The organism is Marilutibacter chinensis (assembly GCF_021725675.1).
Classification (GTDB): domain Bacteria; phylum Pseudomonadota; class Gammaproteobacteria; order Xanthomonadales; family Xanthomonadaceae; genus Marilutibacter; species Marilutibacter chinensis.
In genome coordinates this window covers 1-114,227 of record NZ_JAKJPO010000008.1, presented here as the reverse complement: position 1 = coordinate 114,227, position 114,227 = coordinate 1, and the positions used below count along the sequence as shown (strand labels likewise).

98 protein-coding genes, 2 tRNA genes and 2 pseudogenes (1 of these 102 running past the window's edge) are annotated in these 114,227 nt (G+C 68.7%); 29 read left to right on the top strand and 73 right to left on the bottom strand.

What is annotated here, in order from left to right:
* The 18 genes and pseudogenes from L3V18_RS12915 to pyrH all read right to left on the bottom strand — a co-directional run.
* On the bottom strand, positions 1 to 831 hold the 5' portion of the coding sequence (locus L3V18_RS12915) for an acetyl-CoA carboxylase carboxyltransferase subunit alpha (RefSeq protein WP_237055527.1). It extends 123 nt beyond the left edge of the window; the window shows 831 of its 954 coding nt (coding positions 1-831); the start codon lies at positions 829 to 831; the stop codon falls past the left edge of the window.
* Positions 832 to 972: 141 nt separating this feature from the next.
* Positions 973 to 1,110, bottom strand: coding sequence for a hypothetical protein (locus tag L3V18_RS12910; RefSeq protein WP_237055525.1), 138 nt, complete (start codon positions 1,108 to 1,110; stop codon positions 973 to 975).
* 13 nt (positions 1,111 to 1,123) lie between these two features.
* Positions 1,124 to 1,447, bottom strand: a pseudogene (locus L3V18_RS19480) (MarC family protein); the annotation flags it as partial.
* 107 nt (positions 1,448 to 1,554) lie between these two features.
* Positions 1,555 to 5,076 (bottom strand): DNA polymerase III subunit alpha, encoded by a 3,522-nt coding sequence (dnaE, locus tag L3V18_RS12905; RefSeq protein ID WP_237055523.1) that lies wholly within the window; start codon positions 5,074 to 5,076, stop codon positions 1,555 to 1,557.
* 147 nt (positions 5,077 to 5,223) lie between these two features.
* Entirely contained in the window at positions 5,224 to 5,853 is a 630-nt protein-coding gene (locus L3V18_RS12900) for a YkvA family protein (RefSeq protein WP_237055521.1), read from the bottom strand.
* 292 nt (positions 5,854 to 6,145) lie between these two features.
* A complete protein-coding gene (gene rnhB / locus L3V18_RS12895) occupies positions 6,146 to 6,790 on the bottom strand; it encodes a ribonuclease HII (RefSeq protein ID WP_237055714.1) in 645 nt (214 codons plus the stop codon).
* 1 nt (position 6,791) lies between these two features.
* The gene (gene lpxB, locus L3V18_RS12890; RefSeq protein WP_425493532.1) at positions 6,792 to 8,051 is read right to left on the bottom strand and encodes a lipid-A-disaccharide synthase; all 1,260 of its coding nucleotides are present in this window, start codon (positions 8,049 to 8,051) and stop codon (positions 6,792 to 6,794) included.
* A gap of 357 nt (positions 8,052 to 8,408) precedes the next feature.
* Entirely contained in the window at positions 8,409 to 9,191 is a 783-nt protein-coding gene (gene lpxA / locus L3V18_RS12885; RefSeq protein WP_237055517.1) for an acyl-ACP--UDP-N-acetylglucosamine O-acyltransferase, read from the bottom strand.
* A 2-nt stretch (positions 9,192 to 9,193) separates the two neighbouring features.
* Positions 9,194 to 9,649, bottom strand: coding sequence for a 3-hydroxyacyl-ACP dehydratase FabZ (gene fabZ / locus L3V18_RS12880; protein ID WP_237055515.1), 456 nt, complete (start codon positions 9,647 to 9,649; stop codon positions 9,194 to 9,196).
* A gap of 53 nt (positions 9,650 to 9,702) precedes the next feature.
* Entirely contained in the window at positions 9,703 to 10,716 is a 1,014-nt protein-coding gene (gene lpxD / locus L3V18_RS12875; RefSeq protein ID WP_237055713.1) for a UDP-3-O-(3-hydroxymyristoyl)glucosamine N-acyltransferase, read from the bottom strand.
* A 72-nt stretch (positions 10,717 to 10,788) separates the two neighbouring features.
* Positions 10,789 to 13,308: an outer membrane protein assembly factor BamA gene (gene bamA, locus L3V18_RS12870; RefSeq protein WP_237055513.1), complete on the bottom strand. Its 2,520-nt coding sequence runs from the start codon at positions 13,306 to 13,308 to the stop codon at positions 10,789 to 10,791.
* A gap of 106 nt (positions 13,309 to 13,414) precedes the next feature.
* Positions 13,415 to 14,797 (bottom strand): RIP metalloprotease RseP, encoded by a 1,383-nt coding sequence (gene rseP / locus L3V18_RS12865; RefSeq protein ID WP_237055511.1) that lies wholly within the window; start codon positions 14,795 to 14,797, stop codon positions 13,415 to 13,417.
* Positions 14,798 to 14,863: 66 nt separating this feature from the next.
* On the bottom strand, positions 14,864 to 16,048 hold the full coding sequence (locus L3V18_RS12860; RefSeq protein ID WP_237055509.1) for a 1-deoxy-D-xylulose-5-phosphate reductoisomerase: 1,185 nt from the start codon (positions 16,046 to 16,048) through the stop codon (positions 14,864 to 14,866).
* 2 nt (positions 16,049 to 16,050) lie between these two features.
* Positions 16,051 to 16,905 carry a phosphatidate cytidylyltransferase gene (locus L3V18_RS12855; RefSeq protein ID WP_237055507.1) on the bottom strand — a complete coding sequence of 285 codons (855 nt, stop codon included), beginning with the start codon at positions 16,903 to 16,905 and terminating at the stop codon, positions 16,051 to 16,053.
* On the bottom strand, positions 16,902 to 17,684 hold the full coding sequence (gene uppS, locus L3V18_RS12850; protein ID WP_237055712.1) for a polyprenyl diphosphate synthase: 783 nt from the start codon (positions 17,682 to 17,684) through the stop codon (positions 16,902 to 16,904). The genes L3V18_RS12855 and uppS overlap by 4 nt, the downstream gene beginning before the upstream one ends.
* Positions 17,685 to 17,704: 20 nt before the next feature.
* Positions 17,705 to 18,262: a ribosome recycling factor gene (gene frr / locus L3V18_RS12845; protein WP_237055505.1), complete on the bottom strand. Its 558-nt coding sequence runs from the start codon at positions 18,260 to 18,262 to the stop codon at positions 17,705 to 17,707.
* A gap of 129 nt (positions 18,263 to 18,391) precedes the next feature.
* Complete coding sequence (locus L3V18_RS12840; RefSeq protein WP_237055503.1) at positions 18,392 to 19,291, bottom strand: cation diffusion facilitator family transporter; 900 nt, start codon at positions 19,289 to 19,291, stop codon at positions 18,392 to 18,394.
* Positions 19,292 to 19,459: 168 nt separating this feature from the next.
* Positions 19,460 to 20,182, bottom strand: coding sequence for a UMP kinase (gene pyrH / locus L3V18_RS12835; RefSeq protein ID WP_237055501.1), 723 nt, complete (start codon positions 20,180 to 20,182; stop codon positions 19,460 to 19,462).
* A gap of 331 nt (positions 20,183 to 20,513) precedes the next feature.
* Between pyrH and L3V18_RS12830 the strand changes: the two genes are divergently transcribed.
* The 4 genes from L3V18_RS12830 to L3V18_RS12815 all read left to right on the top strand — a co-directional run bounded on the left by L3V18_RS12830 (position 20,514) and on the right by L3V18_RS12815 (position 28,588).
* Positions 20,514 to 21,059: an RNA polymerase sigma factor gene (locus L3V18_RS12830; protein ID WP_237055499.1), complete on the top strand. Its 546-nt coding sequence runs from the start codon at positions 20,514 to 20,516 to the stop codon at positions 21,057 to 21,059.
* Entirely contained in the window at positions 21,056 to 22,045 is a 990-nt protein-coding gene (locus L3V18_RS12825; protein WP_237055497.1) for a FecR family protein, read from the top strand. The genes L3V18_RS12830 and L3V18_RS12825 overlap by 4 nt, the downstream gene beginning before the upstream one ends.
* A 198-nt stretch (positions 22,046 to 22,243) precedes the next feature.
* Positions 22,244 to 25,084, top strand: a complete 2,841-nt coding sequence (locus tag L3V18_RS12820) for a TonB-dependent receptor (protein ID WP_237055495.1) — start codon at positions 22,244 to 22,246, stop codon at positions 25,082 to 25,084.
* Between the two features lie 306 nt (positions 25,085 to 25,390).
* Complete coding sequence (locus L3V18_RS12815; RefSeq protein ID WP_237055493.1) at positions 25,391 to 28,588, top strand: autotransporter domain-containing protein; 3,198 nt, start codon at positions 25,391 to 25,393, stop codon at positions 28,586 to 28,588.
* Between the two features lie 364 nt (positions 28,589 to 28,952).
* Here L3V18_RS12815 and tsf read toward each other — a convergent pair whose 3' ends face one another.
* The 6 genes from tsf to L3V18_RS12785 form a co-directional block, all read right to left on the bottom strand.
* The gene (gene tsf, locus L3V18_RS12810; protein ID WP_237055491.1) at positions 28,953 to 29,825 is read right to left on the bottom strand and encodes a translation elongation factor Ts; all 873 of its coding nucleotides are present in this window, start codon (positions 29,823 to 29,825) and stop codon (positions 28,953 to 28,955) included.
* 145 nt (positions 29,826 to 29,970) lie between these two features.
* Positions 29,971 to 30,804, bottom strand: a complete 834-nt coding sequence (rpsB, locus tag L3V18_RS12805; protein ID WP_237055489.1) for a 30S ribosomal protein S2 — start codon at positions 30,802 to 30,804, stop codon at positions 29,971 to 29,973.
* Between the two features lie 313 nt (positions 30,805 to 31,117).
* A complete protein-coding gene (locus L3V18_RS12800; RefSeq protein WP_237055487.1) occupies positions 31,118 to 32,167 on the bottom strand; it encodes a Csu type fimbrial protein in 1,050 nt (349 codons plus the stop codon).
* Positions 32,164 to 34,527, bottom strand: a complete 2,364-nt coding sequence (locus L3V18_RS12795) for a fimbria/pilus outer membrane usher protein (RefSeq protein ID WP_255783988.1) — start codon at positions 34,525 to 34,527, stop codon at positions 32,164 to 32,166. Before L3V18_RS12795 ends, L3V18_RS12800 begins: the two co-directional genes overlap by 4 nt.
* Positions 34,511 to 35,290, bottom strand: a complete 780-nt coding sequence (locus L3V18_RS12790) for a fimbrial biogenesis chaperone (protein WP_237055484.1) — start codon at positions 35,288 to 35,290, stop codon at positions 34,511 to 34,513. Before L3V18_RS12790 ends, L3V18_RS12795 begins: the two co-directional genes overlap by 17 nt.
* 9 nt (positions 35,291 to 35,299) lie before the next feature.
* Positions 35,300 to 35,803, bottom strand: coding sequence for a Csu type fimbrial protein (locus L3V18_RS12785; RefSeq protein ID WP_425493528.1), 504 nt, complete (start codon positions 35,801 to 35,803; stop codon positions 35,300 to 35,302).
* A 261-nt stretch (positions 35,804 to 36,064) separates the two neighbouring features.
* Here L3V18_RS12785 and map point away from each other — a divergent pair, with 261 nt between their 5' ends.
* The 5 genes from map to dapE are packed head-to-tail and all read left to right on the top strand — an operon-like array spanning position 36,065 to position 41,916.
* Positions 36,065 to 36,841 carry a type I methionyl aminopeptidase gene (gene map, locus L3V18_RS12780; RefSeq protein WP_237055482.1) on the top strand — a complete coding sequence of 259 codons (777 nt, stop codon included), beginning with the start codon at positions 36,065 to 36,067 and terminating at the stop codon, positions 36,839 to 36,841.
* Complete coding sequence (gene glnD / locus L3V18_RS12775) at positions 36,838 to 39,540, top strand: [protein-PII] uridylyltransferase (RefSeq protein ID WP_237055480.1); 2,703 nt, start codon at positions 36,838 to 36,840, stop codon at positions 39,538 to 39,540. The genes map and glnD overlap by 4 nt, the downstream gene beginning before the upstream one ends.
* Positions 39,540 to 40,424, top strand: coding sequence for a 2,3,4,5-tetrahydropyridine-2,6-dicarboxylate N-succinyltransferase (dapD, locus tag L3V18_RS12770; RefSeq protein WP_237055478.1), 885 nt, complete (start codon positions 39,540 to 39,542; stop codon positions 40,422 to 40,424). The genes glnD and dapD overlap by 1 nt, the downstream gene beginning before the upstream one ends.
* A gap of 3 nt (positions 40,425 to 40,427) precedes the next feature.
* Positions 40,428 to 40,781, top strand: coding sequence for a Spx/MgsR family RNA polymerase-binding regulatory protein (locus L3V18_RS12765; protein ID WP_237055476.1), 354 nt, complete (start codon positions 40,428 to 40,430; stop codon positions 40,779 to 40,781).
* A gap of 4 nt (positions 40,782 to 40,785) precedes the next feature.
* Positions 40,786 to 41,916, top strand: a complete 1,131-nt coding sequence (gene dapE, locus L3V18_RS12760) for a succinyl-diaminopimelate desuccinylase (RefSeq protein WP_237055474.1) — start codon at positions 40,786 to 40,788, stop codon at positions 41,914 to 41,916.
* Between the two features lie 14 nt (positions 41,917 to 41,930).
* Here the strand turns inward: dapE and L3V18_RS12755 are convergent, their stop codons facing one another.
* Positions 41,931 to 44,306, bottom strand: a complete 2,376-nt coding sequence (locus L3V18_RS12755) for a penicillin acylase family protein (RefSeq protein ID WP_237055472.1) — start codon at positions 44,304 to 44,306, stop codon at positions 41,931 to 41,933.
* 416 nt (positions 44,307 to 44,722) lie between these two features.
* Here L3V18_RS12755 and asnB point away from each other — a divergent pair, with 416 nt between their 5' ends.
* Both asnB and L3V18_RS12745 read left to right on the top strand, forming a co-directional pair.
* The gene (asnB, locus tag L3V18_RS12750) at positions 44,723 to 46,456 is read left to right on the top strand and encodes an asparagine synthase B (RefSeq protein ID WP_237055470.1); all 1,734 of its coding nucleotides are present in this window, start codon (positions 44,723 to 44,725) and stop codon (positions 46,454 to 46,456) included.
* Positions 46,457 to 46,517: 61 nt separating this feature from the next.
* Complete coding sequence (locus L3V18_RS12745) at positions 46,518 to 47,681, top strand: threonine aldolase family protein (protein WP_237055468.1); 1,164 nt, start codon at positions 46,518 to 46,520, stop codon at positions 47,679 to 47,681.
* Here L3V18_RS12745 and L3V18_RS12740 read toward each other — a convergent pair.
* The 3 genes from L3V18_RS12740 to rnk form a co-directional block, all read right to left on the bottom strand.
* Positions 47,678 to 48,352 carry a thiopurine S-methyltransferase gene (locus tag L3V18_RS12740; protein ID WP_237055465.1) on the bottom strand — a complete coding sequence of 225 codons (675 nt, stop codon included), beginning with the start codon at positions 48,350 to 48,352 and terminating at the stop codon, positions 47,678 to 47,680. The genes L3V18_RS12745 and L3V18_RS12740 overlap by 4 nt on opposite strands.
* A 52-nt stretch (positions 48,353 to 48,404) precedes the next feature.
* The gene (gene parC, locus L3V18_RS12735; RefSeq protein WP_237055463.1) at positions 48,405 to 50,648 is read right to left on the bottom strand and encodes a DNA topoisomerase IV subunit A; all 2,244 of its coding nucleotides are present in this window, start codon (positions 50,646 to 50,648) and stop codon (positions 48,405 to 48,407) included.
* A 144-nt stretch (positions 50,649 to 50,792) separates the two neighbouring features.
* Positions 50,793 to 51,209: a nucleoside diphosphate kinase regulator gene (rnk, locus tag L3V18_RS12730; protein WP_237055462.1), complete on the bottom strand. Its 417-nt coding sequence runs from the start codon at positions 51,207 to 51,209 to the stop codon at positions 50,793 to 50,795.
* 216 nt (positions 51,210 to 51,425) lie between these two features.
* Between rnk and L3V18_RS12725 the strand changes: the two genes are divergently transcribed.
* The 5 genes from L3V18_RS12725 (at position 51,426) to sugE (ending at position 55,853) form a co-directional block, all read left to right on the top strand.
* Positions 51,426 to 51,510, top strand: a tRNA-Leu gene (locus L3V18_RS12725).
* Positions 51,511 to 51,699: 189 nt separating this feature from the next.
* The gene (locus L3V18_RS12720) at positions 51,700 to 51,948 is read left to right on the top strand and encodes a hypothetical protein (protein WP_237055460.1); all 249 of its coding nucleotides are present in this window, start codon (positions 51,700 to 51,702) and stop codon (positions 51,946 to 51,948) included.
* Positions 51,949 to 52,029: 81 nt separating this feature from the next.
* Complete coding sequence (gene rnr, locus L3V18_RS12715) at positions 52,030 to 54,477, top strand: ribonuclease R (protein WP_237055457.1); 2,448 nt, start codon at positions 52,030 to 52,032, stop codon at positions 54,475 to 54,477.
* Positions 54,478 to 54,587: 110 nt separating this feature from the next.
* On the top strand, positions 54,588 to 55,346 hold the full coding sequence (gene rlmB / locus L3V18_RS12710; protein ID WP_237055455.1) for a 23S rRNA (guanosine(2251)-2'-O)-methyltransferase RlmB: 759 nt from the start codon (positions 54,588 to 54,590) through the stop codon (positions 55,344 to 55,346).
* A 189-nt stretch (positions 55,347 to 55,535) separates the two neighbouring features.
* Positions 55,536 to 55,853, top strand: a complete 318-nt coding sequence (sugE, locus tag L3V18_RS12705; RefSeq protein WP_237055453.1) for a quaternary ammonium compound efflux SMR transporter SugE — start codon at positions 55,536 to 55,538, stop codon at positions 55,851 to 55,853.
* Between the two features lie 12 nt (positions 55,854 to 55,865).
* Here the strand turns inward: sugE and rnt are convergent, their stop codons facing one another.
* The 24 genes from rnt to L3V18_RS12585 all read right to left on the bottom strand — a co-directional run bounded on the left by rnt (position 55,866) and on the right by L3V18_RS12585 (position 81,589).
* The gene (rnt, locus tag L3V18_RS12700) at positions 55,866 to 56,528 is read right to left on the bottom strand and encodes a ribonuclease T (protein ID WP_237055450.1); all 663 of its coding nucleotides are present in this window, start codon (positions 56,526 to 56,528) and stop codon (positions 55,866 to 55,868) included.
* A gap of 125 nt (positions 56,529 to 56,653) precedes the next feature.
* A complete protein-coding gene (locus L3V18_RS12695) occupies positions 56,654 to 57,454 on the bottom strand; it encodes an HvfC family RiPP maturation protein (RefSeq protein ID WP_237055448.1) in 801 nt (266 codons plus the stop codon).
* Positions 57,447 to 58,304, bottom strand: a complete 858-nt coding sequence (locus L3V18_RS12690) for an HvfB family MNIO-type RiPP peptide maturase (RefSeq protein WP_237055446.1) — start codon at positions 58,302 to 58,304, stop codon at positions 57,447 to 57,449. Before L3V18_RS12690 ends, L3V18_RS12695 begins: the two co-directional genes overlap by 8 nt.
* Positions 58,305 to 58,364: 60 nt before the next feature.
* The gene (locus tag L3V18_RS12685; RefSeq protein ID WP_237055444.1) at positions 58,365 to 58,769 is read right to left on the bottom strand and encodes an HvfA family oxazolone/thioamide-modified RiPP metallophore; all 405 of its coding nucleotides are present in this window, start codon (positions 58,767 to 58,769) and stop codon (positions 58,365 to 58,367) included.
* Between the two features lie 266 nt (positions 58,770 to 59,035).
* A complete protein-coding gene (phoU, locus tag L3V18_RS12680) occupies positions 59,036 to 59,734 on the bottom strand; it encodes a phosphate signaling complex protein PhoU (protein ID WP_237055442.1) in 699 nt (232 codons plus the stop codon).
* Positions 59,735 to 59,879: 145 nt separating this feature from the next.
* Complete coding sequence (gene pstB / locus L3V18_RS12675; protein ID WP_425493527.1) at positions 59,880 to 60,698, bottom strand: phosphate ABC transporter ATP-binding protein PstB; 819 nt, start codon at positions 60,696 to 60,698, stop codon at positions 59,880 to 59,882.
* A gap of 34 nt (positions 60,699 to 60,732) precedes the next feature.
* Positions 60,733 to 61,593, bottom strand: coding sequence for a phosphate ABC transporter permease PstA (pstA, locus tag L3V18_RS12670; RefSeq protein WP_237055438.1), 861 nt, complete (start codon positions 61,591 to 61,593; stop codon positions 60,733 to 60,735).
* A complete protein-coding gene (gene pstC / locus L3V18_RS12665; protein WP_237055436.1) occupies positions 61,593 to 62,564 on the bottom strand; it encodes a phosphate ABC transporter permease subunit PstC in 972 nt (323 codons plus the stop codon). The genes pstA and pstC overlap by 1 nt, the downstream gene beginning before the upstream one ends.
* A gap of 135 nt (positions 62,565 to 62,699) precedes the next feature.
* Positions 62,700 to 63,797: a phosphate ABC transporter substrate-binding protein PstS gene (gene pstS / locus L3V18_RS12660; RefSeq protein WP_237055434.1), complete on the bottom strand. Its 1,098-nt coding sequence runs from the start codon at positions 63,795 to 63,797 to the stop codon at positions 62,700 to 62,702.
* Positions 63,798 to 64,152: 355 nt separating this feature from the next.
* Complete coding sequence (locus L3V18_RS12655) at positions 64,153 to 65,319, bottom strand: OprO/OprP family phosphate-selective porin (protein ID WP_237055432.1); 1,167 nt, start codon at positions 65,317 to 65,319, stop codon at positions 64,153 to 64,155.
* Between the two features lie 298 nt (positions 65,320 to 65,617).
* On the bottom strand, positions 65,618 to 66,352 hold the full coding sequence (gspN, locus tag L3V18_RS12650) for a type II secretion system protein N (RefSeq protein WP_237055430.1): 735 nt from the start codon (positions 66,350 to 66,352) through the stop codon (positions 65,618 to 65,620).
* Positions 66,349 to 66,870: a type II secretion system protein GspM gene (gene gspM / locus L3V18_RS12645; RefSeq protein ID WP_237055428.1), complete on the bottom strand. Its 522-nt coding sequence runs from the start codon at positions 66,868 to 66,870 to the stop codon at positions 66,349 to 66,351. The genes gspN and gspM overlap by 4 nt, the downstream gene beginning before the upstream one ends.
* Positions 66,867 to 68,093, bottom strand: coding sequence for a type II secretion system protein GspL (gene gspL / locus L3V18_RS12640; RefSeq protein WP_237055426.1), 1,227 nt, complete (start codon positions 68,091 to 68,093; stop codon positions 66,867 to 66,869). The genes gspM and gspL overlap by 4 nt, the downstream gene beginning before the upstream one ends.
* On the bottom strand, positions 68,090 to 69,094 hold the full coding sequence (gene gspK, locus L3V18_RS12635; protein WP_237055424.1) for a type II secretion system minor pseudopilin GspK: 1,005 nt from the start codon (positions 69,092 to 69,094) through the stop codon (positions 68,090 to 68,092). The genes gspL and gspK overlap by 4 nt, the downstream gene beginning before the upstream one ends.
* A gap of 5 nt (positions 69,095 to 69,099) precedes the next feature.
* Positions 69,100 to 69,687 carry a type II secretion system minor pseudopilin GspJ gene (gene gspJ, locus L3V18_RS12630; RefSeq protein ID WP_237055422.1) on the bottom strand — a complete coding sequence of 196 codons (588 nt, stop codon included), beginning with the start codon at positions 69,685 to 69,687 and terminating at the stop codon, positions 69,100 to 69,102.
* Positions 69,684 to 70,157, bottom strand: coding sequence for a type II secretion system minor pseudopilin GspI (gspI, locus tag L3V18_RS12625; protein WP_255783976.1), 474 nt, complete (start codon positions 70,155 to 70,157; stop codon positions 69,684 to 69,686). Before gspI ends, gspJ begins: the two co-directional genes overlap by 4 nt.
* Positions 70,144 to 70,674, bottom strand: coding sequence for a GspH/FimT family pseudopilin (locus L3V18_RS12620; RefSeq protein ID WP_237055420.1), 531 nt, complete (start codon positions 70,672 to 70,674; stop codon positions 70,144 to 70,146). Before L3V18_RS12620 ends, gspI begins: the two co-directional genes overlap by 14 nt.
* Before the next feature lie 7 nt (positions 70,675 to 70,681).
* Complete coding sequence (gspG, locus tag L3V18_RS12615; protein WP_343226336.1) at positions 70,682 to 71,221, bottom strand: type II secretion system major pseudopilin GspG; 540 nt, start codon at positions 71,219 to 71,221, stop codon at positions 70,682 to 70,684.
* Between the two features lie 90 nt (positions 71,222 to 71,311).
* Complete coding sequence (gene gspF / locus L3V18_RS12610) at positions 71,312 to 72,520, bottom strand: type II secretion system inner membrane protein GspF (protein WP_237055418.1); 1,209 nt, start codon at positions 72,518 to 72,520, stop codon at positions 71,312 to 71,314.
* Entirely contained in the window at positions 72,507 to 74,009 is a 1,503-nt protein-coding gene (gspE, locus tag L3V18_RS12605) for a type II secretion system ATPase GspE (RefSeq protein WP_237055416.1), read from the bottom strand. The genes gspF and gspE overlap by 14 nt, the downstream gene beginning before the upstream one ends.
* Positions 74,006 to 76,141 (bottom strand): type II secretion system secretin GspD, encoded by a 2,136-nt coding sequence (gene gspD / locus L3V18_RS12600; RefSeq protein WP_425493526.1) that lies wholly within the window; start codon positions 76,139 to 76,141, stop codon positions 74,006 to 74,008. The genes gspE and gspD overlap by 4 nt, the downstream gene beginning before the upstream one ends.
* A complete protein-coding gene (locus L3V18_RS12595; protein WP_237055415.1) occupies positions 76,138 to 76,977 on the bottom strand; it encodes a type II secretion system protein N in 840 nt (279 codons plus the stop codon). Before L3V18_RS12595 ends, gspD begins: the two co-directional genes overlap by 4 nt.
* 337 nt (positions 76,978 to 77,314) lie before the next feature.
* On the bottom strand, positions 77,315 to 80,008 hold the full coding sequence (locus L3V18_RS12590) for a TonB-dependent receptor domain-containing protein (protein WP_237055412.1): 2,694 nt from the start codon (positions 80,006 to 80,008) through the stop codon (positions 77,315 to 77,317).
* A 141-nt stretch (positions 80,009 to 80,149) separates the two neighbouring features.
* Positions 80,150 to 81,589 (bottom strand): hypothetical protein, encoded by a 1,440-nt coding sequence (locus tag L3V18_RS12585; RefSeq protein ID WP_237055410.1) that lies wholly within the window; start codon positions 81,587 to 81,589, stop codon positions 80,150 to 80,152.
* Between the two features lie 511 nt (positions 81,590 to 82,100).
* Between L3V18_RS12585 and L3V18_RS12580 the strand changes: the two genes are divergently transcribed.
* Positions 82,101 to 82,955, top strand: a complete 855-nt coding sequence (locus L3V18_RS12580; RefSeq protein ID WP_237055408.1) for a 2OG-Fe(II) oxygenase — start codon at positions 82,101 to 82,103, stop codon at positions 82,953 to 82,955.
* Between the two features lie 28 nt (positions 82,956 to 82,983).
* Here the strand turns inward: L3V18_RS12580 and nth are convergent, their stop codons facing one another.
* Genes nth through L3V18_RS12565 form a run of 3 tightly spaced genes read right to left on the bottom strand, consistent with a single transcriptional unit; the run spans position 82,984 to position 84,901 of the window.
* The gene (gene nth, locus L3V18_RS12575) at positions 82,984 to 83,721 is read right to left on the bottom strand and encodes an endonuclease III (protein ID WP_237055406.1); all 738 of its coding nucleotides are present in this window, start codon (positions 83,719 to 83,721) and stop codon (positions 82,984 to 82,986) included.
* Complete coding sequence (locus tag L3V18_RS12570; RefSeq protein WP_237055404.1) at positions 83,721 to 84,122, bottom strand: hypothetical protein; 402 nt, start codon at positions 84,120 to 84,122, stop codon at positions 83,721 to 83,723. The genes nth and L3V18_RS12570 overlap by 1 nt, the downstream gene beginning before the upstream one ends.
* Complete coding sequence (locus L3V18_RS12565) at positions 84,119 to 84,901, bottom strand: enoyl-CoA hydratase/isomerase family protein (RefSeq protein WP_237055402.1); 783 nt, start codon at positions 84,899 to 84,901, stop codon at positions 84,119 to 84,121. Before L3V18_RS12565 ends, L3V18_RS12570 begins: the two co-directional genes overlap by 4 nt.
* Positions 84,902 to 85,197: 296 nt before the next feature.
* Between L3V18_RS12565 and L3V18_RS12560 the strand changes: the two genes are divergently transcribed.
* From L3V18_RS12560 to L3V18_RS12550, 3 genes and pseudogenes are all read left to right on the top strand, one after another.
* Positions 85,198 to 85,899 carry an FKBP-type peptidyl-prolyl cis-trans isomerase N-terminal domain-containing protein gene (locus L3V18_RS12560; RefSeq protein WP_237055400.1) on the top strand — a complete coding sequence of 234 codons (702 nt, stop codon included), beginning with the start codon at positions 85,198 to 85,200 and terminating at the stop codon, positions 85,897 to 85,899.
* 232 nt (positions 85,900 to 86,131) lie between these two features.
* A pseudogene (locus L3V18_RS12555) lies at positions 86,132 to 86,994 on the top strand (NUDIX hydrolase).
* Positions 86,991 to 87,893, top strand: coding sequence for a sulfurtransferase (locus tag L3V18_RS12550; RefSeq protein ID WP_237055398.1), 903 nt, complete (start codon positions 86,991 to 86,993; stop codon positions 87,891 to 87,893). Before L3V18_RS12555 ends, L3V18_RS12550 begins: the two are co-directional and overlap by 4 nt.
* A gap of 266 nt (positions 87,894 to 88,159) precedes the next feature.
* On the opposite strand, the gene L3V18_RS12545 is transcribed toward L3V18_RS12550, so the two are convergent.
* From L3V18_RS12545 to L3V18_RS12520, 6 genes are all read right to left on the bottom strand, one after another.
* Positions 88,160 to 88,942, bottom strand: coding sequence for an enoyl-CoA hydratase/isomerase family protein (locus L3V18_RS12545; RefSeq protein WP_237055396.1), 783 nt, complete (start codon positions 88,940 to 88,942; stop codon positions 88,160 to 88,162).
* Entirely contained in the window at positions 88,939 to 90,504 is a 1,566-nt protein-coding gene (locus tag L3V18_RS12540; RefSeq protein ID WP_237055393.1) for a DUF4139 domain-containing protein, read from the bottom strand. The genes L3V18_RS12545 and L3V18_RS12540 overlap by 4 nt, the downstream gene beginning before the upstream one ends.
* Positions 90,505 to 90,612: 108 nt before the next feature.
* Entirely contained in the window at positions 90,613 to 91,023 is a 411-nt protein-coding gene (locus L3V18_RS12535; protein ID WP_237055707.1) for an acyl-CoA thioesterase, read from the bottom strand.
* A 257-nt stretch (positions 91,024 to 91,280) separates the two neighbouring features.
* Positions 91,281 to 94,214 carry an excinuclease ABC subunit UvrA gene (gene uvrA, locus L3V18_RS12530; RefSeq protein ID WP_237055392.1) on the bottom strand — a complete coding sequence of 978 codons (2,934 nt, stop codon included), beginning with the start codon at positions 94,212 to 94,214 and terminating at the stop codon, positions 91,281 to 91,283.
* Positions 94,215 to 94,478: 264 nt separating this feature from the next.
* Entirely contained in the window at positions 94,479 to 95,408 is a 930-nt protein-coding gene (locus L3V18_RS12525; protein ID WP_237055390.1) for an OmpA family protein, read from the bottom strand.
* Positions 95,409 to 95,501: 93 nt separating this feature from the next.
* Positions 95,502 to 97,616 (bottom strand): S8 family peptidase, encoded by a 2,115-nt coding sequence (locus tag L3V18_RS12520; RefSeq protein ID WP_237055387.1) that lies wholly within the window; start codon positions 97,614 to 97,616, stop codon positions 95,502 to 95,504.
* A 617-nt stretch (positions 97,617 to 98,233) separates the two neighbouring features.
* On the opposite strand from L3V18_RS12520, the gene rplU reads away from it, so the two are divergent.
* The 3 genes from rplU to cgtA all read left to right on the top strand — a co-directional run bounded on the left by rplU (position 98,234) and on the right by cgtA (position 100,080).
* Positions 98,234 to 98,545 carry a 50S ribosomal protein L21 gene (gene rplU / locus L3V18_RS12515; protein WP_237055385.1) on the top strand — a complete coding sequence of 104 codons (312 nt, stop codon included), beginning with the start codon at positions 98,234 to 98,236 and terminating at the stop codon, positions 98,543 to 98,545.
* Between the two features lie 12 nt (positions 98,546 to 98,557).
* Positions 98,558 to 98,818: a 50S ribosomal protein L27 gene (gene rpmA, locus L3V18_RS12510; RefSeq protein ID WP_237055383.1), complete on the top strand. Its 261-nt coding sequence runs from the start codon at positions 98,558 to 98,560 to the stop codon at positions 98,816 to 98,818.
* Between the two features lie 185 nt (positions 98,819 to 99,003).
* The gene (gene cgtA, locus L3V18_RS12505) at positions 99,004 to 100,080 is read left to right on the top strand and encodes an Obg family GTPase CgtA (protein WP_237055381.1); all 1,077 of its coding nucleotides are present in this window, start codon (positions 99,004 to 99,006) and stop codon (positions 100,078 to 100,080) included.
* Between the two features lie 263 nt (positions 100,081 to 100,343).
* On the opposite strand, the gene rpsT is transcribed toward cgtA, so the two are convergent.
* Positions 100,344 to 100,613, bottom strand: coding sequence for a 30S ribosomal protein S20 (rpsT, locus tag L3V18_RS12500; protein ID WP_237055380.1), 270 nt, complete (start codon positions 100,611 to 100,613; stop codon positions 100,344 to 100,346).
* Positions 100,614 to 100,903: 290 nt separating this feature from the next.
* Between rpsT and murJ the strand changes: the two genes are divergently transcribed.
* From murJ to L3V18_RS12470, 6 genes are all read left to right on the top strand, one after another.
* Positions 100,904 to 102,445, top strand: coding sequence for a murein biosynthesis integral membrane protein MurJ (gene murJ, locus L3V18_RS12495; RefSeq protein WP_237055378.1), 1,542 nt, complete (start codon positions 100,904 to 100,906; stop codon positions 102,443 to 102,445).
* A 51-nt stretch (positions 102,446 to 102,496) separates the two neighbouring features.
* Positions 102,497 to 103,522, top strand: a complete 1,026-nt coding sequence (locus tag L3V18_RS12490) for a bifunctional riboflavin kinase/FAD synthetase (RefSeq protein WP_237055376.1) — start codon at positions 102,497 to 102,499, stop codon at positions 103,520 to 103,522.
* Positions 103,523 to 103,528: 6 nt separating this feature from the next.
* Positions 103,529 to 106,378 (top strand): isoleucine--tRNA ligase, encoded by a 2,850-nt coding sequence (gene ileS / locus L3V18_RS12485; protein ID WP_237055374.1) that lies wholly within the window; start codon positions 103,529 to 103,531, stop codon positions 106,376 to 106,378.
* Between the two features lie 13 nt (positions 106,379 to 106,391).
* Positions 106,392 to 106,904 (top strand): signal peptidase II, encoded by a 513-nt coding sequence (gene lspA, locus L3V18_RS12480; protein WP_237055372.1) that lies wholly within the window; start codon positions 106,392 to 106,394, stop codon positions 106,902 to 106,904.
* A 38-nt stretch (positions 106,905 to 106,942) separates the two neighbouring features.
* The gene (ispH, locus tag L3V18_RS12475) at positions 106,943 to 107,908 is read left to right on the top strand and encodes a 4-hydroxy-3-methylbut-2-enyl diphosphate reductase (protein WP_237055370.1); all 966 of its coding nucleotides are present in this window, start codon (positions 106,943 to 106,945) and stop codon (positions 107,906 to 107,908) included.
* Between the two features lie 114 nt (positions 107,909 to 108,022).
* Positions 108,023 to 108,098, top strand: a tRNA-Thr gene (locus tag L3V18_RS12470).
* Positions 108,099 to 108,244: 146 nt separating this feature from the next.
* On the opposite strand, the gene L3V18_RS12465 is transcribed toward L3V18_RS12470, so the two are convergent.
* The 11 genes from L3V18_RS12465 to L3V18_RS12425 all read right to left on the bottom strand — a co-directional run bounded on the left by L3V18_RS12465 (position 108,245) and on the right by L3V18_RS12425 (position 114,028).
* Entirely contained in the window at positions 108,245 to 108,571 is a 327-nt protein-coding gene (locus L3V18_RS12465) for a DUF3658 domain-containing protein (RefSeq protein WP_237055368.1), read from the bottom strand.
* 74 nt (positions 108,572 to 108,645) lie between these two features.
* A complete protein-coding gene (locus tag L3V18_RS12460) occupies positions 108,646 to 109,056 on the bottom strand; it encodes a hypothetical protein (RefSeq protein ID WP_237055366.1) in 411 nt (136 codons plus the stop codon).
* A gap of 138 nt (positions 109,057 to 109,194) precedes the next feature.
* A complete protein-coding gene (gene arr, locus L3V18_RS12455; protein WP_237055364.1) occupies positions 109,195 to 109,596 on the bottom strand; it encodes an NAD(+)--rifampin ADP-ribosyltransferase in 402 nt (133 codons plus the stop codon).
* Between the two features lie 280 nt (positions 109,597 to 109,876).
* The gene (locus L3V18_RS12450; protein WP_237055361.1) at positions 109,877 to 110,236 is read right to left on the bottom strand and encodes a VOC family protein; all 360 of its coding nucleotides are present in this window, start codon (positions 110,234 to 110,236) and stop codon (positions 109,877 to 109,879) included.
* Positions 110,237 to 110,506: 270 nt separating this feature from the next.
* Positions 110,507 to 111,016, bottom strand: a complete 510-nt coding sequence (locus L3V18_RS12445; RefSeq protein WP_237055360.1) for an HIT family protein — start codon at positions 111,014 to 111,016, stop codon at positions 110,507 to 110,509.
* Between the two features lie 59 nt (positions 111,017 to 111,075).
* Positions 111,076 to 111,624, bottom strand: a complete 549-nt coding sequence (locus L3V18_RS12440; protein ID WP_237055358.1) for a hypothetical protein — start codon at positions 111,622 to 111,624, stop codon at positions 111,076 to 111,078.
* A gap of 55 nt (positions 111,625 to 111,679) precedes the next feature.
* Positions 111,680 to 111,985 carry a hypothetical protein gene (locus L3V18_RS12435; RefSeq protein WP_237055356.1) on the bottom strand — a complete coding sequence of 102 codons (306 nt, stop codon included), beginning with the start codon at positions 111,983 to 111,985 and terminating at the stop codon, positions 111,680 to 111,682.
* Between the two features lie 65 nt (positions 111,986 to 112,050).
* Positions 112,051 to 112,461, bottom strand: coding sequence for a DUF6228 family protein (locus L3V18_RS19475; protein WP_425493525.1), 411 nt, complete (start codon positions 112,459 to 112,461; stop codon positions 112,051 to 112,053).
* A 57-nt stretch (positions 112,462 to 112,518) separates the two neighbouring features.
* Positions 112,519 to 112,887: an STY0301 family protein gene (locus L3V18_RS19470; RefSeq protein ID WP_425493531.1), complete on the bottom strand. Its 369-nt coding sequence runs from the start codon at positions 112,885 to 112,887 to the stop codon at positions 112,519 to 112,521.
* Positions 112,888 to 113,067: 180 nt separating this feature from the next.
* The gene (locus tag L3V18_RS12430) at positions 113,068 to 113,490 is read right to left on the bottom strand and encodes a hypothetical protein (RefSeq protein ID WP_237055354.1); all 423 of its coding nucleotides are present in this window, start codon (positions 113,488 to 113,490) and stop codon (positions 113,068 to 113,070) included.
* A gap of 271 nt (positions 113,491 to 113,761) precedes the next feature.
* Positions 113,762 to 114,028 (bottom strand): hypothetical protein, encoded by a 267-nt coding sequence (locus L3V18_RS12425; protein ID WP_237055352.1) that lies wholly within the window; start codon positions 114,026 to 114,028, stop codon positions 113,762 to 113,764.
* Positions 114,029 to 114,227 lie beyond the last annotated feature (199 nt).

The window sequence follows — 114,227 nt, the reverse complement described above, 5'->3', positions numbered from 1 at the left end:
CTTCGGATTGCGATGGGCACCGCCTATGGGTTCGCGCACGACCTTGTCGACCAGGCCCAGACCGTGCAGCCGCTTTGCGGTCAGGCCCAGTTGTTCGGCGGCATCCTTGGCCTTGGCCGCGTCCTTCCACAGGATCGAGGCGCACCCCTCGGGCGAGATCACCGAATAGGTGCTGTACTCGAGCATCAGTGTGCGGTCGCCGACCCCGATCGCGAGGGCGCCGCCGGAGCCGCCTTCGCCGATCACGGTGCAGACGATCGGGGTGCGCAGCTCGCTCATTTCCAGCAGGTTGCGGGCGATCGCCTCGGACTGGCCGCGCTCCTCGGCGCCGATGCCGGGGTAGGCGCCGGGGGTGTCGATGAAGGTGATCAGCGGCAGCCGGAAGCGCTCGGCAAGCTTCATCAGCCGCAACGCCTTGCGGTAGCCTTCGGGGCGCGGCATGCCGAAGTTGCGCTTGACCTTCGACTTGGTGTCGCGGCCCTTCTCGTGGCCGATGATGACCACGCTGCGGCCGTCGATCCGGCCGAGACCGCCGACGATGGCGGCGTCGTCCTTGAATGCGCGGTCGCCGGCCAGCTCCTGGAACTCGTCGCAGATCACCCGGATGTAGTCGAGCGTGTACGGCCGCGCCGGGTGGCGCGCCAGCTGCGAGACCTGCCACGGGCTGAGATCGCGGAAGATCTGCGCGGTCCGCTGGCGCAGCTTGTCCTGCAGCGCATGCACTTCGGCGTCCACATCCACCGCCGGGCCATGGCTGGCGTGGCGCAGTTCCTGGATCTTGGCTTCCAGGTCGGCGATCGGCTGCTCGAAGTCGAGGTAGTTCGGGTTCATGCGTCGACAGGTCGTGGGCGGCGGGCCGCCGGGAAAGCGCACAGTCTAGCCGACCCCCGCTGTCCGTACCGAGCCGTCTGGTATGGATCTTGCACGGATCGCGTGCCGGCACCTGGCCCGGGCCGCCTGCAGGTTCGGGCGTCAGAGCGTGAAGTAGTCGCTGATCCCGCCCGGTACGCTGGCGGTCGCGACCGAGGCCGGGATCAGGCCCATCATCCGGCTGATGATGCTGGCGCCACTGTTGCCGATCATCCGGTGCAGGCGCGTTGCCAGCAGCATGCACCAGCGCCACGAGCAGCACGGCCAGCATCGTCACCGTGGTCTGCGCCTGCTGCCAGAGGTTGAAACGGTCGTTCTCCGTCAGCAGCACCGCCGACAGCATCGCGCCGGGACCGGCGATCGAGGGCACGGCGAGCGGGAAGATCGCGGTTTCGTGGCCGCTCTCGGCCATCTTCACTTCCTGCTCGGGCTTGCTCTCGCCGAAGATCATCGACAGCGCGAACAGGAACAGCACGATGCCACCGGCGATCTGGAACGCCGACAATGGAATGTCGACCGCGGTCAGGATCAGTTCGCCGGCGACCATGAAGAACACCAGGATCGCCGCCGATATCAGGGGCGCATGCGTCGTCCATCTTGGAACCTGTTCGATGACGCCACCTGGTCCGGGGACATCGGGCGGCGCTCAAGGGAACGGGTGGGCGGAGGGCTGCGACGGTGCGGCTATCCCCAGGGACGCGCGAGCGCCAGCTTGACCGCCTTGACGCCGGGGAGGGCGCGCAGGGTGCCGACGAGGTCGGCGTCGACCCGCACCGCGTGGCTGCCATTGAGGTCGAGCATGCCGGCGGCGCCGGGGCGCAGCAGGTCGAGCCGGATCGGGGTCTTGCCGGGGCGGTGCCGCTCCAGCAGCTCATCGACCCGCTGCCAGATGCCCGGCACGCGCAGGTCGAGCCGCAGCGACAGTCGGCGGGCATGGTTCGCGCACACGCTGGCGTAGTCCCAGCAGCGCTGGGCCTTGAGCGCGAAGCCGCCGCTGAAGCTGTCCTCGCGCAGCCCGCCCTGGACGATCAGCAAGCGGTCGCGGGTGAACAACGATGCGTATTCGGCATAGGTTTCGGCAAAGAACGCGCATTCGAGGCGGCCGCGACCGTCCTCGATCTGCACGAACATCTGGCTGTCGCCCTTCTTGCGCAGCGCGACCACCTGGCCGGCGACGACGCTCTCGACCTCCGGGCGCCAACCGCTGCGGGCCGATTCCGGGCGCGATTCCCAGATCTTCTCCAGGTCGCCCAGATCATGGCCGAGCAGCGCGCGCAGCTCTTCGCGGTAGGGATCGAACGGATGTCCGCTCAGATAGTGCCCGAGGGTCTCGCGTTCGCCGTTGAGCAGTTGTGTCAGCGGCCATTCGGCGACCTCCGGCAGGTCGATGCGCAACTCGGCGACCGGCGATTCGCCGCCGCCGAACAGCGACACCTGGCCGGCGGCACGCTCCCGGGCGAGCTGCTCGGTGGCCTTGAGTACTTCCGGCAACTGCAGCATCAGGCTCGCGCGGTTCCTGCTGAGCGTGTCCAGTGCGCCGGCCTGGACCAGCGCCTCGAGCGCGCGGCGGTTGAGCCGGGCGCCGTCCACGCGCTTGCAGAAGTCGAGCAGATCCCTGAACGGACCGCTGCGGCGCGCCTCGACGATCGCTTCGCAGACACCGCGGCCAACGCCCTTCACCGCGCCGAGGCCGTAGCGGATCGTGTTCGGTGCCACGGCCTCGAACATGTACTCCGAATGCGCGACGTCCGGCGGCAGCACGTCCAGCTTCATCACCCGGCATTCGTCGAGGAAGCCGGTGACCTTGTCGGTGTTGTCCATGTCCGAGGACAGCACCGCGGCCATGAACTCGGCCGGATAGTGAACCTTCAGCCACGCGGTCTGGTACGCCACCAGCGCGTAGGCGGCCGAGTGCGACTTGTTGAAGCCGTACTCGGCGAACTTCTCCATCAGGTCGAAGATCGGCGTGGCCTGGTTCGCCGCGATGCCACGCTCGGCGCAACCGGTCTCGAACTTGGCGCGTTCCTTCGCCATCTCCTCGGGCTTTTTCTTGCCCATCGCGCGACGCAGCATGTCGGCGCCGCCCAGCGTATAGCCGGCCAGCACCTGGGCGATCTGCATCACCTGTTCCTGGTAGACGATGACGCCGTACGTCGGCGACAGCACCGGTTCCAGCAGCGGGTGCGGGTAGCTGACTTCGGTGCGGCCGTGCTTGCGGTCCACCCATTCCTTGTCCATCCCCGAACCGAGCGGGCCGGGACGGAACAGCGCCGCCAGCGCGATGATGTCCTCGAACGTGTCCGGCATGGCGCGCTTGAGCAGCTCGCGCATGCCGCGGGATTCGAACTGGAACACCGCGACCGTGTCGCCGCGTGCGAACAGCTCGTAGCTGGGCTTGTCGTCCAGCGGCAGCGCGGTGATGTCCAGCGGCGGCCGTCCTTCCTTCTCCAGCCGCGCGTTGATCGCCTTCACCGCCCAGTCGATGATCGTCAGCGTGCGCAGGCCGAGGAAGTCGAACTTGACCAGGCCGACCGCCTCGACGTCGTCCTTGTCGAACTGGGTGACCGGATTGCGGCCGCGGCCCTCGCCGTCGTGTTCGGCGTACAGCGGGCAGAAGTCGGACAGCGGGCTGGGCGCGATCACCACGCCGCCGGCATGCTTACCGGCGTTGCGGGTCAGGTCCTCGAGGCTGCGCGCCAGGTCGATCAGGTCGCGCACCTCCTCGTCGCTGTTGTAGCGCTCGATCAGGTCGGGCGAGGCCAGGCCCTCGCTCGTGCGCGACTTCTCGGTCTCGCCCATCGCGTCGGAAAGCGAGATGCCCAGCGTGTTCGGGATCAGCTTGGCAATGCCGTCGACCAGGCCGTACGGGTGGCCGAGCACGCGGCCGGAGTCGCGCACGACCGCCTTCGCCGCCATGGTGCCGTAGGTGATGATCTGGCTGACCCGGTCGCGGCCGTACTTGCGGGCGACGTAGTCGATCACCTCGTCGCGGCGATCCATGCAGAAGTCGATGTCGAAGTCGGGCATCGACACGCGTTCGGGATTGAGGAACCGCTCGAACAGCAGGTCGTAGGGCAGCGGATCGAGGTCGGTGATGCCCAGTGCCCAGGCCACCAGCGAACCGGCGCCGGAACCGCGGCCGGGACCGACCGGAATGTCGTGCTGCTTGCCCCAGTTGATGAAGTCCGCGACGATCAGGAAGTAACCGGGAAACCCCATCTTGATGATGACGTCGAGCTCGGTCTCCAGCCGCTCGTCGTAGTCCTGGCGCGTGCGTCCCGGCGCCAGCGGTGCTTTCTCCAGCCGCCTTTCCAGCCCTTCGCGCGCCTCGCTGCGCAGCCACGACTCGATGGTGTGGTCGGCGGGAACGGGGAATGCCGGTAGCGCGTACTCGCCGAGTTTCATCTCGACGTTGCAGCGCATCGCCAGCGCGATCGCGTTGTCGATCGCGTCCGGCACATCGGCAAACAGTTCGGCCATCTGCGCGGTCGACTTCAGGTACTGCTCGGAGCTGTAGTCCTTCGGCCGCTTGGGATCGTCGAGCACACGGCCCGAGGCGATGCAGACGCGCGCCTCGTGGGCCTCGAAGCCGTCGCGGTGGAGGAAGCGCACGTCATTGCTGGCGACCACCGGCAGGCCCCGCTTGGCCGAGGCATGCAGCGCGAACGCATTGAACGCGTCCTCGCCCTCGCGCCCGGCGCGGGTCAGCTCGATGTGCAGGCGTTCGCCGAACACGCCTTGCCAGTCGGCCAGCCAGGCCTCCGCGTGCTCGTGTTTGTTGGCCACGGTCAGCCGTCCCGCCAGACTGTGGCGTCCGGCCATCACGAACAGCCCCGCGTTGTCCTCGCGCAGCCATTCCGGGCGCATCGCCACGCCATCGGCGCGGTGGCCCTCCATCCACACCCGGGTCAGCAGCCGCGACAGCGTCAGATAGCCGTCGCGATCGCGGCACAGCAGGGTCAGCCGCGATGTCGCCTCGTTGCCGTCGGCCAGCCCGATGTCGGCGCCGATGATCGGCTTGATGCCGGCGCCCTCGGCCTTCCTGTAGAACTTGACCGCGGCGAAGACATTGTTGATGTCGGTGATCGCCACCGCCGGCTGGTCCAGCTCGACGCTGCGCTTGACCAGCTCGCCGATGCGGACGGTGGAGTCGGCCAGCGAGTACTCGCTATGCAGGTGGAGGTGGACGAATCGGGACGCGGACATGCCTGTGCTGGCGCGGTCGGAAGCGACCGTCTTGCAGGCATGCAGGTTAGCAGCCCACCGCACGGGCACAAGGCTTGACGCCGCCGCCCCGACCCCTCACGCGGCCACGGCCGGCGCATCGTCCGGATGCCGCGGCCGCGCGGAGACTCACGAAACCCGGAAACGGCGGTCGGGCGGCGGACGGGTGTCGACGTAATGGCCGCTGCGGACGCGCGTCCTGTGGCGCAGCTCCTCGAGTTCGGCGAGGCGGTCGCGGAACCACGCCTGTCGCCGGGCCTGCGCGTCGCCGCCGGGGTTCTCGCTGGCGCGGTAGTCGCGGAAGTCCCGATACTGCTCGACCTCGGCTTCCAGCGCGGGCCAGGCCAGTTCGAGCATCAGGGCGTCGTCGAGCATGCCCAGGCTCGGGGTGCCGTCCGGGATCAGGTCGTCATCGCGGTCCATGTAGGCGACCAGCCGGGCGACGCGGGCGCGGGTGCCGTCGTCGGTGTCCCAGTCGGGGTCCGCGAGCATCGCGCGGATCAGTTCGATGCGTTCCAGACGATCCGACAGCAGTTCATGGGCGCGCTCGGGAGGCAGCTCGGCCAGCCACTCGGCGGCGGCCTGCAGCCTGGGGACGTCGACCCGCAAGGCATCCGGATGAATCTCGTGCAGCAGCGCGTCGAAACGCGCGACCTCGGCGGGCTGCCACGCCATCACCGCGTTGCGGGCATCGGGCATTGGCGCATCGGCGCCGAAGGGGATCGGTGGGGTCGGTGGATTGAGCAGGGCGGTACGCATGGCACACCTCCGTCGCCGGTCTGCGGTGCCTGCGGGGCGGGCGGGCCGGCGTCGTCGCCGCACCCCTGGGCCGGGCCGCCGGATGGCGGGCCGGCGCGTGCATCCCTGAGGATGCCGCAATCGTTTCTCGTGTCGACAGGGTAGCGCGCGGCGGGCCAACGCGCCGTGACCAGGATCAGCCGCCGCGCTGGTCCGGCGGCACGAACGGGCCCCGGGCGCGTCCCGGGCCTGCCGCCCCGACTGCCTGTTCAGCCGGGTCGGGCGGCCGTGACGGCACGAGTGCCGCCCGGTTTCAACCGGGGACCTGCACGACGCATCCGAGGTCGAGACTGCGCCGCACCGGCGCGAAGCTGCGCCGGTGCGCCGGGCACGGGCCATGCTCGGCCAGCGCGGCGAGGTGGGCTGGCGTGGGGTAACCCTTGTGGGCATCGAAGCCGTATTGCGGCCATTGCGCATGCAGCACGTGCATCGCCCTGTCGCGGGCGACCTTGGCGAGGATCGACGCGGCCATGATCGCCGGTTCGATCCCGTCGCCACCGACAACCGCTTCGCCGGCGCATGCCAGTCCGGACGGCACCAGATTGCCATCGATGCGGGCCAGTCGCGGGCGCGGTTCCAGCAGGGAAAGCGCACGCCGCATGCCCTCGAGGGTCGCCTGCAGGATGTTCAGCGTGTCGATCTCGGCGGGCTCGACGAACACGATCCGCCACGCCAGCGCATGCTCCTGGATCAGCGGGAACAATGCTTCGCGTCTGCGCTCGGTCAGTTTCTTGGAATCGTCGAGGCCGGCCACCGGCCGTGCCGGATCGAGGATCACTGCCGCCACTGCGACCGGGCCGGCCAACGGTCCGCGTCCGGCCTCGTCGACGCCGGCGACATGGGCTTCGCCGTCATCCAGCCGGAACAGATCCCCGTTCACCGGTGCGTCGGCGACCATGTCATCCACTCGCGAGTTCACCCGGTGCGGTGCCTCCGGGCGCGTCCAGCAGGCCGGCGATCGCGGCGGCGGCCTGCGCCGATGCGTCGCGGCGCAGCTGTCGATGGATCGCGGCGAACCGCGGTTCCAACGCCGCGACCGCGGCCGGGTCGCGGAACCAGGCCAGCGCCGCGCCGGCGAGCCCGTCGGCGGTGCAGGCGTCCTGCATCAGCTCGGGCACCACGCGCTCGTCCGCGAGCACGTTCGGCAGCGAGTAACTGTCGACCTTCAACAGGCCCAGCCCCTTGACGATGCGGTAGGTCAGCGGCGCGACTTTGTAGCCGACCACCATCGGGCGCTTGGCGAGCATCGCCTCGAGCGTCGCGGTTCCGGAGGCGAGCAGCACGACGTCGCTGGCGATCATCGCGGTGCGCGCGCGGCCATCGATGAGGTGGACGTCGACCGGGCCGGTAGCGGCTGCGCCAGAGGCAGCCAGCAGCGGTTCGATCGCCGCCCGGCACGCCGCGTTGGCGGACGGCACGACCACCTGCAGTCCGGGTATTTCGGCGGCGATCCGCGTTGCGGCCTCGATGAAGGTCCGTCCCAGTCGCTCGATCTCGCCGAGCCGCGAGCCGGGCAGCACCGCCAGCACCGCACGACCCGGATCCAGGCCGAGCCGTTCGCGGGCGGCGGCGCGGTCGGGCTCCAGCGGCATCTCGTCGGCCAGCGGGTGGCCGACGAAACGCGCGTCGACCCCATGGCGGGCGTATATCGGCGGTTCCATCGGAAACAGGCACAGTACGCAGTCGGCGGAGCGACCGATCTTCGCCGCGCGTTTTTCGCGCCACGCCCAGACCGACGGGCTGACGTAGTGGACGGTACGCGGTCGGCCGTGCTCGCGGCGCTGCTTGAGCCAGCGTTCGACGCCGAGATTGAAATCGGGCGCGTCGATGCCGACGAAGACATCGGGCTTCCATTGCTGCAGCCGCCGGCGCAGTCCGCGGCGCAGGCGCAGCAGCCGCGGCAGATGACGCAACACTTCCGACAGGCCCATCACCGCCAGTTCGCCGGCGTCGTGCCAGGTGTCCAGGCCGGCGGCGCGCATGCGGTCGCCGCCGATGCCGGCAAACTCGGCATCGGGGCAGCGCTGTCGCAACGCCTCGATCAGGCCCGCGCCGAGCAGATCGCCAGAGGCTTCGCCTGCGACCAGGGCGATGCGGAGGCGGGTGGATCGAGGGCCGGGGGCAGGGGACAAGACGGTGGGCCGTGTGGTCGTGTGCAGGAATGATAGAACAGCGTCAGCCCCGGGCAGGGCCGACAGCTGCTGCAAGAATCGCGGTGATCCCGGGAACCGGCTCCGCGGACATCCGCCGCAGCGGCAGCCCGGTCGGCCCGCTCCGGTGGGCAGTCGTGCCAAGCCCGAAGACCCGCGGAACAAAAGCGCCAGCCGCGGGTCGTGCGGATGAACATGGATCGGAACCATCAAAGGCAGGATCCGCATCATCCGTGTAGATCCGCGGCTCCCGGGTTCCGGAGCCTTAGAGTCGCGGGAACGGCGTAAGCCGCGATCCGGCTTTCATGGGAAGGCCCGGTCGCGGCTTGGGCCGCTTCTACGCAGAACCAGGGCAGCTCTCAGCCCTCAGCGCAGCAACGGACGCTCGCCGCTTTCGATGAAGTCGAGCAGGGCGCGGACGTCCTCGCTTTCGTTCGCGAGCTCCGCAAGCTTTCCGCGGGCCTCGTCCAGCGAGGAGCCGGCCACGTACAGCGCCCGGTAGGCGCGCTTGATCGCGCCGATCCGCGCGCTGTCGAAGCCGCGGCGTTTCAATCCCTCGCTGTTGATCCCGCGCGGGCGGCCGTAGCCGTCCTGGGCGACCATCACGAACGGCGGCACGTCCCCGTTGACGAACGCGCCCATGCCGACGAACGCATGCGCGCCGATCCGGCAGAACTGGTGGACACCGGCGAAACCGCTGAGGATCACGTGGTCGCCGACGGTGACATGACCGGCGAGGGTCGCGTTGTTGGAGAACACGCAGTGGTCGCCGACGACGCAGTCGTGCGCCACGTGGGTGTAGGCCAGCAGCCAGTTGTCGTTGCCGATCCGGGTCACCCCGCCGCCGCCGCCGGTGCCGCGGTTGAGGGTGACGAACTCGCGGAAGGTGTTGCGGTCGCCGATGACGAGCTCGACCCGTTCGCCGGCGAACTTCTTGTCCTGCGGCTCGCCACCGACCGCACAGTGGCCGATGAACCGGTTGTCGCGGCCGATCGTGGTAGGACCCGTCACCGAGCAGTGCGGACCGAATTCGCATCCATCGCCGACGATCACACCGTCGCCGATGTAGCAGAAGGCGCCGATGCGCACGTTCTCGCCGATGCGGGCACCGGGTTCGACGATGGCAGAGGGATGGATGGCGGCCCGCATCGTCAGGCATCGACCTCGGCGCAGAGGATGTCGGCGCAGGCGGCCTGCTTGCCGTCGACCCGGGCGACGCCGCTGTAAAGGGCCATGTTGCGGATGGTGCGCTTCAGGGTGACCTCGAGCTCGAGCCTGTCGCCCGGCACCACCATCCGCGAGAACTTCGCATTGTCGATCTTGACCAGGTAGAACAGCCGGCCGTCGACGGTGCCGTCGCCTGACAGCTGGGTCAGCAGGCCACCGGCCTGGGCCAGCGCCTCCACGACGAGTACGCCCGGCATGACCGGATGGCCGGGAAAGTGACCGTTGAAGAACGGCTCGTTGACGGTGACGTTCTTGTAGGCCAGCACGCGTCTGTCGGGCTCGAACTCGACCACCCGGTCGACCAGCAGAAACGGGTAGCGGTGCGGCAGTACCGCCTGGATGGCGGTGACGTCAATCGGCAACTTCACGGTCGAGCTCATCGTGTTTCCTTGCAGGTACATTCCGGCGCGGTCGACCGCGCCGGCGGGATGCATTACGGCTCCGCGCGCTGGATACGGCGGGCGAGCGCGTCGAGGTGCTTGAAGCGGGCGGCGTTCCTGCGCCAGTTGCGATTGTCCATCAGTGGCGTTCCGGACGAATATTCGCCCGGCTCCCGGATCGAACTGGTGACCAGGCTCATCGCGGTGATCACGACGCGATCGCATATCTCCAGGTGGCCGAGGACTCCGGCGGCCCCACCGATCAGGCAGTAGCGGCCGATCCTCGCGCTGCCGGCCACCGCCGAGCAACCCGCCATCGCCGTATGCGCGCCGATCGTCACGTTGTGGCCGATCTGGATCTGGTTGTCGAGACGGACGTCCTCGCCGAGCTCGGTGTCCTCGATCGCACCGCGGTCGATGGTGGTGTTGGCGCCGATCTCGCAATCGTCGCCGATCACCACGCCGCCGAGCTGGGGCACGTTCAGCCAGCGGCCGTTGTCCATCGCCAGTCCGAAGCCGTCGGCGCCGATCACCGCGCCGGGATGGATGCGGACGCGTTGCCCGAGACGGACCCGCGTCACCAGGGTGACCCGGGCGACCAGTTCGGAACCGGCGCCGATCACGCAGTCCTCGCCGATCACGCTGCCGGGGCCGATCGTCGCGCCTGCCTCGACGCGGCTGCGCGCACCGATGCTGACGAAGGCGCCGACGTGGGCGTCGGCCGCGATCTCGGCGGAGGGATCGATCGCCGCGGAGGCGTGGATGCCCGGCGGCCGGTCGGGAACCGGCGCGAACAGGGCGGCAATACGGGCGAACGCCGCGTACGGATCGCGGGCGACCAGTGCCGTGCCGGCGAAGCCGGCGGCGTCGTCCTCGCGCATCACCACCGTGCCGGCCCGGGTGGCGGCGAGCTGGCCGCGGTATTTCGGGTTGGCGAGGAAGGCCAGCTGCGAGGGGCCGGCGCCGGCCAGCGTCGCGACGCCCTCGACGACGGTGTCGCCGTCGCCATGCACGGCCAGGTCGAAACGCTCGGCCAGTGAGGCGACGGTATGCGAGGACTGGTTCATCGCGGGTGCCTTCATCGCGGGAGCCTCCATCGAGATCCCCGCCATGCGGTCAGGCACGGCGGGCGAGGACGATCAGAACGCACCGCCGAACGTGAACTGCAGACGCTCGATCTCGTCGTCGTCTTCCTTCTTGATCGGGTAGGCGTAACTGATCGAGATCGGACCCATCGGCGAGCGCCACAGCAGCGCGACGCCGGTCGATGCACGCAGTTCGCCCGCATCGAAGGCATCGACGTCCTCGAAGACGTTGCCGAAATCCACGAACGCCGAGACGCGCGCGGCCGGGCTGTCGAACAGGGTCGGGAAGATCGCCTCGATCGAGCCGACCGTCTTCACCGAGCCGCCGACCGGCTGCAGGTAGGTGCTGCCCTCAAACGGCGCCTCGCGCGGACCCAGGGTGTTGTCGCGGAAACCGCGCACCGAGCGCACGCCGCCGGCGTAGAAGTTCTCGAAGAACGGCAGGCCGTCGGCGGTGACCGTCTTCACGTAGTCGGTCGAGTCGGTCTCGCAGGGATCGCTGGGGTCCGGACCGGGAACCCACACGGCCGGGGTGTCCGGATCGTTGTCGTCGTCGACGAGCGAGCCGTTGGTGAAACAGATGTTGCGCGAGACCGCGTCGTCGTAGTTGTCGCCGTAGCCGAGCTCGGCGCGGGTGTTGACGACCAGCCAGCGCGACAGCGGCCAGTACTTGGAGATGTTGTAGTTGATCTTGAAGTACTCGACCGTCGAGCCGGGCAGGGTGGCCTCCAGCCACAGCCGCTGCGAAGTGCCGCGGGTCGGGGTCAGCGCGTTGTTGAGCGTGTTGCGCGACCAGCCGATCTCGCCGCGCCAGGCATGGAAGGTGCGCTGGCCGATCGCGTCGATGTAGTCGACGATCGATTCCGGCGTCTGGCCGCGGAACGCGAAGATCTGGTTGCTGTCGATGCCGAACAGGCCGGTTATCGAGCCGGTCTCGGTGATCGGGATGCCGAACACCGCCTGCGCCGCCGCGTTGGTGCTGGAGTACTGGGCGGTGTTGAAGTTGCCGTAGTCGTACTCGCGCCACCACAGGTTGTAGCCCAGCGACATGCCGCTGTCGGTGAAGTACGGGTTGACGTAGGAGAAGTCGTAGCGCTGCAGGTAGTCGCTGCGCTGGGCCTGCACCGACATGCGGTTGCCGGTGCCGAGGAAGTTGTTCTGCGAGACCTGGACCTGCGCGGTCAGGCCGCTGAGCTGGGAATAGCCCAGGCCGAACACGAAGCTGCCCGAGGTTGTCTCCTTCAGGCTGTAGACCACGTCGACCTGGTCGTTGCTGCCCGGCACCGGCTGGGTGTCGACGTTGACCTCCTCGAAGAAGCCCAGGCCCTGCAGGCGGATCTTGGAACGGTCGATCGCCGCCTGCGAGTACCAGGCGCCCTCGAACTGGCGCATCTCGCGGCGCAGCACCTCGTCGCCGGTTCGGGTGTTGCCCTTGAACACGATCTGGCGCACGTTCACGCGCGGCCCGGGAACGACCTGCAGGTTGACGCCGACGGTCTTGTTCTCGCGGTCGATGTCCGGAATCGTGTTGACCTGCGCGAACGCGTAGCCGACGTTGCCGAGGGTCGCGGTGATCGCGTCGGAGCTGACCTCGAGCAGGCGCCGCGAGAAGGTCTGCTCGGGCTTGACCAGCACCAGCCGTTCGATCTGCTCCTTCGGCAGCACGGTATCGCCGGTGACCTCGACGCTGGAGACGGTGTACTTGTCGCCCTCGGTCACGCCGGCGGTGATGTACATGTCCTGGCGGTCGGCGCTGATCGAGACCTGCGGCGAGTCGATGCTGAAATCGACGTAACCGCGGTCGAGGTACCAGGAGTTGAGCTTCTCCAGGTCGCCGGAGAACTTCTCGCGCGAGTACTGGTCGTCGCGTCGGTACCAGCTCAGCCAGTTGCTCTCGCGCGACTCCCAGTTCTCCAGGATGTCCTCTTCCTCGAAGCTGTCGTTGCCGATCAGGTTGACGTGGCGGATCTTGGCCGCCTTGCCTTCCTTGACCTCGATGGTCAGGTCGACGCGGTTGCGGTCCAGCGTCGTCACCGACGGTGTGATCTCGACGTTGTACTTGCCGCGGTTGTTGTACTGGCGGGTCAGCTCCTGGGTGACCCGGTCGAGGGCGAGCCGGTCGAAGGTGTTGCCTTCCGAAAGGCCGATCTCGTTGAGGCCCTTCATCAGGTCCTCGGTCTGGATGTCCTTGTTGCCGGTCAGGGTCAGCTTGTTGATCGCCGGGCGCTCGCGCACGGTCACCACCAGGATGTCGCCCTGGCGCGACAGGGTGATGTCCTCGAAGAAACCGGTACGGTAGAGGGCGCGGATCGCCTCGCCGGCGCGGGCCTGGTCCATCACGTCGCCGCGCTCGACCGGGAGGTAGGTGAACACCGTGCCGGCGGCGATCCGCTGCAGGCCGTCGACGCGGATGTCGCTGACGGTGAAACCGGTGGCCGGGGCCGCGGCCGCGGGATCGAACGGGCTCGGCAGGGCCGGCGCCGTCGTCTGTGCCATCGTGGGCAGGGCCGTTGCCGGATACAGCGCGGTGGACAGGGCAAGGGCGAGCAGGCGGCGGGTCGGGGTTCGCGTCATCATCACGTCCGGTTGGAGGTTCGGCTACACGGCCCCCGGCAAGCGGATGCCGGGTGCGATGCATAACGCCCGCAGCGCGGGCGTCGGGAGGTCAGGGGTGCCGGCATCATGGGATCAGGTTGTTCACGATGTCGTTGTAGAACGCCAGACCCATCAGCCCCGCGATCAATGCGAGGCCGACATATTGCCCGGCGGCCATGACGCGCTCGCTCACCGGGCTGCCCTTGACCAGCTCGATAAGGTAATACAGCAGGTGACCGCCGTCCAAGATCGGGATCGGCAGCAGGTTCAAGATGCCCAGGCTGAGCGACAGCAGGGCCAGGATCGACAGGTACCAGGCGATGCCCTGGCCGGCGAAGGCATTGGTCGCGCGGGCGATGGTGATCGGCCCGGCGACGGTGTTCTCGACCGAGACCCGCCCGGTGAAGGCCCGGCCGATCATCGCGAACAGCTCGCGGGCCTGGTGGCCGGCCTCGGCGAAGGCCGCCGGCACCGCCTCGACCGGACCGTAGCGGAGCAGGGCGTCCTTGGGCGCCCGGCCGCGTTCCGGCGAGGTCACTCCCAGCGCCCAGTACTGGCGACCGTCCTCGGCCGTCGCCAGGCGCGGCTGGATCTCCAGTGCAAGCCGCTCGCCGTCGCGCTCGACCTCGATCATCGCCGTGCCGCCACGCTCGCCCAGTTTCTGGACCTCGGGGCCGATGTCGTTCCAACTGCGGATCGGTACGCCGTCGATCGCGGTGATCAGGTCGCCCTCGGCCAGGATGCCCCACGCCGCGAGCTCCGGTTCGACCTGGCCGACGACGGCCGGGGTCAGCGCGTGTCGCGGAAGCAGGCCGATCACTCTGATCGCATCGCGTTCGTCGAAGTCTTCGGGCAGACCGCCCAGCGGCAGCTCGACGGTGCGTCCCTGGCCTTCGGCATCCTCGACCCGCAGGTCGACGTCGGTACGGTCCAGCGCCGCCGGCAGCAGCGCCATCTGCACCTCGCTCCAGGTCGGGGTCTCGCGTTTGCCGACGGCGCGAATGGTGTCGCCGGGCTGCAGGCCGGCCTCGGCGGCGATCCGCTCGACCTGTCCGACCACCGGCGCATAGTCCGGCCGCCCGATCACGAACATCCCCCAGAACAGCGCCACGCACAGCGCCAGGTTGGCGATCGGGCCGGCGGCGACGATCGCGATCCGCTTCCAGACCGGCTTGCGGTTGAACGACTGTTCCAGCTCCTCCTCGCCGGGAGCGCTGTCGCCGCCGTCCTGGAACATCTGGTTCTCGTCCAGCATCTTCACGTAGCCGCCGAGCGGAATCGCCGCGATCACGTATTCGGTGCCGTCGCGGCCGCGTTTCATCCACAGCGGCTTGCCGAAGCCGATAGAGAAGCGCAGCACCTTGACCCCGCAGCGGCGGGCGACCCAGAAGTGGCCGTATTCGTGGATCGTCACCAGCACGCCAAGGCTGACGATCAGCCACCAGGCCGAACCGAGGAACTCAGCCATGGCGGTCACCGTGGATCTGCGAAGGGGCTGGGGAGGTCATCTGCGGGGCGGGAGTCGGGGCGGGGATCAGGTCAGACGCGTGACCGCGGCTTCGGCATGGCGGCGCGCCTCGCGATCGGCCTCGGCGAGCACCTCGAGGGTGTCCGCCGCGATCGGGGGCAGTGCTGCCAGGGTGTCCTCCACCAGGGCGGGTATCGACAGGAAACCCACCTGGCGCTGAAGAAAGGCTGAAACTGCGACCTCGTTCGCAGCGTTGAGGGTCGCCGGCGCGGTGCCGCCGGCGGCGAGCGCCTCGAATGCCAGCCGCAGGCACGGAAAGGCCTCCTGGTCCGGCGCCTCGAAATCCAGGCGGCCACCCTGGGCGAGCAGGTCCAGGCCGGAGACCCCGGATTCGATCCGTTCCGGCCAGCCCAGGCCGACCGCGAGTGCGGTCCGCATGTCCGGCAACCCCAGCTGGGCGAGGGTCGAACCGTCGATGAACTCGACCAGCGAGTGGACCAGGCTCTGCGGGTGCACCAGCACGTCGATGCGGGTGCCGGGCACGCCGAACAGGTGGTGGGCCTCGATCACCTCCAGGCCCTTGTTCATCAGGGTCGCGGAGTCGACCGAGATCTTCGGGCCCATCGACCATTTGGGGTGGGCGACCGCCTGTTCGGGGGTGACCGCGGCCAGCGTGTCGCGGCCGCGGCCGCGGAACGGGCCGCCGGAGGCGGTGAGTACGATCCGGCGCAGGCCGCCGCGCGCATGCGCGTCCGGCAGGCACTGGAAGATCGCGTTGTGCTCGCTGTCGATCGGCACGATCGTCGCCCCGCCTTCGCGAGCGGTACGCATCAGCAGCTCGCCGGCCAATACCAGCGATTCCTTGTTGGCCAGCAGCAGGCGCTTGCCGGCCCGTGCCGCCGCGAGCGTCGACGGCAGTCCGGCGGCACCGACGATGGCCGCGACCACGGTGTCGCAGGCATCGCTGGCGACCAGCGCCGCGAGCGCGTCGCCGGCATGCGCCCGGGTGTCCAGGCCGGCCGCGCGCAGGCCGTCGCGCAGCGCCGGGAACGCGGATGCGTCGTCGATCACCGCGTGGCGAGGGCGGTGGCGGCGGCACAGATCGAGCAGCGCCCCGACGTTGCGCCCGGCCGCGAGCACGCTGGCGCGCAGGCGGTCCGGGTGACGGGCGATCACGTCGAGTGCGGAGCTGCCGATCGAACCGGTCGCACCGAGGACGGCGACTTCGAGGCGGGAGAAGGCGGCCGGCATTCTCAGAACCCGAACATCGCCTTCGCCAGCGCGAACGCCGGCAGTGCCGCCAGCACGCCGTCGAGGCGATCGAGCACGCCGCCGTGGCCCGGGATCAGGTGGCCGGAATCCTTGAGCCCGACGTGGCGCTTGAGCAGGCTTTCGAACAGGTCGCCGATCACCGAGAACAGAACCGCGATCACGCTGGCCAGCACCACCCATGGCAACTGTGCCGGGGGGGCGCCGGCGAACAGGCCGAAGCCGACGCCGGCCGCGACGCCCGCGAGGAGGCCGCCGAGCAGGCCCTCGAAGGTCTTGTTCGGACTGATCCGCGGCGCCAGTTTGCGGCCCTTGAACAGCCTGCCGCCGAGGCGCCGGCCCGCGAAGTAGGCGCCGGAATCGGCGGCCCAGACGATCGCCAGCGCGACCAGCAGCCAGCGATGGCCGGCGTCGCCGTTGTCGGCGTGGATCCACGCCAGCGCGCACCACGCCGGGACCAGGCTCAGGGTCCCGGCGGCGAGTTTGATCGCGCGGGCGTGGGTCGCATGGTCGCTGGCGAACCGGTAGCGGCCGAGCCAGGCCAGCGCCAGCAGCCACCAGACCACGCCGATCACGGTGGCGATCTGCAACAGCACGAAGCTGAATCCATTGCCCGAGCGCGACGCCCAGACCAGCGCGACCATCAGTGCGAGGTTGGCCGCCAGCAGCACCGAGCGGGCGAGGCTGTCGTCGACCTCGGCCAGGTCGAACCATTCCCACAGGCCGGCGAGGAAGACCACCGCCGCCAGGGCCATCAGCCAGGGCGTGGGCAGCAGCAGGATGGCGGCGATCGCCACCGGCGCCATCACCAGGGCGGCGAGCAGGCGGGTACGGGTCATGCGGAATTCTCGTTGTCTTGGGCGACCGGCTCGCGGCCGGCGACCTGGGCGCCGGTCAGGCCGAAGCGGCGCTGGCGGCCTGCATAGTCGTCCAGCGCGACCTGCAGTGTCGTCGCGTCCAGCTCCGGCCACAGCAGCTCGGTGAACCAAAGTTCGGTGTAGGCGAGCTGCCAGAGCAGGAAGTTGCTGATCCGCAGGTCGCCGCCGGTACGGATGAACAGGTCCGGCGGCGGCAGGTCGGCGAGGGCGACGCGCGAGCCGAGCAGGCGCTCGTCGATGTCGGCCGGGGCCAGCCGGCCGGCGGCGACGTCCTCGGCCAGCGACCGCGCGGCCTGGGCGATGTCCCAGCGGCCGCCGTAGCTGGCGGCGATGTTCAGGTGCAGCCGCCGGTTGCCGGCGGTGACCGACTCGGCGTGGTCCATGCGCTGGCGGATCGCGTCGCTGAAGCGCGCGCGCTCCCCGATGAAGCGGATCCGGACACCGCGGCGGTGCAGTTCCTCGACTTCGCGTTCGAGCGCGTTGAGGAACAGTTTCATCAGCGCGCCGACTTCTTCTTCCGGGCGCGCCCAGTTCTCGCTGGAGAACGCGAACAGGGTCAGCGCGCGGATGCCGCGCTCGAGGCAGAAGTCGATGCAGACATTCACCGCGCGGGCGCCGGCGCGGTGGCCGATCATGCGCGGGCGCCGCCGGCGCTCGGCCCAGCGCCCGTTGCCGTCCATGATGACGGCCAGGTGGCGGGGGATGCCGGCCGGCGCGGTATTGGCGGGATCGGAGGCCATCTGGTCGACGGACAGACCCGTCAAACCGCCATCAGTTCCTGTTCCTTGGCCTTGACCACGTCGTCGACGTCCTTGATCGCGCTGTCGGTCAGCTTCTGGATCTCCTCCTCGCTGCGGCGCACGTCGTCCTCTGTGATCTGCTTTTCCTTCAGCAGCTCCTTGACCTGGTGGTTGGCGTCGCGGCGGATGTTGCGGATCGCGACCTTGGTGTTCTCGCCCTCGCCGTGGACGACCTTGGTCAGTTCGCGGCGGCGCTCCTCGGTCAGCGCCGGCAGGTTGATGCGGATCACCGTGCCGGCGGTGTTCGGGGTCAGGCCGAGGTCGGAGTTGATGATCGCCTTCTCGACAGCCGAGACCATCTGCTTCTCCCAGGGCGTGATGGTCAGCGAGCGCGCGTCGGTGACCGCGACGCTGGCGACCTGGGTCAGCGGCATGTCGGAACCGTAGTAGTTGACCTTCAGGTGGTCGACCAGCGCGGTCGAGGCGCGGCCGGTGCGGACCTTGGTCAGATCGTGGCGGAGCGCATCCACGCTCTTGGCCATGCGGGTCTTGGCATCAGTCTTGATCTCGTTGAGCATCGCCGGCTCCGGTCCTGTGTCGGTAACCGCGGGATTATAGCGGGGCTTGTCAACCGGGAGGCGGCGGGCGGCAGAAACGGCGCGTTCGTTGCCCGTGCTGCGGCCCGGCACGACCGCCGCCGGTGCGGCTCAGCCTCCGTGAGGCGCGCGCACGTGGCGATCGTGCTCGCAGGCGTTGCCGTGCTCGACCTGCAGGGTCGGATGGTTGATGCCGAACTTCTCGTCGAGGGCCCGGTTCAGGCGGTCGATGAAGGCGTCGTGGTCGCCGCAATCCGGCCGCACCATGTGCGCGGTCATCGCGATCTCGCCGGCGCCGAGCGACCAGATGTGCAGGTGATGCACGGCCGATACGCCGGGCTGCTCCAGCAGGAAGGCCTGGACTTCGTCCTGGTCGATGCTGGACGGCACCGCGTCCATTGCCGCGTTGAAGCTTTCGCGCAGCAGTCCGAACGCGCTGATCGCCACCACCGCGCCGATCAGCAGCGCGGTGGCCGGATCCAGCCAGGCCCAGCCGAGCCAGCCCATGCCGAGTCCGGCGAGCACCGCCGCGAGCGACACCGCGGCGTCGGCGACCAGATGCAGGAACGCGCCGCGGCGGTTGAGATCGTGATCGTGGCCGTCGCGTACCAGCCAGGCCCCGCCGAGGTTGACGGCGATGCCGATCGCCGCGACCACGATCACCGTCATCGCCGGAATTTCCGGCGGCTGGCTGAAACGCCGCATCGCCTCCCATGCCAGCGCCCCGGAGAACGCGACCAGCAGCAGCGCATTGGCCAATGGCGAGAGCAGGGTCGCGCGGCGCCAGCCGTAGGTGTGGCGGGCGGTCGGCGGCCGGCGGGCGAGCACCGCCGCTCCCCAGGCCAGGCCCAGCCCGAGCACGTCGCCGAGGTTGTGCAGAGCGTCCGACAGCAGCGCCAGCGAATTGATCGCGAAGCCGTAGCCGGCCTCCAGCGCGGTATAGGCGAGGTTGACCAGGGTCACCGCGGCGAACGCGCGGGTACCGTCATGGTGATGGTGGTGTCCTGACATGCGGCGATGGTGGCATGCCGCGCGGGAGGACACTATTACGGGGATTCGGGACTCCGCAGCCCGCAGCCGGGCGGGAGCCTGGTAGGAGCGGCGTAAGCCGCGATGAGGTTGTCCCGTGAAAGCCCGGTCGAGGCTTACGCTGTTCCTGCAGCGGCCAGCAGGGCCGCCTCAGCCGCGTCCAGCGACAAGCGTGCCGATGTTCTCGCCCTTCAGGATACGCAGCAGCACGCCGGGCTGGCCCATGTCGAAGATGCGCAGCGGCAGTCCGCTGTCGCGGCACAGTGCGAACGCGGCGGTGTCCATCACCTGCAGGTCGCGCGAGATCACCTCGTCGTAGGTCAGGGTCTCGTAACGGGTCGCGTCGGCGTGCTTCTTCGGGTCGCGGTCGTAGACGCCATCGACCTTGGTCGCCTTCAGCAGCAGGTCGGCGCCGATCTCGATCGCGCGCAGGGCGGCGCCGGAATCGGTGGTGAAGAACGGATTGCCGGTGCCCGCGGCGAAGATCACCAGCCGGCCCTTCTCCAGGTGGCGGATCGCGCGCCGGCGGATGTAGTCCTCGCACACGTCGTTGATCTTCAGCGCGCTCATCACCCGAGCCTTGCCGCCGCGCTTTTCCAGTGCGTCCTGCATCGCCAGCGCGTTGATCACGGTCGCCAGCATGCCCATCTGGTCGCCGGTCACCCGGTCCATGCCGGCGGCGGCCAGTCCGGCGCCGCGGAAGATGTTGCCGCCGCCGATCACCAGCGCGACCTCGGCGCCGGCCTGCTGGGCCTCGATGACCTCCTGCGCCAGCCGGCCGATCATCTTCGGGTCGATGCCGTAGTCCTCGTCGCCCATCAGGGCCTCGCCGGAGAGCTTCAACAGGACACGGCGATAGGCGAGCGGGGACATGGCGACCTCAACGATGGATAAACCCGGGAATTCTATCCGAGGTAGGGGGAGCGCCACGAGATCCGTTCAGGTGGGCATGACCGCGCTTTCATTGCCACTGCAGGGAGGGACCGGGGCGAGTGGCCCGTCGGTACGCCGCCTGCGTGGCTCGTGGTACAACAGGCCGCCACGGCGGTCGGATGACGAAGCATTCCGGTGCGCCGGTCATCACGTCGCCGCCGGAGCCATACCCGCCGATGTTCCGCCACCGGCCCACCGCCGCCCCGAACGCCCCGTCCCGCCGGAGGGACGGTTAGTGGCCGCGTCGGCATGGGGGCGCGAGGACCGGGAGATGTCCGCGGGCGCCGAACAGGACCGGGAGTTCGAGGCGTTCATCCGCGAGCAGCGCTCGATCCTGGTCGGCTATCTGTGCCGCCGGCTGCCGGAAGAGGACGCCAAGGATGTCGCCCAGGAGGCGATGGTGCGGTTGCTGCGCTATCGCGGCCTGCCGCAGGAGCAGTTGCGCCGGCTGGTGTACCGGATCGCCGCCAATGCACTGCTCGACCGCGGCCGCCGCAGCGGCGGGACCGCCGCGCCGCAGCAGGTCAGCCTGAGCGTGGACCATGACTGGCTCGCCTCGCCCGAACCGAGCCACGAGCAGCGTATCGACACCCAGCAGCAACTGGTGCATGTCAGGCGCCTGATACTGGAGCTGCCGGAGCGGTGCCGCGAGGTCTATCTGCTCAACCGCATCGAAGGCATGAGCTATCCGCAGATCGCCGAGCGCTTCGGCATCTCCGTCAAGGCGGTGGAGAAGCACATCAGCCGCGCGCTCAAGGGGCTGCGCGAGGGACTGGCCCGGGTCGAGGGCGGCGGGCCGGAAGAGGAGGCGACGTGAGCATCGGGCACATCACCCGCCTCGACGATCTTGCCGCGGATTGGCTGGCGCGGCTGGAATCGCCCGAATGCACGGCGGCGGAGCGCGAGGCGTTCGAGGACTGGCTGGCCGCCTCGCCGCGACACGTCGAGGCGTATCTCGAGGCCGAGCGCCTGCATGCGCTGGCGGCGATGCTGGCCGGCGACGGGATGTTGCGTGCGGCCGCCCGCGAGGCGCATGGAGGCCGGCGTCCTGCCGTATCCGCACGGCGACGGTCTCGCTGGCCCGGATGGACCGCAGCGGCCGCAGCGGTCCTGGTGCTGGCGATCGGTGCGGCGACCTGGCTGCGGCCAACCGGGCCAGCGACGGTGACCGGTTACGCGACCGCGGTCGGCGAGCAGCGCGAGATCGTGCTCGAAGATGGCACCCGGATGCTGCTGGATACCGATACGCGGGTGACCACGCGCTACGACGACGACCTGCGCGTGGTCGAGCTGATCAGTGGCCGGGCCCGTTTCGAAGTCGGGCCGGATCCGGACCGGCCGTTCCTGGTGCGGGCGGCGGCCGGCACCGTGCGCGACATCGGCACCACCTTCCAGGTCAGCCGGCGGGGCGACGAGATCAATGTCGGGCTGATCGAGGGCATCGTCCTGGTCAGCCATGGCGACGATGGTCCCGGTCGCCGGCTCGCGCCCGGCGAGCAGGTCCAGGTCGATCCGCGGGGCCGCTTCACCCCGACCCGTGCGCTCGACCTGGAGGTCGCCAAGGGCTGGCCGCGCGGCGAGCTGGTTTTCCGCAAGCGCCGTCTCGACGATCTGCTGGTCGAGATGAACCGTTATTCGGAGCTGCCGCTGCGGCTGGCAGATCCTGAACTGGCGGGCATCACCGTCAGCGGCGTGTTCCGTGTGGATGAGCAGGCAGCGCTGATCGATGCGCTCGAGCAGGGGTGGGGCCTGAGGGCCGAAGCCCGGGCCGACGGCATCTTCCTGCGCGCTCCCCGGGGGTGATCCTCCTGCCGCGTTCCTGTCCGCATCGCGGATGCCGCTGATGACCCTCCGGCCGTCCGGGACGCCACTGGCCGGATGGCCGGCAAGGACGCCGGCACGGCGACATGACCCTCCGGAATGGCTGGATGAATCACCCGATTGCCTGCACCGTCGGGGTTTCCGTAATGTGGGCGGATGCTGACTCCGATTCCCCCGCGGATGGCCCGGGCCTGTCTGTTGATGGCCGTGTGCGGCGTGTTGCCGCTGCGCAGCGGTGATGCGTGGGCGGTCGTGCAGTCCGGGCAGGCCCTTGCAGAGCCGGAGGCGCGGCTGCATCTGGACCTCCCGGGCGGCTCGCTCGACGCGGCGCTGAAGGCGCTCGCACTGCGCAGCGGCATCCAGATCCTCTATGCCCCCGGGCAGGTCGAGTCGCGTCGGGCACGCCCGCTGCGCGGACGAATGACGCTCGAACACGCATTGCGCTACCTGCTGGAGGGCAGCGAACTGCAGGCCGAGCGGGTCAACGCGGATACCTTCGTGCTGAAGGCGATCGCGGCGCCTGCGCCGGCCAGGGCGCCGCTGCAGGCCGCGCCTGAGACCCCGCAGGGTCCGGTCGAGATCGCCCGGGTCGAAGTCACCGGTTCGCGGATTCCGCGCATCGACATCGATGCGGTCACGCCATCGCCGATGACCCTGATCACCCGCGACGACATCGAAGCCAGCGGCTTCCAGACCCTGTTCGAGCTGTTGCGGTTCCAGCCGGGCATGATCGGCCACCATCCGGTCGCGATCGCCGCCGATGGCGGGCCGAGCTTCCAGCAGCCGTTCAACGTCGCCGCGACCACCAGCCTGAACGCGTTGGGACCGCGGGCGACCCTGTTCCTCGTCGACGGCAGGCGGGTGGCCAATTACGGGCTGACCTCGTCCGAACTGGGTGGGCTGACCGATCTGGACGTGATTCCGCTGAGCCTGGTCGAGCGGGTCGAGATCCTCCGCGGCGGCGCCTCGGCGATCTATGGCGCCGATGCGATGGCCGGCGTGGTCAACATCATCCTGCGCAAGCAGCAGAAGGGCGGTGAAGCGCTGGCCCGCTACGGCCGCTCCGGCCGCGGCGACGCCGACGAGCGCCGGATATCGCTGAGCCATGGCATCGATACCCCGCGCGGCGGCAGCGGGATCCTGGCGGTGGACTGGCTGGACCGCGAAGCGCTGCCCGGAGATGCGCGCGACTGGCACAGCCGCGACCACCGCCGCGAAGGGCTGTTCGACTGGCGCTATCCGCTCGGCTACTTCGTCGACGGACGTCTGGTCAGCCTGCAGTGCGGCAACGCTCCGGCCGATGTCGCCCTCGACTGCCGGTTCGATCCGGCCCGCTACACCGACCTGCAGCCCGCCAGCCGGCGCCTGTGGCTGTACGGCCATGTCGCCGAGCCGCTGTGGGAAGGCGCCACGTTCGAGTTCGACGCCCGCTACAGCGAAGCGAGGCAGGAGCTGGAACATCCCCCCTTCCATGCCAGCGTCACGTTGCCGGCGGGGCACCCGGACAGTCTTGAGGACGGTTCGCTCAACTACGTTTTCTTCGAGCTGGGGCCGGTGGTCAATCGCAGTCGCAACCGCAGCCTCGATCTCGATGCGGCGGTGAAGGGCTGGCATGGCGAATGGGCGTGGGACGTGTCGCTGTCGCACCACGAGAACCGCGTCACCAGCCGCATCGACGGGCAGGTCAGCAACGAGGAGATCGAACGCTCGGTGTTCCTGGACCGCTACCGGTTCGACGGCACCCCCAACGACCCCGCCATCCTGGATACGATCTCGCCGACGTTCACCCTGCATGGCGAGGCGACCTTGCAACAGCTGTCCGCGGGGCTGGAAGGACCGCTGTTCGCGCTTCCGGGCGGCGAGGCGCGGCTTGCGGTCGGCGGCGAATTCATCCGCAACGGCCTGGTGCACAGGCCGGATGCAAGACTGCTCGACGACGATCTCGCGCTCGGCACGCCCAAGACCGCGCTGGACAGCCATCGGAACAGCGGTGCGTTGTACACCGAGCTCGGATTGCCGCTGCTCGACAACCTGCAGGCCGAACTGGCGCTGCGCTTCGATGCTCCGCAGGGCTACGACAACCGGTTCTCGCCCAAGCTCGGCCTGAAGTGGTCGCCGCGCGACACGCTGACGCTGCGCGCAACCGCGGCCACGGGTTACCGCGTGCCTTCCCTGTTCGAACTGCGGCGTCCGAACGTCATCGAGGAGCGTACCTTCGTGCTCCAGACCGACGAACTGGGCCCGTGTGCGGACGAGCTGGCGCTCACGCCGTCCCGGTCCCTGTGCCTGGTCACCCTGGGCGCGCTCGAGAACCCTGACCTCGAACCCGAGACCTCGCGCAGCCACACGCTGGGTATCGTGTGGGCGCCGTCGCCGGACTTCAGCCTGAGCTTCGACCACTTCCGCATACGGCGCAACAACGAGATCCTACCCGGCAGTGCGTTCGACGATCTGGCGGCCTTCCCCGATTCGTTGCGCCGGAACGCGGATGGCCAACTGGTGGCGATCGACAGGTACTTCGAGAACGTCGGCGTCACCGATGTGCGCGGCTGGGAAGCCGAGATGCGCTGGCACCTGGATGCGGGCGATGCGGGGGACTTCTCGCTCGTGCTGGCGGCGCATCATCTGTCCCGGGTCGACCGGCGCGCATGGGATGGTGCGCCAATCCACGACCATGCCGGCTACGGATCTCCCAACGGCAATCTGCTGGGATCGTTGCAATGGAGGCGAGGCGACTGGACCAGCACGCTGGGGTTGCGTGCACGTGGTCCGTACTGGGTCGGCTCGCCGGATACCGGCTGTCCACGCTTCAACGGCGGCCGCTGCCGCACGCCCGGACGCGGCGTGCTCGACATCGACGTCGCCTACAACGGAATTCCCGGTTGGCGGCTGGGGGTGAATGTGCGCGATCTGGCGGATCGCGATCCCGTCAATTACGACACCGAGCGCGATGGCTACGACGTCGCCTACGACGATCCGCGCGGTCGTTACGTGCTGCTGAGCGCGCGTCACCGGTTCTGACCTTCTTTCCCTGGCCCGTGGCCGGCCCGCGGGTTCCGCTGCAGCGGACTCCGTTGCTGTCTCCGGCTTTCTCCCGCTCGGGGTAGGGGGTTTTCCGGCATGTCCGTTATTGCTTCCGTCGTCGCTTCGACAGAGCCGACGGCGCGCGCCGCATCGCGGCGCGCATACCGGACATCCGCGCCAGGACCCGTCATGCCGGGTGCGCGGAACCATGACAGGAACAAGTCGACCAGGGGAGTAGGGCTCGAAATGCAGCAGTCTGGAAATTATTCGTCGGTACTTCGGGGTAGCCGGTCCGGAAGTGATGTGAACGGCACACGGAAGGGGCATGTCCGTTCGGCGCTGTCGAGCGCGATCGTCGCCGCCCTGCTGTTTGCCGGCGCCGGCACCGCCGCGGCGCAGGATGCGGGATACCAGGAGGAAGGGCGCGCCGGTGATGCCGACAGCTGGCGCAGCGACGAGTTCAACGCCGATTGGGGCCTGGAGGCGATCGGTGCGCATCACGCCTACGCGCGCGGGCTCAGTGGCCGCGGTATCCGTCTGGGCGTGTTCGACAGCGGCGCCGACAGCCGCCACGGCGAATTCGCGGGCAAGGATCTGCGTTCGATCCTGATGGCCGATCCGGGCTGCGCCAGCGAGGCCGTGCTCGACGGCCCCGACGCGTGTTTCCATACCGAGGGCGACCGCGCCCAGGTCGAAGTCCTGCGGTATACCGACGAGGACCGTGCCCTGGTCGACCTGCTGATCCAGTTCGGCTGGCTGGTGCCCGACGCCAACGAGATCCTCGAGGGGATCGCGGGCGTTTCCTACAACACCCACGGCACCCATGTCGCCGGCACCATGCTGGCCAATCGCGATGGCAACGGTACCCATGGCGTCGCCTACGGCGCGGACCTGACCACCGCGCGCCTGTTCGCGAACAGCTATTCCGACGTCACCGCACTGTTGTCGGGGATCTTCGGCGTCGACTTTGGCGGCACCGAGCTCGCCATCGGCCCGGGCAGCGAAGCAGTCGCCGCGATGTACGCGCAGATGTCGGCGCAGGGCGTGCGCGCGATCAACCACAGCTGGGGCCTGGCCAGCGAGCCGACGACGGCGGAAGAGATGGACGGGCTCTACAACGCGGAAGGCGTCGCGGAGTACTTCGACACCTACATCGCGCCTTCGACCCGCGACGGCATGCTGCAGGTGTGGGCGGCCGGCAACGACAGCGGCAATATCGCCGGCATCTACGCGACCCTGCCGCGCTGGGTGCCAGAGGCCGAGAAGTACTGGCTGAGCGTGGTCAACATCAACCAGGGCGGCGGCATCGACGGCAGTTCCAGCATCTGCGGACTGAGCATGGACTGGTGCGTCGCCGCGCCCGGCACCGACATCACCTCGAGCGTGATCGGCGGCGAAGTCGACATCGAGCTGGTGCACGACGACCAGGGTAACCTGGTCGGCTTCGAAACCGTCGACGAGCGCCCGCAGTTCGGCTACGGCGACCTGACCGGCACCTCGATGGCGACCCCGCACGTCACCGGCGCGCTGGCGCTGCTGATGGAACGCTTCCCCTATCTGGACAACCCGCAGGTCCGCGACGTGCTGCTGACCACCGCCACCGACCTGGGCGTGGCCGGCGTCGACGAGATCTACGGCTGGGGCCTGATCAACCTGGCCAAGGCGATCGATGGCCCCGGCATGCTGCGGGTCGACACCAATGTCGCGATGAACGCGTTCGCCGGCGGCGAGAAGGTCTGGGAGGGCCCGGCCTGGGACGACTGGCGCAACGACATCGGCGGCCCCGGGCGCCTGACCAAGTCGGGCGTCGGCTGGCTGCGCCTGAGTGGCGACAACAGCTTCGGCGGTGTCAGCGTCGAGGACGGCGTGCTCGAGCTCGATGGCGACAACGCGCTGTCGGCGGCGGCAGAGGTCGACGGTGGATTCCTCGTGCTCAACGGCACGCTGCGCGACACCGACCTCAACGTCAACGACGGCCTGGCCAGCATCCAGGGCACCGTGACCGGCGGCACCACGGTGGTCGGCGCCGGCGGACGCCTGCACGGCACCGGCACCCTTGGCGACACCCGGGTCGAGGGCGTGATCGCACCGGGGAACTCGGTCGGCACCCTGAACATCGACGGCGATTACACCCAGGTGGCCGGCTCGGTGTTCGAAGCCGAGATGCTGGCTTCCGGTGGCGCCGACCTGATCGACATCAGCGGCCGTGCCGATCTGCAGGGCGGCACAGTGCGCGTCCTGCCCGGCAGTGCAGGCACCTACCTGCTGGGCCGGAGCTACAACATCCTCAGTGCCGCGGGCGGGATCGAGGGTGCCTTCGCCGGCGTCGACAGCAGTGCCTTCTCGCCGTTCCTCGACTTCAGCTTCAGCTATTCCGGCACCGGGGTGGGGATGGACGTCAGTCGCGGCATGGCCCTGGCCGATGCCGCCGCCACCCGCAACCAGCGGGCGGTCGCGACCAGTGCCGACGCCCTGGCGATGGATCACCTGCTTGCCCAGCGTCTGACCCAGTTGTTCCCGGAGCAGGCGACCGCGGCATTCGATCAGCTCAGCGGCGAGCTGCATGCCAGCGCGCAGTCGGTGCTGGTCGACAGCCAGCAGCACGTGCGCGAAAGCGCGCTGGCGCGCGCCTCGGCCGGACAGGGGGCGTTCGCCCGCCAGGACGGCACCGGCTCCGCCGCCTGGGTGGAAGTGCTGCGCGGAAGCGGCACCCTTGACGGCGACGGCAATGCCGCCCGCACCGAGTACAGCGGCAACACCACGCTGCTGGGCTACGACCACCGCTTCGAGAGCGGCTGGCGTCTCGGTGTGCTCGGCGGTACCGCGCGTACCGACCTGGACGCGCGCGCGCGTGCCAGCGAGGGCGACGTCACCGGCTACCGAGTGGGCATCTACGCCGGCCATGCGTGGGGTGGCTTTGGTCTGCGCGGCGGCCTCACCCACGACAGCAGCGAGATCGATGTCCGCCGCAGCGTCGCGTTCCAGGGGCTGCAGGACCAGACCCATGCGGAGTACGACGCCACCGTCACCCAGGGCTTCATCGAGGCCGGCTACCGGATGCAGGCGGGCGCGTGGGAGTTCGAGCCCTACCTGCAGTACGCACGGGTCGGGTTCGACACGGACGGCTTCCGCGAGGACGGCGGCGTGACCGCGCTCCACGGCGAGGGAAGCGACGGCGATGTCGACCTGACCACCGCCGGCCTGCGCTTCAACATCAACCTGAAGGCCGCCCATCAGGCGGACAGTTGGCTGAGCCTGCGCGGTGGCCTGGGCTATCGGGACGCCAGCGGCGATCTGCTGCCGGCCGCGACGCTGGCCTGGGACGGTGCCGAGGCGTTCACCGTGCACGGCGCGCCATTGGCCGACGATGCGACCGTCGCCGAGCTCGGCATCGCCGCCCGCCTGGGCGAGCGCAGCCTGCTGGAGTTCGGCTATCGCGGCCAGTTCGGCGACGAAGCGGATGCGCAGGGCCTGAACGCCCGCTACTCGCTGCAGTTCTGAGCGGAGCTTCCGGAGAGCTGGTCGGAAAGGTCCGGGTCGACCGGGTACAGGAAGGAGGGCGGGCACGGACGCCCGTTGCTGGCATCGAAGGAGCCGATGCCAGCCATGGATCGGCCTTGCTCCCGGCGCGACGGTCCCTGTTCCCATCGCGCGGGAGCTCCACTTTTTTCACCGGCCTGATTGCCGGTGCATTCCGCAGGACGCGGACAGGAAGATCCATCCGCTGCCGTCGTCAGTCCGGCACGCGGATGGTGCGTCGAGCCGACAGGGCAGTCGCCGTTGATTCCAGACGAAAAAAAGAAGGCCGCGGATCGCTCCGCGGCCTTCTCCATCTGCAGGCGGTGCCTGCGCAGGGCTGGGCGGCTTACGCCAGTCCGGCCTGCTTCATCACCTCGGCGGCGTAGTCCTCGACCACCTTCTCGATGCCCTCGCCGACGGCCAGACGCTCGAAACGCACGACCTCGGCGCCGGCGGCCTTGAGCACGCCCTCGACCGACTGGTTGGTGTCGAGCACGTACGGCTGGCCGTAAAGGGTGACCTCGTTGACGATCTTGTTGATCTTGCCGCCGATGATCTTCTCCAGGATGTCGGCCGGCTTGGCCTTGTCCTTGTCGCTCATCTTGGCCAGCTCGATCTCCTTTTCCTTCTCGATGAAGTCGGCCGGTACGTCGGCGGCCTTCACGTAGGGCGGGTTCATCGCTGCGACGTGCATCGCCAGGCCGCGGGCCAGGTCGGCGTCACCGCCCTTGAGTTCGACCAGCACGCCGATGCGGCCGCCGTGCACGTAGGCGGCGACGGTGTTGTCGGTGTCGATGCGGACCATGCGGCGCAGCTGCACGTTCTCGCCGACCTTTGCGATCAGTGCGGCGCGGGTTTCCTCGACGGTGGCGCCGTCGATGGCCGTGCCCTTCAGCGCTTCGATGTCGGCGGCGGCCAGCGCGGCCTGCGCGACGGCGTCGGTGAAGGCGACGAAGTTGGCGTCCTTGGCGACGAAGTCGGTCTCGGAGTTGATTTCGACCAGCACGGCCTTGCCGCCGTCCTGGGCGCTGGCGATGCGGCCCTCGGCGGCGACGCGGCCGGCCTTCTTGTCGGCCTTGGCCAGGCCGGACTTGCGCAGGTTCTCGGCAGCGGCGTCGATGTCGCCGCCGGTCTCCGACAGCGCCTTCTTGCATTCCATCATGCCGGCGCCGGTGCGCTCGCGCAGTTCCTTGACGAGGGATGCGGTGATTTCAGCCATGGGGGTACCTCAAATGGGTGTGGGTCGCTGGGCGACGTGCGGGCCATGCCCGGTCGATACAACCCGGCATGGGCCAACGATGTTTCCCGCCGGCGCGGGAGAGTGGTGCAGCCACGCAGTGTCGCGTGGCTGCATGACGCCCGCCTTACTCGGCGGCCGGAGCCTCGGAAGCGGCGTCGGCCTTGGCGGCCTTCTTGGCCGGAGCCTTGCGGGCCGGCTTCTTGGCCGGTGCGGCCTCGCTGTCGCCCTCGGCGTTCTCGGCGAAGTCTTCCTCGCGGACGGAGGCGGCGGTCGGTGCGGCGGCCTTGCCTTCCAGCACCGCATCGGCGGCGGCGCGGGCGTACAGCTGCACGGCGCGGATCGCGTCGTCGTTGCCGGGGATCGCGTAGTCGACCAGCTCCGGGTTGTAGTTGGTGTCGACGACCGCGATCACCGGAATGCCGAGCTTCTTGGCTTCCTTGATCGCGATGTCTTCATGGCCGATGTCGATCACGAACAGCGCGTCCGGCAGGCGGTTCATCTCCTTGATGCCGCCCAGCGAGGCTTCCAGCTTGTCGCGTTCGCGGCGCAGGCCCAGCACCTCGTGCTTGACCAGCTTGTCGAAGGTACCGTCGGTCTCGGCGGCCTCGAGCTCCTTCAAACGCGCGACCGACTGCTTGACGGTGCGGAAGTTGGTCAGGGTGCCGCCCAGCCAGCGCTGGTTCATGTACGGCATGCCGCAACGCTCGGCCTCTTCCTTGATGGTCTCGCGCGCGGAGCGCTTGGTGCCGAGGAACAGGATCATGCCGCGCTTCTGCGCGACGCCCGAGATGAAGTTCATCGCGTCGTTGAACAGCGGAACCGTCTTCTCGAGGTTGATGATGTGGATCTTGCCGCGGGCGCCGAAGATGTACGGGCCCATCTTCGGGTTCCAGTAACGGGTCTGGTGGCCGAAGTGGACGCCGGCTTCGAGCATCTGGCGCATCGTGATCTGGGGCATTGCTTGTAACTCCAGGCAGTGGAATCCGACCGCAGATCGGTTGGCGCGGCGGCTCCGGTGCGGGGCCGGGGCGGGATTCCGGGGTTGGGCCTCCCCGCTGCGTCCGTGTCCAGATCCCTGGCCCGGTGGGGGCTCGGGACACCCCGGCACGGCACGTGGCAGCGGGTGTGTATTTGCCTGCACCGGCGGGCGCTGCGCCCGGCATGGGCGGCTGTACGCAGGTCAAACCCGGACGCACAGCCCGAAAATCATAGCGGGAATGCTGCCTGCGAGCAAGATGCCCCCGGTTCGGGCAGTACCTGGCAGGCGGCCGTCAGTAGGTGACCGTGACCGTGACGACGTCGGCGTAGTCGCCCGCGGGGACCGACTGGACGGCAGGTACCCGGCCGTGGACGGACAGGCTCTGGACGGCGCCGGTGCCGGTCCCCTGGACGGTATCCGCACCGGGTGTCGCCCCCCAGCGCTGGGTGCGCGCGGCATCGCGATACAGCTCGTACTCGACGTGATCGGCGGTCGCCCCCAGCCGCATGCGACGGACCAGGCCGCTGGCATTCTGGCCGTTGTCTAGCGCGACGTCCCACGGCGTGCGTGCGGTGCAGGTCATCGTGATGGTGGACGTCTGGTCGATGTCGCCGTCGACCGGCCCGGCCACGGTACCGAAGTCGAGCACGGTCGCGCTGTCGATCGTGCAGCTGTCGGGGACCGTCGCACTCGCGGTGAACGGGAAGCTCGCGGTGCCGCCGCCGCCGCCGCCACTTGTGCAGGAGGACGGGTAGGCCGGGGTGCCGATGACGGATTCGGCATATCGGTACTCCAGCCGTGTGTGGATGCCGCTGAAGGGATTGTCGTAGGCGCCGGCGGCCAGTCCGGCCTGGACGGGAATCCGCGCCTGCATCGTGGCGCTGGCGGTACCGCCGCCGCCGAGTACCGGTACCTCGTACTGCAGGTCGATCTGGACCGGCGTCGGCGTGGCGGGGATCAGCCGGTCGCCCCATATCTGGGTGCGCGCCGGGTCCTGGTAGATCTGGAACTGCATCGCGTCGCCGAAGGCGTTGGTCATCCGGCGTGGGGTGGTCGTGCCACTGCCGCTGGCGCCCTCGCCGATGTTCAGGCACATCCGGACCCGGGCCGTGGCCAGCAGCGACAGCCCGAAGGTGTTGCATTCGACGGTGACGGTGGCGGTGGAGTCGACATTGCCGGTTCCGTCCGTCGTGCCGAAGCTCAGCGGCGTGCTGCTGGCGGTGCAGGTCGTCGTGGCCAGAGCACTGAACGGCAGCCACGACAGGACCGCCGGCAACAGCAGCGCGGATGCGGTCGCACGAACGCGGGACATCGCGCGGCCGGCGGCGATGGAGTCGATCATGGCGCTGTCTCCTGCAGGCATCGCAGCGGACCGATGCGTGGAATCGCGTCCTCGGCTTCCGGGTAGAGGAAACTGGCGTGGCAGAGCGTGCCGGAGGGCGTCCTTGCCGACAGGCGATTGTGTCCGGCGAGTTCTTCGAGATAAGTCTCGCCATCATGACCGACGATCGCGCCGGTATCGCGGCCCTCCAGGTACACCCGGCTCCGCAGCGGCAGGGGCCGCCCGGAGGTGTCGTGAAGCACGATGACGGCCGCCCGTACCGGAGTGATCGCGAAGCGCACCCGCGCGCCGGAACGGTCGCCGGGCGTGGCGATCCGTTCGACATCGCCGATGCGCACGTCGATCGGCAGCATCATCGGATCGATCGACAGTCTGTTGCGCTGCCAGGCATTGAGCCGCGCGACCAGCAGCATGCCGTCGGCATCGGTGTGGCCGATCAGCCGATTCTCCAGCCGGACCGGTACGCCGGCAACGCCATCGGTCGAGACGATGGCGAACGCATCGTCGATGCGCCGTGCAGCGAAGGCGCGGCCGGCCATCAGCACCACGCTGCCGCTGGCCTGAAGATAGCCGTGTCGCAGGTCGCCGACCCGGGCGACGCCGACACCGAAGCGGCCATGTTCGTGGAGCCAGCCCGCTTCGGCCATGCCGCCGCTGCCGTCGTCGCCATCGCGCGCCTGCAGGCGCCAGCCGAAGCCGCCATCGCCCGGAACCGGTTTCGCGAAGTCGAGCAGGGCGGCGTCGCGGCCATGATTGCGTTGCCAGGACGTGCCGAACTGGCGGCCGTCGCCGAGGGAGACATTCACGTTCAGATGGATGCTGCGATCGCGGCTGTCGTCCAGGTTCTCGTTGTAGGACAGGTTCGCCGACCAGCCGCGGGCGAAACTGCGGGTCCAGAACACGCCGGCGTAGCGCGCCGAGGCGATCTCCGGGTCCGGATGTTCCAGCCGCACGTGGGTGATGCCGATGTTGCCCAGCGTCTCCGTGGTGATCCCGGCCAGCGCCCGGGTGCTGACGGATGGCGGGCGCGGGCCGTACAGCGAAGCGATGTCGCGATAATCGCCGTGGCTGCGCTGGCTGTCCACGGACAGGTTGAAGTGGCGGTTGTTCCAGCGGTAGCCGAGGGAGCTCTGCGACCCATGTCCGGCTCCCCGGCTGCGCGCATGCGAAGCGTTGAGAACACCGGCGCGGCCGATCAGCCACACCGCGCCGATGCCGGCATTGACCAGCCCGTCGCCTGCTTCGGCGTGCAGTTCGAGCGTGAACGGATCGGCGACTCCGTAGCGCAGATTGCCGCTCGCCACGAGTTCGCCTGCATAGGAAAACGACTCGACGCCGTAGTCCTTGCGTACCGTGCCGATGCTCAGCGACCAGTCCGACAGGCCCCTGGCCAGCAATTGCCGGGCGGAATAGAACGGAAAGTCGAGGCTGCGCGTCCGACCGAAAGCGTCGGTGATCACCAGCGTGGCATTGCCCGCGCCGGTCACTCCGGGCAATGCGTTCAGTTCGAACGGTCCGGCCGGCAGCTGGCCGCCGTACTGGCGCATGCCGTTCACGTACAGCTCGACCGCAGACGGAACCGCGACTTCACCGAGGAAGGCCGGCAGCGGCGTGGTGACACGGTAGGGCTGCAGGCCGAAGTTGCGACCGATCTGGACGCCACCCATGCGCACCGGCCGGGTCCAGTCCAGGAAGCCGCTGAAGACATCCCCCGCGCGCACGGTGACCGCATGCTCGGGAAACGACAGCTCCCAATGGCTGTCCAGCCGGGTGGTCCCGCTGTGCCAGCCGCCGCCGCTGGAGCGGTGCAGGCGGTTGACCGCGGACGTGCTGAACACGCCCGGGGCAACACCTGACAGCCGCACTTCGCCGACCGTGCTGAGCAGGGTGTTGCCTTCGTCGTCGCGGTCGGCGTGGACATCGTAGTTGAGCAGCAGGCCGGGCGAGGTGGCGGTGACCGGCAGGGGCGCGTCATCGGAAATGCCGATCACCGTGGTCGGCAGGTCGAGTTCCGTCAACGGTGCATCGATGACCATGCGCTGGCCGGCGACGTCGTAGCGGAAGCGGATGCCGGAGAGCTCGTCCAGCGCGATGGTGCCGGTGGTCCGGTCGCCGAGCGCGAGACCCAGCCGGCGCAGGTCGGCGGCGTTGGCTGCAAAGCGGGAGCCTTCGCGCAGGAACCGGACCAGCCGTGGGTGTCGGGTGTGGTTGAGCACCACTTCCAGGTACAGCACTTCGCCGTCCCCGGGAGGCGCCGCAGCCTGCGGCGGGTTCTCGGCGACGGTGGGAGGAGCCGCAGCCGCTGTGGCCAGCGGAACCAGGGCCGTGGCCAGCAGCAACGCGCTACCTGGCTTCGGCATCCATGGCCAATGTGCGTTCGACGGATTCACCGTTGATCCTTGCCTTGAACGCGCCATCCAGTGGACTGTCGAGCCGCTCCGGCAGTTTCCAGCGCCGGTTCCGGCCCGGCAGCACGTACCCGGACAGGCCGGGAGCGACGACGGTGCGCCGGCCGTCGGCACCGACGAACGCGAGATCCGCCACCTGCGCATGACCCTGGCCGTCGTTGCGGATCTCGATGAAGCGTTCGCGACCGTCGCCGACCACGTGCGCATGCAACGACGGCATGGGCGCATCGGGCTGCGGCGGCGCCAGGAACAGCGGTATCGAATAGCGCATCACGAAACGCAGCCCCGCCTGCGGCGACGGCTCCTGTCCATCGCCATCGCGTGCGACGGGGATCTCGTCGACGATGATCCGATAGCCGGTTTCGACGTCGACGGGAGGCGGCGCGGTGCGCACGACCCGGACCAGCTGGCGGCCGCCGGGGGCGATCTCCACCATCGGCGGGCTCAGCGCGATGTCGGTCGTGGCTTCCAGGCTGTCCTCGCCGCCATCCTGGTGCCAGCGGAATACCCGCAACTGCGCATGCAGCGGCGCGGTGCCGGTATTTCGCAGGGTCAGGCCCTCGGCGACCTGGCCGGTCCGGATGGTGATCGAGGTTGGCGCGACCTGCAGGTGGGTCGCCTGGGCCGCGGCTTGGAAACCCAGCAGCAGGGCGGCCGCTGCGAACGCCACTGCAAGCGGGGGGCGGCTGCCATGCCGCCACGCGAGGAGGGCCACGGCGGCGGCTCAGAAGGTGATCGTGGCCGTCACAACGTCAAGATAACTCGCAGCCGGAAAGTTGGCGCTTGGAACCCGCCCGTACACCGAATACGGCTGCACGGCACCGGTGCCGGTGCCCGCGACCGTGTCGGTGCCGGTGGTCTCGCCCCAGACGGTGGTGCGGGCGGCGTCGCTGTAGAGCTGGTAGGGGACCAGGTCCGCTCCGTTGGCCATCGCGCGTGCCCCGACGCCGCCGCCGCCGCTGTTCTGGCCGTCGTCGAGCGCGATGGTGTAACCCGTGCCCGGAGTGCAGTTGACGTTCAACTGGCCGATGGCATCGACGTTCGTGGCGCTGGAAGGCTGGGTGCCGAAATCGACGTCCGTGGGTGCCGGGGTGTCGATGGTGCAACTGCTCTGGATCGTGATCCGGACCTGGAAGGTCGTCGTCGCAGTCTGCGCCATGGCCGGATGGGCCAGCAGCGCCGCGGCGGCGAGAACGAGGATGGTGGACAGGTGTCTGGACATGGTCATGACGAGTAGCCCTCGACGCGTCGGTCCCCCCTGTTGCCCCGGAGAGACGTCGCGTCCGCCGCCGTCCCGAGGCCCGCACGTTGCGCGCTTCGTCCACCCTTCCACTCATCACTTGCCCTGTCAAGCGGTTTCGTGCCGCCGGAACCGAGGTGGCGTCGCGTGCTTCCGGCGGTTCGGCATCCGGTTCGGGCGTGCGGCCGGTTTGCCCGGGTGCGCGGGGGAGCGGGCCCGGCACGACCGGGAATGGGGGATAATGCCGGCATGGCCATCACCCTCAAGACTCCCGAAGAAATCGAGAAGATGCGTGTCGCCGGCCGCCTGGCCGCCGAGGTGCTGCAGGTCGTCGCCCCGCACGTGAAGGCGGGCGTGACGACCGAGGAACTGGACCGCATCTGCCACGACCACATCGTCAACGTGCAGAAGGCGGTCCCCGCCAACGTCGGCTACAAGGGCTTCCCGAAGACCGTCTGCACGTCGGTCAACAACGTCATCTGCCACGGCATCCCGAGCGAGGCCAAGGTCCTGAAGGACGGCGACATCGTCAACATCGACGTCACCGTGATCAAGGACGGCTGGCATGGCGATACCAGCCGGATGTACATCGTCGGCAAACCCTCGGTCATGGCGCAGCGGCTGGTCGACGTGACCCGGGAGGCGATGTTCCGCGGCATCCGCGCGGTGCGGCCGGGCGCCACCCTGGGCGATGTCGGTCATGCGATCCAGGAGTTCGCCGAAGCCGAGCGGTTCTCGGTGGTGCGCGAGTATTGCGGCCACGGCATCGGCAAGGTCTACCACGACGAACCGCAGGTGCTGCACTACGGTCGGCCGGGTTCCGGCGTGATCCTGAAGCCGGGGATGACCTTCACCATCGAGCCGATGATCAACGAGGGAAGCCGCCACACCCGCCTGCTGCCGGACGGCTGGACCGTCGTCACCAAGGATCGCAAGCTGTCGGCGCAGTGGGAGCACACGGTGGCGGTCACCGACGACGGCGTCGAGATACTGACGCGGCTGCCCGGCGACGACAACGACCTATGACGGCCGGGCCTGTCCGCGCCGGCGAAGCGGGGACGAGCGGCTCGGATGCCGAATGGGCGGCCCACGCCCGCGAGACGCTGGCGAACGAACAGACGGCGCTGGCCGCGCGTTTCGACGCCGGTGGCGACGTCGACCGCCTGCTGGCGGCGCGGGCGAAGTCGGTCGACCGCCAGGTGCTGGCCGCGTGGCGGCGCTGCGTGCCCGAGGGGACTGGCCTGGCGCTGTTCGCGGTCGGCGGCTATGGCCGTGGCGAGCTGTTTCCGCATTCCGACGTCGATCTGCTGGTTCTGACCGGCGACGAACCGGCTCGTGAAGAGGCGGTTGGCGGGGAGCAGGCCGGCGAAGGGCCGGCCGACGCTCCGTCAGCGCACGAGGATGCGTTGGCGCGTTTTCTGACCCTGCTGTGGGATGCGGGGCTGCCGGTCGGCCACGCCGTGCGCTCGGTCGCCCAGTGCAGCGAGGCGGCCGCGGCCGACGTCACCGTGCTGACCAGCCTGATCGAATCGCGTCCGCTGGATGCCGACGCAGGCGCGCTGCAGGCCCTGCAGGCGGCCGCCGCACCTGCACGGGTGTGGCCGGCGCGCGAGTTCTTCGAAGCCAAGCGGCAGGAGCTGCGCGAGCGGCACGCGCGCCATGGCGACACCTCCGACAACCTCGAGCCGAACCTGAAGGAAGGTCCGGGCGGGCTGCGCGACGTGCAGACCCTGCACTGGATGGCGCTGCGGATCATCGGCACCTCCGACCTCGAATCGCTGGTCGCGGTCGGCCAGCTCGGTGCCGATGAAGTGGCTTCGCTGGAACGCGAGCGGATCGCGCTGTCGCGGTTGCGCTACGGCCTGCACCTGGTCGCCGGCAAGCGCGAGGAGCGGTTGCGTTTCGACTACCAGAAGCTGCTGGCCGCGCGCCTGGGACACGTCGACACCGATGGCAGTCTCGCTGTCGAGCAACTGATGCAGGGCTTCTATCGCAGCGCTTCGCTGGTGCAGCGTATCGGAGAACGGCTGCTGCAGCGTTTCGAGGAACAGATAGAGGGCGAGCCGGTTCCCGAGCCGATCGACCGCCTGTTCGAGTTGCGTCGCGGCTATCTTGCAGCGTGCGAGGCGGAATGGCCGCGCCAGCCGTCGCAGATATTCGACCTGTTCGCGATCTGGGCTTCGCGCGACGAGGCGTCGAAAGGCGCCGGGCGGGCGATCCGCGGCCTGCATTCGCAGACCGCCCGGGCACTGGCCGAGGGGCTGCCGTCGTTGCCGGACTTCGCCGCCGCGGGGCCGGAACTGCACATGCGGTTCCTGCAGCTGCTGCGTGGTCCGGCGCCGGTGCAGACCCTGACCCGGATGGCGCGGCTGGGCGTGCTCGGACGCTGGATACCCGCGTTTGCGCGGGTGTCCGGACGCATGCAGTTCGACCTGTTCCACGTCTACACCGTCGACCAGCACACCCTGGCGGTGCTGAAGAACCTTTCGATCTTCGCCTCGGGCGAGCACGACGAGCGCTTCACCCTGGCGCGCGAGGTCTGGCCGCGCTTGCGCAAGCCCGAGCTGCTGCTGCTGGCCGGACTGTTCCACGACATCGGCAAGGGGCGCGGCGGCGATCATTCCGAACTCGGTGGCGACGACGCACGGGTGTTCTGCGACACGCTCGGCCTGAGCGAGGCCGATGCCGGCCTGGTCGAATGGCTGGTCCGCAAGCACCTGCTGATGTCGACGACCGCGCAGAAGCAGGACATCACCGACCCCGAGGTGATCCATCGCTTCGCCACCATGCTCGGCGACCGCGAGCGGCTCGATCATCTGTATCTGCTGACCTGCGCGGACATCGCGGGCACGTCTCCGAAACTGTGGAATGCGTGGAAGGACCGCCTGCTGGCCGACCTCTACACCGCGACCCGGCTGGCGTTGCGGCGCGGGCTGGAGCATCCGCTGATGGCGACCGAGCGGGCCGCGGAGAACCGCGAGGCGGCGCGCGCGATGCTCGCGGCGTTCGGTACCGGCGACGCGGAGATCGAGACGCTGTTCGCGCGGATGCCAGAGTCGGCGTTCCGCCGCGGACGCCCCGATCAGCTGGCATGGCAGGCGACCGCATTGCGCGGGGTCGCGCCGGGCGACACCCGGGTGCGCGCGCGTCCGGTCGCAGCCCACGCGGGCGCGATGGAGGTCTTCGTGCATTCGCCCGATCGCGACGGCCTGTTCGCCGCGATCGTGGCCACCCTCGACCGGCTCGGCCTGGCGATCCAGCAGGCACGCGTGCTGGACGGTCCCGAAGGGACGATCTTCGACAGCTTCGAGGTGATTCCGTCCGACCCGCGCCATATCCCGGCGGCCGAGGACATCGAGCAGCGGCTGGAGGCCGCCCTGGCCGGCGATCTCGACGAGGTCAAGCCGCCGCGCCGTACCCAGCCGCGTCACCTGCGCCATTTCCGCATCGCCCCGCAGGTCGCGTTCGACGCCACCCGCGGCGGGCGCACCCAGCTCAGCCTGGTCTGTACCGACCGCCCCGGCCTGCTCGCCGACGTGGCCCGCGCGCTTCGCCACCAGGCACTGCGGGTGCACGATGCCCGCATCGCGACCTTCGGCGAGCGCGCCGAGGACCTGTTCCAGGTCACTGCCGTGGACGAGAACGGCAGCGATCGCCCGCTTGACGAAAACCGGCAGGAGGCATTGCGTGCGGCGCTGCTGGCCTGCATCGAAGGAGACTGTTGATGACCCCGAAGAAGGAAACCGGCGTCGTGCCGGCCATGGCCGGCGGCATCGCCGGCGACGAGCTGCGGTTCGTGATCGAGAGTGCGTTCGAACGGCGCACCTCGCTGACCGTCGACGAGATCGACGGATCGACCCGGCCGGCGGTCGAACGCGTGATCGACGGGCTGGAGAGCGGCGAGTTCCGCGTCGCCGAGCCCGACGGCGACGGTGGCTGGAAGGTCAACGAGTGGCTGAAGAAGGCGGTGCTGCTGTACTTCCGCACCCAGGAGATGGAAGTCGTCGATGCCTATCCGGCGCCATTCTGGGACAAGATCCCGGCCCGATTCGCCGACTTCGACGAGGCCGCGTTCCGCCAGCTCGGCGCACGCGTCGTCCCTGGAGCCATCGCGCGGCGAGGCGCCCACATCGGCCGCGACGTGGTGCTGATGCCGAGCTTCGTCAACATCGGCGCGCACGTTGGCGAAGGCACGATGGTCGACACCTGGGCGACGGTCGGCTCCTGCGCCCAGGTCGGCAAGCACTGCCATCTGTCCGGCGGCGCCGGTATCGGCGGCGTGCTCGAACCGCTGCAGGCGACCCCGACCATCATCGAGGACCACTGCTTCATCGGCGCGCGTTCCGAGGTCGTCGAGGGGTTCGTCGTCGGTCACCACAGCGTGATCGGCATGGGTGTGTTCCTCGGCCAGAGCACCCGCATCTACAACCGCGCGACCGGCGAGATCAGCTACGGTTCGGTGCCGCCCTACAGCGTGGTCGTGTCCGGCCAGCTGCCGGCGGCCGACGGTTCGCACTCGCTCTACTGCGCGGTGATCGTCAAGCAGGTCGACGCGAGGACGCGCAGCAAGACCAGCATCAACGATCTGTTGCGCGGGCTGGCGGACTGAGCGATGACCACCCTGTACGGACTGAAGAACTGCGATACCTGCCGCAAGGCGCGCAAGTGGCTGGATCGCTTCGGCATCGAGCACGTCTTCGTCGACTACCGCGACGAGCCGCGCACGCCGGAAACCCTGGTCGAGTGGAAGGACAGGCTCGGCGGCTGGGATGCGATGGTCAACAAGTCCTCGACCACCTGGCGCAATCTGCCCGCGCATCGCAAGGCACCGGGCTCGGACGCCGAGTGGAAGTTGCTGCTGCGCGAGTACCCGCAACTGGTGCGCAGGCCGGTCGTGGTGACCGGCGACGGCGTCGTCAGCCAGGGCTTTTCCGACAACGGCTTCAAGAAGCGCTTCGGGGTCTGAACCGGTGTCCGATGTCCTCGAACTCGCCCGTGAACTGATCTCGCGCGCCTCGGTCACCCCGGACGACGTTGGCTGCCAGGCGCTGATCGCGTCGCGGCTGCAGGCGGCGGACTTCGCCTGCGAGCACCTGCGCCTGGGCAAGGTCGACAACCTGTGGGCGACCCACGGGGGGGGCGATGGTCCGACCCTCGTCCTGCTCGGGCACACCGATGTGGTGCCGCCGGGTCCGCGCGAGGCCTGGACCAGCGATCCGTTCGAGCCGACGATCCGCGATGGCGTGCTTTACGGGCGCGGCGCCGCCGACATGAAGGGCAGCGTCGCCGCGTTCGTGGTCGCGGCCGAGCGGTTTGCCGCCTTGCACCCGTCGCATCGGGGCCGTCTGGCGCTGTTGCTGACATCGGACGAGGAGGGCGACGCGATCGACGGCGTGCGCCGGGTTGCCGATCTGTTCCGCGAGCGTGGCGAGCGGATCGACTGGTGCATCACCGGCGAGCCGTCGTCGAAAACGAAGCTCGGCGACCTGCTGCGGGTCGGACGGCGTGGCAGCCTGTCGGCGACGCTGACCGTCCGTGGCCTGCAGGGACACGTCGCCTATCCGGACAAGGCGCGCAACCCGATCCACCTGGCGCTGAAGGCGCTCGACGAACTGGCATCGAAACGCTGGGACGACGGATACGAGAGCTTCCCGCCGACCAGCCTGCAGATCAGCAACATCCATGCCGGCACCGGCGCGAACAACGTGATTCCGGGCGAACTGCAGGTGCTGTTCAACCTGCGCTACAACCCGCACTGGGATGCCGGGCGCCTGATCGAGGCCTGTACGGCCATCCTCGATGCGCACGGCCTCGACCACGAGCTGCGCTGGCACCGCAGCGGCGAGCCCTTCTTCACCCCGGAAGGCGAGCTCAGGGCGAGCGCGCGCGAGGTGCTGGCACGTTTCGCGGGCGAGCCGCCCGAGGAAAGCACCGGTGGCGGCACCTCGGACGCGCGTTTCATCGCGCCGCTGGGTGCGCACTGCGTCGAGATCGGACCGGTCAATGCCAGCATCCACAAGGTCGACGAGCATGTCCGCGTTGCCGACCTGGAGGCGCTGCCGGAGCTGTACCTCGCGTTGATCGAACGCCTGCTGGCGTAGCGGCGCTCCTCCGATCAATCGCGCGCTGGAGCCAGGGTCAGCGTGTGCTCCGCCGGACCGGGCAGGAACGGGCTCGGACGGCCGTGCACCCAGTCGTCGTGGCCGGCGCCCCAGAACGGCGACATCGGATGGCCGCTCTGTCCGCCCGGCATGTGTGCGATGGCGTCGTCCTCGTGGCCGGGCGCCACCACCATCCGCTCCGACGCGCCGAAGTCCGGTCCCTGCACGCGCGGCATGTTGCCGTCGCCCGGCAAGGGTTCGGCCGGCATGCACAGCAGCGGTTTGACCACGCCCGGCAGTGCCCGCGAGAGCGGGTGGCAGATCCGCGCGGTGTTGCGCTCGCCCCAGCTGCGCTCTGCGAGCGGCCCCTGTGCCGCGAGGTCGTCGCGCAGCGCGATTGCCGCATCCTCGAACAGCGCCTGCCAGGAGTCGTAGCGGGCCGACAGCAGGTGCATCGGCTGTTGCCGGACCAGCGGCCAGGCCACGCCTTCGAGCTGGCGCAGTTCCGGCATCTCGAAATCATCACCGAGTGCGTGACGCGCCGGCGCGACCAGCCCGTCGGCGATCCGCTCCAGTACCTTGCTGCGCCAGGCCCGGACGATCCGGTAGCCGGCCGAGTCGATACTCGCGCGTCCCGACCAGTCCTCGCTGGCGGCGGCCAGCTCGAGCAGGGCCGGCGTTCCGGCGGTCGCGGCCTGCGTCCGCAGCAACTCGTGCCAGCGCTCCAGGAACACGGCGCGATCGTCGAGTTGCACGTGCAGCAGCGCCTGTTCGTCGAAGCGCTCGCGCGATTGCAGCGCATCGCGGATCTGCGCACCGCGTGCGCCCAGCGCGTAGCCGCCGTCGCCTATCCGCGCGAGCATGTCGCCGTCCACCACCCGCGTATTGGCGGTCCATAGCCGGGAGCGGTCGGGGCCGGAAACGCTCAACGAAGTCGATGGCCCGAGCGCCCATGGAGGACAGGATGTGTGCCGGTCCGGGATCGCGTCGCCGGCCGTCGGCGACGCGATGCAGCCCTCCGCGCGATCGGGCAGCGGTCCGAGCAGACGCCAGGCGATCCGTCCGCTGCTGTCGCCGACCAGCAGGTTCTGCGCTGGAATCGCAGTGCGGTCGGCGATCCTCAGCGCGGCGTCGACCGAACCGGCCTCGACAAAACGCGAGAGCTGCAGGTTCAGCGAGCCCGGCAGATGTGCGACCCAGCGCAACGCGAGACGATGGCCGTCGTCGTCGCGGTGCATCACCGGTCCCCATCGGGTTTCCTCGATCTCGAAATCGACCGCGTCCGCCCCGGCCACCTCGATGCGCTCGACGATCGTCCTGCCGGGCAGGCATTCGGCCTCCGCCGCGCCGGCCGGGCAGGGCGGCAGCCGTTTCCAGTCGAGCCAGTCGCCGTAGCTGTTGGTGAACGCCCAGGCGACATGACCGTTGCTGCCGACGACGATCGCCGGCATGCCGGGCAGGGTGAAGCCGGTCGCATCGACCCGGCCACCGGGGGCATTGCGGTCGGCATAGCGCAGCCGGGCACGGAACCAGATGTTCGGTGCCCGCAGGCCCAGGTGCATGTCGTCGGCGACGATCGCGCGGCCATCGTCCGTCAGCGTGCCTGCGACCGCGTAGTTGTTGCTGCCCTTGACCGGCGCCTCGCGCAGCGGGGCCATCGCGGCGGTCACGGCCGGCAGCCGTCGCAGATCCACCTGGTCCGGGCCCGGCAGGACGGCGTCGCCCACCGGCACGCCGGTGATCGGCGCATCCCAGCGGCTGCCGCCGTGGGTCAGCAGTTCGAACAGCGGTTCCGGCAGGTGCGGCTTGATCCGCCACAGCGCCAGTTCGTCGGCATTGGATGCGTCCTGCAGGTCGAAGTACATGGCGTAGGCGGCCAGTGCCGAATCCTCCGCCCGCCACGGTTCCGGCGCCTGGCGCAGCAGCAGGTACGGCCAGGGACGCGCCCTCAGGTCGGCCAGGCCGGCATTCACGCCGTCGACGTAGGCCTGCAGCAGGTCGCGCTGGTCGCCGGTGATGGTGTCCAGGTGCCGCCGCACCCGCGCACGCATCCGATGGACCCGGTGCCGCTTGTCGGCCTCGATCGCGACCGGACCGAACAGTGCCGCCAGCTCGCCCGCCGAGGTGCGTCGCATCAGGTCCATCTCGAAGTAGCGCTCCTGCGCGTGCACATGGCCCAACGCGCGCATCGCGTCGAGCCGGTTCGCTGCGGAGATGGTTGCGATGCCGAGCCGGTCGCGCTCGATGGTGACCGGTGCGGACAGGCCCGGCAGCGCCTTCTCGCCTTCCAGCGCCGGCAGGCTGGCGGCCATCAGCATCCATGCCGCCGCGAACAGCAGCAGGGACCCCAGCAGGACAAGAAGTGTTCCCCGTATCAGCCAGCGCGCCATGCGTTCCCCTTCGTGAAATCCGGTTGGTGCGGCTCCGGTGCCCCGGATTATCGCTCGATCGCCACGGTACCCGGCCGCGTCCGCGCGGCATGCCCGGTCCGGGTCGTTACATATGAAAGCGTCGCTTGCAAGCGTACCCGGACTGGGTCAGGATCGCCCCATGCACCTCTGCCACGTCCCGCTCCGTTCCGCCGCCGCCCGCCAGGGCCGCTGCCGCGTGGCTTCCTTCCGCTTCAATTCGAATAACAACACCTGCCCGCCACAGGCCGGTGACTAGTAGCTAGCACCCAGAGTTCATCGCTCTCCCCGGCCTGCACTGCGAAGTGCGGGCTTTTTTGTTTTCAGCCTTCGAGTTTTCGCTTCCGAGTTCCCGCCTCACCCATCCCATCCACGTTTCTGCTCATGGAGTACATCGCATGTGTTCGATCCTCGGAATATTCGGCCTGCAGCCGGGCGACGACGTCGCCGCCCTGCGCCGGCAGGCCATCGGCCAATCGCAGCGCCAGCGCCATCGCGGTCCCGACTGGAGTGGGGTATACGCCGATGAAGGCGCGGTCCTGGTCCACGAGCGCCTCGCCATCGTCGATCCAGCCGGCGGCGCGCAGCCGATCCGCTCCGGCGACGGCCGGCTGGTGCTGGCGGTCAACGGCGAGATCTACAACCACCGCGACCTGGAACAGTCGCTGGAACGGCACTACGACTTCCAGAGCGGCTCGGATTGCGAGGTGATCAACGCGCTGTATCTACAGGCCTGCCTGCAGGCTGCAGAGCGCGAAGGCGGAACCGCGGATGCGACCGGTGCCTGGCTGGACCGGCTCAACGGCATCTTCGCGTTCGCGTTGTGGGATCGCGAGCGCGGGCGCTGCCTGATCGCCCGCGATCCGGTCGGCGTCTGTCCGCTGTACTGGGGCCACGACGGCGACGGCAGACTGTGCGTCGCATCGGAGATGAAGGCGTTGGCCGATACCTGTGCCGACGTCGCCCAGTTCCCGCCCGGGCACTACTACGACAGCGAGCAGGGGGAACTGGTCCGCTACTACACGCGGTCATGGCGCGAACACGACGCCACCCGCGGTGTCGAGGTTTCCCCGCAGGCGCTGCGGGAGGCATTCGAGGCGGCCGTGCATCGCCAGCTGATGTGCGACGTGCCATACGGCGTGCTGCTGTCGGGCGGGCTGGATTCCTCGCTGGTCGCGGCGGTCGCCGCGCGGTTCGCACGCCGCCGGATCGAGGAGGACGATGCCTCCGAGGCCTGGTGGCCGCGGTTGCATTCGTTCGCGGTCGGGCTGGAGGGTTCGCCCGACCTCGCCGCCGCGGCGGTCGCCGCCGAGGCGCTGGGTACCGTCCACCACGGTTTCACCTACACCTTCGAGGAGGGGCTGGACGCGTTGCCGGAAGTGATCCGGCACATCGAGACCTACGACGTCACCACGATCCGCGCGTCGACCCCGATGTTCCTGCTCGCACGGCGGATCAAGGCGATGGGAGTGAAGATGGTGCTCTCGGGCGAGGGCAGCGACGAGGTGTTCGGGGGCTATCTGTATTTCCACAAGGCGCCGGATGCGCGTGAGTTCCACGACGAGACCATCCGCAAGCTCGACGCGCTGCACAACTACGACTGTCTGCGTGCGAACAAGTCGATGATGGCCTGGGGCGTGGAGGCGCGGGTGCCGTTCCTGGACGTCGACTTCCTCGACGTTGCGATGTCGATGGACGCGAGCCGCAAGATGGTCGGCGCAGGCGACGGCGCCCGTCGCCGGATCGAGAAGGCGGTGCTGCGCGAGGCCTTCGACGGCTACCTGCCGGACTCGATCCTGTGGCGGCAGAAGGAGCAGTTCAGCGACGGCGTCGGTTACGGCTGGATCGACGGCCTGAAGGCGCATGCGGAAGCGACGGTCAGCGACCGCGTGTTCGCTGCCGCGGCCAGCCGCTTCCCGGTCAACCCGCCGCAGAGCAAGGAGGCCTATCTGTACCGGCACATCTTCGAACAGTATTTTCCGGGACCCGCCTGCGCGGCGACCGTGCCCGGCGGCAAGTCGATCGCGTGCTCGTCGCCGGCGGCGATCGCCTGGGATGCCGCGTTCGCCAGTGCCGCCGATCCGTCCGGCCGCGCGGTGGCGGGGGTGCACGAGATGGCCATGGCGGACTGATGGGCAACGCCGCTAGCATCGTGCTTCGACCATGTGCTTCAACCATCTGGAGATCATCGCCATGGATAGACGCCAGTTCCTGGGATCCACCGGTCTGACGGCACTGGCCCCCGCCCTGGGGCTGGTGTCGGGTGCCGGAGTCGACGATGAGACAGGATCGGCTCCGGAGCTGTTCCGCGAGGTCAACTTCTTCCACGACGGCCTCGGGATGAGTCCGCGCGAGTACGCCACCTTGCTGCAACGGATGACGCAGTCCGATGGACTGGTCGGCGACAACTACTCCAACGGCGGCGCCATCGGAGCGCTGGAGAGGACGTTCGCGCAGCGGCTGGGCAAGGAGGCCGCGATGTTCGTGCCCACCGGCACGTTGGCCAACCACCTCGCTCTGCGCCGGCTTGCCGGAAACGACCGCCGTGTGCTGGTGCAGGCGGAGAGCCATTTCTACTGCGACAGCGGCGACTGCGGCGAACTGCTCAGCGGCCTGAACCTGATTCCGCTGGCCGAGGGACGCACAGCGTTCACCGTTGAGGAGGTCAGGCGCTGGGTCGAACGCTCCGGCGGTGGCCGGGTGCCGACGGGCGTGGGGGCGATCTCCATCGAGTCGCCGGTGCGCCGCCGCGATCACGAGAGCGTCGATTTCGACGAGATGGAGCGCGTATGCCGGTATGCCCGCGCGCAAGGCATCCGTTTGCATCTGGACGGTGCCCGTCTGTTCAACCTGCCATACCACTCGGGCCGAAGCGTCCGCGAGTACGCAGCGCTCTTCGATACCGTGTTCGTGTCGCTGTGGAAGCATTTCAATGCCATGTCCGGAGCGATTCTTGCCGGCGACGCGTCCTTCATCGACGGCCTGTATCACGTCCGTCGCATGTTCGGCGGCTCATTGCCGCAGGCCTGGCCGGTGGCGGCGGTGGCGGCCGAATACGTGGATCGCTACGAGGATGTCTACGCGCAGTCGTGGCGCGCGATGGACCGGTTGATCGCGATGCTCGAGTCGAACCGGCGATTGCGATTCCGCAAGCTGCCGAACGGTACCAGCCGCTTTTTCCTTTCGGTGGAAGGCGTCGCTCCGCAGGCCGTGGTGACGCGTGCCGCCAGGCGCGGGGTAAGGCTGCCCTGGACCAATGCCTCCACCGGCGAGTTCGCGATGCAGGTCAATCCGACCGTCCTGCGCATGCCGCCCGAGGCGTTGGCGGAGGTCTTCGAGGAAGCCGTGAAGGCCTAGTCGCGGCGCTGGAGGCGGTAGACCGCCGTCTCCAGCGCGGTCACGCCCTCGGCGACGAAGCCGGGCTGCTTGGCGAGGATGTCGCGGCGCTGCAGGGTCTCGACCCGCCAGTCGCGGTCGAAACGCGCATGCACCTCGTCGGCGGTCACGCTGAAGGGCGGCCCCTGTTTCTCGTGCTGGGGGTATTCCAGGGTGATCAGCAGGCCGCGACACCCCCCGGGCAGGCGCGCATACACCTCGTCGACATAGCGCCCGCGCAGGTCCGGCGGCAGCGCGATCAGGGCGGCGCGATCGAACACCGCGTCGCAGCCGGCGAGCAGGGCCGGGTCGAGATCGAACACGTCACCGCAGATCAACTCGATGCCGCCGGCGCTGTAGTGACGCCCGGAGGCCGACTCCGACACCTGCGGTTCCAGTCCGTGTTCGGCGAAGAACCCGGTCACTGCCAGTTCCGACAGCTCGACGCCAAGCACGCGGTGGCCGCGCGAGGCGAGCCAGACCATGTCCAGCGACTTGCCGGCCAGCGGTACGAACACCCGCGTGCCGGCCGCCTGACTGCCCTCGCCGAAGCCGAGCCACGGCCAGTGCTCGACCAGCAGCGGGGTCGGCCGGTCCTGGTGGAAGCCGATGCGGCCCTCGTGCCAGCGCTGGTGCCAGAAGTCCGGTTGCATGTGCGCCTCGCTCGGTAGTCCGGGCCGGAGGCCGCGCCCGGGACAGTCACGTCTATTCGACCGCCAAGCCCTCGACCTTCTGCCAGCCGCGCGGCAGCAGGCCGCCGCGGGTGGCGCGGCTGCCGAGGTAGTTGTCGAGATCCTTGAACGACAGGCTCATCGTGCGCGCGCCGGATTTCACGCTGAGCGTGCCGCCCGGCGGCACCACCGCCACCGCGACCACGCGCTCGGTGCCGAGTTTGGCCTTGGGGATGTCGATCAACTTGTTGCCCTTGCCCTTGTCGAGCTCCGGCAACTCGCTGACCGGGAATGCGAGCAGGTGGCCGACGTTGGTCACCGCGACCACGCGATCCTGTTCGATACTGCCCACCGGCGCCGGTTGCAGCACCTTCGCGTTCAGCGTCAGCGACAGCATCGCCTTGCCGGCCTTGTTGCGGCTGGTCAGGTTCTCGAAGCGGGTGACGAAGCCATAGCCGTGGCTGGAGGCGAGCACGAAACGTGCATCGTTGTCGCCGCTGGCCAGCGCCTGGAACGAGGCGCCGGCGGCCGGCGAGAAACGGCCGGTCAGCGGTTCGCCGTTGCCGCGCGCCGAAGGCAGCGAGTGGACGATCGTCGAGTACGAACGGCCGGTCGAATCGAGGAAGGCGACCTGCTGGGTGCTGCGGCTACGCGTCGCTGCCAGCAGGCTGTCGCCCTCGCGGTAGCTGAGCGCCGCGGCGTCGATGTCGTGACCCTTGGCCGCGCGGACCCAGCCCTTCTCGCTGAGCACGACGGTCATCGGCTCGCTCGGCACCAGGTCGGTCTCGGACATCGCCTGGGCGGCGCCGCGTGCGACCAGCGGCGACCGGCGGGCGTCGCCGAACTTCTTCGCATCGGCCAGCAACTCGTCCTTGACCAGCTTCTTGAGCTTGGCCTTGCTGCCGAGGATCGCGATCAGGCGGTCGCGTTCGGCATCCAGCTCGGACTCCTCGCCGCGGATCTTCATCTCCTCCAGTCGCGCCAGCTGGCGCAGCTTGGTCTCGAGGATGTAGTCGGCCTGGTCCTCGCTGAGCTCGAAGCGCTGGATCAGCACCGGCCTGGGCTCGTCCTCGCTGCGGATGATGCGGATCACCTCGTCGAGGTTGAGGAAGGCGATCAGCAGGCCTTCAAGCAGGTGCAGGCGACGCTCGACCTTTTCGAGGCGGTGCTTGAGGCGGCGGGTGACGGTGTCGGCGCGGAAGGCCAGCCATTCGCCCAGGAACGCCTTCAGGCCCTTGACCTGCGGGCGGCCGTCCAGGCCGATCACGTTGAAGTTGACCCGGTAGCTCTTCTCCAGGTCGGTGGTCGCGAACAGGTGGCCCATCAACTGTTCGATGTCGACGCGGTTGCTGCGCGGCACCAGCACGATCCGGGTCGGGGTGGCGTGGTCGGATTCGTCGCGCAGGTCTTCCAGCCACGGCAGTTTCTTGGCCCGCATCTGGGTCGCGATCTGCTCGATCACCTTGCCCGGCGAGGCCTGGTGGGGCAGGGCGGTGACGACGATGTTCGTGCCTTCCTTCTCGTACACGGCGCGCGCGCGGATGCTGCCCAGGCCGGTCTCGTACATCGACAGCAGGTCGGCGCGCGGGGTGATGATCTCGGCCTCGGTCGGGTAGTCGGGGCCGAGCACGTGCTCGCACAGGTCGCGGGTGGTCGCGTCGGGGTCGTCGAGCAGGCGCACGGTCGCGCTGACCACCTCGTTAAGGTTGTGAGGCGGCACGTCGGTGGCCATGCCGACCGCGATGCCGGTGGTGCCGTTGAGCAGCAGGTGCGGCAGCCGCGCCGGCATCCAGGTCGGTTCCTCCATGGTGCCGTCGAAGTTCGGGGTCCAGTCGACCGTGCCCTGGCCGAGCTCGCCCAGCAGCACCTCGGCGATCGGGGTCAGCTTGGCCTCGGTGTAGCGCATCGCCGCGAACGACTTGGGGTCGTCGCTGGAACCGAAGTTGCCCTGGCCCTCGATCAGCGGATAACGGTACGAGAACGGCTGCGCCATCAGCACCATCGCCTCGTAGCAGGCGCTGTCGCCGTGCGGGTGGTACTTGCCGATCACGTCGCCGACGGTGCGGGCGGACTTCTTCGGCTTGGCGGCGGCGTTCAGGCCCAGCTCGCTCATCGCATAGACGATGCGGCGCTGCACCGGCTTCAGTCCGTCGCCGAGGAACGGCAGGGCGCGGTCGAGCACCACGTACATCGAGTAGTCGAGATAGGCGCGCTCGGCGTACTCCTTCAGTGGAATCTGCTCGAATCCATGGAACGCCGGTCTTACGGTTTCGGTCATGCGTGACTCGGGATTGCGGACTGCGATCCGCGCATTCTAGGGCAGCGGGCCGGGCGCAGGGACCGCCGCGCACTCGGCAGCGCGGAGGCGCGGCCGGATCGGGGCCCAGCCGGGGCCGGTATGTTCGCGGCGGGCGGGTCCGGACTAGCGATGCAGGTCGCCGGCCGCCTCGGGCTGGTAGCTGATCGCCTCCACGGTCAGCCGGGTGCTGCGTCCGCCGGGCAGCGGCCACCGGATCGTGCTGCCGACACGCAGTCCGAGCAGGGCGGTGCCGATCGGCGCGAGGATCGACACCCGTCCCGGGTCGCCATCGGCATCGCGCGGATAGACCAGCGCGATCTCGCGGACCGCGCCGCTGGTCTCGTCGCGTACGCGGGCGACGGAATTCATGCTGACCACGTCGGGCGGCATCGCAGTCGGCGCCACGCGTTCGGCGCGGTCGAGCTCGGCTTCCAGCGCACGGGTATCCAGCGATCCGGCGAGCGGAGTTTCGAGCAGGGTCTCGATGCGCTCGGCGTCGAGTTCGGAAATGACGATGGGCGGTGGAATCGGACGGGTCATTGGCAGTCTCCATGGCAATGCGGGCGCCGCCCTGGGGAGCGCCGCCCGCGGTTCTTGGTGTATCCCCGGACCATAGTCCCGGCAGGTGCGGGCGGCAAGGTCGGGATCGTCCGACGGCGCTGCCGGAGCGGCGGAAGAAAAATCCGCGCAGGGCATTGACAAGGCATTCATCGCGCCGCAACATACGCGGCTCGCGCAGCAACTGCGGCGCGATTGGCCCAGGTGGCGGAATTGGTAGACGCACTAGTTTCAGGTACTAGCGGGTAAAACCGTGGAGGTTCGAGTCCTCTCCTGGGCACCATACATTTCGCGGCGGCTTCGCAGCCGTTACGACAGGAACCCCGCCGAGTGCGGGGTTTTTTGCGGCCGCCGGCACGATCTGGCAATCCGGCCGGCTGTCGGTTGGCCCCTGTTCAGCTGATTCGCCCCCGTTCGATGAGAATCGGTTCCAGGCCGAGGGCGGCGATCATTGCACCGGGGGAGCGTCCGAATGAACGACAGGGAACGGCGTGTCGGCGATATCCCGCTTTCGCCCGAGCGGCTGCGAGCCGGTCTGACTCCGGAGCAACTGGCGACGTTGCGGACCCTCGAGGAGTTCGGCTGGGTGTTGGAGTTCGTCCGCCGTCCCCTGTTCCGGGATCCGCTGCCCGTTGTTTACGACCGCGGCAGGACCCGCTGTGCGCTGCTTGAGCCCGACGGTTCGATCAACGAGGACCACGGCCTCGTTCTGCGGGACTGACCGCACCGCCGGGACGAGGACAGGCGCGAACTTTCATTTCGTCACCGCCGCTTCCGCGCCGGTCTGTCATCATCCCTCCCCATGAGCAAGAAATCCGCGTCCCGCGGCAAATCCAGCAAGAGCAAGAAGGTGCCGTCGGCCAGGAAGCCCGCGGATCGCAACGACGTTGCCGGCGCCAGGTCGGCGAAGGGCCCCAGGCGAGGCGCGAAGGCGCCTGCATGGATGCCAGAACCGCCACCGAAAGGCTTCCGTGCTGCACGCGCCGGCCGTCCCGTGCCTGCGACGGAGGCGCGAAGCGGCCGCGATCCGCATGCCGAGCGCGAGGCCGCGCGGTACGCCAATCCGATCGCCAGCCGCGAGATGATCCTCGGTCTGCTGGTCGCCGCCGACGGCCCGATGACGATCGAGGCGCTGGCCGAGCGTCTCTCGCTGGCCGACGAGGAGCGTTTCAACGCGCTCACCGCGCGGCTGCGGGCGATGGTCCGCGACGGCCAGCTGCTGCAGAACCGCAAGGGCGCCTACGCACCGGCCGAGCAGATGGACCTGGTGCCGGGCGTGGTGATAGCCAACCCCGACGGTTTCGGATTCCTGCGTCCCGACGCAGGCGGCGACGACCTGTTCCTGCCTCCGCTGGAGATGCGCAAGGCGATGCATGGCGACCGCGTGATGGCCTGCGTGACCGGCATGGACCGGCGCGGACGTCGCGAGGGCGCGATCGTCGAGGTACTCGAGCGCCGCCTCAACCGCCTGATCGGCCGCTTCACCGAAGAGGTCGGCATCACCTACGTGGTGCCTGACGATCCGCGCATCCAGCGCAACGTGATGATCCCGGCCGATGCCCGCAGCGATGCGCGTCCCGGCCAGTTGGTGGTCGCCGAGATCACCCAGCCGCCCGACGCGCGACGCCCGCCGATCGGCCGCATCCTGACCGTGCTCGGCGAGCGGCTGACCGCTTCGCTGGCGGTGCAGGCGGCGCTGCACGCGCACGAGATTCCGCATGAGTTCCCGCAGGCGGTGCTCGACGAAGCGGCGGACGTGCCGGTCGACGTCGATCCCGGTGTCGCCGCCAGGCGTGTCGACATCCGCGACCTGCCACTGGTCACCATCGATGGTGAGGACGCGAAGGATTTCGACGACGCGGTGTGGTGCGAACCCAATCGTCGCGGCTTCCGCCTGGTGGTCGCGATCGCCGACGTCTCCCATTACGTAAGGCCTGGAGCGCCGCTGGACGAGGAGGCGCAGTCACGCGCGACCTCGGTGTACTTCCCCGGTTTTGTCGTGCCGATGCTGCCGGAGACGCTGTCGAACGGCATCTGTTCGCTGAAGCCGAAGGTCGATCGGCTGTGTTTCGTCTGCGACATGCAGGTCGGCCGCGACGGCGAGGTCGTCGAGTCGCGCTTCTACGAAGCGGTGATGCATTCGCATGCGCGGCTGACCTATACCCAGGTGTGGAACGCGGTCGGCGACGGCATCCCGGAAGAGGACCGTGCCGAGGCGCTGGCCGTCATCGGCGGATTGCTGCCGCAGGTGCAGCGCCTGCACCAGCTGTACCGGATACTGGCGAAGGCGCGTGAACGCCGCGGTGCGATCGAGTTCGAGAGCGGCGAGGTGCGTTTCGTGCTCGACAACAGCGGGGAGGTCGTCCAGGCCGGCATGCTCCAGCGCAACGATGCGCACAAGCTGATCGAGGAGTGCATGATCGCCGCGAACGTCGAGGCCGCGCGCTTCCTGCTCGCGCACGAGGTGCCGGCGCCGTACCGCGTCCACGAACGTCCGCCGGAGCAGAAGTACGCCGACCTGGAGGAATTCCTGAAGGAGTTCAAGCTGCGTCTGCCACCATGGGCGAAGGTGCAGCCGCGCGATTTCACCCAACTGCTGAAGAAGATCCGCGAGCGTCCGGACGCGACGCTGATCGAGTCGGTGCTGCTGCGCAGCCAGAGCCTGGCGGTGTACGCGCCGGACAACAGCGGCCATTTCGGTCTCGCGCTGGAGGCCTACGCGCACTTCACCTCGCCGATCCGCCGCTATCCGGACCTGATGGTCCATCGCGCCATCAAGCACGTGCTGTCGGGCGCGAAGCCGGAGAAGTTCGTCTATTCGCCGAGCCAGATGGCGGCGTTGTCGCTGCAATGCTCGGAGCGCTCGCGACGTGCCGACGAGGCCCAGCGCGAAGTCGACGAGCGCTACCGCGCCGCCTGGATGGAACAGCACGTCGGCGGCGAGTTCGGTGGCGTGATCAGCGGGGTCACCAGCTTCGGCCTGTTCGTCGAGCTGGACGAGTCGAAGGTCAATGGGCTGATCCACGTGACCCAGCTGCCGAACGACTATTACCACTTCGATCCGATCCGCAAGACCCTGACCGGGGAGCGCTCCGGACGCGAGTTCCGCCTCGGCGACCGCGCTGACATCGTGGTGATGAAGGCCAGCGTCGAGGACCGCAAGATCGACTTCAAACTGGTCGAAGACCATGGCGTGAAGCCTTTGCCGTCGCGCGGCCAGCCGGCGAAGCGGAAGAAGCAGAAATACTGATGGGCCACTGATTGGCGCGGATGGCGACGGATGAAGCGTCCGTTCGATGCTTTTCATCCGTGTCGATCCGCGTGAGTCCGTGGCCGAGGCCGTTCCGGAGAAATCGAGGCATGAGCGCAAATCAATGGGTTGCCGGCATCAACGCAGTGTCGGCCGCGGTCGAGCATGACGCCGAGCACGTGCGGGAAGTACTGATCGAGGCAGGTGCGAAGAACCCGCGCCTGGCCGAGATCGAGACGAACGCCCGCCGCAAGGGCATCGATGTGCGTCGTGTCACCCAGCAGGCGCTGGACGGTGTCGCCGGCGGCCTGCGCCACCAGGGCGCGGTCGCACGCTACGCCGCGGCGCGCAGCTGGAGCGAGAACGAACTGGCCGGGCTGGTCGAGGCCGCCGGGGGGCATGCATTGTTGCTGGTGCTCGACGGCGTGCAGGACCCGCACAACCTCGGCGCCTGCCTGCGCAGTGCCGCTGCGGCCGGCGCAACGGCGGTGGTGATTCCGAAGGACAAGGCGGTGCAGGTCAACGCGACCGTGCGCAAGACCTCGGCCGGCGCCGCCGACCGGGTGCCGGTGGTGGCGGTGACCAACCTGGCGCGGGCGATGCGCGAGCTGCAGAAGCTTGGTGTGTGGCTGTACGGTCTGGCCGGCGAGGCGGACGCCCCGATCTACCGGCTCGACCTGCGCGGCAACGTCGCGCTGGTGCTTGGCGGCGAGGGCGACGGCCTGCGTCGACTGACCCGGGAGAACTGCGACCAGCTGGTGAACATTCCGATGCCCGGTGCCGATGCCGAGGGCGGCGTCGAGAGCCTGAACGTGTCCGTCGCAAGCGGCGTCGCCCTGTTCGAGGCGGTACGCCAGCGCCTGGGCTGAGCCAACGGCGGCAGAACATCGGCGTGGAAGCGCGGGCGGCCGCGGGCTGAACGTTCATCCGGCGGCAAGGCCGGAACGCGGCTGCGTGGGAGAATGCCCCCGTCCGCGGCCGTCGCCGCGAACGGAAGCGGGGACGACCCCGCCGCTCCATGTCATCCGGGGACGGCCCCATCCATTGGAGCCACCATCATGCCCTGGATCATTCTCGTCGTTGCCGGCCTGTTCGAGATCGGCTGGGCGATCGGTCTGAAGTACACCGAAGGTTTCACCCGGCTATGGCCGTCGGTCGGCACCGTTGCCGCGATGGCGATAAGCGTCGGCCTGCTCGGAATCGCGATGAAGTCGCTGCCGGTCGGCACGGCCTACGCGGTCTGGGTCGGTGTCGGCGCGGTCGGCACGGTGGTACTCGGCATCGTGCTGTTCGACGAGCCGTTGAACCTGCTGCGCGCGATCAGCGTACTGCTGATCGTCGCCGGCCTGGTCGGGTTGAAGCTGGCGACGCCGTGAGCCGCCGTCCGCTCAGAGCGGCGGCTGCGGCCAGGCGTTGACGATCCGGCAGAACAGCTGCGCGGTGCGCTCGGTGTCGTAGACCGCCGAGTGCGCTTCCTCGCCGTTCCAGGCGAGTCCAGCCGCCTGGACCGCGCGCGCCAGCACGGTCTGGCCGTAGGCGACGCCGGCCAGGCTCACCGTGTCGAACACGCTGAACGGATGGAACGGATTGCGCTTGTGGTTGCACCGGGCGACCGCGGCGTTGAGGAAGTTCAGATCGAAGTGGGCGTTGTGGCCGACCAGGATCGCGCGTTGGCAGCCATGCTTCCGGACCGCCGCGCGTACCGGCGCGAACACGCGCTCCAGTGCCGGACGCTCGGGCAGGGCATCGCGGAACGGGTGGTCGATGTCGATTCCGGTCACTTCCAGCGATTTGGGATCGATCTCGGTGCCGGGTGCCGGCACCACATGGCTGCCGGTCACCTCGCCGACGCACAACTGGCCGTTCTCGTCGACGTCGATGGGCGCGACCGCGATCTCGAGCAGTGCATGGCGGTTCCAGTCGAAGCCGCCGGTTTCGACATCGACGATCACCGGCAGGTAGCCACGGAAACGCGTGGCCAGGGGCGAAAGGGCGGCCGCCCTGGTGCCGGTGGGGCGCACGGCGGCGGCGATTTCACGGGGGATATGCATGGCGAAAGCGTAGCAGACCGGTGTGGCCGCGCCTGGTGCGGCCCGGTCCGCATTCGCGCAGGAAGAGGCCGCAGACCGCCATCCGCGAGTCACGGCCTTGGGGTGGAATGCCGAGGGTGCCGGGCTCAGCCTGCCGGCACCGTGCCCAGCAGCACCGCGCTGGCGCGCATCTGCCGCAGCAGGGCCAGGCCCTGGCCGATGAAGCCCGCGTCCGCGGGCACGCCGGCCTCGGCGGCGAGGGTCTCCAGCAGGGCGCGGCCGCTGGGGCGAGGGCGGGCGTCGGCAGTCTCGTCGATCAGTTCCGCGAGCCGGTAGGCCAGTGCGCTGAGTTCGGAGAAGCGGACCCGGCCGTCGGACTCGCGTCGCAGCATCAGCAGGGTCGGCGTGTCCGGAGGCTGCTGCGGAAGATGGTCGGGGCCGAGCCGGTGGACCGGCCAGCGGTAGGCCAGCGGCCAGGCGAGCGGTGACAGCACCGGGCTGGCCTCCAGCAGGTCGCCGTCGGGGTCGGCTTCGACATCGTCGGCCCGGGCCTCGGCGATCTGTAAGGCCAGCTCGACCCATTCGTAATGGGCCAGTTCCGCCAGCCAGGGCGGGCCCGTTTCGGGGCGGGTCTCCAGGAAGCGCAGGAATTCGCGTGCGATCTCCGGGAACAGCGGCGTCTGGCACCGATGTTCGCGATAGAACCGCCGCACCAGCGACGGCCAGTCGTCGCCGAGGATCCGCCGGATCACCGGGAAGTTGCCGGCCAGCAGGCTTTCGATGTTGTTGAACAGCAGTTCGCGGTAGACCTTCAGCCGGCGCGGCTCGATGCCTTTCGGCGCGGGCGTGCCATCGGGATCGCGCAGGTGGCGGGTCAGCTCGAACTGCTGCGCACGCAATTGCGGCGGCGCGACGGCCGGCATGCCGCGCGGTGTGTCCTCAGGCATGGGCGTGCCGCGGCTCGGCCGGGCGGTTCGCCGTCAGCGTGCGCCGGACCGTGTCCAGCTCGCCGAGCAGTTCGGCGAACGGCGGGAAGTTGAAGTCGCGCTCGAGCAGCGTCGGACGCGGCCCGAAACGGCGATAGGCCTCGCCCAGCAGCGACCAGACCGCCTCCTTGACCGCGGCGCCATGGGTGTCGACCTTCAGATCGTCGGCCTCGTCGAAGTGGCCGGCGACATGGATGCAGGCGATCCGCTCGCCGGGCATCGCGGCGAGGAACCCGCTGGCGTCGTAGCGGTGGTTGATCGCGTTGACGTAGATGTTGTTGACATCGAGCAGCAGGTCGCAGTCGGCCTCGGCCAGCACCGCGTTGATGAAGTCGGTCTCGGCCATGCCCTGGTGCGGGGCGGCGTAGTAGGAGACGTTCTCGACCGCGATCCGGCGGCCGAGGATGTCCTGGGTCTGGCGGATACGGGCGGCGACGTGGTGCACGGCCTCGTCGGTGAACGGGATCGGCAGCAGGTCGTAGAGCTGACCGTCGTCGCTGCAGTAGCTCAGGTGTTCGCTGTAGAGCGGCACCCGGTGGCGGTCGAGGAAGCGGCGGACGCGGCCGAGGAAGGTCTCGTCCAGCGGTGCGCAGCCGCCCAGCGACAGCGACAGCCCATGACAGGTCAGCGGGTGGCGGGCACCGAGGTCATCCAGCGCCTCGCCAAGCCGGCCACCCACCCCGATCCAGTTCTCCGGGGCGCATTCGAGGAAATCGAATGCGCCTGCGGGCGCGGCCTGCAGCGGGTCCAGCAGCGCGCGCCGCAGGCCCAGGCCGACGGCGTCGGCTGGAAGGTGTGGATGACCGGTCATGCGATGGCTCTCATCGAGGAGTCCGCACGAGCCCGTGCGGACCCCGACGCGGGATTCGCGTTACGCCATCCCGCCGCACTTGCCTTCGCCGCACTTGCCTTCGGCGCCCTTGTCGGCACCGCACTTGCCCTCGTGGCCGGCCTTCAGTTCGTCGGCGCTGATCTGGCCGTCGCCGTTGGCGTCGTAGCTGGCGAAGCGGCTGGTGTCGCCGTCGTGGGCCGCGCCGAACTCGGCCTGGGAGACCATGCCGTCCTGGTCGGTGTCCATCTTCTCGACGCCGCACTTGCCCTCGCCGCACTTGCCTTCGGCACTCTTGTCGCCGCCGCAGTTGCCTTCGGCGACGGTGGCTCCGAGCAGGTAGCCGCCGGCGAGATCGTTCATCGCGAAGGCCGACGTGGACATCGCCATGCCGCCGATCAGTACGGCGCCCACCGCGAGTGCGACCGGTTTTTTGCTGTTGCTCATGTCTTGGCTCCTCTCTCCAGTGAATGGCGCGGACGATCCGCGCCGGTCGAGTCATGCGGCCAGGGGCGACCGCCGGACACTGCACTGCTTACGCAGGTTGGAGCAGGAGGGTTACATGCCTTGCGTTAGCGCCGCGGCATGGCCGGCAGGACATCCCGGTAGCGTTTATCGTCGGTTCATCAATTCCGATGCGCCGCCGGACGCGGCAACGGCAGACGGGCGCAGCCGCGCGTCCGGATATCCGTTGGCGCGGGGCTGCGTGCGGGTCAGGGCGCCGTGGTGGTGCTGGAGTCGTCGCGCTTCTCGCGGGGCGGCAGTTCGTCCTCGCCCTTGACCAGGAACCAGATGTTCTCGGCGATGTTGGTGGCGTGGTCGCCGATGCGCTCGATGTTCTTGGCCATGAACAGCAGGTGGGTGCAGGCGGTGATGCTGCGCGCGTCCTCCATCATGTAGGTCAGCAGTTCGCGGAACAGGCCGGTGTAGGCGACGTCGATCTCGGCGTCGCGCGCGCGGATGCGCTTGGCGGCTTCGATGTCGCTCTCGCGGTATGCGGCGAGCACGTCGCGGACCTGCCTGACGGCGAGGGTACCCAGTGCGTGCAGTCCGGCGACATGCGGCAGCGCGGGCATGAGGTTCAGCGCCGTCGAACGCTTGGCGACGTTGGCCGCGTAATCGCCGATGCGCTCGATGTCGGAGGCGATCCGGATCGCCGCGAGGATCTCGCGCAGGTCGCGCGCCATCGGGCCGCGCAGCGCGAGCTTCATCACGTCATGGCTGACCTCCTGCTCCAGCGCGTCGATCGCCTCGTCGTTGGCGATGATCCGCTCGGCGGCCTTGTCGTCGCGCCGTTCGACCACGTCGAGGGCGGCTTCGAGCTGGGAGGCCGCCATCTCGCCCATGCGCAGGGTCTCGTTGAGCAGGCGCTTCTGCTCTTCGTCGTAGCTCTTGACGATGTGGTCGTGCATGTCGGTGCTCGTCTCTGATTTGGTTTCTGCGCGGATGGTCGCAGCCATCCATGGCGTTGTGGTCATGGCTTCGGGGCGCCCGGCCCGGCCATCCGTGGCCGGGCGTTCGGCAGGCCGCGCGGCGATGCCGCGCAACCGGCCCGCCTCACCCAAACCGGCCGGTGATGTAATCCTCGGTCTGCTGCCTGGTCGGTGCGGAGAAGATCTGGTCGGTGGAGCCGTGTTCGATCAGGTCGCCCAGGTACATGAAGGCGGTGAAGTCCGACACGCGGGCGGCCTGCTGCATGTTGTGGGTGACGATCACGATCGTGTAGTCGACCTTGAGCTCCTCGACCAGCTGCTCGATGCGGCTGGTGGAGATCGGGTCCAGCGCCGAGGTCGGCTCGTCCAGCAACAACACGTCCGGGCGCAGGGCGACCGCGCGGGCGATGCACAGGCGCTGCTGCTGGCCGCCGGACAGGCCGAGCGCGCTCTGGCCCAGCTTGTCCTTGACCTCGTCCCACAGCGCGGCCTGGCGCAGCGCCTGCTCGACGCGATCGCTCATCTCCGGCTTCGACAGCTTCTCGTGATGGCGGATGCCGTAGGCGACGTTCTCGAAGATCGTCATCGGGAACGGTACCGGCTTCTGGAACACCATGCCGACCTTGCTGCGCAGCCGGTTCATCGGGTACTTCGGGTCGAGAACGTTCTCGCCGTCCAGCAGCACCTGGCCGGTGGCCTCGAGCTTCGGATACAGCGCGTAGATCCGGTTGAACACGCGCAGAAGGGTCGACTTGCCGCAGCCGGAAGGCCCGATCAGTGCGGTCACCTGCTTTTCGGGAATGTCGAGGTTGATCCCTTTCAGGGCATGGAAACGGTCGTAGTGGAAGTCGAGCCCGCGCACCGACAGCTTGATCTCCGCGGCTCCGGCCGCCGGGGCGGAGTCGCGCTGGGGCGTGGCGATGGTGATGCGGGCGTCGTTCATGACCGGGGTCCGGGCAATTGGAGTGGAGGTGAGATCAGTCATGGGTGATCCTGTTGCGCAGCACGATGGCCCTCGCGATCAGGCTGACCACCAGCACGAACATGGTGAGGATGAACGCGCCGGCCCAGGCCAGGGTATGCCAGTTTTCGTACGGGCTCATGGCGTACTGGAAGATCACCACCGGTACGTTCGCCATCGGCGCGCCGATGTCTGTGGTCCAGTACTGGTTGTTGAGAGCGGTGAACAGCAGCGGCGCGGTCTCGCCGGAGATACGCGCCAGCGCCAGCAGTATGCCGGTGACGATGCCGGGCAGCGACGAGCGGTACAGCACCTGCACGATCACCTTCCATTGCGGCACGCCCAGCGACAGCGCCGCCTCGCGCATCTGCGAGGGCACCAGCCTCAGCATCTCGTCGGTGGTGCGCACCACCACCGGCAACACGATGAAGGCGAGCGCGATGCCGCCGGCCAGCGCCGAGAAGTGGCCCATCTGCGCCACCACCAGGGTGTAGACGAACAGGCCGAGCACGATCGACGGCGCCGACAGCAGGATGTCGTTGACGAAGCGGACCAGCTCGCACAGCCGCGCCGACCATGACTTCTGCGAGTACTCGGCGAGGAAGGTGCCGGCCAGCACGCCGACCGGCGCGCCGAAGACGATGCCGAGCAGGCTCATCACCGCGCTGCCGAAGAAGGCGTTGAGCATGCCACCCTCGCTGCCGGGCGGCGGAGTCATTTCGGTGAACAGGGCCAGGTTGAGCGAACCGATGCCCTTGCTGAGCGTGGTCCACATGATCCACACCAGCCAGAACAGGCCGAACACGGCGGCGGCCACCGCCAGCGCCTGCACGGCGATGTCCTTGAAGCGGCGGCGGCGATAGAGGGCGCTGTTCATCAGTTGCCCTCCTTCTTCGCCATCTGCCGCAGCATGAGACGGGCGATGGTCAGCACCACGAAAGTGACCAGGAACAGCACGAAGCCGAGCGCGATCAGCGAGGACAGGTACATCGGCGAGTCGGCCTCGGCGAATTCATTCGCGATGGTGGCAGCGATCGAGTTGCCCGGTTCCAGCAGAGAGACAGTCAGGTTGTGCGCATTGCCGAGCACGAAGGTCACCGCCATCGTCTCGCCGAGCGCTCGGCCCAGGCCGAGAAAGATGCCGCCGATCACTGCAGAGCGGGTGTAGGGCAGCACCACGTCCCAGACCACCTCGGTCTTGGTCGAGCCCAGCGCATAGGCCGATTCCTTGAGCCGCCCGGGCACGGTCAGGAACACCTCGCGCATTACCGATGAGATGAAGGGAATGATCATGATCGCCAGCACCAGACCGGCGGTGCCCATGCCGAGCCCCAGCGGCGGGCCCGCGAACAGCGCGCCAACCAGCGGCAGCTGGCCGAGGTGCTCGTCGACCCACGGATAGATGTGCTGGGCCAGGAACGGCACCAGCACGAACAGGCCCCACATGCCATAGATGATCGACGGGATGCCGGCCAGCAGTTCGATCGCCGCGCCGACCGGGCCGCGGACCCACTTCGGTGCGATCTCGGTCAGGAACATCGCGATGCCGAAACTGACCGGCACGGCGATGACCAGCGCGATCAGCGCGGTCACCAGCGTGCCGTAGATCGGGACCAGGGCGCCGAAGTCCTGCAGCACCGGATCCCACGCGTCACGCCAGAGGAAGGCGATGCCGAATTTCTCGAATGCCGCCCGCCCGCCCCACAGCATCGACAGCGCCGCCGCGGCCAGCGAGATAAGCACGAACAGACCGGCCGCGGTGACCAGCCAGCGGAAGGCGCGGTCGGCGCGAGCGTCTTTCACGTCGCGGTTGTTGGGAGCACTGGCGGGCAGGGTGGTTGCGTTCATCGGGCGTCGGGACTTCGGGCATGTCGGTCCGGCAAAGACCGGGGCCGATGTGGGCGGAGCAGGCAAAAAGTGCTGCCGCCCGCGTGGACGGCAACACTCATGCCGCGGATTCCCCGCGCGGGTGGCAAAGGCCGCTTACAGTTTGATCTCGGCGGCCCAGTATGCCTCGACCTGCTCGACCAGCGGCTGCGGCAGCGGTACGTAGTGCAGCTCGTCGGCCAGCGCCTGGCCGTTCTCCAGCGACCAGCGGAAGAAGTCGATCGCGTCCTGCGAACGCTTGGCGTCCTTGGGCTGCTTGTACATCAGGATGAAGTTGGTCGCGGTGATCGGCCACGCATCCGCGCCCGGCGCGTTGGTAATGACCAGGCTGAAATCCTCGACCGAGGTCCACTCGGCGGACGCGGCTGCGGCGGCGAACGCCTCGGCGCTGGGCTGGACGAAGTTGCCGGCGGCGTTCTGCATGGCGGTGTAGGCCATGCCGTTCTCGGTCGCGTAGGCCAGCTCGACGTAGCCGATCGAACCCTTGATCTGCTTGACGTAGGCAGCGACGCCTTCGTTGCCCTTGCCGCCGATGCCGGTCGGCCAGTTGACCGAGGTACCTTCACCGACCTTCTCCTTCCACTCCGGCGAAACCTTCGACAGGTAGTTGACGAAGTTGAAGGTGGTGCCCGAGCCGTCGGAGCGCTTGACCACGTTGATCTTGCTGTCGGGCATAGCCAGGCCCGGGTTGAGCGCGGCGATCGCCGGGTCGTTCCACTTCTCGACCTTGCCCAAGTAGATGTCGGCCAGCAGCGGACCGCTCAGCTTCAGCGCGCCGGCTTCGACGCCTTCGACGTTGACGACGGGCACTACGCCGCCGATCGCGGACGGGAACTGGCCCAGGCCGGCCTCGGCCAGTTCTTCCGGCGGCAGCGGCTTGTCGGACGAGCCGAAGTCCACGGTGCCGGCCTTGATCTGGGCGATGCCGCCGCCCGAGCCGATCGACTGGTAGTTGACCTTGGCACCGGTGGCCTTGTTGTACGCATCCGACCACTTGGAAAGCAGCGGGTAGATGAAGGTCGCGCCTGCGCCGGTGATCTCGACGCCGATCCGGTCGGAGCCGGTCGCGGCGGCTTGGGCCGGAGCGTTGGCGCCCTCGGCGGTGGTCGGTGCTTCGGACGACGGCTTGCAGGCGGCCAAGGCCAGGGTGGTGGCGAGGGCGAGGACGGCGATACGGGCCGGCGAGGATTTCATGCATGACTCCATGAGAGGGACCGGCGCGAAGCCGGCGGGTGGCACTATGAAATGATGTTTTTGTTACACCGTTGTTACAGATGCCTGCTTCTTGATGTAAGTCACTGAAACAGAATGGAAAGCTTCAGGATTCACGGGCGGGCGACGGTCACCTGGAGTCCGGCCGGGTTCATTCGAACCGGACTTTGTTACAAGCGGTCGGGCAGGGTGGCGCGGATTCAGTAGTTGATCTCGCGGTTCCAATAGGCCTCGATCAGTTCGGTCGGCGAGTCCTGCAAGACGATGCGATGCGGAGAAGAGGGCGCGGCAGGGAGACCGCGCCTCGTAGCAGCCCAATGGGAGAGAGAGGGAGGGCTTACCAGAAGAACTGCGCGCGGGCTTCGATGATGTTCGGGTTGTCGTCGACGCCGCGACGCTCGCTGTCGACCTTCACGTAGTCGACCATGAACTTGAAGTTCGAGCGCCAGTAGTAGTTCACGCCGACGGTCCAGGTGTCCATCTGGCCGCCTTGAACGATGCCGTCGTCCAGGTCCAGGGTGTCGTAGCGCAGGCCGAGCTGCCACATGCCCGAGGCCGGATTCTCCGCGCCGGATGTGCCGGGCACGCCGCCCTTGTTGCTCCAGGTTTCGCCGGTGACGTTCCAGACACCGCTGATGTAGCCGCCGCTGCTGTCGTAGTCGCCGCCCGGCTGGGTGGCGAAGCCGGTGTCGTAGCGGTCGACGGTGTTCATCATGTACTCGGCCTGCAGCTTGAACGGGCCGCGGACCCAGAACGACTCCAGGCCGATCGTCGAGGTGCGGTCGGCGTTGAGGATGCCGGTGCTGCCGGTGTCGATCAGGCGGTTAGAGAAGTCGGCGTCGGGACGGGCACGCAGGCGGATGGTGTCGCCGTCGGCGTCGTAGTCCACGTAGGACGCGCCGACGTAAAAGATGTTGCCCTTCTCGTTGATCGGTGCCCAGCCGCCGCGCAGGCCGAAGCCGCTGCCATGCGCGCGATTGCGGGTCAGCTCGCGGCCGAAGTAGCTGGCGGTGACCTGCCAGTCGTCGTTGCCGACGTTGTAGCTGGCGCCCAGGCGACGGGCCACACCGAAGGTGTTGGTGATCATCGCCTTGGAGATGAAGTCGTTGTTCTTGGTCGAGGACAGCTCTTCCAGGCTGTTGGGTTGCTTGAACTGGCCCACCTGCACGAAGTGCGTCTTGCTGCCGGCGATCCTGTACCTGACGTTGGCGTCGAGGAACTTGCCGTCGCCGGAAGCGTCGTAGCCCAGCACCCAGTCGATGTTGCCCGGGCCCTTGCCCTTCAGCACCAGCTCGGCGCGGCGCAGGCCGAAGTCGGTGTCGTCGCCGTCGCCGCTGTCGGCGTCGAGGTTGGCGACGTCGTTGTCGTACCAGTAGCCGTCCGTCTGCAACAGACCCTCGAAGCTCATTTCCGAGCCGCCGATCACGTCGATGGCGACTTCCGCATGCGCGGCCGGCGCGATGGCGAGGATGGCGAGAGCGAGGGGGGCGGGGATGAGTTTCATGGTGCTGGCCCTTGGGGCATCGGAGAAGGTGGGCGCAGCGTATGTACTGTTGATGACGTTTGTATGACAGTCCTGTCTTGTTTCTGTCGTTCAGACGTCATATGACAATTGTTGCCGGTTTCATGTTTTTTCTTTTATTTCATGCACTTGTAGTCTTCCAAGTGTCATTCGACCGAAATCTACGCAGTCCATCTGGCCTGGCAGGGCCGGCGGCAGTGCGCGGGCGGCGTCTTTATGGCGACTCTGTTTCAGTTTCGCTGCATCGGTTCCCGGACAGCACCTTCGTCGGCGCCGGTGCTCAGTGAAGCAGGTGCCCGCGATCGCTGCGGACCATGGCGGTCGCGTCACCGTCGAACCCGTGGGCTTGCAAGGCCAGACGAAGGCCGGGTGCTCCGGTACGAACCGTGGTCAGCGCGCGATAGCTGCCGGCGGGAGCGATGTCCAAGGTAACGGCGATCGTGTCGATGCCCGTGGGCAGGCTGCCGGCAGGCGCAAACTCCACGCGGGCGTCGGAACCCGAACAGGTGGGACGTCCGTCGAGCTGGACCGACGACGGCCAGGCCGTGTCGTCGCCCGCAGCGGTGACGGGCAACTGGAGATCGAGGCTGACGCGGCCTTCCGCCGTCTCACAGCGGCCTTCCCGGAACAGTACCGTCGCGCGATCCAGACCCAGTCGCACGCGTGCGTCGGGCGAAGCCGGCAAGGCGAGGTCGAGTTCACCGCTGGCATCGCGCATGCCCGAGGTGCGACCGCGGACCAGAACCGTCGCGATGCGGTCGCCAGCCAGCACCCACTGCTGTTGGCCGTACAGCAGGGGCAGGAGCCGCAGGCGCAGGCCCAGCGTGTCGAGCGGCATTGCGCCCCAACGCGCGCCATGCAGCCGGCCGGCCCAGAGGCTGCCCGATACGTCGCGTGCGGCGATCGGCAAGTCGGCGGCGAACGCGCCCAGGGCCAGGCGCAACGGGACCAGCAATGCCAGCGCCAGCATGCAGCCGACGGCGAATGCGCCCCAGAGTCGTACGCGGCGGATCATCGACCTTCGCTCCGCTCGTCGGTGCCGGCGTCCTCCGTGTCCCTGGCCGGGAGGACGAGCGCCATCTCGACCCGCAGCGCGCCGTCGCGCTTCTCCATGTGCAGCGTCCGCGGCCCGATGGCGTGCGAACGCCGCAGCTCCGCCAGCCAGGCGAACAGCGGCCCGGCCTGGACGCTGTCGATGCCGAGCGAAAGGGTGCCGGAAGCGTCGAGGCGCTGCCGGCTGATCGCGATCCCCGCGTCGGCCGCGCTCTTCAGCAGGGTCCGGGCGTCGCTGCCGCCGCCGGCGCGCCGGGTTTCGAACGCTTGCAGTTCGGCGGCCAGTGCGCGTACGGCGAGGACATCGGCGGCGGCGCGGTCGTAGTCGGTCCGGGCCGCTTCGCGCAGATGGCGCAACGGCGTGAGCAGGCCATACCAGTAGACGAAGGCGGCGAGCATCACCACCATCGCCGCCAGCATCCGTCGTTCGCGGGCGTCGCGCGCCCGCCACCATTCGCGAAGGCCCTGCAGAGCGTTCATCGTACGGCCTCCGCGGCAATGGCGGCCGGCAACGCGGTATCCCGGAGCACTACGGTACTGACCCGGCCGCCGTCCTGGTCGCGCCCTGCGGATACCTCCAGTTGCAGGCCGTGCCCGGCGAGCCGGTCGCGCAACGCATCGAGGTCGTCTGCAGTGGGGTGGGACAGGTCCGCTGCCAGCGTGTCTTTGCCGTCATAGTCGAGCCGTTCCAGCTGCAGCCCCGGCATCGCGATCATCGCGGCTTCCAATGCACCATGCAGACGGGCGAAGCGGTCGCCGCTGGCGCCGGCGGCGACCGCCTCCTGCAAGGCGGCCACCGGGTCGGTCGCGGGGTCGGCGTCGGCCGCGAGGATGGCCGCCGTTTCCGTCGCTTCGGAGCGCAGCGTCGACGCCGCGAACACATGGCGGATCGCGTCGGTCGCCGCCACCAGCAGCGGCGACAGCAACAACAGCCCGGCGAGTACCACGGCGCGGCGCCAGGCGGCCCGGCCCTGCGGACGGGCGCCGTGGCGCGCGAAGCGATGTTGAAGCAGATCGACCTGCGGGTGCATGGCACCGCGGGCGAGCCAGGCTTCCACCTCGTCCGCCATATCGACGATCCGCAGGTCCTCCGTCGCCTGCGGATGCGTATCGAACACCGCTTTCGCCAGCGCGACCTCGCTGCTGAACTCGACGCCGCGGCCGCGTACCAGCCAGCGGCCGTCGATCGCCAGCACCTGCGTGAACCCGGCGGAATTCACGTCACCGCAGTCGTCCGCGGCCGGGAGCAGCATGTAGTCGGGTACCACCGCGTCGGGCTCGAAGCCGAGCCGGCGGGCATCGTCGAGCCGGCACTGGAGCACGGCGGCCTCGAGGTAGAGGACCTGGCGACGCACGCTTCCGTCCGTCGCCGGCGCGACCACCACGTGCAGATCTTCGGCGCCGGCCAGATGTTCGTCGAGCAGCAGCCGTGCGGCCGCGACGGCCTGTGCTTCGTTGCGCCCGGGGAGTTCCAGCCACAGGCTGCGGACCTCTTCGCCCGGTATGGCGAGTACGCAACGGAGGCCGTCGGCGGACGGGGGCGTCGCGGCGGCGGATGACCGCCGCGGATCGAGCGTTTCGCGCGAGCGGACCGTGCCGTCCGCGTCGACCCGCAGGCACATCGTGGACGGGGCCGCCTGCGCAGGCAGCAGCAGCCGGATCGGGGCGGGGGCCGGTATCGCTATCGGGGTCGGGCGGGTCATTCGTCGGGGGTCCAGCGGCGGGCGACGAGCGCGAATGCGCCATCGCCCTTGTCCTCGAACAGATCGCTGAGCACGACCTGCGCGTCGCCGTACTCGACTTCGGCATGCAGTCCGAAGTAGCGGGTACGCAGTTCGGTCTGTTCCAGGACCGGGTTGGGTACGTTGGCGGCGGCGAGTGCGGGCTGGCTCCAGAACGCCGCGTGATCGCGCCAGCCTCCCACCGGCCGCGCCGCGATGATCCGGCGTGCCGCGGCGGTGTCGAGCGCGCCCAGCGTGAGCATCGCCAGCAGTGGGGCATCGTCGGCGTCCAGTGTGTTGACGTTGATCGGCGACAGGTCGGCACCCGGCAGCGCGCAGACATGCGGCCGCAGGCGTGCATACACGGCCGCGGTGTAGCCGCCGAGCGCGCGCAACTCGCTCGCTTCGGCCAGCAGCGTGCCCGAGGTCCGGTACGCCGGCCGCAGCAGTGCGTAGCGGCCGTCCTCGGCGCCGAGCGGGGAACGGGTGGCATCGGTATCGATCCAGTCGACCAGGGTGTCGGCCAGCGCGCGCGCCTGGTGCTCGTCGAAGTCGATCGCCTCGAGCAGGGCGACGTACTGGCGCACGCCGAGCTCGCGCCGCCGCCACTGCTCGAGCGCGCCTTCGACGACGCTGTTGAGGTTGAAGCAGGTCGTGGCGTCGAACACCCGTGCGGTGACCACGCCGCCTTCGCCGTCCTCGATCGGGAACGTCACCGCGCGGCCGTTCCAGTCGCCGTCGAGTGTCGTGCGGCCCGGGGTGCGGCGGGACAGCTCGTGAATCCGCCGGCGCGCGACCGCCTCCGCGCCCAACGCATGCCATTGCGCCTGGACGATGGTCTGGGCGTTGCCCGCGCGTCGCAGACCGAAGCGGATGTCGTCGAGAATGGCGACCACCAGCAGGGTCATCACCGCGACCAGCAGCAGCACGGTCAGCAGGGCGACGCCGCGTTGCCGGGCAACGCCGCGAGGCCGCGGGTGCATCGCCGTCACGGCCGCACCCCCGGCAGCAGGAAGATCTGGCGGATGCGGCCCAGGTCGTCGATGTCGATGTCGAGCTCGATCGCCTCGGGCAGATCCCCCGCGCCGCCCGGCCAGCCGCTGATCCATTGGCCGCGGTAGCGATAACGGATCGAAGCGGTACGGATACCCGACAGCAGCAGTTGCGGCTCTCCGGCGACGACGCCATCGAGCAGCGCGCGGCTGCTGCGTTCCAGGCGGCCGTCGGCGAGCCGGTATTCGACGTACTGCAGCGACGCGCGCGGATCGCCGTCCGGGTTCGTCCAGCCGCGACGGACGAAACCCAGCAGCGGCGCGTGGCCCGGCTGCCCCGCGACGAACGCACGTCGCGCCGGCGAGCCGTCGCCGTTGCGCACGCGCCGCAACGCCGCCTGCCCGAGGTCGGTGCGCAGCAGGCCGCGCGCGCGCTGGAACTCGCCGAGCCGGTCCATCCGTGCACGGACCACGTCCTGATTGTCGGCGGCATAGGCCATCACCGCGACGCCCGCCGCCGAGATCATGCCGAAGACCAGCAACGCGACCAGCATCTCGACCAGGGTGAAGCCGCGGACTTTCATGGCGCCTCCCGCAACAGGCTCAGCTCGGCCGCGATGCGGTCCTCATCGGCGGGCATCACCACCACGTCCACGCGCACCAGGCCGGTGTCGTCCGCCGGCGCGAGCGTGCGTCTCCAGCGCCAGTCGCGATCGCCGGCCGATTCGCGGCCTTCGTCGGCGACGCCCATCGCGGCCAGTTCGTCCGCATTCGCGACCCTCGCCTCGATCGCGCGGTTCTCGGCGACCACGCCGGCGAGCACGCGCTCCTCGATCACGACCGCGCTGCGGGTGCTCTCGCCGGCGAGGTTGAGCAGGCCGAGCACGGCCAGCCCGAAGATCGCCAGCGCCACCAGCACCTCGATCAGCGAGAAGCCCGCAGACCGGACACCGGAATGGTGAGCTCCCCGTCTGGCGACCGTGCGTGGATTCCGCACAGGGTCCGGGATCGCGGCACCGTCCGCAGGCCTGCGGGGCATCTCAGTGTCGCGCATCCGTCCGCACCTCTCCGGCGGCGTCGACATGAATCTCGATCGCATCGCTCCCGCGCGACAGGACCAGAGATCCGGCCGTGGCGGCGCCGGTGGGGTCGAAGCGGAAGCCGATCTGCTCGCGGCCGCGCGGCAGCACCGGCCGGGTTTCGCCGGGCCACAGCCGGTTGCGGAATGGCGCTTCGCGCAGGGGCTGCCAGCCGCCGAAGTGCTGCCGGGTGAATCCATAGCCCTGAGCGGTCACGGTGACTTCGACCGCGCGGGTGCCGAGGATCGCCTCTTCGCGCGCCCGTACCAGCCCGGCGGCGAAGCGGTCGGCTTCGCGCCCGAGGGTGTCCTCCCCGGGCGCGGTCATCACCACCGCGATGCCGGCGATGCCGAGGATGAACAGCACCACCATCAGCTCGACGAGGGTGAAGCCGCGTGTGCCGGCGGCATCCGTGGGAACAAGCCTGCGAACGGGCCCGGCAGGAAGCCTCGTCACCCGTGACGTCGCATGGCGGATGGCGGCGATGCGCATCACCGTGTTACTGCCAGTTCCCGATGTCGGCGTTGTCGCCTTCGCCGCCTTCCACGCCATCGGCACCCAGCGAGTACACGTCGAACGCGGCGCGACGGCCCGGTGCACGGTACTGGTAGGGATTGCCCCACGGGTCGTCCGGCAGGCGGCGGATGTAGCCGCCGCGACGGTAGCGTTCCGGGCGGGCGAGGCCGGCCGGAGGCTGCAGCAGCGCCTGCAGGCCCTGCTCGGTGCGCGGGTAGCTCAGGTTGTCGAGCCGATAGGTTTCGACGGCCTGTTCCAGCACCGACACGTCGGCGCGCGCCTTCTCGACCATCGCGCGGTCCTGGCTGGGCATCACGTTGATCATCACCACCGTGGCCAGCAGGCCGATGATGACGATCACCACCATCAGCTCGACAAGGGTGAAACCGGCGTGCCGGGATCCCGGTCCCTGGATCCGCGCCCGGTGGAAGGCGTCCGGCAGCCGCGTCCCGGCCCACTTGGGCGCCGCGTGTCGTGAAGGGCCGCACCGCAGCGGTGCTCTGGAAACTGGATGGTGGGTCATGATTCTATTTCCGCGTGGCTCAAAGTTCGATTCCCCCTGCAATTGGACGCTTCGTGTTGTCCGCTCTTTCCCGGGCCCTGAGTCCCGCAGTCACCCCAGCGCAAGGCTGTTGAACTGCAGGATCGGCAGCAGGATGGACAGCACGATGACTGCGACCACGCCGCCGAGCAGGACGATGATCACCGGCTCCAGCAGGCTCATCGCGGCCGAGGTGAAGGTGTTGAACTCGCGTTCGAGGTAGTCGGCCGCGCGCTCCAGCATCGGTGCCAGCCGGCCGCTGTTCTCGCCGCTGGTGGTCATGTAGATCAGCGTCGGCGGGAACACCCCCGCACGCTTCATCGCCGACGACAGGCTGCCGCCCTCGCGGATCGAGGCGACCATCGCATCGGTGGCCTCGCGCAGCACGCGGTTGTGCACGGTGCGGGCGGTGATCATCAGGCCTTCCATGATCGGAAGGCCGCTGTTGACCATGATCGACAGCGTGCGGGCCATCCGCGCGGCATGCACGTCGCGGATCAACCGCCCGAGCAGGGGAGTGCGCAGCACCAGCGCGTCGAAGCGCAGGCGGAACGCCGGCCGTTTCAGCATCTGCCGGAACACGACCGCGGCCACCGCGAGCAGCGCGAGCAGCGGCAGCCCCCAGCCTGCCATGAATTCGGAGATCGCGATGACCACGCGGGTCAACGCCGGCAGTTCGCGCCCCATCGAGTCGAACTGCTCGACGACCTTGGGCACGACGAAGGTCATCAGCGCGATCACCACCGCGATCGCGGTCAACGCCAGCGCAGCGGGGTAGATCAGCGCGGTGAACAGCCTGGCGCGTACCTGCTGCTCGCGTTCGAGCAGGTCGGCCAGGCGTTCGAGGATGTCGGGCAGCGCACCGGAGCTCTCGCCGGCGGCGACCATCGCCCGGTACAGCGGCGGGAATGCGTTGCCCTGCCGGGCCATCGCGTCGGACAGGCGGAATCCCTCCAGCACCAGCGCGTGGGTCGCCATCAGCACGCGACGCACCGCCGGCTTCTCGGCCTGGCCGCCGATCGTGCGCAATGCCTCTTCGAGAGGTGCCGCTGTGACCAGTGTCGCCAGTTGGCGGGTCACCAGGGTCACGTCCTTGCCGGTGAACCGCTCGAACGGGGAACGCCTGTCGTCGCGCTCGCGGGCCGCGGCGGGTGCGATCCTGACCGGCAGCAGCCGCCGCTTCTCCAGCTGCTCGCGGGCCTCGCGTGCGCTGGATGCGGACACGACGCCGGTACGCGTGCGGCCGCGACCATCGAGGGCTGCGTAGTCAAATGCCGCCATCGTCGTCCAGCTCCTGGCGGGTGACGCGCAGGGCCTCCTCCATGGTGGTGTCGCCGCGGGCGACGCAGTCGCGCGCGGCCTGCGACAGCCGTCCGCCGCGCGAGAAGGCCATGCGGGCGATGCTGTCCTCGTCGGCATTGGCACCGATCAGCTGGCGCAGGGCCTCATCGACGGTCACCGCTTCGTAGACGCCGATGCGCCCGGAGAAACCGGTGTGATTGCAGTGGGAGCAGCCGACTGCACGGTACAGGGTTCCGTCGAAGTCTTCGCCGACCAGCTGCCGGCTCACCACGTCGTGCTCTCGCGGCACGCGGCAGTGCGGGCACAGCCGCCGCACCAGCCGTTGCGCGACGATCAGGCGCAGGGTGGAGGCGAGCAGGAACGGCTCGATGCCCATGTCGCGCAGGCGGGTGATCGCGCCGACCGCATCGTTGGTATGCACAGTGGACAGCACCAGGTGGCCGGTCAGGCTGGCCTGCACCGCGATCTGCGCGGTTTCCGGGTCGCGGATCTCGCCGACCATCACCGTGTCCGGGTCCTGGCGCAGGATCGCACGCAGACCGGCGGCGAAGGTCATCCCGACCTTGCCGTTGACCTGGGTCTGGCCGACGCCGTCGATCGCGTACTCGACCGGGTCCTCGACGGTGAGGATGGTGCGGCTGCCGTCGTTGAGCCGGGACAGTCCGGCATACAGCGTCGTGGTCTTGCCCGAACCGGTCGGGCCGGTGACCAGGATGATGCCGTTGGGCACGCCCAGCGCCTGGTGGAAGCCACGCAGCACCTGCGCCGGCATCCCGAGCTGTTCAAGCGACAGCGTGCCCTGGTCCTTGTCGAGCAGGCGCATCACCACCCGCTCGCCGCCTCGCGCGGGCAGGGTGGACACGCGCACGTCGAGCGCCTTGGCGCCCATCGCGACCGAGATCCGGCCGTCCTGCGGCACCCGCTTCTCGGCGATGTCCAGCCGTGCCATCACCTTCACCCGCGAAACCAGCAGCGGTGCGATGCGGGCGGGCAGGCTGAGCACCTGGCGCATCACTCCGTCGACGCGGAAGCGCACCCGCAGCGCGGATTCGAACGGCTCCACGTGCACGTCCGACGCGCCGAGCCGCGCGGCCTCGGCGAGCAGACCGTTGATCAGGCGGATCACCGGCGCATCGTCCTGGCTTTCCAGCAGGTCGGCGGTGGCCGGAATGTCGTCGGCCAGCGCATCGAGACCGCCGTGCGCGTCGAGCGCGCCGGCCTCGGCGGCGCTGCCGAGGCCGGCGTCGGCATAGGCCTCCGACAGACGCCGGTCGAACGCGGCGCGTTCGAGCCGCTCGACCTGCAGCGCGCGTCCCAGTGCACGGCGTACCTCCAGCAGCGACCGCGCATCGGCGCCGTCGCGCAGGCCGACCCGGACCTGCCCGTCGTCGACGCCGAGCAGGATCACCCCATGCGCCTTGGCGAAGGCGTAGGGCAGAGTGGCCGGCAGGGGCGCGGTTGCGTTCATGGCGCGGGCGTGGCCTCTTCGACGTGCGGGCCGCCATCGACAGGCGCGGTCTGGGCGGACGGTGCCGGCGGCGCCGAGCCCGATGCCGGCGGCTGCACCGGCGGACTCATCCGCAGGTATTCCTGCACCAGCGCATCGAGTGCGGCACGCTGGTCCTCGGCCTGTTGCGCCTCGAGCTGGCGCTCTCGGATGTAGCCATAGCGGTAGGCGGTCTCGCGCTGCGCATCGCTGGCATCGCGGATCACCGTCGGGCGGATGAACACCATCAGGTTGCGCTTGTTGTTCTCACGCGCGGTGCTGCGGAACAGTCCTCCGACCAGCGGCAGGTCGCCCAGTCCCGGGATCTTGTCCACGGTCAGGCGGTCGTTCTGGTCGAGCAGGCCGCCGAGCACGACGATCGCGCCGTCGTCGACCTGCACCCTGGTCTCGATCTCGCGCTTGTTCAGCACCAGTTCGTTGAAGTTGGCGCTGACCGGACCGGCTATCGAGGAGACCTCCTGGCGCAGGAACAGGGTGATGCCGCCGCCGGCGTTGATCTGCGGCTTGACCTCCAACTGCACGCCGACGTCCTGGCGCTGGATGGTGCGGAACGGATTGCTGTTGGAGTCGCCCAGCACCTCGCCGGTGGTGATCGGCACTTCCTGGCCGACCAGGATGCGCGCCTCCTCGTTGTCGAGGGTCATGATCGACGGCGTCGACAGCAGGTTCGAACCGGTGTCGGACTTGACCGCGTTGATGATCATCCCGAACACCGCGTCGCTGCTGCTGCCGGCCAGCCCGGCCAGGCCGCCGCTGAGCCCCAGCAGCGACTGCACCGCGGTGCGCCTGGCAAGATCGAGCACGCCGTCGGCATCGTCGTCGTCGTCGCCCGGCTCACCCGCGGCGATACCGGCGGCGATCGGCATGATCCCGGTCTTGGAGCTCGGGTACTGGGTGGCGAGAAACGGGATGTTGCCGTCCTTGCCGCCGAGCAGGAACTGGACGCCGAGCTCCTTCGCCGCCTCGTCGGAGATCTCGACCACGATCGCCTCGACCAGCACCTGCTCGCGGCGGGTGTCGAGCTGGTTGATCACATCGAGCAGGGTGCGCTGGGTTTCCGGGTCGGCGTTGATGATCAGCGAGTTCGAGCCCGGATAGCGGACGATGGTCGGGCGTTTGCCCGGGACGCCGGCGATGACCTGGCTGCCCGTCGGCGCGGCGGTCGACACCGCGGCCGACGGCGGCGCATCGGCGCCGTATGCGGCGCCTTCGGGCGCCTGCCCGATCAGCTGCTGCAGCACCGGCAGCAGCTGTTCGGCATTGGCATGGCGCAGCTTGACCACGCGGACGTCGCCGCTGCTTTCGGCGCGGCGGTCGAGCTCGAGGATCATCTGCACGACGCGCTGGATCAGCTGCGCATCGCCGCGCACCACGATCGAATTGCTGCTTTCCACCGGCAGCACCGACAGGGCGGGGTTGGCGCCGTCGCTGCCGCCGCCGAACAGGCGCGTCACGGTGGAGGCGATCTCCTGCGCGGAACTGTTGCGCAGGGTGACGGTGTCGATGGTCGCGCGGTCGTTGTCGACCTGGGCGATCAGGCCGCGGATGCGACGCAGGTTGTCGGCGTAGTCGGCGACCAGCAGGCTGTTGCTCTGCGGCATCGGCAGCACAACGCCGCCGCGGCCGACCAGCGGCTTCAGGGTTTCGGCCGCGATCCTCGCATCGACGGTACGCAGCGGGATCACCTGGGTCGCGAAACCGGCGTCGTCGCCGGCCGAGCCGGGCTGCTGCGCGGCGGTGTCGTCCGGAACCACCCGGTAGGCACCGGTCCCCGCCGGCACCGCGACCAGGCCGTTCGCGCGCAGCACCGCCAGCAGCACGCCGAGCAGTTCCTGTCCGGACATGGGTTCGCTGCGGTTGACGTTGACCGTCCCCTGCACGCGCGGATCGACGATGAAGGTGGTGCCGGTCGCGCGCGCCACATCCTGGATGAACGCGCGGATGTCGGCATTCCGGACGTTGAGGGATTGACCGTTCAGGGACTGACCGTCGAGCGTCTGGCCGGCGCCCGGGCCCGCCTGGGCAAGGACGGGGGCGAGCGGTTGTATCACCAGGCTGGCGATCAGCAGGGTGGAGAGGAGGTGTCGTTTCAAGGTTGCTTGGCCTGCAGGGTGATCGTCCGGGTCTGGCCGCCGCGCCTGACGGTCAGCACCGCCTCGGCACGGTTCTCGAGTTCGTTTTCCAGCTCGCCGAGCCGCTCGCGGTCGAGCGGACGGCCGTTGATGGCCATCAGCACGTCGCCGGCCTCCAGCCCGGCCTGGCGGAACAGCGCACCGTCGCCGCGCGGGGTCAGGGTGTAGCCGCCGTCGAGCGCGGCACGCAGCCCCGTGCTGGCCAGCAGCTGGGCGGGTGCGATGCTGCCGGTCTGCACCGCGACCGGCGTCCGCATGGTCTCGGTGGCCGCACCGCCCGTGGACAGCCGCGCGGTCGTGTGTCCCGGCTTCGCGGGCGCGGAGGCGGCAAGGTCGATACGGTGTTCGCCACCGCCTGCGCGCAGGATCACGTGGTCGCCGGCGACCCGTGCGAGGGTGATCCCGGGAGCGATGCTGTCGCCGATCCGGTAGGCCTGCTGCAGGTCGTCCTTGCCCGCGAGGATCGCCGAGCCGGGCAAGCTGCCGTCGGTGGACGCGGCGCGCAGGCCGAACAGCCGGTAACCGAGCGCCTCGTCCGCACCGACGACCGCGCTTGCGGGGCTTTGCCGGTAGAACAGGTCGACGGCCGCCGTCGTCGAGTCCACCGCCTCCGGTGCGGACGGGAGCGCCGCCTGACCGAACGGTGCCGGCGGCACCGCGATCAGCCACAGCATCCGCGCGGCCTGCACCGCCAGCAACAGCACCAGCACGATCTCGATCGCCTGGGGCAGGCTATGGCGCAACCGCTCGTGCACGGCGGGGTCGGAAATATCGCGGATGGCGGAAAGGGCGGGCACGGGCGGAGCGGTCCACGCGTCAGGTTTCAGCGGCGCGAACAGGATGAGACGGATTTGTGACCGTTTGACTTCATCTGACACATGGATTTGAAGACCGGCAGGGGACGGCCGGTGCCGTCGCCTGGAAAAAGAAGGCCCGGAAGCAGGGCTTCCGGGCCTTCCTCCCCTGGAGGACATCTCCCCCTTGCAGGCTGTCGAAGCGCGACCCGCCGGCGCGGCCGGGACGGCGGGTCGACGAAGCAACCGCCAGTGCGGCCGCTTCGTCGGGAGCGGATCGCGACACGTGCCGGACTCGCGATCCGGAGAACGCACAGGACGCGCGTTCTCCGGCGACCTGCTAGAACGATGCCGAGAGGCTCAGGCTGTAGCTGGTGCCGAGGTCGTAGCGCATCACGTCGGCCCGGCCGCCGCCATGCTCCTGGAACTCGTGGAACTCCTGGTTGAACAGGTTGCGGGCCTCGAAGCCCAGTTCCATCCTGGTGTTCCACAGAGTGAAGCCCTTCTTGACCACCAGATCGACCGAGGTACCGGGCTCCTGTACGTAGTCGGGCTGGACCACGGTGGTGCCGCCGGTGGCCGGGTCGAAGCCGTTGATGCCGCGGGCATTGATGCGCTCGCTGGCATAGCCGATCAGCAGGGTCGCCTGGCTGTTGGAGGCCGGGTGCTCGAGGCCGAGCTGCACGTTGGCCAGGTGCTCGGACTGGCCCTGCAGGCGGCTGCCGTCCATCACCAGTTCCGACGCCGGCTGTGGGCGGCCGTTGCCGGCCAGGGTGTAGGCGACATCGTCGTCGTCGACCTGCACTTCGGAATCGGACCAGGTGTAGTTGGCGGCGACGAAGAAGCGGCTGTCGGCGCCGGTCCAGTCCCAAGGACTGTCGTAGTACTTGCGGAAGTCCAGCTCCAGGCCATAGACGACCGCCTTGGGCGCATTGATGAAGCTCTGCTGCCAGCTCGAACCCGAGCGACCGTTCAGCACGACCTCCACCGGCTTGTCGATGTCCTTGTAGAACACGCCGGCGCTGAGGTATTCGCCGCGGTCGAAGTACCACTCGTAGCGGGCGTCGAAGTTGATCAGCTCGCTGTCGACCAGGAACGGGTTGCCGATCACCAGACGGTCGCTGTCGAGGTCGAGGTACTGCTGCGGCGCCAGCTCGCGGAACTGCGGGCGGGCGATGGTCTTGGACATGCCGACGCGCAGCTGCTGGTTGTCGGCGAAGTTCCAGGTGACCGTCGCGGCAGGCAGGAAGTAGTCGTTCTCCAGCGGCGCCGCGGTCGGCAGCGGCTGGCCGGTGTCGAACAGATCGATCGGCTGCACTTCCTGGGTCGCATCCTCGTAACGGACGCCGACGGTCGCGCGCACGGTGCCGGTCAGCTGCGACTCGGCCTCCAGGTACAGGGCCTGGGTCTCCAGCGAGCCGTCGTAGGCGGCAGCGCCGGTGCCGCCAGTGGTCTCGCGCAGGGTCAGGTAGCCCTGGCTGATCGCGTAGTCGGACAGCAGGAAGTCCGGGCGCAGGTAGCGGTAGTAGAACGGCAGGTTGCCGAGCGACAGCAGACGGAATTCGCGGGTGACCGCGTCGCGCTCGGTGTCGGACCATGCGGCACCGAAATTCAGGTACAGGTCCATCTCGATGGGCAGGCGCCAGGCGGCATCGACGCCGGCCGAATCCACGCGCTCGTTGACCTTGCTGAAGCGGGTGTAGTTCTGGGCCTGTGACGCATCGTGGAACCAGAAGCCGTCCGCATCCTCGCGGTAGCGGAAGCCCTTCTCGTACGGCGCGTCGAGGCTGGCGCGCGAGTGGCCGACGCGCCAGTCGACGGTCAGGTCGCGGAACTCGCCGAACATGTGCTTGCCGGTCAGCTGGGTGTTGATCAGCTCGCGCTCGAACCAGTGGGTGGTGTCGTCGCGGACGTTGTCGCCGGTCAGCAGGCTGAAGCCCTCGGTGCTGCGGGTCTCCTTGTCCGTGTCGTGCACGTACATGGTCATCACGCCGACCTTGTGGTCTTCCCAGTCCATGGTCACGCCGAGCAGGCCGTTGACGGTGGCGTTGTTGGTGGTCGACAGGAAGTCGTAGTCCGACTGCACCGCCATCGCGCCGTTCTCGACCGCGCCGTCCTGCTGCACGCCGACCTGGGTCTGCCACTTGTTCTTCAGCGCCGCGGTCGCAACCACGCCCAGGCGCGACGACTCGCCGACGTCGAACGAGGTGCCGCCGCTGATTTCGTACTCGTAGTCCGGGTTGACGTTGTCGGTGGTCTGGATCAGATTCAGCGGCGCATTGGTGAAGCTGCGCGCGATCCGCTTGACCTCGTCGGAGGTGAAGTTCGGGCCGGGGGTGATGCGGTGGCCGGTGGCGAGCGCGTCCTGCAGCTCCTGCGGCATCTTGCGGGTGCCGTCGTCGTAGCCGAAGAAGTCGGAGTCGCCGCCGCCGTAATGGGTCAGGCCGGGCTGGAAGGTGGTCTCGCTGTTGCCGCCGATCGCGGCCTTCAGCTTCAGGAACGGCTCTTCCGGCACCACGGCGCTGGAAATGTTGATCGTGCCGCCGCCGAACTCGCCGGGGAAGCGCACCGAATAGGTCTTCTGGACCTCGACAGTGTCGAGCACGTTGGTCGGGAACAGGTCCAGCGGCACCACGCGCTTGAGCGGTTCGGGGCTCGGCAGCGGCGAGTTGTTCAGCAGCGCCGAGGAATAGCGCTCGTTGAGGCCGCGCACGTACACGTACTTGCCCTGGTTGACGCTCAGGCCCGCCACGCGGACCAGGGCGTCGGCCACGGTGCTGTCGCCCTGGCGATCCAGGTCCTCCTTGGAGACGTGGGTCATCACCGCCGAGCTGGTCAGCATCGGCTGCGGGATGAATTCGCCGCGAACTTCGACCGCGTCGAGTTCGGTGGCCTGTTCGCTGGAGGTTTCCTGCTGGGTGGCCGGCTGTCCGGCCGCGACGTCCTGGGCCAGCGCGCCGTGCGGCGCGAGCAGGGCCGTGATCGCCAGGAATATCCCGGTGTGTGGGCCCGTACGGGCGGTATTGAGCTTCATGAGTGGGCAGCCTTTCTTAGGGTCCTGTGCGTCCGATAAGCCGATGCCGCGGGCTCGCCGCGGCATCGGAAAGGGGGCAGGGCCGCGGACTGTTGGCCCCGTCCCGCCCGTGACCACCCCCTGCGGTCACGAGCTTTGCCATCAGCAGGGATCGCTGCTGGTCAGGCCGCAGGTCCAGCCTTCCCACCAGGTGTCGGCCGAATCCTTCACCGCGCCGATGTAGTCGACGTCCTCGAAGAACGGGTTGACGCCCGACAGGCCCGCGAACGCCGGCACCGCGGATTCGTTGGCGCCGTTGACGAAGGTGTCGGTCAGGCTCGACGCGCCGGTGGCGTTGTTGGTGCCGGCGTTGAACGCGGTGGCTTCCGGACCGGTGGCGCCGCCCGCGAACGGGGTATCGCAGGACACGTAGGTCGAGTCGAAGGTGCCTTCGGTCGTGGCCGACTGGAACTCGATGCAGGCCGGGTTGCCGCCGGTGAACACGGCGTTGTAGTAGTTGACCAGGGTGCCCTGGTTCAGCACCACCACGGTGTCGTGGCCCTTGCTGACGTAGGTCACGTTGGCGATCACCGGGTTGGAGCGGTACGGCAGGTCCTGCGAGCTCATCTCGTTGACGCGGTCGCCGCCGCCGTCGCGCTGGACGATGAGGCCGAACTGGATCGCGCCGCGGTAGCCGGAGTCGGTGTCGAAGCTGTCGTCGTCGATGCCGGTCATCACCAGGTGCTTGGCGTTGACCATGCCGCCGAACCATTCGATGCCGTCGTCGGAGCTGTTGTGCACCTGCACGTAGTCGACCTCGGTACCGCTGCCCAGGCCGGCCATCGTGATGCCGTTGAGCTCGACGTCGGGCAGCACTTCGAAGCCCGAGTGCATCACGCGGACGTACTTCAGCACGCCACTGTTGTCGGCGTTGTCGTTGCCGCCGTAGAAGCCGTTGGCGCCTTCGACCTGCGCTTCACAGGTGGCGGTGCCGGGCTGGGCGGTGCCCGGGCAGGTGCTGATGGCCGCGCGGCCGAGCAGCACCAGGCCGCCCCACTGGCCGATCGAATCGATATTGGTGGTGCCCTCGACGCTCTGGCGGCTGGTCATCACGATCGGCGCGCTGGCGGTGCCCTCGGCCATGATCTGCGAGCCGCGGTTGACCATCAGGAAGTCGGCGCCGTTGGAGCCGAACAGGGTCACGCCCGGCTCGATCGTCAGTACACCCTGGCGCGCGTTCGGCAGCGGGTTGGCGGCGTCGCCCCCCATGTCCTCGCCGACGTCGGTGCGGCCGTTGAGCGAATACACCACGCCATCGATCTGCGGCAGGGTCAGGTTGCCGATGATGCGCGACGGCAGCTCGCAGTTGGTCAGACCCGCAACCTCACCCACGTCGGTGGTGCCGCTCGGGCAGCTCGCACCCGGCGGCGGGGGCGGCGGCGGCGGAGCCGGCGGCGGCGGGGGCGGCGGGGTCACCGGCGGTGGCGGAAACGCGCCTTCGCCCGGCGACGCAACGCGGTCGGCGCCGCCGCCGCAAGCGGTGAGTGCAAGGACCGCGCCGAAAGTCATCAGCAGGGTCCTGCAGTTGTTGCGAGAAGTCATTCTCTTGCTCTCCGATCGTTGGGATGGTTCAAACACGCTCGGGCCCGGTCGGGATCCTGTTGCGGACCGCAAGTCCTGGTTGCGACCGCAGCATCGGTCCCGTTCCGCCCCCTGTTCGTTTCACGCGCCCTGTCGACGTGTCTGGTTTGTGCGCCTGGCCTCCTGCCGTGCCGGCATGCCGCCGGAGATGACGGCGACATGACGGCACGACCTGCGGTGCAGGCGTGCGGTGCGGACGAATCGGCGAAAAGTTATAGGCCTGTTCTGTGACAGGTTTTTTTCAGCGATAACGCAGGTTTAACCAGCAGGGGCGACACGAAAGCGTCATGTGAAAAATGAAACACTCCCGTCATCCGGAATGAGCACAATGCAGGGTCGTGCCGCGGGTGGAGGCGGTGTCGGGGGCGAACGCCGCCGGCGACACCGGCACACGCACGACGCCGGGGGCGCGATGGCTCTTCATCCGCGTGACCACAGCGACTACACGACGCAACGAGATGACCGGAGCGACATGACCGAAACGACCGCCCTCACCGCCGAACTGGAGCGATGGATCATCGATCAGGTCCGTGCCGGGCAGCCGCCCGAAGCGGTGCTGGAGCCGTTGCTGGCGAGCGGATGGGAAGAGCAGGTGGCGATCGACGCGATCGAGCGCGTGACCCGCAATTTCCTCGAAGCGCATGCCCGCGAGACCGGACTGCCGTTGCCGAGCCGGGTACCGGCGCCGATCGGGCTCAACGGGTCGTCGGCGGTCGATGCGGGCGACCGCGAGGTGCACGTGCTCGCCAGCATGCGCCACCCGCGGGTGATCGTGTTCGGCAACGTGCTGTCGCACGAGGAGTGCGACCGGATGATCGAGCTGGCGCGCTCGCGCTTGTCGCGCTCGGCGACGGTCGACCTGGAAACCGGCGGCGACATCGTCCACGAGGGCCGAACCAGCCAGGGCATGAGTTTCGAACGCGGCGGCAACGCATTATGCCGGCGGATCGAGGCGCGCATCGCGAGGCTGCTCGACTGGCCGGTCGACCATGGCGAGGGCCTGCAGGTGCTGCGCTACGGTCCGGGCGCGGAGTACAAGCCGCACTACGACTACTTCGATCCCGACCGGCCGGGTGCGGCGAAGATCCTCCAGCGCGGCGGCCAGCGGGTCGCGTCGCTCGTGATGTATCTCAATACGCCACGGAGCGGCGGCGCGACCACCTTTCCGGAGGTCGGGTTCGAGGCCGCGGCGGTCAAGGGCAACGCGGTCTTCTTCAGCTACGACCGGCCCCATCCGATGACCCTGAGCCTGCATGGCGGTGCGCCGGTGACCGAGGGCGAGAAGTGGGTGGCGACCAAGTGGCTGCGCGAGCACACGCACGGATGACCCGACGCCATTCGTCCAGCCAGCGCTCCTACGCTTCGCCCGGCGTCTTGTCCGGGTAGCGGCAGATGTCGCGGATCGCGCACTGTGGACAGTCCGGCTTGCGCGCCTTGCATACATAGCGGCCGTGCAGGATCAGCCAGTGGTGCGCGTCCTGCAGGTACTCCGTCGGTACCACCTGCAGCAGCGCGTCCTCGACCGCGCGGACGGTCTTGCCGGGAGCCAGGCCGGTGCGGTTGGCGACCCGGAAGATATGCGTGTCCACCGCCATCGTCGGCTCGCCGAAGGCGGTGTTGAGCACCACGTTGGCGGTCTTGCGGCCGACCCCGGGCAGGGCTTCCAGCGCGGCGCGGTCACGCGGGACCTTGCCGTCGTGCAGCTCGATCAGCTGCTGCGCCATCGCCACCACGTTGGCCGCCTTGGTGTTGTACAGGCCGATGGTCGCGATATAGGGCTTCAGCCCTTCGACTCCGAGCTCGGCGATCGCCTGCGGCGTGTTGGCGACCGGGAACAGCCGCCGCGTGGCTTTGTTGACGCCGACGTCGGTGGCCTGCGCCGACAGCGTTACCGCGACCAGCAGTTCGTATGGCGAACCGAATTCCAGCTCGGTGGTCGGAGTCGGATTCAGCCACTTCAGCCGTTCGAACAGCTCGACGACCTCTTCGGGTCGGAGCTTCGAGGGACGGCGAGCGCTCCTGCGACGCGCTTGCGCCTTGCCGGCGGAAGACCGGGCCTTGCGCGGTGACGTGGCCCGGGGTGGGGACGCCATCAGCGCTCCCGTCCCGCAGCCCGGGCCTTGGCCCTCGCCAGAGCCGCGGCGGCTGCGTCCGGCAGCGCTGACCGCGGACGCTCCGGCGCGCCTGCGGCGTCGTCCGGAAACGCCGGTGACGGCGCCGGCGCGCGCCGGGCCTTCTGCTCATCGGCGAGCCGCTGCAGCCGGGCCAATCGCCCTCGGTAGCGCTCGCGCGCCTCGAGCGCACGCTTCCGCGCGGTCCTGGCCTCGATCAGCGGCAGATGGCAGCTCGGCTTGCAGCGGGGGCAGGGCTCGACCGTCATCAGGTCGAGGTCGATCGCACGGTCGATGTCGTTGGCGATCAGCGCATCGAGGATCGCGTGCTGCTTCGCGCCGCATGCGTCGTCGCAACCGCAGTGATGGCAGGCGGCGCTCATGAGCCCCTGAACTCCGGCTGGCGGCGTTCCAGAAACGCGCCGGTGCCTTCGCGCATGTCGTCGGTGGAGAACATCAGCCCGAACTGCGCGGTTTCGTATTCCAGGCCTTCCTCGATTCCGCACTCGCCGCCGACGTTGATGCAGTCGATGATGCCGCGCAACGCCAGCGGCGCGGATCCGGCCAGCTTGCCGGCGAGCTTCAGGGTTTCGGCCTCCAGCTCGGCGGCCGGGACCACCCGGTTGACGATGCCCAGCGCCGCGGCGCGGGCCGCATCGATCGGCGTACCGATCAGGCACAGTTCGAGCGTCGCCGCGCGTCCGGCCAGCCGCAGCAGGCGCTGGGTGCCGCCGAAGCCCGGTATCAGGCCGAGGTTGATCTCGGGCTGGCCGACCTTGGCCGTGTCGGCGGCGATGCGCAGGTGGCAGCACATCGCCAGTTCGAGGCCACCGCCGAGCGCGAAGCCGTTGATCATCGCAATCACCGGCTTGGGCATCTTCTCGACCCGCCGCATCATCCGTTGTCCGCGCAGGGAGAAGTCGCGCCCCTGCACCGGAGTCAGCGTATTCATCTCGGCGATGTCGGCGCCGGCCACGAAGGCCTTCGGGCCGGCGCCGGTCAGCACGATCGCGCGCACGCCGTCGTCATGGGCTGCTTCGGCGAAGGCCGCGTCCAGCGCATCCAGGGTCGCGGCGTTGAGCGCGTTCAGCTTGTCCGGCCGGTTGATGGTGATCACGAGGACCGCGCCATCGCGGCGGGTCGACAATGGGGAATCGGACATAATGAACAGGAGTCCTTGTCTGTATGTGGATTGAATACGGAACGGTCTCCACCGTTGCCGGGACGGTTCTGGCGCACATTTCGCGGCAGCATTCCGGATCGGGCCGGGAACTTGGCCGTCCGTGTCCGGTCTCAGCCGCCGGCGTCAGTGGCAGTTAAGCCCTGGCGCCGGTATCCTAGCGCGTCCGAACAGGCCTCGCGCGGCCTCGAGGGCCCCATGACCGGTACTCAGAGCGGTCGTCACGCAGCTTGCGACGACCCGCCCGGTTCCGTGCCACACACCGGAGGTTTTACCGAATGAAGTTGCGTTTTCCCGCGGTCCACGCGACCGCCCTGATCCTGGCCACCGGAATCCTGGCCGTCGGCACCGCCGCTGCCCAGGACATGACTTCGGAGAAGGGCAAGCTGAGCTACGCGCTGGGCTACGACCTGGGCCGCAATGCGATCGAGAGCGGTGAAGCCGTCGACCTGAACACCATCATCAAGGGTCTGCAGGACGGTTACGCCAAGAAGCAGCCGGCCGTCCCGGTCGAGGAGCTGCGCACCGCCGTGCAGAACATGCAGAAGCGTCAGGCGGAGAAGGCCAAGGCCGAGTGGGACCGTGCCGCGGCGACCAACAAGTCGAAGAGCGACACCTTCCTGGCCCAGAACCGGGCCAAGCCCGGCGTGCAGTCGCTGGCCGGCGGCATCCAGTACCGGGTGATCGAAGCCGGCAGTGGCGCCAAGCCGACCCAGGCCAGCACCGTCGAGCTGCAGGTGGCCGGTCCGTTCGCCTGGGGCGAGCGCCCGCAGCCGGCACGCGCCGCGCAGGACATTCCGGCGATCCAGCTCAGCGAGATCGAGATGCCGGCGATGCGCGAGGTGCTGCTGCAGATGCCGGCCGGCGCCAAGTGGGAAGTGACGCTGCCGCCGGAGAAGGCCTACGGTGCCGATCCGCGCACGCCGTTCCCGCCGAACGTCGCCGTGCAGTTCGAGATCAAGCTGACCAGCGTCAAGTGATGCGGGGGGCGGTCGCGTGCCGCGGCCGCCTTCGTTTTTCGCGTCCTGGCCGGGCCGTGCAGGCGGACGCATGCGTTAACCTCTGCGCGATCTCCCGCAATGCGCCGGCCCTGCCGGCGCATTGCGCAACAGGGGACGCATCGCCGCCACCGGCCCCATCCACGACTCGCGGACAGCGGGGCTTCTGCTCCGCGACCCTGGCCGGACAGACTGCACGACGGGCATCGGGTCGATGCGGCTGCCGGGCCCTTTGCAACAGAACGACATGAACTATCCGTTTCGCGCCGTGCTCAGTCCCTGCATCGGCGTATGCAGTCTCGACGAAGAAGGCTACTGCGAAGGCTGCTACCGCAGCTCAGCGGAGATCGCGCGCTGGTCGCAGATGAACGACGACGAACGGCTCCGGATGATGGAAACCGTCCTGCCCGAACGGGAGTTGCACCGCCGGTGAGTCCACGGAGGCCCGTGCCGTTGCCTGCCGATTGGCCGGAGCTGGCCCGCGCGCTGCATCCGCTCGCCGAGCCGCCGGGCGGCCCCGGCTGGAACGTCGACGAGATCCACGATCTGCTCGCGCCGGATCTGCGGCCGGCCGAGGCCGCCGTGCTGGTCGGCCTGGTGCCGCGCGACGAAGGGACGCGCGTACTGTTCACCCGTCGCAATGCCGGCCTGCGGCAGCATGGAGGCCAGGTCAGCTTTCCCGGCGGACGGGTCGACCCGGGCGACGCCGACGCGGTCGCCGCCGCCCTGCGCGAGGCGCACGAGGAGGTCGGCCTCGGCCGCACCGACGTGCGGCCGCTCGGGTTCCTCGATCCCCTGTCTACGATCACCGGTTTCCGGATCACGCCGCTGGTGGCGAGCGTGTCCGGCGACTTCGTGGCGCGCCCCGATCCTGCCGAGGTCGAGGAGGTGTTCGAGGTGCCGCTCGACTACCTGATGGATCCGGGCAACCTGACCCGCCGGGTCCTGAGCTATCGTGGCCGTACGCGCGAGGTGCTGGAATTCCGCTATCCCGCGCAGCGCATCTGGGGCGCCACCGCTTCGATGCTTTTCAATCTGCGCGAGCGTCTCGCGCAGGCGCGCATGCGAGGGCGATGATGCAGACGCCAGCCTGGACCACCTGGATCGGAGCCGCGGAGTTCGAGCAGGCACTGGGGCGGGACGACCTGGTCGTGATCGACGCCCGTTTCGAGCTGGCCGACCCGGGCGCGGGCGAGACCGCCTGGCGCCAGGCGCGGATTCCGGGTGCACGTTATGCGCACCTGGATCGCGATCTGTCCGCGCGGGCGGATTCCGGTGCGGAGGCGGTGAGGCGCGGACAGGGACGCCATCCTTGGCCGGACGCGGCGGACTTCGTCCGTCGTCTCGGCGAGTGGGGCGTCACACCCGCCAGCCAGGTCGTCGTCTACGACGACGCCGGCGGCGCGTTGGCCGCCGCACGGGTCTGGTTCCTGTTGCGGGCCCTTGGGCACATGCGGGTCGCGGTGCTCGACGGCGGTTGGCGGCACTGGCTGGCGCAGGACCTGCCGATCGAGCGCGGAACTCCGATGCCGGCGGGGACCGCGACGGCGCCGTACCCCGGCAGGTTCGACGATGCACTGCTGCTCGATGCGCCGCAGGTGCAGGCGCATCTGGACGCGGGCGGGCTGCTGGTGGACGCGCGCGCGGCCGAGCGTTTCCGGGGCGACGTCGAACCGATCGACCGCGTCGGCGGTCACGTGCCCGGTGCACTCAACCGGCCGTTCACCGACAACCTGCGTGACGGGCTGGCCAAGCCGCCGGCGGAGCTGAAAGCGGAGTTCGCACGCCTGCTGGACGGGCGCTCCCCGGATGCGCTGGTCGCGATGTGCGGCTCCGGCGTGACCGCCTGCCACCACCTGCTGGCGCTCGCCCATGCCGGGATGGCTCGTCCTGGAGCTCCCGGCCCGCGGCTGTTCACCGGTTCCTGGAGCGGCTGGATCGAAGATCCGGCGCGGCCGGTCGCCACGGGCGGTTGAGCGACCGACGCCCCGGTCCGCTTCGCCACAGAGCGGCGTGAGCCACTATTTCCGGGTTGCGCCCGGAAATCGCCGATGATCCGTCGAGCGAGCCCCGGGGCTCCGCCGTTGCGTTTCACACCCCATGCGCGGCGCAGACGCGAGTCGCCCCCCGACCCACGGGGCTCGGCTACATGACGTAGGAGAAACTTCCCCGTAGAGGCCCCCGATCGCGGTTCGCGTCGCTCCTACATGCGCGCGGGCCAGTCCACGGGGTGAGGGTGGCGCTACTTGCGCAGGCTGGCGACCAGGGCGTGCAACGCCTGCTGGGTGCCGGCGTCGTACCAGGCATCGATGAAGTGGTCGAGCTGGATCAGTTCCGGCTGCATCGCCACGACCATGTCGGCGCGCGCGATCGTGCGGGTCCGCAGCATCGCTTCGGACGGCAGGCGCAGCAGGTGCTCGAGCCAGCTCCGCGCCCGCTGGGCGACTTCGTCGATGCCGACCAGTTCGTCAACCAGCCCGAACGCCAGCGCCTGCTCGGCCTCGATCATCTCGCCGGCGACCAGCAGGCGCTCGGCTCGGTAGGGGCCGACGACGCGTCGCATCAACCGCTGGATGCCTTCCGGAGCGACCAGGCCGACCTGGGTCTCGTTCAGGCCGATCCGGTACGGTCCGGACGCCATCACCCGGTAGTCGCAGCACAGCGCCAGCACGCAGCCGCCGGCCGGTGCGTGGCCGGCGATCGCCGCGACCACCGGCACCGGGCACTCGACCAGCGCACGCGCGGCGGCGAAGAAGCGTTCCCACGCGGCCTTCAGCGCCGCCCTGTCGTCACCCAGCGACAGCAGGTGCGGCACGTCCAGGCCGGCGGAGAACACCTTCGGGCCGCCGCTGAGCACGATGCCGCGCGCCTGCTGCGCGACTGCATCGGCGATCGCATCGCAGAGATCGCCGCACAGGGCCGGGTCGAGCGCGTTGACCGGCGCGCGCGCCAAGTGGAGCTCGACGATGTCGCCATGACGGCGGCTTTCGACCAGGCATGGCGGGTTCGCGGGCGAGGTGCTCATGGGCGCAGTCCCTCCGGCCAGCGGTAGCGGACGGTGTAGCTCAGTTTCGCCTCGCCCTTGGCCGGTACCGGCACCTCGAACTCGGCAGACTGCGCGTCCTTCTTCGCGACCGGGAGACTGGAGGCGACGATTTCCCAGTCGGTCCAGCGCATCATCGGTTCGATCACTCGGATCGTCTTCGCTTCGTCGCCGGCATTGCCCAAGGTCAGCTCGAACGACTCGGTGAGCTGGCGGCCACTGCGGTCTACGTCCAGCGCAGCCGCCTTGCGCTCGGCGCTCAGGTCGAACGCGGTGCCGACCTGCAGGCGGATCTCGCGACCCTCGGGCGTGTGCGCCAGCGTCGATTCGCCGAGAAAATCGTTGCCGTCGAACACCCGCACCCGACCCGCCGGCAGCGGCTGTCCGAGTCCGGCCTCGGCGCTGTTGTCGAACGACACGGTGGCGGTGACCGGCAGCTCGCCGGTGCGGCCACGGTAGCCGGCCGACAGTTGCGGGACGGGCGGAATCCAGCCGGGGCTGCCGCCGTCGACCACGTAGGTGCGGCGGCACTCGACCGCCGGTCGCGGCTCGAACAGCGGCAGTCGTTCGACCGCGCCGCTGCCGATCCGGCTCAGGCCGGGCAGGTCGTAGGCGTGGTATTCGCCGGAGCGGCGCGGTCCGGGTGGAGGCGGGGCGTCAGCGGCGGGCGCGGCCGCCTGCAACTCCATCGCGTAGCCGCGCGCACCATCGACGGCGTTGCCGGTGCGTTCGGGCTGGCCGGCGACCAGGGTCAGGCGGGCATTGTCGAAGCCGACGCCGGACTGGTTGACGACCAGCGCGGCGCCGTCCAGCGACAGGCGGCAGTCGTCGCCGGCGGCGATCGTCGCCCGGTATTCGGCGCGCCAGGCCATTCCGCCCATCGGATAGCTCAGGGCGAAGGCCGCGTTTCCGGCCTTTTCGGCCTCGACCGTCCATTGCAGCGCGGCTTCGCGCGGCAGGGTGTCGTTGGCGGCGATGACGCTGAAGTTGTCGTAGTCGCGGATGACCTTCACCCGACCGTCGCTGAGGCCCAGGCTGAGGCCGTCGCCGGCGGCGAGCAGGATGCCGCTGTCCGTCTGTTTGGCGCCGCCGGAGGTGTGCTCGACGGCGACGCGCTGGCCGATCGCGCGGGTGAGCACGTCGACGGTGCCGGCGAGTGGCGCGATATAGCGCTGGCCGCGCACGGCGACACCATCGGCCTCCGGACGGAGCACCGCGGCTTCCACGTCCATCGCGGGCGGTATGCGGGTTGCGCTGATTTCGTTGCTGCCGGCGTTCAGCGCATAGCGCAGGGTGCGCTCGACCAGTGCGTAGCCGGGCATCCCCGGCTCGACCCGGGCGGCTCCGCGCAGTGCCTCGTAGTCGCCGCTGTAGACGGTCAGGCGGGTGCCTTCGCCGGCGTCGGTTTCCGCCGCGCGACCGGTGTCGGTGCTGCGGGCGGAGGAATCGGCCGGTTGCCGCGGCGCGCCGCCGTCGGACGGACCGGACGGCGAACAGGCCGCCAGCAGGCAGGCAGCGGCCAGCAGTGACAGGGGGTGACGCATCGCGGACTCCGTTCTCGACCTGCCGATATCATAGGCCGATGCGGGCCTCGCGTGCCCGTATCCTGCAGGCGCCATACGTGGAAGCGCCTCGGGCGTCCGCGCCGGCGGTCAGCGGCGGCAGGCCTCGCGGACGCTTTCGGGCAGTGCCGCGGCCTGCCCGGTCGCGCGATCGATCCACACCATCACCACGTAGCCGTCGCAATAGAGCGTGTCGCGGTTGCCGGCGGCAGTGATGCGGTGGCCGATGCTCAGGCTGGTGTTGCCCAGGCGCTCGACGAACAGCTCGATCACGATCTCGGCCGGCCACTCGATCGGGCGCCGGTAATTCAGGTGGGCGGCGGCGACCACCGGGGCGACGTCGTCGTCCAGCCCCTGGCCCGGCACGCTGAGCATCCAGCGCAGGCGCGCCTCTTCCAGGTAGCTGAGGTACTTGGAATTGTTGACATGGTTGAAAGCGTCGAGATCGCGCCAGCGTACGGTCATCGGCGTGGACAGCAGGACGGTTGCCTCCGCCGTCATCGGAGCCGGCGCCGAAGCCGCGGTCGTTGCAGCGGGCCGGGTTTGCGCCGCAGGATCGCCGGTGGACGTATCGCCGTCGCCATTGCCTGCCGCCGCCGTGCGCGTGGTCTTGCCGGTGGAGGCGCCTTTCTTCGTCGCTGCACGCTTGCGCATGGTGGTCTTGCGGGGCTTGCGCGCGGCGGTCTTGCCGCTGGGCGTGGTGTCCGCAGCGACATCGGCAGGCATGTCGTCCGTCGTGCGGTCCTTGTCCGGTGCGTTCATGCGGAGGCCTTCTTGCTCTTCTTCGCCGGCGCACGGCGTGGCTGCGGTTTGCGGGTGCCTTTTTCCCTGCCGCCGGAAGGCGCGGCTGCGGGCTTGCCCAGCAGCGGCGCGAGGAACCGGCCGGTGTGCGAATGATCGAGCGCGGCGATCTCCTCGGGCGTCCCGGTCGCGAGGATGGTGCCGCCGCGATGACCGCCTTCCGGACCGAGGTCGATGATCCAGTCGGCGGTCTTGATCACGTCGAGGTTGTGCTCGATCACCACGACCGTGTTGCCGTCGTCGCGCAGCCGGTGCAGCACGCTCAGCAGGTGCTCGATGTCGTGGAAGTGCAGACCGGTCGTCGGCTCGTCGAGGATGTACAGCGTGCGGCCGGTGTCGCGCCGCGACAGTTCCTTCGACAGCTTCACCCGCTGCGCCTCGCCGCCCGACAGCGTGGTCGCGCTCTGGCCCAGCTTGATGTAGCTCAGGCCGACATCGACCAGCGTCTCGAGCTTGCGGGCGATCGCCGGAATGTTCTCGAACAGGCCCAGTGCGTCCTCGACCGTCATCTCCAGCACGTCGTGGATCGAGTAGCCCTTGTAGAGGATCTCCAGCGTTTCGCGGTTGTAGCGCTTGCCGCCGCAGACGTCGCACGGGACGTAGACGTCGGGCAGGAAGTGCATCTCGACCTTGATCAGGCCATCGCCCTGGCAGGCCTCGCAGCGGCCGCCGCGCACGTTGAAGCTGAAACGTCCGGCCGCATAGCCGCGCGCGCGCGCTTCCGGCACCTGGGCGAACAGCTCGCGCAGCGGGGTGAACAGGCCGGTGTAGGTCGCCGGGTTGGAGCGCGGCGTGCGCCCGATCGGCGACTGGTCGATGTCGACGACCTTGTCGAACAGGTCGATGTTGTCGACCGACGCATACGGCGCCGGTGTCTGCGACGCGCCGTTGAGCTCGTTGGCGGCGATCACGTACAGGGTGTCGTTGATCAGGGTCGATTTGCCCGAACCCGACACGCCGGTCACGCAGGTCAGCAGTCCGGCCGGGATGTCGAGGTCGACGTCCTTGAGGTTGTTGCCGCGCGCGCCGCGCAGGTGGAGGATCGCCTTCGGGTTCGGCCGGGTGCGCTTGGCCGGTATCTCGATGCGCCTGCGGCCGCTCAGGTATTGGCCGGTCAGCGAGCGCGGCGCCTTCAGCACGTCGTCGAGCAGGCCCTGCGCGACCACCTCGCCGCCGTGCACGCCGGCGCCGGGCCCGATGTCGACGATGTGGTCGGCCAGGCGGATCGCATCCTCGTCGTGTTCGACCACGATCACCGTGTTGCCGAGGTCGCGCAACCGGGTCAGGGTGCCGAGCAGGCGTTCGTTGTCGCGCTGGTGCAGGCCGATCGAGGGTTCGTCGAGCACGTACATCACGCCGACCAGGCCGGCGCCGATCTGGCTGGCCAGGCGGATGCGCTGCGCCTCGCCGCCGGACAGCGAGTCGGCCTTGCGTTCGAGGGTCAGGTAGTCGAGGCCGACGTCGACCAGGAAGCGCAGGCGATCGGAGATCTCCTTGACGATCTTGATCGCGATCTCGCCGCGCCAGCCGGGCAGGTGCATGGCCCGGAAGAACGCCAGCGCCTCGTCGACCGGCATCACCACGATCTCCGGCAGCGGCCGGTCGTCGACGAAGACGTTGCGCGCGGCCCGGTTGAGGCGGGCGCCGCCGCATTCGGGACAGGGGCGCTCGCTGATGTACTTGGACAGTTCTTCGCGCACCGCCGCGGACTCGGTCTCGCGGTAGCGGCGCTCGAGATTGGGGACGATGCCCTCGAAGCGGTGCTTGCGCTGGTTGCGGCTGCCGCCGTCGGTCAGGTAGGTGAAGGTGATCTGCTCGTCGCCGCTGCCGAACAGCACCGCCTGGCGCACCCCCTCGGACAGGGCCTGCCATGGCGTGTCGACATCGAAGTCGTAGTGCCGCGCAAGCGACTGGATCATCTGGAAGTAATAGGCGTTGCGACGGTCCCAGCCGCGCACGGCGCCGGCGGACAGGGCGAGTTCGGGATGCACGACCACCCGTGCCGGATCGAAGAACTGGGCCACGCCGAGGCCGTCGCAGTGCTGGCAGGCGCCGACCGGCGAATTGAACGAGAACAGCCGGGGTTCGAGTTCGGGCAGTGCGTAATCGCAGACCGGACAGCTGTAGCGCGAGGAGAACAGCAGCGGCTCGGCGTCGGGAGCGTCCAGCGACATCACCGAGGCCATACCGTCGCCCAGCTTGAGCGCGGTCTCGAAGGACTCGGCCAGGCGCTGCTTCATGTCCTCGCGCGGACGGAAGCGGTCGACCACCGCCTCGATCGTGTGCTTCTGGCGCAGCGCCAGCGTCGGCACCGCGTCGATCTCATGGACCTCGCCGTCGACGCGCACGCGCACGTAGCCTTGCGCGCGGAGCTGCTCGAACACCTGCGCATGCTCGCCCTTGCGCTCGCGGATCACCGGCGCCAGCAGCATGTAGCGCTGCTCGGCGGTCTCGGGTTTCGCGGACAGCGCGATCACCTGGTCGACCATCTGGCTGACGGTCTGCGCCTCCAGCGGATAGTGGTGGTCGGGGCAGCGCGGGGTGCCCACGCGCGCGTACAGCAGGCGCAGGTAGTCGTATATCTCGGTGATCGTGCCGACGGTGGAGCGCGGATTGTGCGACGTCGACTTCTGCTCGATCGAGATCGCCGGCGACAGCCCCTCGATATGGTCGACGTCGGGCTTTTCCATCACCGACAGGAACTGCCGCGCGTAGGCCGACAGCGATTCGACGTAGCGGCGCTGGCCTTCGGCGTAGACGGTGTCGAAAGCCAGCGACGACTTGCCCGAGCCCGACAGCCCTGTGATCACGATCAGCTTGTCGCGCGGCAGGTCGAGGTCGATGTTCTTGAGGTTGTGCGTCCGCGCGCCGCGGATGCGGATGGTGTCCATGCGTGGTGGGGGCCCTGCGCTGGTCGTGGATGTCTGCGCCGCCGCGCGTGCGGCAGCGGCTGGCGGCGGTAAGCCGACGAGCGTATCGGTTGCCCGATATGGGGGCAAATACCGGGCACGCCAGAGCGCACCGGCTGCTGACAGCGCATTGTCAGCAGAGCGTGATGACGCGGGTCTTCCCGCAGCGCCGGATGCCCGCGGTCAAGAGGGGCCGGTCGCCGGGCGGGCTGGAGCCCGGCCCGGCACGGCTTCAGTGCCGGCGGATCAGTTCAGCACCCTGAACGTCACGCTGTCCGGTCGTTCCCCGGCGTCGGCCGCGCGGGCCTCGACGGCGCCCGGATTGACGCCGTTGACGATCAGCTGGACCTTCACCGCATCGGCGCGCTGGCGCGAGAGCGCCGCATCGGCGTCGGGGTCGCCGCTGCCGCCGGCGTGGCCGGCGATCTCGATGCGCCGTTCCGGCGGCATCGCGGCAAGAAGCTGCCCGGCCTGGGCGATCACCGCCAGGCTGTCGGGCGTGATCCGTGCGCTGCCCGGCTCGAAACCGACGTCCATCCTGTTCAGCGCGGACTCGACGCCGTGAGCCGGTGTGTCGGGGCGCAGGTTCGCCAGCGCGGCCGCGGCCGGGTCATTGCCGTCGTCGCCGCCCACGCCTCCGAACAGGCCGGTCAGACGCACGCCGGGAAACTGCGCACGGGCCAGTTGCCTGAGCCGCAGCCGCTCGTCCGGGGACACCTGGCCGGAGAGCTCGACGGCGTCGGCCCGGAACCGCACCGCGGCGCCGGGTGCCTTGAAACCGGCCAGGAACGGGGCGAGGCCGCGCAGCCACGGGGCGGGACGGGCATTGCCGTCGACGGCGACCGCACCGGTCACCCGGTCGGCGGGATAGGCGGCATCGATCGCCGCGGCGATGGCCTGGCGTGCCTCATCGCTGTCGACGGTACCGTCGAAGCGCAGCCGGCCGTTGTTGTCGACGATGTCCAGATGGCTGTCGAATGCGGCCTCGGCCGGCGGTGCGGCAGTGACCGCATCGCTCATGCTGTCGTCGGCATCCGATGGAATCGCCGCGGTCTCGCGGCTGCAGCCCGATGCCAGGGCGAGCGAAACGAAAAGCGCCAGGACCCGCGCCCATGGCCGCGGGCGGGGCGGGAAACGTGGTGGGAGGCGAGGGGGCGGAAAAGCGGTTGCGGGCATTCGGTGCTCCGGATCGACGATCGTGATGGAACGGCGTGCATCGGCAGTCGGGAGCCCCGGACGGGGCTCCCGATGCGGTTTGCCGTGGATGGCTTACCTCGACCTGCGCTTCTGCGACGCGTAGTCGATCGACACCGGGTCGGAGCATTCCCGGGTGCCGTTGTTGCAGACCTCGTAGGTCATCGTGCCGCTGCCGATGATCCGGAAGGTGTCCGTGGTGCTGTGATTGCGGTTGCGCACGGTCTTCAGGATCGCGCCGTTGCGGTAGATGTCGACGAACCTGGCGCCGTGGGTCCACTGCAGCTGCACGCGGGTGCGGTGATTGTTGAGCTGCGTGGCCTCGGCCTCGAGCGCGCGCGGCCAGCCCGGGTCGACGAAGCTCGGGTACAGCGAGACGCCGGCGGCGTTGCTGAAACCCTTGATCGTCACGTACCAGGTACCGCTTTCCGGAGCCGGGAAGAAGCAGGTCTCGTTGTTGCCGGCCGAGAACGGACGGCAGTCGTAGGCCGTGTCGGTCGGCTCGTCGCCGTGGCGCACGTAGATGTCGGCATCGCCGGTGCCACCGTACATCGCGAACAACAGGTTGGACGCGCCGTTGGGCACCGCCAGCTCGTAACGGACGCTCTCGTCGGCCAGCACCTCGATGTCGGTGACGGTGACGCCGTTCTCCAGCGGGGTCGCCGGCGGCGGCGGCGGCGGCGGCGGCGGGGCATCCGGCAGCGGCTCGGCGCCGGAGGCCACCGACACGGCATAGCGCGCGTCGATCACGCCGGAACCGCACGACTTGCTGTAGCTGCAGCCGACCGGGAAGCCGGTCGCGGCATAGGCGGTGTTGACCAGGATCTCCTCGATCTCCGCCGGGGTCTTCGGCATCGGAGCCGCCGCCTGCATCAGCGCGACCGTACCGGCCACGTGAGGCGCCGCCATCGAGGTGCCGGCGTACCAGGCGTAGACATCGTCCTCCTGCACGGTCGCACCGCTGTTCAGCGTCGACAGGATGTTGTCCTCGGCCGGCGTCACGCCGGAACCGCCCGGCGCCGCGACATCGACCGTATCGCCGAAGTTCGAGTAGCCGGCCGCGAACTCGTAGTCCGGGCCGGTCGCCGCCACCGCGATCACGTTGTCGCAGTTGGCGGGAGTGAAGCCGGACGCATCGGAGCTGCTGTTGCCGGCCGCCACCACCACCGTGGTGCCGCGGCCGACCGCGCCGTCGATCGCCGCCTGCATCGCGGCCGGACAGCTGCCGCCACCGCCCAGGCTCAGGTTGATGACCTCGGCCGGGGTCGCGTTGTCGGGTACGCCGGCGACGCTGCCGCCCGAGGCCCAGGTGATCGCGTCGGCGATGTCGGAAATGAAGCCGCCGCACTTGCCGAGCACGCGCACCGGCTGCACTTTCGCGCCGTGGGCGACGCCGGCCACGCCGATGCCGTTGTCGGTCGCCGCGGCCACCGTGCCGGCGACGTGGGTGCCGTGCCAGCTGCTGTCCTCGGGGATGCCGAAGATGTTGCATTCGCCGCTGTGCCAGTCGCCGGGGTCGTTCGGGTCGGCGTCGCGGCCATCACCGTCGACCGCGGTGTCGAGGTCGTCGATGAAGTCGTAGCCGGCGACGTAGGCGCCGGCCAGGTCGACATGCGGGGTGCTGCCGGTGTCGAGCACCGCGACCACCACGCCTGCGCCGCTGCTCAGGTCCCAGGCGCCCTCGGCGTTGATGCCGCCGGTACCGGCCTGGTAGTGCCATTGCTGGGCGTAGGCGGGATCGTTGGGCACGAACTGGCGGGTCAGCCGGCGATCGGGCTCGACCGCAAGCACGTTCGGGTCCTTCATCAGCGCGATCATCAGCGCCTTGCTGGCGGCGCGATCCAGCTTGCGGTCGGTGCGGATCACCGATGCGCCGGTCGCCAGTGTGCGCAGCGGTTCGATGCCGACGCCGGCGTCGCGCGCGGCAGTGGCCAGTCCCTGCATGCGGGAGTCGGCGGAGGCCGCCGACAAGCGCTGCGTCGGGTCCTGCCGGTAGGTGACGATGAAGCGATCCACCGACTCCTTCTGCCTGGCGCTGGCCGCGGCGGCGGCCGTGCTCGGTGGCTTGAAGCCATTGAGTTTGCCGCCGGAATAGGCTGCCGGGGCGACAACGATCGCGGTAGCGACGGCGAGGGCGGTCCATTTCATCTTCCTCGAACGGATGACGCCTGATTTCTTCTGCTTTGACATGGGTACAGTCCTTCGATTGCAGTCCATCATCCCGGCGCACCCCCTGTGCTGTGCCGGGTCCGGTTGCCCTCGTGCCTTATGGCACGCAGGCGCAACGCCTTTGCGCGCCCCCCCGGAGGGGGGCATGGCGCGAATTCGGGGAAAAGGGCGGGAGAACGGCGCAAGGCCGCGAGCACACCGGCGATGTGCCGGCGGCGGGTGGCCCGGACGCGCGGAGAGTTCCGTCGGGCGGGGCGCATGCGGCATTCGGATTGTGTAGAGCGTCCTGGCTCACGGGCATTCATTGCCTTGCTGGTTGGGGCGCCGGACATCCGTAGATGCGGCGGTCCGTGCCGATCCGTGCGGCCCTTGTCGCCGCAGCTGACTTGAACCTAAATGAAAATCGTTGCCGCTTACAAGCGGGTGATGTCGGGGTTTTGACAATTGGCGACGGTTTTTCCGTCCGCGGGAGATCGCGCCAGATCCGGCAAAGCCGGGCGCGTGCCGGCCGTGGCGCTTGAGCCGCGCCCGGGGTCGTTTGCACGAGAACCCCGGCCCGGCTACAATTCCGCTTCTCTCCGCCCGCCCGGGCGGCAGCGACCAGAATAACTACATAGGATCACCAGGAGGTCCGGGTCATGTATGCAGTAGTAGTCACCGGCGGTAAGCAGTACCGCGTGATGCAGGGCGAAACCCTGCGTGTCGAACTGCTCGATGCCGAAGCCGGCAGCGAGATCAAGCTGGACAACGTCCTGATGCTGGGCGACGGCGAGGGCGTGAAGGTCGGCGACGACGTCAAGGGCGCCACCGTCACCGCCAAGGTCGTCGGCCACGGCCGCGCCGAGAAGGTGCGCATCGTGAAGTTCCGCCGCCGCAAGCACCATCGCAAGCAGATGGGCCACCGCCAGCATTACACCGAAATCGAGATCACCGGCATCGCCGGCAAGTAAGGAGAAGCAGTCATGGCACACAAAAAGGGCGTAGGCTCCACCCGCAACGGCCGCGACTCCAACCCGAAGTACCTGGGCGTCAAGATCTACGGCGGCCAGGCGATCGAGGCCGGCAACATCATCGTCCGCCAGCGCGGCACCCAGTTCCATCCGGGCAGCGGTGTCGGCCTGGGGCGCGACCACACGCTGTATGCGTTGGTCGACGGCAAGGTCGAGTTTTCGACCAAGGGCCCGAAGAAGCGCCGTACCGTCAGCATCGTCGCTGCCGAGTAAGCGCAGGCGGCCGGCGCCGCGCGCCGCTGCCGGAAAGGCCCCGCCTCGGCGGGGCTTTTCGTTTCGGGGGTGGGGAAGACGGTGTCGCCCGGGGTTTTTCTCCGCGTTTGCGCCGACAATGCTGCCGCCGCACCAGTTTTTCCGAGTCCCGAGTCCTGCTCCAGGCACCGAATCCAGAGCCCGCAATGAAACTTGTAGACGAAGCCGAAATCCAGGTCATCGCGGGCAACGGCGGCAATGGTTGCGTTGGGTTCCGCCGCGAGAAATTCATCCCGCTGGGTGGCCCCGACGGCGGCGACGGCGGCGACGGCGGCAGCGTCTGGCTCGTCGCCGACGAGAATCTCAACACCCTGGTCGATTTCCGCCACCAGAAGACCTTCCGTGCGCAGCGTGGCGAGAACGGCATGGGCCGGCAGATGTACGGCAAGGCCGGCGAGGACACCGTGATCACCGTGCCGGTCGGCACCGTGGTGACCAATGTCGAGACCGATGAGGTCATCGGCGACATGACCCGCCACGGCGACCGCCTGCTGGTGGCCAAGGGTGGCAAGGGCGGGCTGGGCAACATGCACTTCAAGAGTTCGGTCAACCGTGCGCCGCGCAAGGCGCTGCCGGGCCTGCCGGGCGAGGAGCGGGTGCTGAAGCTGGAACTGAAACTGCTGGCCGACGTCGGCCTGCTGGGTTTCCCGAACGCCGGCAAGAGCACGCTGATCCGGGCGGTGTCGGCGGCGACGCCGAAGGTCGCCGACTATCCGTTCACCACGTTGTATCCGAACCTGGGCGTGGTCAGCGTGGAGCCGCATCGCAGCTTCGTGATCGCCGACATTCCCGGGCTGATCGAAGGCGCGGCCGACGGTGCCGGCCTCGGTGCCCAGTTCCTGCGCCACCTGCAGCGCACGCGTCTGTTGCTGCACCTGGTCGACATGGCGCCCATGGAAGGCGGCGTGGAGGGCGTCAGCCCGGCCGAGCAGGTGCGGGCGATCGAGCGCGAGCTCGGCCGGCACGACCCTGAACTGCTGGAGAAGCCGCGCTGGCTGGTGTTGAACAAGGCCGATCTGCTGCTCGAGGAGGAGCAGGACGAAGCTGCGCAGGCGATCATCGACGAACTCGGCTGGAAGGATCGCTGGTACAAGGTGTCGGCGATCGGTCGTGAAGGGACCTGGCAGGTGATGCTCGACGTGATGGCGTTTTTCGACCGGCAGGCCGAGGAGGCGGCGGAAGCCGCGGCCGAGGCGACGGCTTCGGGTCGGCAGGACGCCTGAGCTGCGCCGCTGGCGCCCCCCGTGCGCGCCGGCATGCGCGGGGCGTGCACACGACCGTGGGAGCGGCGCAAGCCTGGATCGGACCTCACCCATGAGAGCTTCATCGCAGCTTGCTGCGCGCTTATGTGCCGGAACAAGCCTGTCCCGGGGCGGGCGCGCCTTGAAGCAGGGGGGCGGTGGTGGCCGGGCAACAAAAAAGCCGGCGGATGCCGGCTTTCTTGCCTGCGGGCCGGGACAGTGGACGCCCGGGCGCGGGATCGACCTCAGGCGGCCTTGAGCGCCTTGATGCGCGCGTTCAGACGGCTCTTGTGGCGAGCGGCCTTGTTCTTGTGGATCAGGCCACGTGCGCTGTAACGGTCGAGGATCGGTTGGGCGGCCTTGAAGGCGGTTTCGGCGCCGGCGGCGTCGTTCTCGCCCAGGGCCTTGAGCACCTTCTTGACGTAGGTGCGCAGCATCGAACGCTGGCTGGCGTTACGGGCGTTGCGCACGACGGTCTGCTTGGCGCGCTTCTTGGCGGACTTGATGTTAGCCACGGCGGAATCCTGGAATATTTTGGAATCGGAACTGGAAAGAAGGACTTGCGGACCGCGAACCCCGGGAGTCTGGCACCGGCAGGACTTGATCCAGGCAAGTAGACAGGAAATTATGGTCAATTCAGTGGCTTGCGTCAACAGCGGCGGCCGGAGGAATTCTTTTGTCTGAAAAGATCGTTCAGGACGCCCGGGCGTCCGCTCTCGCGACGCCGGTCGCGCCGGGCGAGCCCGGACTGCCGCCAGGGGGGGCGCCGGATCCGGACCGGGGCGGCGGACGTGGCGGGCGCGGGATGCTGCGCTCGACCGCCGTGTTCAGCGTGATGACGTTCATCTCGCGCATCGCCGGATACGTCCGCGACGCGGTCACGGCGAGCCTGTTCGGCGCCGGCCCGGGGATGAGCGCCTTCGTCGTCGCCTACCGGATCCCGAACTATCTGCGCCGGATCTTCGCCGAGGGATCGTTCTCCTCGGCGTTCGTACCGGTGCTCTCGGAGCTGAAGGAAAAGGGCGACCAGAAGGCGCTGCAGGACCTGCTCGACCACGTCGCCGGCGCGCTTTTCGCGGCGGTGGTGGTGGTCAGCGGCCTGGGCATGCTGGCCGCACCGTGGGTCGCGCAGCTGTTCCTGGCGCTGGCGCCGCCGGGGACCGAGACTGTCCCGCTGGCCGCCGAAATGCTGCGGATCACCTTTCCCTACCTGGTGTTCATCTCGATGACGGCGCTGGCCGGCGGCGTGCTGAACAGCTTCCGCCACTTCGGCCTGCCGGCGCTGACGCCGGTCCTGCATAACCTGGCGATGATCGCGGCGATGCTGCTGCTGGCCGGACACCTGGAGGTGCCCGAGGCCTCGATGGCCTGGGGCGTGCTGGCGGCCGGCATCCTGCAGGTGCTGGTGCTGTGGCCGGCGATGGGCCGGCTGGGGCTGCGTCCGCGGTTGCGCTTCGATTTCCGCCACGAGGGCGTGCGCCGGGTCGGCCGGCTGATGCTGCCGACGGTGTTTTCTTCCTCGGTCGCCCAGGTGAACGTGCTGGTCGGGACGATGTTCGCCGCGCTGCTGGTGCCGGCCGCGCAGTCGTGGCTGTATTACTCCGACCGCCTGACCGAGCTGCCGCTGGGCCTGTTCGGCGTCGCGATCGGCACGGTGATCCTGCCGCAGCTGTCGCGCCATCACGCCGCCAACGACGAGGCCGGTTACTCGAAGTCGCTGGACTGGGGGCTGCGGATCGTGCTGCTGATCGGCATCCCGGCCGCACTGGGGCTGGCGCTGCTGGCCGAGCCGTTGACCGCATCGCTGTTCCAGCGCCGCGCATTCACCGCGGAGGATTCGCGGATGGTCGGCATCGCGCTGACCGCGATGAGCGTCGGCATCCCGACCTTCATGCTCAGCAAGGTGCTGCTGCCGGCCTTCTACGCCCGCCAGGACACCCGCACGCCGATGCGCGCGGCGCTGATCACCGTGGTCGCCAACGTGCTGTTGACGGTCGCGCTGGTGACGCCGTTGTGGATGCTGGGGGTGGCGGAGGCGCATGTCGGCATCGCCGCAGCGACCGCGCTGGCCGGGATACTGAACGCCGCCCTGTTGTGGCGATACCTGCGACGGCAGGGGCTGTACACGCCCGAGCCGGGCTGGGGACGCTGGCTGTTGCGGATCGCGGTGGCGCTGCTGGCGATGACCGTCGCGGTGGTCGCGATCCGCGGGTACGTCGGAGCGTGGGGGCTGCTGTCGATGGGCTGGCGCTGGGTGTGGCTGCTGGTGGCGGTGGCGGCCGGCGGCGCGGCCTACGCCGCGACCCTGCTGCTGCTCGGCCTGCGTCCGCGCCATCTGCGCCATTGACGCTCCGGACCGGCCGGCAGCGGGGGCGGCGCGTATATACTGCAGGGTTCTATGAGCAGGCTGTTCCGTGACGTCGATGGCGGGCCCCGGTGCCCGCACGGCAGTGTGGTCTGCATCGGCGCCTTCGACGGCCTGCACCTGGGCCATCGGGCACTGGTGCGCCATGCTGTCGCGCGCTCGCGTGCGATCGGCGGCGCGCCCGCCCCCGGTCCGCATGGTGGCGGCCTGCCGGCGGTCGCGCTCAGCTTCGAACCGCTGCCGCGCGAGTTCTTCGCCCCGCAGGCGCCGCCGCCGCGGCTGTTGTCGCCGCGGGCCAAGGTCGAGGGCCTGTGCGAACTCGGCGCCGACCAGGTGGGACTGCTGCGCTTCGATGCGCGCCTGAGCGGACTGGATGCGGAAACCTTCATCGAGCGCGTGTTGGTCGAGCATCTGCGCGCCCGCGAGATCTGGGTCGGTCCCGGCTTCCGTTTCGGCAGGGCGCGCGGCGGCGACATCGAGTTGCTGCACCGTGTCGGCCGCGAGCGCGGTTTCGTCGCCGGCGAGATCGAGCCGGTGATGCTGGACGGCGAACGGGTTTCGAGCACGCGCATCCGGGCCGCCCTGCAGGATGGCGCGTTCGAGGCGGCGACGAGGATGCTCGGGCGTCCATACGCGATCGGCGGCCGGGTCGTGCGCGGTCGCCAGCTCGGACGCACGCTGGGCTATCCGACCGCCAACATCCGCTTCGGTGGCCGGACTCCGGCGCTGTCCGGCATCTACGCGACCTGGGTGCATGGCGTGGGCGCGGAGCCGATGGCGTCGGTGTCCAGCCTCGGTACCCGGCCGACGGTGGACGGCGTGGAGCCGCTGCTCGAAGCCCATCTGTTCGACTTCGACGGCGACCTGTACGGGCGCAGGATCGAGGTCGAGTTCGTCGCCAAGCTGCGCGACGAGGAAAGATTCGACGATCTGCCGGCGCTGGTCGCGCAGATGCACCGCGACGCCGAACGGGCGCGCGGAATCCTTGCCCGTTCGTCCCGCAGCAACGGCCCGCATTCCCGGATGCGGACTTCCCTCAAAGAACCTTCCTTCGAATAGGTCCCCGTGAGCCAGGATTACAAAGCCACCCTGCAGTTGCCCGCCACCGAGTTTCCGATGCGTGGCGACCTGCCCAGGCGCGAGCCCGGGATCCTGGAGCGCTGGGAGTCCGAGGGGCTGTACGCGCGCCTGCGCGAGCACGCGGCAGGCCGTCCGCTGTTCGTGCTGCACGACGGTCCGCCGTACGCGAACGGCGCGATCCACCTCGGACACGCGGTCAACAAGATCCTCAAGGACATCATCGTCAAGTCCAGGCATATGGCGGGCTTCGACGCGCCATACGTGCCGGGCTGGGACTGCCACGGCCTGCCGATCGAGATCGCGATCGAGAAGAAGTACGGCAAGGTCGGGGTCAAGCTCGATGCGGTCGAGTTCCGCCAGAAGTGCCGTGAGTACGCCGAGTCGCAGATCGAGATCCAGCGCCGCGACTTCAAGCGGCTGGGCGTGATCGGCGACTGGGACAACCCGTACAAGACCCTCGATTTCCGTTTCGAGGCCAACGAGATGCGTGCGCTCGCGCGGATCATCGACAACGGCCACCTGACCCGCGGCGTGAAGCCGGTGCACTGGTGCTTCGACTGCGGATCGGCGCTGGCCGAGGCCGAGATCGAGTACCAGGACAAGGTGTCGCCGGCGATCGACGTCGCCTACGCGGCGCGCGATCCGCAGGCGCTGGCACGGGCGTTCGGGGTCGAGTTGCCCGACGGCGTCGAGATCGCGGTGCCGATCTGGACCACCACGCCGTGGACGCTGCCGGCCTCGCTGGCGGTGTCGATCGGTCCCGAGCTGGAGTACGCGCTGGTCGAAGGCCCCGCCCACGACGGCCGCCGCCGCTGGCTGGTACTGGCCGACGCGCTGGCCGCGGCCGCGCTGAAGCGTTACGGCGTCGACGAACCGGTCGTGCACGGCCGCGTCGCCGGCACGGCGCTGGAGAACCTCGTCCTCGCGCATCCGTTCTACGCGACCCGCGACATCCCGCTGATCCTCGGCGATCACGTGTCCGCCGAAGACGGCACCGGTGCCGTGCACACCGCGCCCGGTCACGGCCAGGAGGACTATGCGGCCAGCAAGCAGTACGGTCTGATCGAGAAGTACAAGGCCGCCGAGATCAACCCGGTCGACGGCCGCGGCGTCTACCTGCCGTCGACGCCGCCGGCCGATGGCCACGCGCTGGCCGGCCTGCACATCTGGAAGGCCAACGACGTCATCGTCGACGCGCTGCGCGAGAACGGCTCGCTGCTCGCGTTCGCCAGGCTCGAACACAGCTACCCGCACTGCTGGCGCCACAAGACGCCGATCGCGTTCCGCGCGACGCCGCAGTGGTTCATCTCGATGGAGCAGGCGAACCTGCGCGGCGACGCGCTGGAGGCGATCAAGAGCGTCGGCTGGTTCCCGAAATGGGGCCAGGCGCGCATCGCCGGCATGGTCGAAGGACGTCCGGACTGGACGATCTCGCGCCAGCGCACCTGGGGCGTGCCGATCGCGCTGTTCGTGCACCGCCAGACCGGCGAGCCGCACCCCCGCAGCAGCGAGTTGATGCGTGCGGTCGCGGAACGGGTCGAGCAGGGCGGCGTCGATGTCTGGTACACCCTCGACGCGGCCGAGCTGCTCGGCGACGAGGCCGCCGAGTACGAGAAGATCACCGACATCCTCGATGTCTGGTTCGATTCCGGCGTCACCCACGAGGGCGTGCTCGTCGAGCGTGGCTTCGGCAAGCCGGCCGACCTCTACCTGGAAGGCTCCGACCAGCACCGCGGCTGGTTCCAGTCCTCGCTGCTGACCGGCGTGGCGATGGACAGGACGGCGCCGTACAGGCAGTGCCTGACCCACGGCTTCACCGTGGACGAGAAGGGCCGCAAGATGTCCAAGTCGCTCGGCAACGGCATCGAGCCGCAGGACATCATGAAGACGCTGGGCGCCGACATCCTGCGCCTGTGGATCGCTTCGGCCGACTACAGCAACGAGATGTCGCTGTCGCAGGAGATCCTCAAGCGCAACGCCGACGCCTACCGCCGCATCCGCAACACCGCCCGCTTCCTGCTCGCCAACCTGCATGGCTTCGAGCCGGCCGTGCACCTGCGCGCGCTCGACGGCGCGTCCGATGGAGGGATGGTCGCGCTGGATCGCTGGATCGTGCACCGCGCCTGGGAAGTGCAGGAGAAGATCAAGGCCGCCTACGAGCGCTACGACTTCGCCGAGATCGTGCAGCTGCTGCTGAACTTCTGCAGCGTCGATCTCGGTTCGGTCTACCTCGACATCACCAAGGACCGCCTGTACACGATGCAGGAGGATTCCGACGGCCGCCGCTCGGCGCAGAGCGCGATGTACCGCATCGCCGAGGCCTTCGTGCGCTGGATCGCGCCGGTGCTGAGCTTCACTGCCGACGAACTGTGGGGCTACCTGCCGAAGCCGGCGGACGGTCAGCGCCTCGGCAACGTGCTGTTCGCGACCTGGTACGACGGACTGGCGCCGCTGCCTGCGGACGCCCCGCTGTCGGCGGCCCGGTTCGACCGCCTGCTGGCGCTGCGCGAACAGGTCAGCGCGGTGCTCGAACCGATGCGCGCCGCCGGCGAGATCGGCGCGGCGCTCGAGGCCGAGGTGGTGCTGAAGGTGGGCGACGACGAACGCGCCTGGCTGGCGCCGCTGACGGACGAGCTGCGGTTCCTGTTCATCAGCGGGGACGTCAGCGTCGAGGCCGGTGCCGGCGAAGTGACGGCGGCGCGTACCGGCAAGTCCAAGTGCGTGCGGTGCTGGCATTACCGCGACGACGTCGGCTCGAACGCGGAGCACCCGCAGTTGTGCGGGCGCTGCGCGAGCAATGTCGACGGCAGCGGCGAAGTCCGCAAGTGGTTCTGAGGAGCGGCCCGCGATGACTCCGTCCCGTCCCGTTCCCAATGCGCTGTCCTGGCTGCTCGTGTCGGTGGCCGTGATCGCCCTCGACCAGCTCACCAAATGGTGGGTGCTGACGTCGCTGCCCGAATACACCGCGATCCCGGTGATCGATGGCTTCTGGAACTGGTACCGCACCTACAACACCGGTGCTGCGTTCAGCTTCCTCAGCGACGCCGGGGGCTGGCAGAAGTACTTTTTCCTCGTACTCGCGGTGGCGATCAGCGGACTGCTCGGCTGGTGGCTGTCGCGCACGCCGCGCCGCGACTGGCGCACCGCGCTGCCGTATGCGCTGGTGATCGGCGGCGCGATCGGCAACGTGATCGACCGCTTGCTTCACGGCCACGTGGTCGACTTCATCCAGTGGTACTGGCGCGACTGGTACTGGCCGGCATTCAACATCGCCGACTCGGCGATCGTCGTCGGCGCGATCGGCATCGCCCTGCTGGGCATGTTCGGGCCCAGGGACGCAGCAGCGGTGGAGCGGGGCTGACACCTCCCGTTGGCCTGCCGGGGAGTACAATCACCGCCATGGACGTACTTCTCGCCAATCCCCGTGGTTTCTGTGCCGGCGTCGACCGCGCGATCGAGATCGTCAAACGCGCGCTGGAGACGCTGGGCGCGCCGATCTACGTCCGCCACGAGGTCGTCCACAATCGCTTCGTGGTCGAGGACCTGCGTCACCGCGGTGCGATCTTCGTCGAGGAACTCGACGAGGTCCCCGACGGCGCGACCGTGATCTTCAGCGCCCATGGCGTCTCGCAGGCGGTCCGCGCCGAGGCCGCGCAGCGCGGGCTCAAGGTGTTCGATGCGACCTGCCCGCTGGTGACCAAGGTCCACTTCGAGGTGGCGCGTCACTGCCGTGCCGGCCGCGACGTGATCCTGATCGGGCACGCTGGCCATCCCGAGGTCGAAGGTACGATGGGCCAGTGGCGGCGCGAGGCGGGCGACGGGCCAGCTTCAAAAGGGCAAATCTACCTGGTCGAGGACATCGACGATGTCGAGGCGCTGCAGGTCGGCCAGCCCGAGAACCTCGCGTATACCACCCAGACCACCCTGTCGGTCGACGACACCAAGGCGGTGATCGACGCCCTGCGCCGGCGCTTCCCCGCGATCCAGGGGCCGAAGAACGACGACATCTGCTATGCGACGCAGAACCGCCAGGATGCCGTGCGCGAACTCGCCGCCCGCTGCGACCTGGTCCTCGTGGTGGGGTCGGTCAACAGCTCCAACTCCAACCGGCTGCGCGAGCTGGCCGAGCGCGAGGGCACCCAGGCCTACCTGATCGACGGCGCGGTCGAGATCGACCCGCGCTGGGTGCGGGGACGGCGCAAGGTCGGCGTGACCGCCGGTGCGTCGGCTCCCGAGGTGCTGGTCCGCGGCGTGATCGAGCGCCTGCGCGAGCTCGGTGCCGCCCACGTCGCCGAACTCGACGGCGAGCCGGAGAGCATGGTGTTCGCGCTGCCCAAGGAACTGCGCCTGCAACTGGTCGATTGAGCCGGGGCGAACGGGGGCGCCGGCGCCGAATTGACCGCCACCCGCCCGCGCCCTAGAATCCTCCTCCCTGCGCTCGTATGCGACGTTCACGACGCTGCAGCGGCCAAGGCTCCCGCCGGAGTAGCTCAGTTGGTAGAGCACGTCATTCGTAATGATGGGGTCGTAGGTTCGATTCCTATCTCCGGCACCAGATGACGGATCCAGCCCGTCCCGCGACGATCTGGAACCAGTACGGAAAACCCCGCGCCTGCGGGGTTTTTTGTTGCCCGTCCCTTTGCCAGGGAGGGCAGCACTCCGGCCAGGCTCCGATGAGAAGGGCCCCGCCGGTCCCAGCAGTCAGGACTCAGCAGTCGTGACCCTGCCGGGAAGACGGACTTCGCTGTAGCGCATGCGCGAAAGAGAGCCCCGGGATTCCAGGGCGCCATCGGCGACAAGCTGTCGAACGCGCTGCGCGTAGTAGGCATCCGGGACGCCGACCACGTGAGCCGGACCGGTCATCGAGCAAGCGACCAGGAAGGCGACCTTCCGCCACCGGGCATCGGCGGCGGTCAGCAATGCCGCGTCCATCGCCTGGATCCGGTCTGGGCTCAATGCGGCGATCAGCGCCAGCTCCGCGGATTCCAGCGATCTGTCGGCCGGCTCATGATCCTCGATCTTCGACATGAACGTGCTCCTGAAATCCGGACAAGACCTGGTGCTTCCGCGGTGTCGTTGCGGAGCACTGTCGCGCTGCAGCGTCATCGCTCCTGATCGAGCCCGCAGGTTCTGCCGATGAGGTCGATCGCATCCGTGTCGAGGCGACTGGCCGGTGGAAGGCGGGCATCCCAGGCGCGTTGCAGCAGCCTCCGGACCATCGCTCCGTCCGCTATCGAGCGTAGCGGCGAGGCGTCCGGCAGGGATACGGAGCCGCGTCCGTCATCTATCGGCCTCTCGGCCTGCGGGAACGAACTGGATCGGAGCCGGGCCGTCACCTCCGCAGGATCGAACGTGCCGGCCTCTATCCGGACCTGCTGGGGCAGCGCGGCATAGGCAATCGTGCCGCCGCCATCCTCGTGTACCGTGAGCCGGCAGCCCCCATGCGGAAAGTCCACCGAAAGGGTGCTTCCGCCGGAAGCCAGTGCGAGAGTCATGAAGAGCAGCATGTCCATGTTCGACCTCGGTTCGGGGGCGGCCAGGCCCATCGGGCCGATGGAGTGGGACCCGCGTCCGTGTCCACTCTATCGAAACGGGAAGCGGTGCACCGAGTCCAACGACTACCACCACGGATCTAACCAGATGCGGGGGGCTCATTCATCGATGGCCTCGATGCCGAGCCGCTCGAGATGCTGGAGATGGTCCCGCATTTCCCGGAGCTGCGCAGGGGAGTGGCCCACCCAGTCCTGGACCTCGCCGATGACGCGCAGCGCGCCGAGCGAGCGGTACGAGCGCGTGGGATTGCCGGGGAACCGCTTGTCCGTCAGGTTCGGGTCGTCTTCGATGGATCCCGTGGGCTCCACGATATAGATCCGGCCGCGTCCCGTTCCGGCCGCCAGCTCGGCGCCCCAGATGGCGGCATCCAGGGTGGCGCTCAGATAGACGAAGTTCGCCGGCTTCCTCTGCCCGTAATTGGAGGCGTAGCCAGGTTCGATCAGGTCGCCTGCCTCCAGGCTGGCCTTGGTGCCGTGGTAGTACGTCTGCGCATCGGTCATCGTCCTGCTCGGTGTCCTGCCGTCTTGGCAGGTCGGCGATGCTGCATCACGGCCAGGGCCTTGCCGCAAGCCCCCGGGCGTTATATAAATTGGCAGTGGGAGGCGCGACGCGCCTCCCTTTCTTTTTCCAGGCCGGCGTTTTCTCCTGAGGAGTGCAAGCGATCCCACGACGCTGCATGCCAGCGCTGTCCATGGAGGGCAGTCCTGAAGGAGGGGGTGAACACTCCGCCGATCCATGGCTGTCGGCGCCATGCCGCGAGCCTGGCGCTGTCCGGCATGCTCATGCCGGAGGGAAAGGCCGTGACGGCGGCGTCGCCAGCGTTATGAGGTTGCCGTCGGGATCATGGAGCTGCGCCAGCGTCGAATAGTCTCCCGGGATATCGTCCCCTGGCGAAATCCCCAAGCCTTGCAGCCGGATGCGCTCGCTCGCGAGGTCATCGACGTAAAGAAACATCACGCCCTTGCCGGCGATTTCGTCGCTGCTCGAAAGCATCAACCCGCCCTGATCGAAGAGCTCCCACTGCACCAATGTGTCCATCGGCCGGTGATCCGGCCCGCGACCGAGCAGCTTCGTGTACCAGGCTTCAGCCGCGGCCAGATCCGTGGTGAGCAATGAGGTGTAGATCTTCTGCAGGTTCATCAGCTTTCCTCCAGGCCGGTCCCGACGAGACCGACGTCAGCGGCGACGACGAGCAGCCCAATTGTAGGAGGTGCGCGGGAAGGCGCCCAACCCCGCATATCTGGAGTTGAACCAAGCCGCGCCACGCGGCGGGATCGGACATGGAAAACTTTCCCTGCCGCTGTCCGGGCGGAACGAGGCGGTCCTGGTCCGAACACCCGTCAGGCCACTGCCCGCGGGCAGCAGGTCTGCCGCCGCCGAACGTCGGAGCCTGACACCACGGCAACCCGCCTACTCCGGCAGATTCGAGCGGATCAGGTTCACTGTTTCAGCAAGTTGCCTGGCGGAAACCCGGACCCGCTCTCGACGCTGTGCATCTCCGCGTGGATCATGCGCGATACCGGCTTCGCGTCCGGCGCCCTCGAATGTGGCGAGTTGAGGCGGGCCTATGCCCCAGTCGCTGCCCCTCTGCCGTGGCACGACATGGAAATGGAAGTGCGGCGTCTCCTGTCCGCTGAACACCCCGTTGTTCTGGAACGTAAGTATGCCCAGGGGGCGGTATGTCCGGACGAGCGCCTCTGCGACTCTTCTGGCCGCGACCAGTACGTCTGCGCACTCGTGGTCAGAAAGATCGAGCAGCATCGCGACATGCCGGCGCGTGATGACGCAACACTGGCCAACCTCGAACTGCCACGGGTTGATCACCGTCAAAGTATGTTCGCTCTCGTCTATGACCTTCCATCCTTCCTCGCGAGCTGCCACGCAGAGGTCGCAAGGATCTTTCACCGGAAGCTCGATCATCCTCCTTCTCCCATCGATGGGTTTGACCACGGCAGGTCGCCGTGAGTGAACTGCCAGATCTAGGGCCGGAACACGTAAAGCACATCCTCTTTCATGCGACCCAGCATCTCGCCGGTAACTTCCGTCGAGCGGACGATCTCGCGACCATTCAGCTGAATGCGACTTCCAACAGAACCGCTGTACATGTGAAGCAGGAGTCCGAGATGTGAAGTTCTGCCGGAGCCAAGGACCTCGCCAATGAAATCGACCCAGCAGGACAGGGTCTTCAGCTTGCTGGTGGCAGATGCCTCGGACGACGTGCGCAGATCTTCCTGCTTCTGAGCAAGCGCCCTCGCCACCTTCGCCTTGCTCCAGCCCTTTCTGAGCAGGCGCTGCTCCTGGGCCGACCAATCCGGAAGACGGTCGGAGTTCCGCAGGAGCGCCCCGAGCGGCGTGCCGCAGTCGCAGTACCCGGTAGTCGTGATGAAATACTGCTCATCCCCATGAAGTTGAGCCTCGACGCCTGGATTGGACAGCGGCTTGAGCTGCCTGCCGTATCCACGGGCCAGCGCATCGAGCGCGTCATGATCGGCCGATGCTGGAAGCACAGCGGTGATGTAGTGGCACATGGGCCCGTACTCCTGTCTGGCGGTGCCGCGAAGCGGCGTCGGCCTGGACGCCCCGTCAGGTCACTTTCCCGGAAAGGTGGTCGCACCACCCCGCAAGCGCCAAGGCTGCCGCGTCCCCTCGCTCCGGCAGGCGTCCGACTCCCATATGTTCTTCTGACAGTCGCTGCAGGTGTGTGGACAGCTCGATCTTAGAGGCGCCTCGGTGGAGCATTGCGAACACCGGCGGCAAATAGGAGGTGTACTCGTCACGGGCCGAGGGCGTGCCGGAGATGCCGATCGGGTCCCAGATGTAGTGCAGGACCTCGTCAATGGCGCGGTAGAGCGCCTGGTCCTCGGGGCTGAAACTGCGAGGTGGTTTCATGGAGCACCTAATGCCAAAAGTTTGAGCTGAGCCGCACCGTGGAACGGCGTCGGCCCGAAGGATTGCTACACGCTCGCCAATGCACTGAAGAAACGGCCGGCAGCCGTGGCAATACTCGGCAATTGCCCCAGTTCAGCGGTGATGTCGCTCGAAACGCACCACTCCTCGGGGCCCCCAAACTGCCTGTGCATTGAGATGGAGAACGTCACTATTCCCAGCGGAGAGCAACAGGCAGAAATGGACAGGTCGCCTTCCAGTGAAGAGCATTGCTCCGAATCTTTCCAAGGACTCTCGTAAGATGCGATTCGAGAGAAGAACTGGGCGAACTCCGATGGCTCCAAGGGGCAGTAGATATGCCGTACTGTGTATAACTCTGTGCTTCGGAGTTCTGCCGAGAACGCATATTCACTCGGGGCAAAGAACCGGAGCTCTTTGTCCGTCGACGTTGACCTTATGGAAAAGCTGACGTCTTCCATCGTTCCACATTCCTGGGTTAGACCGAGCCACGAAGCGGTGTTGGTTTGAACGGATTGTCAGGGGAGCGGTGCATCACATTGACTCCAACTTTGCTCAAGACCGCCAGGAGATTTTCTGAAGGAACATCTGCGCGTGGCGCCAACATGGTATGTGATGACCGCGGCGGAAGCAGTGTAAATGCATTGAACCCACACATCGGCGCCACTCGCGAACTCCCACACATACACGTTGCTTTGGGGTGCACGAATCGGTTGAGGTTGCAGGCGCTGCGTGGGGTGGCCGACAAAGACGGCCATATATTCAAGCTTGCGTGGCCCCTTGTACAAATGAACCGATGCCGCCCCAGGCGGAGTCTGGACGTGCTGTTCGTCCTCGATCGAAGCAGGACAGGAAAATGCCGCGCTCGCGAGAGCGGTCGCTGCCATCAGTGCAATCGCCATTCCAGCTCCCTGAGGTTCGTACCAAGAGCCGCGAAGCGGCTTCGACTTGAATGAACTGCCAGACGCCTGCTTCAACGACCTGTGGCCCAAGTGAGCGTGGCGTCCGGCTGGACGAACAGCCAGGACTCGGCTTCTATCGTCCGACAGATCATGCGATGAGCATTGCTATGCGACTTCATCTACATCCACATCTCTTGGTCGGCTTGAGCAGTGGAACGCCAGACTTATGACTGTTGGGAAGATGAAGCCCTTCAGGTAGGAGAGCGGGTGCCTGCCCTCAGTGAAGTCGACGGGCAAGTCGCCGAAATGCGCCCAGTACTGCGTGGCCACAAGGCCACCGATGCTGAACCACATCCCCCACAACGCCCAGCGTGCGCCAAAGACAACGAGCAGCAGGCTCACGGTGATGAGCGCACGACAGACCGATTGGACATAGTCGAAAAGAGCATGGGCGTTGTTGCCCGTCTCTAGATGCAGTTCGTAGAGCATCAGGCTGTGGTGGAAAACAAGCAGACCGGCCAGCACAAATATAACAAGCCGCAGGAACACACGAAGAACTGTCGTCCGAATCTCTGATGATGTGGTCATTTCAGATCTAAAAAACGAGTGCATGCTGAAGTTTGGGTGTCGTTCGGCGCGTCATTTCGTCGGGATGGTCGAACCATCGCTTCGTTTACCGCCCCACACGCTGTATGAGCGCAAGCCTTGAAGCCACGCCAGGGAGCGGATTAGGCCTGAGACCCCGGCAGGCACCGCCCGACGCGGATGATGGCAGGGCCACTGTTCGACAACCTGACGCCAATCAAGTCGCGCCGCGAAGCGGCGTCGGCTTGAATGAATTGGTGGATGGTAGGCCCAACTACCACCAGCCAAAGTGATTGGCAAACAGCCAAACCATGGCGACGAGGATGGCAATGCCAACACCACAGACCAGAAAAGCCTCGCCGGTACCAGACTCTTCGTACTCGCCAATGCCGACATGTGGAAAACGTCCGAATGAAATGACACGCCAGATCGGCCAGCCTATTGCCCACGCGACTGTGAGGAACAAGAGATCCCAGGCGAGCCAGAGCAAAAGTCGAGCGAGTAGGTAGAGCGGTCGTGCAGCAAGCTCTATCAGTTCCATTGCAGCTCCCCCTGCCGCCTAACGCCTTATGTCTTGGCTTTCCCCTACTGTAAGCGCCGAGAGCCCGGCGTACGCGCCCGATAACGCCTCGGTGTCAGCACCACCGTAATTCAGCAGGGGCCGCACGCCGGATCTCGCGCCCTGCGCCCGAACAGTTGATCGAGGTTGTCCTCGAACTGATAAGCGTGGGCCTCGGGCG

Bases quoted from the DNA above. Each gene is read 5' to 3' on its own strand.
- L3V18_RS12910 (WP_237055525.1), bottom strand. From the start codon at position 1,110: ATGCTGCTGGCAACGCGCCTGCACCGGATGATCGGCAACAGTGGCGCC.
- dnaE (WP_237055523.1), bottom strand. From the start codon at position 5,076: ATGTCCGCGTCCCGATTCGTCCACCTCCACCTGCATAGCGAGTACTCG.
- L3V18_RS12900 (WP_237055521.1), bottom strand. From the start codon at position 5,853: ATGCGTACCGCCCTGCTCAATCCACCGACCCCACCGATCCCCTTCGGC.
- rnhB (WP_237055714.1), bottom strand. From the start codon at position 6,790: ATGGTCGCCGACGCACCGGTGAACGGGGATCTGTTCCGGCTGGATGAC.
- lpxA (WP_237055517.1), bottom strand. From the start codon at position 9,191: ATGCGGGCCGCCATCCATCCCTCTGCCATCGTCGAACCCGGTGCCCGC.
- fabZ (WP_237055515.1), bottom strand. From the start codon at position 9,649: ATGAGCTCGACCGTGAAGTTGCCGATTGACGTCACCGCCATCCAGGCG.
- lpxD (WP_237055713.1), bottom strand. From the start codon at position 10,716: ATGAACCAGTCCTCGCATACCGTCGCCTCACTGGCCGAGCGTTTCGAC.
- bamA (WP_237055513.1), bottom strand. From the start codon at position 13,308: ATGACGCGAACCCCGACCCGCCGCCTGCTCGCCCTTGCCCTGTCCACC.
- rseP (WP_237055511.1), bottom strand. From the start codon at position 14,797: ATGGCTGAGTTCCTCGGTTCGGCCTGGTGGCTGATCGTCAGCCTTGGC.
- L3V18_RS12860 (WP_237055509.1), bottom strand. From the start codon at position 16,048: ATGCCGGCCGCCTTCTCCCGCCTCGAAGTCGCCGTCCTCGGTGCGACC.
- L3V18_RS12855 (WP_237055507.1), bottom strand. From the start codon at position 16,905: ATGACCCGTACCCGCCTGCTCGCCGCCCTGGTGATGGCGCCGGTGGCG.
- uppS (WP_237055712.1), bottom strand. From the start codon at position 17,684: ATGGCCTCCGATCCCGCCAATACCGCGCCGGCCGGCATCCCCCGCCAC.
- frr (WP_237055505.1), bottom strand. From the start codon at position 18,262: ATGCTCAACGAGATCAAGACTGATGCCAAGACCCGCATGGCCAAGAGC.
- L3V18_RS12840 (WP_237055503.1), bottom strand. From the start codon at position 19,291: ATGTCAGGACACCACCATCACCATGACGGTACCCGCGCGTTCGCCGCG.
- pyrH (WP_237055501.1), bottom strand. From the start codon at position 20,182: ATGTCCCCGCTCGCCTATCGCCGTGTCCTGTTGAAGCTCTCCGGCGAG.
- L3V18_RS12830 (WP_237055499.1), top strand. From the start codon at position 20,514: ATGTCCGCGGGCGCCGAACAGGACCGGGAGTTCGAGGCGTTCATCCGC.
- L3V18_RS12820 (WP_237055495.1), top strand. From the start codon at position 22,244: ATGGCCCGGGCCTGTCTGTTGATGGCCGTGTGCGGCGTGTTGCCGCTG.
- tsf (WP_237055491.1), bottom strand. From the start codon at position 29,825: ATGGCTGAAATCACCGCATCCCTCGTCAAGGAACTGCGCGAGCGCACC.
- rpsB (WP_237055489.1), bottom strand. From the start codon at position 30,804: ATGCCCCAGATCACGATGCGCCAGATGCTCGAAGCCGGCGTCCACTTC.
- L3V18_RS12800 (WP_237055487.1), bottom strand. From the start codon at position 32,167: ATGATCGACTCCATCGCCGCCGGCCGCGCGATGTCCCGCGTTCGTGCG.
- L3V18_RS12795 (WP_255783988.1), bottom strand. From the start codon at position 34,527: ATGCCGAAGCCAGGTAGCGCGTTGCTGCTGGCCACGGCCCTGGTTCCG.
- L3V18_RS12785 (WP_425493528.1), bottom strand. From the start codon at position 35,803: ATGACCATGTCCAGACACCTGTCCACCATCCTCGTTCTCGCCGCCGCG.
- map (WP_237055482.1), top strand. From the start codon at position 36,065: ATGGCCATCACCCTCAAGACTCCCGAAGAAATCGAGAAGATGCGTGTC.
- glnD (WP_237055480.1), top strand. From the start codon at position 36,838: ATGACGGCCGGGCCTGTCCGCGCCGGCGAAGCGGGGACGAGCGGCTCG.
- dapD (WP_237055478.1), top strand. From the start codon at position 39,540: ATGACCCCGAAGAAGGAAACCGGCGTCGTGCCGGCCATGGCCGGCGGC.
- L3V18_RS12765 (WP_237055476.1), top strand. From the start codon at position 40,428: ATGACCACCCTGTACGGACTGAAGAACTGCGATACCTGCCGCAAGGCG.
- L3V18_RS12755 (WP_237055472.1), bottom strand. From the start codon at position 44,306: ATGGCGCGCTGGCTGATACGGGGAACACTTCTTGTCCTGCTGGGGTCC.
- asnB (WP_237055470.1), top strand. From the start codon at position 44,723: ATGTGTTCGATCCTCGGAATATTCGGCCTGCAGCCGGGCGACGACGTC.
- L3V18_RS12745 (WP_237055468.1), top strand. From the start codon at position 46,518: ATGGATAGACGCCAGTTCCTGGGATCCACCGGTCTGACGGCACTGGCC.
- L3V18_RS12740 (WP_237055465.1), bottom strand. From the start codon at position 48,352: ATGCAACCGGACTTCTGGCACCAGCGCTGGCACGAGGGCCGCATCGGC.
- parC (WP_237055463.1), bottom strand. From the start codon at position 50,648: ATGACCGAAACCGTAAGACCGGCGTTCCATGGATTCGAGCAGATTCCA.
- rnk (WP_237055462.1), bottom strand. From the start codon at position 51,209: ATGACCCGTCCGATTCCACCGCCCATCGTCATTTCCGAACTCGACGCC.
- L3V18_RS12720 (WP_237055460.1), top strand. From the start codon at position 51,700: ATGAACGACAGGGAACGGCGTGTCGGCGATATCCCGCTTTCGCCCGAG.
- rnr (WP_237055457.1), top strand. From the start codon at position 52,030: ATGAGCAAGAAATCCGCGTCCCGCGGCAAATCCAGCAAGAGCAAGAAG.
- rlmB (WP_237055455.1), top strand. From the start codon at position 54,588: ATGAGCGCAAATCAATGGGTTGCCGGCATCAACGCAGTGTCGGCCGCG.
- sugE (WP_237055453.1), top strand. From the start codon at position 55,536: ATGCCCTGGATCATTCTCGTCGTTGCCGGCCTGTTCGAGATCGGCTGG.
- rnt (WP_237055450.1), bottom strand. From the start codon at position 56,528: ATGCATATCCCCCGTGAAATCGCCGCCGCCGTGCGCCCCACCGGCACC.
- L3V18_RS12695 (WP_237055448.1), bottom strand. From the start codon at position 57,454: ATGCCTGAGGACACACCGCGCGGCATGCCGGCCGTCGCGCCGCCGCAA.
- L3V18_RS12690 (WP_237055446.1), bottom strand. From the start codon at position 58,304: ATGACCGGTCATCCACACCTTCCAGCCGACGCCGTCGGCCTGGGCCTG.
- L3V18_RS12685 (WP_237055444.1), bottom strand. From the start codon at position 58,769: ATGAGCAACAGCAAAAAACCGGTCGCACTCGCGGTGGGCGCCGTACTG.
- phoU (WP_237055442.1), bottom strand. From the start codon at position 59,734: ATGCACGACCACATCGTCAAGAGCTACGACGAAGAGCAGAAGCGCCTG.
- pstB (WP_425493527.1), bottom strand. From the start codon at position 60,698: ATGAACGACGCCCGCATCACCATCGCCACGCCCCAGCGCGACTCCGCC.
- pstA (WP_237055438.1), bottom strand. From the start codon at position 61,593: ATGAACAGCGCCCTCTATCGCCGCCGCCGCTTCAAGGACATCGCCGTG.
- pstC (WP_237055436.1), bottom strand. From the start codon at position 62,564: ATGAACGCAACCACCCTGCCCGCCAGTGCTCCCAACAACCGCGACGTG.
- pstS (WP_237055434.1), bottom strand. From the start codon at position 63,797: ATGAAATCCTCGCCGGCCCGTATCGCCGTCCTCGCCCTCGCCACCACC.
- L3V18_RS12655 (WP_237055432.1), bottom strand. From the start codon at position 65,319: ATGAAACTCATCCCCGCCCCCCTCGCTCTCGCCATCCTCGCCATCGCG.
- gspN (WP_237055430.1), bottom strand. From the start codon at position 66,352: ATGATCCGCCGCGTACGACTCTGGGGCGCATTCGCCGTCGGCTGCATG.
- gspM (WP_237055428.1), bottom strand. From the start codon at position 66,870: ATGAACGCTCTGCAGGGCCTTCGCGAATGGTGGCGGGCGCGCGACGCC.
- gspL (WP_237055426.1), bottom strand. From the start codon at position 68,093: ATGACCCGCCCGACCCCGATAGCGATACCGGCCCCCGCCCCGATCCGG.
- gspK (WP_237055424.1), bottom strand. From the start codon at position 69,094: ATGCACCCGCGGCCTCGCGGCGTTGCCCGGCAACGCGGCGTCGCCCTG.
- gspJ (WP_237055422.1), bottom strand. From the start codon at position 69,687: ATGAAAGTCCGCGGCTTCACCCTGGTCGAGATGCTGGTCGCGTTGCTG.
- gspI (WP_255783976.1), bottom strand. From the start codon at position 70,157: ATGCGCGACACTGAGATGCCCCGCAGGCCTGCGGACGGTGCCGCGATC.
- L3V18_RS12620 (WP_237055420.1), bottom strand. From the start codon at position 70,674: ATGCGCATCGCCGCCATCCGCCATGCGACGTCACGGGTGACGAGGCTT.
- gspG (WP_343226336.1), bottom strand. From the start codon at position 71,221: ATGACCCACCATCCAGTTTCCAGAGCACCGCTGCGGTGCGGCCCTTCA.
- gspF (WP_237055418.1), bottom strand. From the start codon at position 72,520: ATGGCGGCATTTGACTACGCAGCCCTCGATGGTCGCGGCCGCACGCGT.
- gspE (WP_237055416.1), bottom strand. From the start codon at position 74,009: ATGAACGCAACCGCGCCCCTGCCGGCCACTCTGCCCTACGCCTTCGCC.
- L3V18_RS12590 (WP_237055412.1), bottom strand. From the start codon at position 80,008: ATGAAGCTCAATACCGCCCGTACGGGCCCACACACCGGGATATTCCTG.
- L3V18_RS12585 (WP_237055410.1), bottom strand. From the start codon at position 81,589: ATGACTTCTCGCAACAACTGCAGGACCCTGCTGATGACTTTCGGCGCG.
- L3V18_RS12580 (WP_237055408.1), top strand. From the start codon at position 82,101: ATGACCGAAACGACCGCCCTCACCGCCGAACTGGAGCGATGGATCATC.
- nth (WP_237055406.1), bottom strand. From the start codon at position 83,721: ATGGCGTCCCCACCCCGGGCCACGTCACCGCGCAAGGCCCGGTCTTCC.
- L3V18_RS12570 (WP_237055404.1), bottom strand. From the start codon at position 84,122: ATGAGCGCCGCCTGCCATCACTGCGGTTGCGACGACGCATGCGGCGCG.
- L3V18_RS12565 (WP_237055402.1), bottom strand. From the start codon at position 84,901: ATGTCCGATTCCCCATTGTCGACCCGCCGCGATGGCGCGGTCCTCGTG.
- L3V18_RS12560 (WP_237055400.1), top strand. From the start codon at position 85,198: ATGAAGTTGCGTTTTCCCGCGGTCCACGCGACCGCCCTGATCCTGGCC.
- L3V18_RS12550 (WP_237055398.1), top strand. From the start codon at position 86,991: ATGATGCAGACGCCAGCCTGGACCACCTGGATCGGAGCCGCGGAGTTC.
- L3V18_RS12545 (WP_237055396.1), bottom strand. From the start codon at position 88,942: ATGAGCACCTCGCCCGCGAACCCGCCATGCCTGGTCGAAAGCCGCCGT.
- L3V18_RS12540 (WP_237055393.1), bottom strand. From the start codon at position 90,504: ATGCGTCACCCCCTGTCACTGCTGGCCGCTGCCTGCCTGCTGGCGGCC.
- L3V18_RS12535 (WP_237055707.1), bottom strand. From the start codon at position 91,023: ATGACGGCGGAGGCAACCGTCCTGCTGTCCACGCCGATGACCGTACGC.
- uvrA (WP_237055392.1), bottom strand. From the start codon at position 94,214: ATGGACACCATCCGCATCCGCGGCGCGCGGACGCACAACCTCAAGAAC.
- L3V18_RS12525 (WP_237055390.1), bottom strand. From the start codon at position 95,408: ATGCCCGCAACCGCTTTTCCGCCCCCTCGCCTCCCACCACGTTTCCCG.
- L3V18_RS12520 (WP_237055387.1), bottom strand. From the start codon at position 97,616: ATGTCAAAGCAGAAGAAATCAGGCGTCATCCGTTCGAGGAAGATGAAA.
- rplU (WP_237055385.1), top strand. From the start codon at position 98,234: ATGTATGCAGTAGTAGTCACCGGCGGTAAGCAGTACCGCGTGATGCAG.
- rpmA (WP_237055383.1), top strand. From the start codon at position 98,558: ATGGCACACAAAAAGGGCGTAGGCTCCACCCGCAACGGCCGCGACTCC.
- cgtA (WP_237055381.1), top strand. From the start codon at position 99,004: ATGAAACTTGTAGACGAAGCCGAAATCCAGGTCATCGCGGGCAACGGC.
- murJ (WP_237055378.1), top strand. From the start codon at position 100,904: ATGCTGCGCTCGACCGCCGTGTTCAGCGTGATGACGTTCATCTCGCGC.
- L3V18_RS12490 (WP_237055376.1), top strand. From the start codon at position 102,497: ATGAGCAGGCTGTTCCGTGACGTCGATGGCGGGCCCCGGTGCCCGCAC.
- lspA (WP_237055372.1), top strand. From the start codon at position 106,392: ATGACTCCGTCCCGTCCCGTTCCCAATGCGCTGTCCTGGCTGCTCGTG.
- ispH (WP_237055370.1), top strand. From the start codon at position 106,943: ATGGACGTACTTCTCGCCAATCCCCGTGGTTTCTGTGCCGGCGTCGAC.
- L3V18_RS12465 (WP_237055368.1), bottom strand. From the start codon at position 108,571: ATGTCGAAGATCGAGGATCATGAGCCGGCCGACAGATCGCTGGAATCC.
- L3V18_RS12460 (WP_237055366.1), bottom strand. From the start codon at position 109,056: ATGGACATGCTGCTCTTCATGACTCTCGCACTGGCTTCCGGCGGAAGC.
- arr (WP_237055364.1), bottom strand. From the start codon at position 109,596: ATGACCGATGCGCAGACGTACTACCACGGCACCAAGGCCAGCCTGGAG.
- L3V18_RS12450 (WP_237055361.1), bottom strand. From the start codon at position 110,236: ATGAACCTGCAGAAGATCTACACCTCATTGCTCACCACGGATCTGGCC.
- L3V18_RS12445 (WP_237055360.1), bottom strand. From the start codon at position 111,016: ATGATCGAGCTTCCGGTGAAAGATCCTTGCGACCTCTGCGTGGCAGCT.
- L3V18_RS12440 (WP_237055358.1), bottom strand. From the start codon at position 111,624: ATGTGCCACTACATCACCGCTGTGCTTCCAGCATCGGCCGATCATGAC.
- L3V18_RS12435 (WP_237055356.1), bottom strand. From the start codon at position 111,985: ATGAAACCACCTCGCAGTTTCAGCCCCGAGGACCAGGCGCTCTACCGC.
- L3V18_RS19475 (WP_425493525.1), bottom strand. From the start codon at position 112,461: ATGGAAGACGTCAGCTTTTCCATAAGGTCAACGTCGACGGACAAAGAG.
- L3V18_RS19470 (WP_425493531.1), bottom strand. From the start codon at position 112,887: ATGGCAGCGACCGCTCTCGCGAGCGCGGCATTTTCCTGTCCTGCTTCG.
- L3V18_RS12430 (WP_237055354.1), bottom strand. From the start codon at position 113,490: ATGACCACATCATCAGAGATTCGGACGACAGTTCTTCGTGTGTTCCTG.
- L3V18_RS12425 (WP_237055352.1), bottom strand. From the start codon at position 114,028: ATGGAACTGATAGAGCTTGCTGCACGACCGCTCTACCTACTCGCTCGA.